Annotated in this window: 97 protein-coding genes and 1 pseudogene (1 of these 98 running past the window's edge); 50 read left to right on the top strand and 48 right to left on the bottom strand. The window is 67.8% G+C overall.

Features of this window, described 5'->3' with window-relative positions; translation table 11 throughout:
* Window positions 1–103: the 3' portion of a dihydrofolate reductase family protein gene (locus ACXC9Q_RS02620; protein ID WP_457054849.1), read on the top strand. It extends 470 nt beyond the left edge of the window; only the last 103 of its 573 coding nucleotides appear in the window; its start codon lies beyond the left edge, outside the window; the stop codon is at window positions 101–103.
* Window positions 100–1,548 (top strand): MFS transporter, encoded by a 1,449-nt coding sequence (locus ACXC9Q_RS02615; protein WP_457054848.1) that lies wholly within the window; start codon window positions 100–102, stop codon window positions 1,546–1,548. The genes ACXC9Q_RS02620 and ACXC9Q_RS02615 overlap by 4 nt, the downstream gene beginning before the upstream one ends.
* 117 nt (window positions 1,549–1,665) lie before the next feature.
* On the opposite strand, the gene ACXC9Q_RS02610 is transcribed toward ACXC9Q_RS02615, so the two are convergent.
* Complete coding sequence (locus ACXC9Q_RS02610; protein WP_457054847.1) at window positions 1,666–2,247, bottom strand: dihydrofolate reductase family protein; 582 nt, start codon at window positions 2,245–2,247, stop codon at window positions 1,666–1,668.
* A gap of 395 nt (window positions 2,248–2,642) precedes the next feature.
* Between ACXC9Q_RS02610 and ACXC9Q_RS02605 the strand changes: the two genes are divergently transcribed.
* Together ACXC9Q_RS02605 and leuS are read left to right on the top strand one after the other, a co-directional pair.
* The gene (locus tag ACXC9Q_RS02605; RefSeq protein ID WP_457054846.1) at window positions 2,643–3,059 is read left to right on the top strand and encodes a hypothetical protein; all 417 of its coding nucleotides are present in this window, start codon (window positions 2,643–2,645) and stop codon (window positions 3,057–3,059) included.
* A gap of 191 nt (window positions 3,060–3,250) precedes the next feature.
* On the top strand, window positions 3,251–6,181 hold the full coding sequence (gene leuS, locus ACXC9Q_RS02600) for a leucine--tRNA ligase (protein ID WP_457054845.1): 2,931 nt from the start codon (window positions 3,251–3,253) through the stop codon (window positions 6,179–6,181).
* 76 nt (window positions 6,182–6,257) lie between these two features.
* Here the strand turns inward: leuS and ACXC9Q_RS02595 are convergent, their stop codons facing one another.
* The 3 genes from ACXC9Q_RS02595 to ACXC9Q_RS02585 all read right to left on the bottom strand — a co-directional run bounded on the left by ACXC9Q_RS02595 (window position 6,258) and on the right by ACXC9Q_RS02585 (window position 7,941).
* A complete protein-coding gene (locus ACXC9Q_RS02595) occupies window positions 6,258–6,653 on the bottom strand; it encodes a hypothetical protein (RefSeq protein ID WP_457054844.1) in 396 nt (131 codons plus the stop codon).
* A gap of 6 nt (window positions 6,654–6,659) precedes the next feature.
* On the bottom strand, window positions 6,660–7,391 hold the full coding sequence (locus ACXC9Q_RS02590) for an FHA domain-containing protein (RefSeq protein WP_457054843.1): 732 nt from the start codon (window positions 7,389–7,391) through the stop codon (window positions 6,660–6,662).
* A gap of 112 nt (window positions 7,392–7,503) precedes the next feature.
* The gene (locus ACXC9Q_RS02585; protein ID WP_457054842.1) at window positions 7,504–7,941 is read right to left on the bottom strand and encodes a ribonuclease H family protein; all 438 of its coding nucleotides are present in this window, start codon (window positions 7,939–7,941) and stop codon (window positions 7,504–7,506) included.
* Here ACXC9Q_RS02585 and ACXC9Q_RS02580 point away from each other — a divergent pair.
* Window positions 7,886–8,998 (top strand): peptidoglycan-binding domain-containing protein, encoded by a 1,113-nt coding sequence (locus ACXC9Q_RS02580; RefSeq protein ID WP_457055772.1) that lies wholly within the window; start codon window positions 7,886–7,888, stop codon window positions 8,996–8,998. The two genes, ACXC9Q_RS02585 and ACXC9Q_RS02580, sit on opposite strands and share 56 nt — an antisense overlap.
* Before the next feature lie 88 nt (window positions 8,999–9,086).
* On the opposite strand, the gene ACXC9Q_RS02575 is transcribed toward ACXC9Q_RS02580, so the two are convergent.
* Window positions 9,087–11,711: a carbohydrate-binding protein gene (locus ACXC9Q_RS02575; protein ID WP_457054841.1), complete on the bottom strand. Its 2,625-nt coding sequence runs from the start codon at window positions 11,709–11,711 to the stop codon at window positions 9,087–9,089.
* Window positions 11,712–12,046: 335 nt separating this feature from the next.
* On the opposite strand from ACXC9Q_RS02575, the gene ACXC9Q_RS02570 reads away from it, so the two are divergent.
* Complete coding sequence (locus ACXC9Q_RS02570) at window positions 12,047–13,207, top strand: hypothetical protein (RefSeq protein ID WP_457054840.1); 1,161 nt, start codon at window positions 12,047–12,049, stop codon at window positions 13,205–13,207.
* A 30-nt stretch (window positions 13,208–13,237) separates the two neighbouring features.
* On the opposite strand, the gene ACXC9Q_RS02565 is transcribed toward ACXC9Q_RS02570, so the two are convergent.
* The gene (locus tag ACXC9Q_RS02565) at window positions 13,238–15,346 is read right to left on the bottom strand and encodes a transglycosylase domain-containing protein (protein ID WP_457054839.1); all 2,109 of its coding nucleotides are present in this window, start codon (window positions 15,344–15,346) and stop codon (window positions 13,238–13,240) included.
* Between the two features lie 197 nt (window positions 15,347–15,543).
* Between ACXC9Q_RS02565 and ACXC9Q_RS02560 the strand changes: the two genes are divergently transcribed.
* Window positions 15,544–16,374, top strand: a complete 831-nt coding sequence (locus ACXC9Q_RS02560; RefSeq protein WP_457054838.1) for an AfsR/SARP family transcriptional regulator — start codon at window positions 15,544–15,546, stop codon at window positions 16,372–16,374.
* Here ACXC9Q_RS02560 and ACXC9Q_RS02555 read toward each other — a convergent pair.
* From ACXC9Q_RS02555 to ACXC9Q_RS02530, 6 genes are all read right to left on the bottom strand, one after another.
* On the bottom strand, window positions 16,286–17,944 hold the full coding sequence (locus ACXC9Q_RS02555; protein WP_457054837.1) for a DUF4091 domain-containing protein: 1,659 nt from the start codon (window positions 17,942–17,944) through the stop codon (window positions 16,286–16,288). The genes ACXC9Q_RS02560 and ACXC9Q_RS02555 overlap by 89 nt on opposite strands.
* Before the next feature lie 147 nt (window positions 17,945–18,091).
* Window positions 18,092–21,646 (bottom strand): choice-of-anchor D domain-containing protein, encoded by a 3,555-nt coding sequence (locus ACXC9Q_RS02550; RefSeq protein WP_457054836.1) that lies wholly within the window; start codon window positions 21,644–21,646, stop codon window positions 18,092–18,094.
* Between the two features lie 180 nt (window positions 21,647–21,826).
* The gene (gene gtfA / locus ACXC9Q_RS02545; RefSeq protein ID WP_457054835.1) at window positions 21,827–23,302 is read right to left on the bottom strand and encodes a sucrose phosphorylase; all 1,476 of its coding nucleotides are present in this window, start codon (window positions 23,300–23,302) and stop codon (window positions 21,827–21,829) included.
* Between the two features lie 13 nt (window positions 23,303–23,315).
* Complete coding sequence (locus ACXC9Q_RS02540) at window positions 23,316–23,822, bottom strand: universal stress protein (protein ID WP_405067012.1); 507 nt, start codon at window positions 23,820–23,822, stop codon at window positions 23,316–23,318.
* A gap of 11 nt (window positions 23,823–23,833) precedes the next feature.
* A complete protein-coding gene (locus ACXC9Q_RS02535; RefSeq protein ID WP_457054834.1) occupies window positions 23,834–25,210 on the bottom strand; it encodes an MFS transporter in 1,377 nt (458 codons plus the stop codon).
* Complete coding sequence (locus ACXC9Q_RS02530) at window positions 25,207–25,686, bottom strand: SRPBCC family protein (RefSeq protein WP_457054833.1); 480 nt, start codon at window positions 25,684–25,686, stop codon at window positions 25,207–25,209. Before ACXC9Q_RS02530 ends, ACXC9Q_RS02535 begins: the two co-directional genes overlap by 4 nt.
* Before the next feature lie 242 nt (window positions 25,687–25,928).
* Between ACXC9Q_RS02530 and ACXC9Q_RS02525 the strand changes: the two genes are divergently transcribed.
* Entirely contained in the window at window positions 25,929–26,990 is a 1,062-nt protein-coding gene (locus tag ACXC9Q_RS02525) for a LacI family DNA-binding transcriptional regulator (protein ID WP_457054832.1), read from the top strand.
* 10 nt (window positions 26,991–27,000) lie between these two features.
* On the opposite strand, the gene ACXC9Q_RS02520 is transcribed toward ACXC9Q_RS02525, so the two are convergent.
* On the bottom strand, window positions 27,001–27,477 hold the full coding sequence (locus ACXC9Q_RS02520) for an RrF2 family transcriptional regulator (protein WP_457055757.1): 477 nt from the start codon (window positions 27,475–27,477) through the stop codon (window positions 27,001–27,003).
* A 17-nt stretch (window positions 27,478–27,494) separates the two neighbouring features.
* The gene (locus ACXC9Q_RS02515; RefSeq protein WP_457054831.1) at window positions 27,495–28,811 is read right to left on the bottom strand and encodes an MFS transporter; all 1,317 of its coding nucleotides are present in this window, start codon (window positions 28,809–28,811) and stop codon (window positions 27,495–27,497) included.
* Here ACXC9Q_RS02515 and ACXC9Q_RS02510 point away from each other — a divergent pair.
* A complete protein-coding gene (locus ACXC9Q_RS02510) occupies window positions 28,810–29,307 on the top strand; it encodes a winged helix-turn-helix transcriptional regulator (protein WP_457054830.1) in 498 nt (165 codons plus the stop codon). The two genes, ACXC9Q_RS02515 and ACXC9Q_RS02510, sit on opposite strands and share 2 nt — an antisense overlap.
* 3 nt (window positions 29,308–29,310) lie before the next feature.
* Here ACXC9Q_RS02510 and ACXC9Q_RS02505 read toward each other — a convergent pair whose 3' ends face one another.
* Complete coding sequence (locus tag ACXC9Q_RS02505; RefSeq protein ID WP_457054829.1) at window positions 29,311–29,892, bottom strand: SDR family oxidoreductase; 582 nt, start codon at window positions 29,890–29,892, stop codon at window positions 29,311–29,313.
* A gap of 212 nt (window positions 29,893–30,104) precedes the next feature.
* Window positions 30,105–32,855 (bottom strand): ATP-binding protein, encoded by a 2,751-nt coding sequence (locus ACXC9Q_RS02500; protein ID WP_457054828.1) that lies wholly within the window; start codon window positions 32,853–32,855, stop codon window positions 30,105–30,107.
* A gap of 232 nt (window positions 32,856–33,087) precedes the next feature.
* Between ACXC9Q_RS02500 and ACXC9Q_RS02495 the strand changes: the two genes are divergently transcribed.
* On the top strand, window positions 33,088–34,476 hold the full coding sequence (locus tag ACXC9Q_RS02495) for an SIR2 family protein (RefSeq protein ID WP_457054827.1): 1,389 nt from the start codon (window positions 33,088–33,090) through the stop codon (window positions 34,474–34,476).
* An 11-nt stretch (window positions 34,477–34,487) separates the two neighbouring features.
* Here the strand turns inward: ACXC9Q_RS02495 and ligD are convergent, their stop codons facing one another.
* Both ligD and ACXC9Q_RS02485 read right to left on the bottom strand, forming a co-directional pair.
* Window positions 34,488–35,459, bottom strand: a complete 972-nt coding sequence (gene ligD, locus ACXC9Q_RS02490; RefSeq protein ID WP_457054826.1) for a non-homologous end-joining DNA ligase — start codon at window positions 35,457–35,459, stop codon at window positions 34,488–34,490.
* 51 nt (window positions 35,460–35,510) lie between these two features.
* Window positions 35,511–36,053 (bottom strand): hypothetical protein, encoded by a 543-nt coding sequence (locus ACXC9Q_RS02485; protein ID WP_457054825.1) that lies wholly within the window; start codon window positions 36,051–36,053, stop codon window positions 35,511–35,513.
* Window positions 36,054–36,348: 295 nt separating this feature from the next.
* Here ACXC9Q_RS02485 and ACXC9Q_RS02480 point away from each other — a divergent pair, with 295 nt between their 5' ends.
* The 4 genes from ACXC9Q_RS02480 (at window position 36,349) to ACXC9Q_RS02465 (ending at window position 44,036) form a co-directional block, all read left to right on the top strand.
* Complete coding sequence (locus tag ACXC9Q_RS02480) at window positions 36,349–37,188, top strand: alpha/beta hydrolase (RefSeq protein WP_457054824.1); 840 nt, start codon at window positions 36,349–36,351, stop codon at window positions 37,186–37,188.
* A 405-nt stretch (window positions 37,189–37,593) separates the two neighbouring features.
* Window positions 37,594–39,168, top strand: coding sequence for an ABC transporter transmembrane domain-containing protein (locus ACXC9Q_RS02475; RefSeq protein ID WP_457054823.1), 1,575 nt, complete (start codon window positions 37,594–37,596; stop codon window positions 39,166–39,168).
* Window positions 39,169–39,241: 73 nt separating this feature from the next.
* Window positions 39,242–40,936 carry an ABC transporter ATP-binding protein gene (locus ACXC9Q_RS02470; RefSeq protein ID WP_457054822.1) on the top strand — a complete coding sequence of 565 codons (1,695 nt, stop codon included), beginning with the start codon at window positions 39,242–39,244 and terminating at the stop codon, window positions 40,934–40,936.
* Between the two features lie 382 nt (window positions 40,937–41,318).
* A complete protein-coding gene (locus ACXC9Q_RS02465) occupies window positions 41,319–44,036 on the top strand; it encodes a family 20 glycosylhydrolase (protein WP_457054821.1) in 2,718 nt (905 codons plus the stop codon).
* A 73-nt stretch (window positions 44,037–44,109) separates the two neighbouring features.
* Here ACXC9Q_RS02465 and ACXC9Q_RS02460 read toward each other — a convergent pair whose 3' ends face one another.
* Window positions 44,110–44,643, bottom strand: a complete 534-nt coding sequence (locus ACXC9Q_RS02460; RefSeq protein WP_457054820.1) for a DUF1440 domain-containing protein — start codon at window positions 44,641–44,643, stop codon at window positions 44,110–44,112.
* 210 nt (window positions 44,644–44,853) lie between these two features.
* Between ACXC9Q_RS02460 and ACXC9Q_RS02455 the strand changes: the two genes are divergently transcribed.
* A complete protein-coding gene (locus ACXC9Q_RS02455) occupies window positions 44,854–45,753 on the top strand; it encodes an MBL fold metallo-hydrolase (protein WP_457054819.1) in 900 nt (299 codons plus the stop codon).
* On the opposite strand, the gene ACXC9Q_RS02450 is transcribed toward ACXC9Q_RS02455, so the two are convergent.
* The 4 genes from ACXC9Q_RS02450 to ACXC9Q_RS02435 all read right to left on the bottom strand — a co-directional run bounded on the left by ACXC9Q_RS02450 (window position 45,726) and on the right by ACXC9Q_RS02435 (window position 48,539).
* Window positions 45,726–46,004, bottom strand: coding sequence for a hypothetical protein (locus tag ACXC9Q_RS02450; RefSeq protein ID WP_457054818.1), 279 nt, complete (start codon window positions 46,002–46,004; stop codon window positions 45,726–45,728). The two genes, ACXC9Q_RS02455 and ACXC9Q_RS02450, sit on opposite strands and share 28 nt — an antisense overlap.
* Window positions 46,001–46,204, bottom strand: coding sequence for a universal stress protein (locus ACXC9Q_RS02445; protein WP_457054817.1), 204 nt, complete (start codon window positions 46,202–46,204; stop codon window positions 46,001–46,003). Before ACXC9Q_RS02445 ends, ACXC9Q_RS02450 begins: the two co-directional genes overlap by 4 nt.
* 251 nt (window positions 46,205–46,455) lie before the next feature.
* Complete coding sequence (locus ACXC9Q_RS02440) at window positions 46,456–47,277, bottom strand: enoyl-CoA hydratase/isomerase family protein (protein ID WP_457054816.1); 822 nt, start codon at window positions 47,275–47,277, stop codon at window positions 46,456–46,458.
* Between the two features lie 5 nt (window positions 47,278–47,282).
* Window positions 47,283–48,539, bottom strand: a complete 1,257-nt coding sequence (locus tag ACXC9Q_RS02435; RefSeq protein ID WP_457054815.1) for an MFS transporter — start codon at window positions 48,537–48,539, stop codon at window positions 47,283–47,285.
* Between the two features lie 178 nt (window positions 48,540–48,717).
* On the opposite strand from ACXC9Q_RS02435, the gene ACXC9Q_RS02430 reads away from it, so the two are divergent.
* From ACXC9Q_RS02430 to dapB, 3 genes are all read left to right on the top strand, one after another.
* A complete protein-coding gene (locus ACXC9Q_RS02430; RefSeq protein WP_457054814.1) occupies window positions 48,718–50,448 on the top strand; it encodes a GMC oxidoreductase in 1,731 nt (576 codons plus the stop codon).
* A 9-nt stretch (window positions 50,449–50,457) separates the two neighbouring features.
* Complete coding sequence (locus ACXC9Q_RS02425; RefSeq protein WP_457054813.1) at window positions 50,458–50,799, top strand: Rieske (2Fe-2S) protein; 342 nt, start codon at window positions 50,458–50,460, stop codon at window positions 50,797–50,799.
* 759 nt (window positions 50,800–51,558) lie between these two features.
* The gene (gene dapB / locus ACXC9Q_RS02420) at window positions 51,559–52,374 is read left to right on the top strand and encodes a 4-hydroxy-tetrahydrodipicolinate reductase (RefSeq protein ID WP_457054812.1); all 816 of its coding nucleotides are present in this window, start codon (window positions 51,559–51,561) and stop codon (window positions 52,372–52,374) included.
* 21 nt (window positions 52,375–52,395) lie between these two features.
* Here dapB and ACXC9Q_RS02415 read toward each other — a convergent pair whose 3' ends face one another.
* Complete coding sequence (locus ACXC9Q_RS02415) at window positions 52,396–53,742, bottom strand: caspase family protein (protein ID WP_457054811.1); 1,347 nt, start codon at window positions 53,740–53,742, stop codon at window positions 52,396–52,398.
* Window positions 53,743–53,888: 146 nt separating this feature from the next.
* Between ACXC9Q_RS02415 and ACXC9Q_RS02410 the strand changes: the two genes are divergently transcribed.
* The 4 genes from ACXC9Q_RS02410 to ACXC9Q_RS02395 all read left to right on the top strand — a co-directional run bounded on the left by ACXC9Q_RS02410 (window position 53,889) and on the right by ACXC9Q_RS02395 (window position 58,906).
* Window positions 53,889–55,397 carry an aldehyde dehydrogenase gene (locus ACXC9Q_RS02410; protein WP_457054810.1) on the top strand — a complete coding sequence of 503 codons (1,509 nt, stop codon included), beginning with the start codon at window positions 53,889–53,891 and terminating at the stop codon, window positions 55,395–55,397.
* Window positions 55,398–55,471: 74 nt separating this feature from the next.
* Window positions 55,472–57,070: a DHA2 family efflux MFS transporter permease subunit gene (locus ACXC9Q_RS02405; RefSeq protein ID WP_457054809.1), complete on the top strand. Its 1,599-nt coding sequence runs from the start codon at window positions 55,472–55,474 to the stop codon at window positions 57,068–57,070.
* Between the two features lie 41 nt (window positions 57,071–57,111).
* Complete coding sequence (locus ACXC9Q_RS02400) at window positions 57,112–58,014, top strand: carbohydrate kinase family protein (protein WP_457054808.1); 903 nt, start codon at window positions 57,112–57,114, stop codon at window positions 58,012–58,014.
* 7 nt (window positions 58,015–58,021) lie between these two features.
* Window positions 58,022–58,906, top strand: a complete 885-nt coding sequence (locus ACXC9Q_RS02395) for a pseudouridine-5'-phosphate glycosidase (RefSeq protein ID WP_457054807.1) — start codon at window positions 58,022–58,024, stop codon at window positions 58,904–58,906.
* Between the two features lie 15 nt (window positions 58,907–58,921).
* Here the strand turns inward: ACXC9Q_RS02395 and ACXC9Q_RS02390 are convergent, their stop codons facing one another.
* Genes ACXC9Q_RS02390 through ACXC9Q_RS02380 form a run of 3 tightly spaced genes read right to left on the bottom strand, consistent with a single transcriptional unit; the run spans window position 58,922 to window position 61,668 of the window.
* Complete coding sequence (locus ACXC9Q_RS02390) at window positions 58,922–59,473, bottom strand: Lrp/AsnC family transcriptional regulator (RefSeq protein ID WP_457054806.1); 552 nt, start codon at window positions 59,471–59,473, stop codon at window positions 58,922–58,924.
* Window positions 59,460–60,935, bottom strand: coding sequence for an aldehyde dehydrogenase family protein (locus tag ACXC9Q_RS02385; protein ID WP_457054805.1), 1,476 nt, complete (start codon window positions 60,933–60,935; stop codon window positions 59,460–59,462). Before ACXC9Q_RS02385 ends, ACXC9Q_RS02390 begins: the two co-directional genes overlap by 14 nt.
* Entirely contained in the window at window positions 60,925–61,668 is a 744-nt protein-coding gene (locus ACXC9Q_RS02380) for an SDR family NAD(P)-dependent oxidoreductase (RefSeq protein WP_457054804.1), read from the bottom strand. The genes ACXC9Q_RS02385 and ACXC9Q_RS02380 overlap by 11 nt, the downstream gene beginning before the upstream one ends.
* Window positions 61,669–61,786: 118 nt before the next feature.
* Here ACXC9Q_RS02380 and ACXC9Q_RS02375 point away from each other — a divergent pair, with 118 nt between their 5' ends.
* Window positions 61,787–62,773 (top strand): NAD-dependent epimerase/dehydratase family protein, encoded by a 987-nt coding sequence (locus ACXC9Q_RS02375; RefSeq protein WP_457054803.1) that lies wholly within the window; start codon window positions 61,787–61,789, stop codon window positions 62,771–62,773.
* A gap of 27 nt (window positions 62,774–62,800) precedes the next feature.
* Here ACXC9Q_RS02375 and ACXC9Q_RS02370 read toward each other — a convergent pair whose 3' ends face one another.
* Both ACXC9Q_RS02370 and ACXC9Q_RS02365 read right to left on the bottom strand, forming a co-directional pair.
* Window positions 62,801–63,658: a hypothetical protein gene (locus ACXC9Q_RS02370; protein WP_457054802.1), complete on the bottom strand. Its 858-nt coding sequence runs from the start codon at window positions 63,656–63,658 to the stop codon at window positions 62,801–62,803.
* Between the two features lie 51 nt (window positions 63,659–63,709).
* A complete protein-coding gene (locus ACXC9Q_RS02365) occupies window positions 63,710–64,363 on the bottom strand; it encodes a DJ-1/PfpI family protein (protein ID WP_457054801.1) in 654 nt (217 codons plus the stop codon).
* A 63-nt stretch (window positions 64,364–64,426) separates the two neighbouring features.
* Here ACXC9Q_RS02365 and ACXC9Q_RS02360 point away from each other — a divergent pair, with 63 nt between their 5' ends.
* Window positions 64,427–65,767: an aminotransferase-like domain-containing protein gene (locus ACXC9Q_RS02360; protein ID WP_457054800.1), complete on the top strand. Its 1,341-nt coding sequence runs from the start codon at window positions 64,427–64,429 to the stop codon at window positions 65,765–65,767.
* A 63-nt stretch (window positions 65,768–65,830) separates the two neighbouring features.
* Here the strand turns inward: ACXC9Q_RS02360 and ACXC9Q_RS02355 are convergent, their stop codons facing one another.
* Window positions 65,831–66,631, bottom strand: a complete 801-nt coding sequence (locus ACXC9Q_RS02355) for an alpha/beta fold hydrolase (RefSeq protein WP_457054799.1) — start codon at window positions 66,629–66,631, stop codon at window positions 65,831–65,833.
* Window positions 66,632–66,830: 199 nt separating this feature from the next.
* On the opposite strand from ACXC9Q_RS02355, the gene ACXC9Q_RS02350 reads away from it, so the two are divergent.
* Window positions 66,831–67,853: an NADPH:quinone reductase gene (locus tag ACXC9Q_RS02350; protein ID WP_457054798.1), complete on the top strand. Its 1,023-nt coding sequence runs from the start codon at window positions 66,831–66,833 to the stop codon at window positions 67,851–67,853.
* An 89-nt stretch (window positions 67,854–67,942) separates the two neighbouring features.
* A complete protein-coding gene (locus tag ACXC9Q_RS02345) occupies window positions 67,943–68,683 on the top strand; it encodes an orotate phosphoribosyltransferase (RefSeq protein ID WP_457054797.1) in 741 nt (246 codons plus the stop codon).
* 16 nt (window positions 68,684–68,699) lie between these two features.
* Here ACXC9Q_RS02345 and ACXC9Q_RS02340 read toward each other — a convergent pair whose 3' ends face one another.
* Together ACXC9Q_RS02340 and ACXC9Q_RS02335 are read right to left on the bottom strand one after the other, a co-directional pair.
* Window positions 68,700–70,643 (bottom strand): glycoside hydrolase family 15 protein, encoded by a 1,944-nt coding sequence (locus ACXC9Q_RS02340; RefSeq protein WP_457055756.1) that lies wholly within the window; start codon window positions 70,641–70,643, stop codon window positions 68,700–68,702.
* Window positions 70,644–70,909: 266 nt separating this feature from the next.
* A complete protein-coding gene (locus tag ACXC9Q_RS02335; protein ID WP_457054796.1) occupies window positions 70,910–71,767 on the bottom strand; it encodes a serine/threonine-protein kinase in 858 nt (285 codons plus the stop codon).
* A 273-nt stretch (window positions 71,768–72,040) separates the two neighbouring features.
* Here ACXC9Q_RS02335 and ACXC9Q_RS02330 point away from each other — a divergent pair, with 273 nt between their 5' ends.
* The 3 genes from ACXC9Q_RS02330 (at window position 72,041) to ACXC9Q_RS02320 (ending at window position 74,947) form a co-directional block, all read left to right on the top strand.
* Window positions 72,041–73,033: a calcium-binding protein gene (locus ACXC9Q_RS02330; RefSeq protein ID WP_457054795.1), complete on the top strand. Its 993-nt coding sequence runs from the start codon at window positions 72,041–72,043 to the stop codon at window positions 73,031–73,033.
* A 208-nt stretch (window positions 73,034–73,241) separates the two neighbouring features.
* Window positions 73,242–73,667, top strand: a complete 426-nt coding sequence (locus ACXC9Q_RS02325; protein WP_457054794.1) for a response regulator transcription factor — start codon at window positions 73,242–73,244, stop codon at window positions 73,665–73,667.
* A complete protein-coding gene (locus tag ACXC9Q_RS02320; RefSeq protein WP_457054793.1) occupies window positions 73,658–74,947 on the top strand; it encodes an ATP-binding protein in 1,290 nt (429 codons plus the stop codon). Before ACXC9Q_RS02325 ends, ACXC9Q_RS02320 begins: the two co-directional genes overlap by 10 nt.
* A gap of 63 nt (window positions 74,948–75,010) precedes the next feature.
* Here the strand turns inward: ACXC9Q_RS02320 and ACXC9Q_RS02315 are convergent, their stop codons facing one another.
* The 3 genes from ACXC9Q_RS02315 to ACXC9Q_RS02305 form a co-directional block, all read right to left on the bottom strand.
* Complete coding sequence (locus ACXC9Q_RS02315) at window positions 75,011–76,204, bottom strand: YncE family protein (RefSeq protein WP_457054792.1); 1,194 nt, start codon at window positions 76,202–76,204, stop codon at window positions 75,011–75,013.
* Window positions 76,205–76,297: 93 nt separating this feature from the next.
* Window positions 76,298–76,612, bottom strand: a complete 315-nt coding sequence (locus ACXC9Q_RS02310; protein ID WP_457054791.1) for an antibiotic biosynthesis monooxygenase family protein — start codon at window positions 76,610–76,612, stop codon at window positions 76,298–76,300.
* A gap of 111 nt (window positions 76,613–76,723) precedes the next feature.
* Window positions 76,724–79,108, bottom strand: coding sequence for a hypothetical protein (locus tag ACXC9Q_RS02305; RefSeq protein WP_457054790.1), 2,385 nt, complete (start codon window positions 79,106–79,108; stop codon window positions 76,724–76,726).
* Between the two features lie 243 nt (window positions 79,109–79,351).
* Between ACXC9Q_RS02305 and ACXC9Q_RS02300 the strand changes: the two genes are divergently transcribed.
* Entirely contained in the window at window positions 79,352–80,062 is a 711-nt protein-coding gene (locus ACXC9Q_RS02300; RefSeq protein WP_457054789.1) for a hypothetical protein, read from the top strand.
* Here the strand turns inward: ACXC9Q_RS02300 and ACXC9Q_RS02295 are convergent.
* From ACXC9Q_RS02295 to ACXC9Q_RS02285, 3 genes are all read right to left on the bottom strand, one after another.
* Window positions 80,041–80,685: a response regulator transcription factor gene (locus ACXC9Q_RS02295; RefSeq protein ID WP_457054788.1), complete on the bottom strand. Its 645-nt coding sequence runs from the start codon at window positions 80,683–80,685 to the stop codon at window positions 80,041–80,043. The genes ACXC9Q_RS02300 and ACXC9Q_RS02295 overlap by 22 nt on opposite strands.
* On the bottom strand, window positions 80,673–82,550 hold the full coding sequence (locus tag ACXC9Q_RS02290) for a sensor histidine kinase (RefSeq protein ID WP_457054787.1): 1,878 nt from the start codon (window positions 82,548–82,550) through the stop codon (window positions 80,673–80,675). The genes ACXC9Q_RS02295 and ACXC9Q_RS02290 overlap by 13 nt, the downstream gene beginning before the upstream one ends.
* 197 nt (window positions 82,551–82,747) lie before the next feature.
* Window positions 82,748–83,182 carry a MarR family winged helix-turn-helix transcriptional regulator gene (locus tag ACXC9Q_RS02285; RefSeq protein ID WP_457054786.1) on the bottom strand — a complete coding sequence of 145 codons (435 nt, stop codon included), beginning with the start codon at window positions 83,180–83,182 and terminating at the stop codon, window positions 82,748–82,750.
* A gap of 46 nt (window positions 83,183–83,228) precedes the next feature.
* On the opposite strand from ACXC9Q_RS02285, the gene ACXC9Q_RS02280 reads away from it, so the two are divergent.
* The gene (locus ACXC9Q_RS02280) at window positions 83,229–84,632 is read left to right on the top strand and encodes an MFS transporter (RefSeq protein WP_457054785.1); all 1,404 of its coding nucleotides are present in this window, start codon (window positions 83,229–83,231) and stop codon (window positions 84,630–84,632) included.
* A gap of 1 nt (window position 84,633) precedes the next feature.
* Here the strand turns inward: ACXC9Q_RS02280 and ACXC9Q_RS02275 are convergent, their stop codons facing one another.
* Window positions 84,634–84,996, bottom strand: coding sequence for a hypothetical protein (locus ACXC9Q_RS02275; RefSeq protein WP_457054784.1), 363 nt, complete (start codon window positions 84,994–84,996; stop codon window positions 84,634–84,636).
* 103 nt (window positions 84,997–85,099) lie between these two features.
* Between ACXC9Q_RS02275 and ACXC9Q_RS02270 the strand changes: the two genes are divergently transcribed.
* The 6 genes from ACXC9Q_RS02270 (at window position 85,100) to ACXC9Q_RS02245 (ending at window position 90,744) form a co-directional block, all read left to right on the top strand.
* Window positions 85,100–86,668 carry a glycosyltransferase family 2 protein gene (locus ACXC9Q_RS02270; RefSeq protein WP_457054783.1) on the top strand — a complete coding sequence of 523 codons (1,569 nt, stop codon included), beginning with the start codon at window positions 85,100–85,102 and terminating at the stop codon, window positions 86,666–86,668.
* A 12-nt stretch (window positions 86,669–86,680) separates the two neighbouring features.
* Window positions 86,681–87,079, top strand: a complete 399-nt coding sequence (locus ACXC9Q_RS02265) for a hypothetical protein (protein ID WP_457054782.1) — start codon at window positions 86,681–86,683, stop codon at window positions 87,077–87,079.
* On the top strand, window positions 87,076–88,959 hold the full coding sequence (locus ACXC9Q_RS02260) for a caspase, EACC1-associated type (protein ID WP_457054781.1): 1,884 nt from the start codon (window positions 87,076–87,078) through the stop codon (window positions 88,957–88,959). Before ACXC9Q_RS02265 ends, ACXC9Q_RS02260 begins: the two co-directional genes overlap by 4 nt.
* Window positions 88,960–89,056: 97 nt before the next feature.
* A complete protein-coding gene (locus ACXC9Q_RS02255; protein ID WP_457054780.1) occupies window positions 89,057–89,488 on the top strand; it encodes a hypothetical protein in 432 nt (143 codons plus the stop codon).
* A 193-nt stretch (window positions 89,489–89,681) separates the two neighbouring features.
* On the top strand, window positions 89,682–90,308 hold the full coding sequence (locus tag ACXC9Q_RS02250; RefSeq protein ID WP_457054779.1) for an RNA polymerase sigma factor: 627 nt from the start codon (window positions 89,682–89,684) through the stop codon (window positions 90,306–90,308).
* Window positions 90,286–90,744, top strand: a complete 459-nt coding sequence (locus tag ACXC9Q_RS02245) for a hypothetical protein (protein WP_457054778.1) — start codon at window positions 90,286–90,288, stop codon at window positions 90,742–90,744. The genes ACXC9Q_RS02250 and ACXC9Q_RS02245 overlap by 23 nt, the downstream gene beginning before the upstream one ends.
* Before the next feature lie 7 nt (window positions 90,745–90,751).
* Here ACXC9Q_RS02245 and ACXC9Q_RS02240 read toward each other — a convergent pair whose 3' ends face one another.
* Window positions 90,752–93,334, bottom strand: coding sequence for a CHAT domain-containing protein (locus ACXC9Q_RS02240; protein WP_457054777.1), 2,583 nt, complete (start codon window positions 93,332–93,334; stop codon window positions 90,752–90,754).
* Window positions 93,335–93,428: 94 nt separating this feature from the next.
* On the opposite strand from ACXC9Q_RS02240, the gene ACXC9Q_RS02235 reads away from it, so the two are divergent.
* Together ACXC9Q_RS02235 and ACXC9Q_RS02230 are read left to right on the top strand one after the other, a co-directional pair.
* Complete coding sequence (locus ACXC9Q_RS02235) at window positions 93,429–94,955, top strand: S8/S53 family peptidase (protein ID WP_457054776.1); 1,527 nt, start codon at window positions 93,429–93,431, stop codon at window positions 94,953–94,955.
* A 3-nt stretch (window positions 94,956–94,958) separates the two neighbouring features.
* A complete protein-coding gene (locus ACXC9Q_RS02230) occupies window positions 94,959–95,153 on the top strand; it encodes a hypothetical protein (RefSeq protein ID WP_329476573.1) in 195 nt (64 codons plus the stop codon).
* Between the two features lie 93 nt (window positions 95,154–95,246).
* On the opposite strand, the gene ACXC9Q_RS02225 is transcribed toward ACXC9Q_RS02230, so the two are convergent.
* The gene (locus tag ACXC9Q_RS02225) at window positions 95,247–97,199 is read right to left on the bottom strand and encodes a heparinase II/III domain-containing protein (RefSeq protein WP_457054775.1); all 1,953 of its coding nucleotides are present in this window, start codon (window positions 97,197–97,199) and stop codon (window positions 95,247–95,249) included.
* A 313-nt stretch (window positions 97,200–97,512) separates the two neighbouring features.
* Between ACXC9Q_RS02225 and ACXC9Q_RS02220 the strand changes: the two genes are divergently transcribed.
* From ACXC9Q_RS02220 to ACXC9Q_RS02200, 5 genes are all read left to right on the top strand, one after another.
* Entirely contained in the window at window positions 97,513–98,991 is a 1,479-nt protein-coding gene (locus ACXC9Q_RS02220) for an HD domain-containing phosphohydrolase (protein ID WP_457054774.1), read from the top strand.
* A 49-nt stretch (window positions 98,992–99,040) separates the two neighbouring features.
* Window positions 99,041–100,345 (top strand): amidase, encoded by a 1,305-nt coding sequence (locus tag ACXC9Q_RS02215; RefSeq protein ID WP_457054773.1) that lies wholly within the window; start codon window positions 99,041–99,043, stop codon window positions 100,343–100,345.
* Window positions 100,346–100,391: 46 nt separating this feature from the next.
* The gene (locus tag ACXC9Q_RS02210) at window positions 100,392–101,189 is read left to right on the top strand and encodes an alpha/beta fold hydrolase (protein WP_457054772.1); all 798 of its coding nucleotides are present in this window, start codon (window positions 100,392–100,394) and stop codon (window positions 101,187–101,189) included.
* Between the two features lie 111 nt (window positions 101,190–101,300).
* Window positions 101,301–102,857: a DUF4139 domain-containing protein gene (locus tag ACXC9Q_RS02205; RefSeq protein WP_457054771.1), complete on the top strand. Its 1,557-nt coding sequence runs from the start codon at window positions 101,301–101,303 to the stop codon at window positions 102,855–102,857.
* Between the two features lie 91 nt (window positions 102,858–102,948).
* Entirely contained in the window at window positions 102,949–103,866 is a 918-nt protein-coding gene (locus ACXC9Q_RS02200) for a hypothetical protein (RefSeq protein WP_457054770.1), read from the top strand.
* Between the two features lie 65 nt (window positions 103,867–103,931).
* Here ACXC9Q_RS02200 and ACXC9Q_RS02195 read toward each other — a convergent pair whose 3' ends face one another.
* From ACXC9Q_RS02195 to ACXC9Q_RS02180, 4 genes and pseudogenes are all read right to left on the bottom strand, one after another.
* On the bottom strand, window positions 103,932–104,693 hold the full coding sequence (locus ACXC9Q_RS02195; RefSeq protein ID WP_457054769.1) for a carbohydrate deacetylase: 762 nt from the start codon (window positions 104,691–104,693) through the stop codon (window positions 103,932–103,934).
* A 98-nt stretch (window positions 104,694–104,791) separates the two neighbouring features.
* Window positions 104,792–105,375: pseudogene (locus ACXC9Q_RS02190) on the bottom strand (enoyl-CoA hydratase/isomerase family protein).
* Window positions 105,376–105,389: 14 nt separating this feature from the next.
* Window positions 105,390–105,692 carry an SDR family NAD(P)-dependent oxidoreductase gene (locus tag ACXC9Q_RS02185; protein ID WP_457054768.1) on the bottom strand — a complete coding sequence of 101 codons (303 nt, stop codon included), beginning with the start codon at window positions 105,690–105,692 and terminating at the stop codon, window positions 105,390–105,392.
* Window positions 105,693–105,723: 31 nt separating this feature from the next.
* Window positions 105,724–106,857: a mandelate racemase/muconate lactonizing enzyme family protein gene (locus tag ACXC9Q_RS02180; protein ID WP_457054767.1), complete on the bottom strand. Its 1,134-nt coding sequence runs from the start codon at window positions 106,855–106,857 to the stop codon at window positions 105,724–105,726.
* Window positions 106,858–107,102: 245 nt separating this feature from the next.
* Between ACXC9Q_RS02180 and ACXC9Q_RS02175 the strand changes: the two genes are divergently transcribed.
* Window positions 107,103–107,858, top strand: coding sequence for a FadR/GntR family transcriptional regulator (locus ACXC9Q_RS02175; protein ID WP_457054766.1), 756 nt, complete (start codon window positions 107,103–107,105; stop codon window positions 107,856–107,858).
* Between the two features lie 84 nt (window positions 107,859–107,942).
* Here ACXC9Q_RS02175 and lhgO read toward each other — a convergent pair whose 3' ends face one another.
* From lhgO to ACXC9Q_RS02160, 3 genes are all read right to left on the bottom strand, one after another.
* Window positions 107,943–109,148, bottom strand: coding sequence for an L-2-hydroxyglutarate oxidase (gene lhgO / locus ACXC9Q_RS02170; protein WP_457054765.1), 1,206 nt, complete (start codon window positions 109,146–109,148; stop codon window positions 107,943–107,945).
* Between the two features lie 72 nt (window positions 109,149–109,220).
* Complete coding sequence (locus ACXC9Q_RS02165; protein WP_457054764.1) at window positions 109,221–110,048, bottom strand: aldo/keto reductase; 828 nt, start codon at window positions 110,046–110,048, stop codon at window positions 109,221–109,223.
* A 27-nt stretch (window positions 110,049–110,075) separates the two neighbouring features.
* Window positions 110,076–111,437: a protein kinase domain-containing protein gene (locus ACXC9Q_RS02160; RefSeq protein WP_457054763.1), complete on the bottom strand. Its 1,362-nt coding sequence runs from the start codon at window positions 111,435–111,437 to the stop codon at window positions 110,076–110,078.
* 154 nt (window positions 111,438–111,591) lie between these two features.
* On the opposite strand from ACXC9Q_RS02160, the gene ACXC9Q_RS02155 reads away from it, so the two are divergent.
* The 5 genes from ACXC9Q_RS02155 to ACXC9Q_RS02135 all read left to right on the top strand — a co-directional run bounded on the left by ACXC9Q_RS02155 (window position 111,592) and on the right by ACXC9Q_RS02135 (window position 115,113).
* Window positions 111,592–112,395, top strand: a complete 804-nt coding sequence (locus tag ACXC9Q_RS02155) for an alpha/beta fold hydrolase (RefSeq protein ID WP_457054762.1) — start codon at window positions 111,592–111,594, stop codon at window positions 112,393–112,395.
* Window positions 112,392–113,570 (top strand): PP2C family protein-serine/threonine phosphatase, encoded by a 1,179-nt coding sequence (locus tag ACXC9Q_RS02150; RefSeq protein WP_457054761.1) that lies wholly within the window; start codon window positions 112,392–112,394, stop codon window positions 113,568–113,570. The genes ACXC9Q_RS02155 and ACXC9Q_RS02150 overlap by 4 nt, the downstream gene beginning before the upstream one ends.
* A gap of 53 nt (window positions 113,571–113,623) precedes the next feature.
* Window positions 113,624–114,388 (top strand): GAF and ANTAR domain-containing protein, encoded by a 765-nt coding sequence (locus ACXC9Q_RS02145; RefSeq protein WP_457054760.1) that lies wholly within the window; start codon window positions 113,624–113,626, stop codon window positions 114,386–114,388.
* On the top strand, window positions 114,381–114,716 hold the full coding sequence (locus ACXC9Q_RS02140) for an STAS domain-containing protein (RefSeq protein ID WP_457054759.1): 336 nt from the start codon (window positions 114,381–114,383) through the stop codon (window positions 114,714–114,716). The genes ACXC9Q_RS02145 and ACXC9Q_RS02140 overlap by 8 nt, the downstream gene beginning before the upstream one ends.
* A gap of 85 nt (window positions 114,717–114,801) precedes the next feature.
* Window positions 114,802–115,113 carry a hypothetical protein gene (locus tag ACXC9Q_RS02135; protein ID WP_457054758.1) on the top strand — a complete coding sequence of 104 codons (312 nt, stop codon included), beginning with the start codon at window positions 114,802–114,804 and terminating at the stop codon, window positions 115,111–115,113.
* Window positions 115,114–115,343: the final 230 nt, after the last annotated feature.

Here is a 115,343-nt window from a genome sequence, read left to right as displayed (position 1 = left end):
ACGGGTTTTCAGCGACCTCACGATCCCGCGGGCGCTGCGACTGTCCGGTGTCGCGACCGTCGGTGCGGGACTCGTCCAGCTGACGTACGAGCGGAGCGCATGATGCGGACGCGCCCCAGATCAGGCATCGTTCTGCTGCTGTGCTGCCTTGCGCAATTCATGGTCGTGCTCGACGTCGCGATCGTGAATGTCGCGCTGCCAACGATCCAGCGGGACCTGCACATCACGCAGGACTCGGTGCAGTGGATCGTCACGGCGTACGGGCTGATGCTCGGTGGCTTCCTGTTGCTCGGCGGCAGAATCGCCGACTTGTGGGGACGGCGCCGTACCCTCATCGCCGGGCTGGCGGTCTTCACCACGGCCTCGGTACTCGCGGGGTTCGCCGGCTCGACCGGGGTACTCGTTGCCGCGCGCGCCGTACAAGGTCTGGGTGCCGCCATGGTCCCGCCGGCAGCGCTGGCGATCCTCGCCGTGACCTTCGCCGAAGGCGCCCAACGCAACCGAGCTCTCGGCGTCTACGGCGCCACCACTGGAATATCGGCCTCGATCGGAGTGCTCGCAAGCGGTCTGCTGACCGCCGGTCCGGGCTGGCGTTGGATCTTCTTCATCAACGCGCCGGTGGGGGTTGGGCTGATCGCGCTCGGAGTACTGCTGCTTCCACACCAAGCTCCGGGGCACGCGGTGCGGCAACGCTTCGACTTCGGCGGCGCGGTCGCGGCAACCGGCGGCCTCTTGTTGCTGGTGTACGCCGTGAGCCGGTCGAGCGCACACGGGTGGCGATCGGCCGGCACCCTGGGACTGCTCGCCGCGTCGGCCGTGGCGTTCGTCGTGTTCCTGGTCATCGAGGCCCGGTCGTCCGCGCCGCTGGTACCAGCGGCCGCAATACGGAACCGGTCGCTCGTTGCTGCGAACCTGGCCGCGTTTCTGCTCTTCGGCGCGATCTTCGCGTCCATCTTCCTCGGGTCGCTGCTCATGCAGCAGGCGCTTGGCTACTCCCCCACTCGCACGGGTCTGGCGTGGCTGGCAACCACCGTCATGTCCTTCGTGACCGCGGCGACGAGCGGCGCGAAACTCGTGGGAATCGTCGGACCGCGGCGCCTGATCACAGCGGGCTTCGGAGTGCTGGCCGTCGCCGCCTACCTGTTGACCCGAGTCCCCGCACATCCGCACTATGCGAGCAGCCTGATGCCGATGTTGATGCTGACCGGGTTCGCCGGGGGCCTGGCCGCACCGGCGGTTCAGATCAGCGCACTCTCCGGGGTGCACCACGACATGGCCGGGCTTGCCGGCGGCCTCGTCGAGACGATGCGAGAGGTCGGCGGAGGCATCAGCGTCGCCGTCGCGGCCACGGTCCTCGCGTCCCGCGGTTTGGACGTCCACGCGTTCCACCGCGCGTACTGGGTCGTCTTCGCGGCAGCCGGCCTGGGGTTGCTCGTGACACTCGTGGCGTTCCCGCGCCGCGGTCGCGGCCGTGACCTGTCGATCGCATCCGGCAAGCGGCGAGGCGGCGAGCCGATCCCGCAGCCGACCGGACCGACGCACCGCTAACCGTGTCGGGCACCTGAGCCAGGTGTACCAAAGATACGACGGAAACCGGCAACCAGTGATCTTGAGTTGAACTTGCCGCGGATGAGGTGGACTTCTTCGCCTACCCGCTCAGATCGGTCAACGGCGCACCCGATAGCGCAGGTGAAGCACCCGGTTGCCCTGAATCGCCACGTCAGGATCCTCCAACAGGTGCTGCGCGTGGACCGACCCGAAGTAGCGCTTGCCGGACCCGAACACGACGGGTACGACGTCCATGCGCACCTCGTCGACCAGGCCCGCGGCAAGCACCTGGCCACCGACGTCGCCGGCGGCGACCTCGACTATGCGGTCACCGGCAAGCTCCTGCGCCTTGGCCATGGCTGCCTCGACGCCGTCGACGAAGTGAAACGGCGCCTCGGGGTCCCAGCCCTCGGGCTTCGGCCGGTGCGTCACGACGACCACGTGGTCGATCCCGCCCGGAGGCTTCCCGTCCCAGCCGTCCGTCATGTCGAAGACGTGGCGGCCGACGAGTGTCACCCCGATCTGGTCCCAGTACGGCCGGGTGTAGTCGTAGGACGTCTGCGACACCTTCAGCACGCCGCTCTCGTCCAACGCGACGTCACCGCTGGACAACCAGTCGAACAGCGGCCCGGGCTGATCGTCCTCGTCCGCGACGAAGCCGTCCACCGACACCGAGCTGTACATGACCACCTTGCCCACGGGGTCCTCCTCTGCATTGGGGTGCCCCCAAATTAGCGTGTCGTGAGCTGTCGCTCTTGTAAGAAATCAATCGGCCGGCAGCGGCCAGCTGTCCAGCACGTGGCCGGGATGTTCGTGCAGGAACCGCCGCCGGACTTCGACGTACCGGGTCGGCGTGAGCCCGGTGAACGCCCGGAACTCGTGGCCGAAGTGGGCCTGGTCGAAGTAGCCTGCGCCACCAGCGAGGTCGCCCCAGTCGCAGTGGCGTGGCGGCGCCCGAGACCAAGTGGCTCCGCCGAACTCAAGAAGCTATGTACTTTAGGTTCACGGAGCTCGCTGTCTCAGCCCAGTGTGGTTCCTGGGTAGGCGAGCTGTTGGGCACGCTCACACAACATCAGCTAGGTGAATGGAGTCCGATGGTCGACGACCCGCTGCGTGACAAGGCCGAGATTGACGAACTGATGCGTGCGTTTCTCGGTGCCTTCGACAATACCGGCGGCCGTCGACCGAACGTGGGCGTTGTCCGTGAGGTGTTCATTCCACGAGGAATGATCATCAGTCACGTCGGAGGCGAGCCGGTGATCTACGATCTCGACGGATTCGTCGTACCTCGGGAGAAGATCCTCACCGACGGGACACTGACGGAGTTCTCCGAATGGGAGGTCGCCGAGCGGACCGAGATCTTCGGATCGATCGCGCACCGGTTCAGCGAGTACCGCAAGTCCGGGTCCCGCGACGGCGAGTGGTTCGAGGGCTCCGGCCGCAAGCTCACCCAGTTCGTCCGGACGCCGGCCGGGTGGAGGATGAGCTCGCTGGCGTGGGAGGACGTGTAGGACTCCCCCGACCCGAGGTCGGTCGAGCCTTTGCCGACCTCGGTTCGTGCGTGGTTGTCCGCGTTACCATCTACGGGTGACCATCCGCCTCCTCCTTACCGGGCCGCGCTGACAGATTTCAGTCAGTGCGGCGAGCCCTCGTGACTGCGGGGGCTCTTTTCGTATCCGCACCCGAGCAAGGAGCGACGGCGATGAGCGAAGTTGTCGACGGGACCACGGAGACACCGACGGCCGGTATCCCTTCGCACCGTTACACCGCGGCGCTGGCCAGGCGGATCGAGACCGCCTGGCAGGAGCGGTGGGAGCGGGAGGGCACCTTCCATGCCTCCAACCCGACCGGCCCGCTGTCCGACGGCTTCGACGAGGTCGCCGGCCGGCCGCGCCGCTACGTGCTGGACATGTTCCCGTACCCGAGCGGCGCCGGCCTGCACGTCGGCCACCCGCTGGGCTACATCGGTACCGACGTGTACGCCCGTTACCTGCGGATGGCCGGGGCCAACGTGCTGCACACGATGGGCTTCGACGCATTCGGCCTGCCCGCCGAGCAGTACGCGGTGGAGACCGGGCAACACCCCCGAGCCACCACCGAGGCCAACATCCGGACCTACCGGCGGCAGCTGCGCCGGCTCGGCCTGGGCCACGACCTGCGCCGCAGCGTTGCCACCACGGACGTCGACTTCTACCACTGGACCCAATGGATCTTCCTGCGGATCTTCGACGCCTGGTACGACGCGGCCGCGAGCAGGGCCCGCCCGGTCGCGGAACTGTGGGCCGATTTGGACGCCCGGGTCCGGGAGCCGGCCCAGGGCACCAACCCGTTCGGCCGACCGTGGCCCGAGCTGTCCCCAGTGGAGCGCCGGCATGTGGTGGACGCACACCGGCTGGCGTACCGGTCAGATGCGGTCGTCAACTGGTGCCCCGGCCTCGGCACCGTGCTAGCCAACGAAGAGGTCACCCCCGACGGCCGCAGCGAGCGCGGAAACTTCCCGGTCTACCGGCGGCCGCTCACTCAGTGGATGCTGCGGATCACCGCGTTTGCGGACAGGCTGATCGACGACCTGGACTCGGTCGACTGGCCGGAGTCGGTGGCCCAGATGCAACGCAACTGGATCGGCCGATCCAGCGGCGCGCGGGTCCGCTTCGGCTCGCCCGCTGGCGACATCGAGGTCTTCACGACCCGGCCGGACACACTGTTCGGCGCCACCTACCTGGTTCTGGCCCCGGAGCACCCGCTGGTGGACGAGGTCACGGCCGACCGGTGGCCGGACGACGCACGTCCGGAGTGGACCGGTGACGCCCCGACGCCGGGCAAGGCCGTCACCGATTACCGTCATGCAGCCTCGCGGCGCTCAGACCTGGAGCGGCAGACCGAGGGCCGGGACAAAACCGGCGTCTTCACCGGGTCATCAGCGCTCAACCCGGTCAACGGGGAGCAGGTGCCGATCTTCGTCGCCGACTACGTGCTGATGGGGTACGGCAGCGGCGCCATCATGGCGGTGCCCGCGCACGACCAGCGGGACCTGGAGTTCGCGCAGAAGTTCCACCTGCCCGTAGTCAAGGTGATCGAGCCGCCGGCCGAGTGGAACGAGCGGCACCGGATCGGCCCGCACACCCCACCGGCCGAGTGGCCGGAGGCGTACACCGGCGACGGCGTCCTGGTCGCCTCTGCGAACGCCGGCGTATCGCTGAACGGACTGGGTAAGGAGGAGGCGAAGGCCCGGATCACGACCTGGCTGCAGGTGCAGGGCCGAGGCGAGGCGGCGATCACGTACAAGCTGCGGGACTGGCTGTTCAGCAGACAGCGGTACTGGGGCGAGCCGTTCCCGATGGTGTACGACGAGCACGGGCTGCCGGTGCCGCTGCCCGAGTCGATGCTGCCGGTCGAGCTGCCTGAGATGACGGACTTCTCGCCGCGTACGTACGACGGACCGGACGCGGCCGACTCAGAGCCGGAGCCGCCGCTGTCCCGGCTGCCGGACTGGGTCGAGGTCGAACTGGACCTGGGCGACGGGCTGAAGACATACCGCCGCGAGACCAACACGATGCCGCAGTGGGCCGGCTCCTGCTGGTACGAGATCCGCTACCTGGACCCGACCAACCACGACCGCTTCGTCGACCCGGAGGTCGAGCGGTACTGGATGGGGCCGACCGCCGACAATCCGACCGGCGGCGTCGATCTGTACGTCGGCGGCGTCGAGCACGCCGTACTGCACCTGCTGTACGCGCGCTTCTGGCAGAAGGTGCTGTACGACTTGGGGCACGTGTCGGCGTCCGAGCCGTTCGCCCGGCTGTTCAACCAGGGCTACATCCAGGCCGCCGCGTACTCCGACGAGCGCGGCTTCTACGTACCGGCGGCGCAGGTCACCGAGGTCGACGGCAGCTTCACCTACGAGGGCCGGCCGGTCACCCGCGAGTTCGGCAAGATGGGCAAGAGCCTGAAGAACTCCATCGCCCCGGACGAGATGTACGCCGAGTACGGCGCGGACACGCTGCGGCTGTACGAGATGTTCACCGGTCCGCTGGAGCAATCCCGGCCATGGGACAACAAGGCGGTCATCGGTGTCTACCGGCTACTGCAGCGGGTCTGGCGCAACGTCGTCGACGAGGAGACCGGTTCGCCGCGGGTCTCTTCGGACGCGGCCGACGAGGAGACCCGGCGGCAGCTCCACCGGACCATCGCCGCCGTGCGCGAGGGTATGGAAGGGCTGCGCTTCAACACCGCGATCGCCCGCATCACCGAGCTGAACAACCACCTGACCGCGCGATGGGGCGCGGCCGGAGGAGCACCCCGGGAGGTCGTCGAGCCATTGCTGCTGATGCTGGCCCCCCTGGCACCCCATGTCGCCGAGGAGTTGTGGTCGCGGCTCGGGCATGCAGAGTCGCTGGCGTGGGAGACCTTCCCGATCGCCGACCCGACCCTGCTGACGACCGACACGGTCGAGATCGCGGTGCAGGTGAACGGCAAGGTGCGGGCGACGACCGTGCTACCTGCCGACGCCGACAAGGCGAGCACCGAGGCGCTGGTGCTGGCCGACGCTCAGGTGGTCCGCATGCTGGCCGACGTCGACGTCCAGCGGGTGATCGTGGTGCCCGGGCGGCTGGTCAACATCGTCACTGGATGACCGCGGCTGGTGTGGGGCTCAGACGTGGAGCTGTAGGCCTGTGGTTAAGGTGCGTGTTCCTCCTCGGACACACAACTCACAGCAGAGCCGGCAGGAGGCCGAGGATGGGCGCTCCGAGAGCTCCCAGCCAGTGCGCGAGTACGCCGAGGGGTCCAACGAGGGCCGATCCGGCCGAGGCCAAGGATCCCGCGGCGAGGAGGATGCGGGTCAGCCGCTCGAGCCTCGGCGCGATCCGGGTCCGATCTGGCTCCGGCTGGCGGAAACCGGCCTCGATCTCGCCGAGTTCCGTCTCCACCGCGACCGAGGGCACCGGGTCGAGACGCGTGGCCTTGACGCCCGCTCGCAGGTCGGCGAGCGCCTGCAGGGCCTGCTCCGATGTCACCACGATGCCGGTCTGACCGCCGGTGATGTGCTGGTCGCGGCCGACGTTGTTGATGTTGGCGGCGTTCTGGTTGCCGATGTTGAAGGTCATCGCGACTCATCTCATGAGCTGGGGTGGCGGCAGTTCCCGGTCGACCCGGCGGCGGCGCGCGGTCGCGACGACGTGCAGCACGATCCCGGCGATGATCAGCAGTACGCCGACCAGGTTGACCAGGCCCCCGAGCGCGAACACGAAGAAGCCGCTCAAGTCGTCACGGCTGGGCATGCTGGATGCGGACGAGAAGTTCAGGATCTGACCGGCGTACGAGTACCAACCGACGGCGGCGATGGCGAGCCCAACCAGGAACACCACAACACCGATCCAGACCAGCCACCGGGCCTTCGTCTTCGTCGCAGCGATCTCACGGAAGAAGTTCTCCCGCTGCTGGATCACATGCTGCACGTACTGGTCCCGCCCGACATTGTTGATCGTGTGCGCTCGCTGATCGCCGATGTCGTAGCGAACCGCGGTCGGCGCGCCCTCGCCCGTGTCGTAGCGAAGCTGCAGGTCCGCGAACGCAACACGGTCCCCCGGGTACAGCCGCCGTGGCACCGTGATCGCCTCGCCGTTCACGAAGGTGCCGCCGGCCGAGCCTAGATCTTCGACGTAGTCCACACCGCCCTGTTGCCACAGCGCCGCATGCGTCCGGCTCAGGTACGGGTCCTCGAACCGCACCTCGCAGGTCGGCAACCGGCCGACCGTCAGACGGGCGCCGGTCAGATTGATCCGCTGCCCCTCGTGCGATCCGGTTTCCACCACGAGGTACGTCGTACTCGATCCATCGCTCATCGTCTTCTGCGGCGACCACAGGCACCTCGCCCGTCCGCACCGCAGCCCCACGATCAGGAAAGCACTCGCGCCGGAGCGTCACAAGACATGGGATGTCGCGCGTCCATCCAGGTCAGTGCTGTGGGAAGCAGGCAGCGACGGCCAAGCCATCCACGAAGTCGTTCATCTCGTGACCGGAATGGCCCTTTACCCACTGGAAGGCGACATCCCCGCGCTTGATCACCAACGCCACCAGGGGCTCCCAGAGGTCCCTGTTGGCAACCGGCTTCTTTGCTGAGGTCAGCCAGCCTCGCTCGAGCCAACCTCTGTGCCATCCGTCGCGGAAGCAGTTGACAACGTAGGTCGAATCCGACACGACCAGGAGCGGACCGTCGTTGGCCCGCACGGCCTCGAGGGCGGCACGGATCTCCATCCGCTGGTTCGTGGAGGCAGCCTCGTGACCAGCGGCATACTCCGTCGTCGACAGCGCCCAGGCCCAGCCTCCAGGTCCAGGGTTGCCCGAGCAGGCACCGTCGGTGAACACCGTGCGCGCGCCGACGGGGACTGTCATGTCGGCCGGACGAGGACGGCGGGCGCGGGCTGGAGACATCAGAGCGAAACCCTACCCCGCCGGCGGCTGGTGCGCCGACATCGACGACGACCACGACCGCCAACCCGTTGCGCTGCGAGGCACCGCGTCCGTCGAAGTCCCGGCTTCCCCTTGTCCCAGCCTGCCCGGCCGTTCACTGTGGTTAGACAGCATTCCGCTGGCCGTGGGGGCCGCGCTGGACGCGCCGGGGCCGACGATCGAGCCACCGAACGGCGCCACGGATCTGAGGCCCGCGAACCGGCCTGAAGGGGGACGAAAGATCATGGCCAATGTGTTCTTGGAGAAAATATCCCTCGGCAGGGACTCCTCAGGACGACCGCTGGTGATCAACCGCCGTACCAAGGCGATGCTCGAGGCCGTCGAACGCAGACTCGGGCGCAAACTCGTCATTGTGCAAGGCTCTTTCCTGGCCGGAAAGGCAGCCAAGCGGTCCGGTCCGACGCACAACCGCGCCGGGGTCGTGGATATCCGGACGAAGGACCAAACCGCGGCACAGCAGGCACAAACACTCGTCGAGCTCCGCAAGGTCTCCTTCGCCGCCTTCCATCGCACCACGAAGCAGGGATTCGCCGACCACATCCACGCGGTGGCCATCGGTGATCCTGGTATGGATCCGTCCGCGGCCAGGCAGGTGGAGGCCTACAGGAACGGCAGGAACGGGCTGAAGGACGGCGGCCCGCTCGATGGTCCACGGGTGAAGATCACAGTGTTCCCGTTGACCATGCCAACTGGCGGCGCGGTACCGGTCGGGGGTCGGCCGGTGGTACATCTGGTGACGGTTCAGCAGCAGTTCAGGGCCGGCGGCACCAAGGTGTTGCCCGACGTCAAGACGATCCAGCTGGCACTCAATGCCCGCCTCAAGACGAGGCTGGCCGTCGACGGCCGGGCCGGCAAGTTCACCCGTGGGGCCTACAAGTTGCATCAGAAGGCCATCGGCAGCGCCCCCAAGTTCATCGATGGCATCCCAGGCCCGAAGGACCTGGCCAACCTCGGCCGTGGCCGCTTCCAAGTCATCTGACCCCCCAGGCGGCACAGGTCGTGCCGCCTGCTCGGATGTCCCTGCGGTCACTGGTAGTTGCTTACAGCAATAGGTCCGGCGTTGGTGTCTATTGGGTCCAGAAGGTGTACGCCGCGGAGGCCTTCACAGTCGTGAAGGTGTTGCCGTCGGTCGACCTGAGCAGCGACAAGGTTTGGTCACGCGCTCCCCAGGAAGCGGGCAACTGCAGCACGACCCGGCTCGCGGCCTGAGCAGAGCCGAGATCTACCTGCGCCCACTGCGGAAAGACGTTGTTCGCGCTCTCCCAATAGGACGACTGGTTCCCGTCAGTCAGGTTGGCCGACGCGTAGACCTGGTTGTGCGAGGACTCGCTGGTGGGCTTGCCCGCCGCCAGGTTCGCGGGTGCCGTCGACCCGCCGGTGAACTGCAGGCTGTTGAGGTTCCAGCCGCCGTTGTCCTGGTAGACCGTCAGGGTCTGCAGCCCGGCCGGCAGGGTCACCTGGGTGGTGACGGCTGACCAGTTCTGCCAGCCACCGGTCGATGGGAGGCTGACGTTGCCGCTGAGGTTGGTGCCGGAGGCGCTGGCCAGATGGAATGCGTTGGTCACCGCGGCCGGCGTCGCGATCCGCATCGCCACGCTGTACGTGCCGGCGGTGGCAACGTTGACGGTGTAATGGAACCACTGGCCGGTACCCGTCCAGCCCACATTGTAGCCGCCGCCGGTATCTGAAGTGGACTCGAGGTCCACGCCGTCGGTGCGATAGTTGTTCGCACTGCCGTTGATCGAGCTCACGTTGTACGCGACGCCCTGCCCGCCGGTGTTGTAGTTCTCCGCCTGCACGGTGCCGGGGATCGCGGCGGGCGTCCCGCCGTACGGGCCTTCCGGGGTACCGCTCTGCCAGCTGTTGCCGCTGAGCGACGCACTGAAGCCGCCGGAGTTGTTGAGGTACGGCGTACCGCCGCCGGTCACTGTGTTACCGGTGATCGTCGCGGATCCGGAGGGAGCAGGATAGAACGGCGGCGCGATGACGATGCCGTTGCGCCATGGCGAGGTGACGGTGTTGTTCTGGAGCTGGGTGTTGGTCGAGGTGGAGAAGCCGATGCCGTCGTACAGCGAGTTGAGGACCGTGTTGTTGGTCGCGGTGACGCGGTCGACCACACCGACGTTCTGCCCGTCACCGCCGTTCCCGATGTGGAACGCAGGCTGCCCCTGGTTGTAGGCATTCCCACCGGAACGTACGACGACGTTGCCGGCGACCGTGGCCGACAGCAGATCGTTGCCGTTGACACCGAAACGCCCCACACCCAGGCCGATGTAGCGGGCGGTGTCGGAAACGTAGTTGTTCTCGATCCGATGGCCACTGCCGCCGTACACGCCGACGCCTTTGCCGCCCCACGGAGCGATCGACGTATTGTTCGTCACCACCGCATTCGCCATCGGGGTGTAGTAGACCCGCGTGCCGCCGATGTCGTTGTAATTGACGGAGTTGATCGCCAGGGCGTCGTCACCGGTGCCACGGACGAAGTTGTTGGTGACGGTCAGGTTGTTGCCGACGGAGTTGCCCATCGAGACGTTGTTGATGTTGGCGCCATCGGCCCAGATCGTCGTGAGGCGGTTGTTCCGGATGGTGCCACCGGTGCCGGAGGCCCAGAAGCCGGAGAGCGTGTGCTGGGTCCAGATCCCATCGGCCACCCAGTTCGTTCCGGTGACGTCCATCGAGCCGCCCGCGCCGTCGATGGTGGCGCGGCTGGTCGCGTTCGAGGCGACGTGCAGGTTCTGGATCGTGGTCGAGGTCAGGCCCCACAACGCGGGCAGCGGGGTGCTGTTCGGCAGCGGTACGTCGCGGTAGATCGTGCTGTACCACGCGCCCGCGCCGGCGATCGTGATGCCCTGAGCCTGCAGACCCTGCGTCCCCTTCACGTAGAAGGTGCCGGCTGGAATCCACAAGATCCTCCCCTGCGACTGCGCCTGGTTGATGCAGTTCTGGATCGCGGCCCGGCTGTCGACCGAGGCAGGGTCGGCCGCACCGTTGGTCGGCGTGTTGTCGGCGACCGCGCCGCAATCGGTGACGGAGATCGAGTTGGCGGGCTGGGCAATGGGAGCCGGCGGGTTCTCCACGTCGACGACGTCGATGTCATAGAAGGCGGCCGAGTTGCCGGCGTCCTTACGCACCATGAACGTGCTGCCCGCGGCGATCGGCGTACCGGTGACGAAGGTGCGCGTCTCGTCGAAGAACACCCGCGGGTCACCGTCGGAGGGATTCTGGCTGTTGCCGTTGTCGTTGTTGTTGCCCTCATACAGCCAGGTCTGCTTCGAGTTGACGTTGAGCGCTTGGCGCAGACCTCCGTCGACGTACAGGTTCAGCGTGCTGGTCTGGCCGCCACCGTTGCTGCTGTCGGGGATGCTCAGCCGGACGGTGATCGCGCTGATCGGGCGGCCGGTCGTGTTGGTCCACTGCACGCTCTGGCCGGTGCTCGCGAGGTGGGCGTAAGCGTGCCCGGATGCCTCCAGCGAAGCACTGGAGTACTGCGTCGTCGGCGCAGCGGTCAGCGACACCGAGGTCGCGCCACCGCCGAGCGAACCGGCCTCGGCTTCGTAGGAGGTGAACGGCACAGTGGCACCGACAGCCGTGTCGGCAACCGCCGGTACGACGAGCGCAACGGCGATGGGAACAGTGGTCAGGACGGCAGCGCACGCGGCGCCGGCCAGTCGACGGAGCGGGACAGGACGCATGGTCTTCCTCTCTGGCCTCCGCAGGTCGGGAGCGGGCTGTCCCGATGATGGGCGCCGCGTCGGCCACGGTGTCAGGAATTTGCTGCGAAACATCGAGAAATCGCGAAGACACCGTGAGGAGGATAAACGCGAATGTCAGCGACGCGTCAAGACGGAAGGGATGGCGAGGTTGCCCCAGCTCCGCGGATCAGTGGCGCCGAGCACCGGGCGATTCAGGGCCGAAGCGGCACGGGCGGTGTTTTCATGGTGGTGTGGAGCACGATCAGGAAGAGATCCTCGAAGTCGGGAAGGCTTCGAGACGTGGGCGCCGAAGAGCCGGATGGATTCTGGTCCTGGTGGCGGTGCTGACCCTGATCGTCCTTCGCGCCTCGACGGATCGTCCGCCCCATCAGGCGGTGCCGAGTCCCACCCCGTCCGAGGCGATCAACGCGATCCCGGGCGGGCGGACAGCCGCGGCGTGGCCGACGGCGCCCGGCGCCTGTGGGGCGGACACGCTGCTGCCTATCGTGTCGAGTGCGCCACCCGCGGGGCACACCGGGATCCAGGTGCTGCTCGGCGGAGACCGGCTGCGACTCGTCGACTTCGACAGCGGCCGCGCGACGACGTTGCCTGACGCAGTCGTCCGTCCGGGCGAGTACGCCGCTGTGCTGGCCAGTGACCCGGTCACGGCGTACGCGACAACCGGGTCGTGCAGCGAGACGGCTCCCTACGCGATGTTGCGCATCAGCGTCGATCACCGGGTGAGTGTCATCCGCCCACTCCGTCCCACCGAGTGGGCGCTGACCGACGGCAATCGGGTCTGGATCGCTTCCTTCGCCAGTGACATCGACAACCCCTACGGGACGATCGCTCCGGTCGCCGGCGGGCAGCGGGTCCGGCTGCCGCTCGGGTTCTACGCATCCGCGATCGTGGGCGACACGATCGTCGGGCTGATGCAGCCCGATCCGGGGATCTCACCGACGTGGCTCGCCCTCGTCGACGCACGGACCGGTCGGTTACAGGCCAAGCTCGACCAATATGTCGCGCCACTCGCGGCCGGCGCAGGCCAAGTCTTCTGGACCACCGGGTGTCACGACGACGCGTCACCGTGCAGGCTCCACCGCCGGTTGATCGCCGGTGGGGAGACCCTCGGATCGCCCCTTCCACGCGCCGCCTGCTGCGGTGTCGTCAGCCCGGACGGGACGAGGGTCGCCTTCCTGATCCAACGAGCATCGACAGACCCGCGTTTCGACGGCCATCCGCTCGCGCCCATGGACATCGCGATCCTGCAACTCGACACCGGCCGGCTGAGCATCGTGCCAGGGATCGAACTGCCCACCAAGTCGCAACCCGGGCTGGCCTTCGCCGGCCGTGATGACTGGCTGGTGATCGCCCTCAACGCCGGATCCCGCACCCGGCTCCTCGCCTGGCGGCCCGGACTGCGGCAGCCGTACGAGACGAACGCCCTTCCGGGCCTCGTCCACGACCCGCCGACACTCGTCGTCACCAGCCACTGACCACGCCATCGCCCGTACGGTTTGCCCTGGTCAACCACCGTTCTGGTTCTGGTTCGGGCCGGCGGTCTGACTCGAGCTCTGGCCGGCCAGGCTGCCGAGGACCCGGTCCGGTGGGGCGACGAAGTGTTCCAGCGGCATCCCGTCCAGTGCACCGCGCATCGCGGTCTCCCAGATCGGTCCCGCCGTACCCGAACCGGTCGGGTCGGTGATGTCCTGACCGTCCAACTGGTGCCCGTGCATCAGGTTCGTGTACGGCGGAGTCGCGTCGGCGACCACCGCCGCGGCGGCGAGGTTCGGGGTGTAGCCGGAGAACCAGACGGCGAGATTCTGGTTGATGGTGCCGGTCTTGCCGGCCAGATCCCAGTTCCCGAAGGTCAGGTTCCCGCCGGTCCCACCGGGTTGCATGACCGCGCTCAGCACCCGGTTCACGCCGTCCGCGACCCATGGTTCGAGGACCTGCTGGCAGGACTGGCCCGGGGTCGCGATCGACTTGCCGGCCTGGTCGGTGATCGAGGTGACGAGTAGGGGCTGGCAGTAGACACCACGGGCGGCGAACGTCGCATACGCGTTCGACAGCATGAGCGGAGTCACGTAGCCGACTCCAAGGGTGAACGACACCACTTGGTCGAGCGGCTGCAGCGTCTGCGCGTTGTACATGCCGAGCTCGGCAGCGACCGTCGCGGGCGCGCACCAGCCGGTCTTCTCGGACAGCTGCAGAAAGTAGGTGTTCACCGAGAACCGGGCCGCGTCGACCATGGTGAAGTCACCACTCCTGGTCGAGTTCACCGGCCGGTAGTTCAGGTCCCGCGTCCGTCCCGTGCAGGTCCGGAACGGGACGCCGCTCAGGTCGATCTGCGCCGGCGAGTTGATCTGGTAGTCGATCGGGATCCCCTGCTGGATCGCCGCGGCGATGGTGAACGCCTTCATGGTCGAGCCGTTCTGGAACCCGCCGTACCCACCGGGGTAGGACTTCTCGACGTTGTAGTTGTACGCCGTCTCGCCCCGGCCCTCGCCGTACGGCGTGCTCTGCACCATCGCCTTGACCAGTCCGGTCCCCGGCTCGACCACGGTGACCGCTGCGATCGTGTTGTCGGTCGGGTTGCTGTGCTGGTCGATCGAGTGCTGTGCGGCGGCCTGGATGCGCGGGTCCAGCGACGTCCGGATCGTCAGGCCACCGGTCTTCAGATACTGGTCGCGCTCCTGGACGGTGTCGCCGAGCGCCGGGTTCTGGAGCAGCTTGGAGACGACGTACTCACAGTAGAAGGGGTACGGCGAATTCGCGCAGCCGTTGAGCAGCGGGCGCACCTTGGACAGGTCGATCACCGGTGTCCGCAGCGCCGAGTTCGCCTCGGCGACCGAGATCCGGCCGAGCTGGAGCATCCGCTCGAGCACCGTGTCCCGGCGGTTCCTGGCCTGCACCGGATTGGTCACCGGGTCGTAGCCGCTCGGGTTCTTGACGATACCGGCCAGCATCGCGGCCTCGGGAAGCGTGAGCTCGGAGGCGTTGACGCCGTAGTAGTGCTGGGCGGCGGCCTGGACGCCGTACGTCCCGTCGCCGAAGTTCGCCAGGTTCAGGTACCTGGCCAGGATCTCGTCCTTGGAGTACTCCTGCTCGACCGCGATCGCGTACCGCAGCTCGGTCAGCTTGCGCTGGTAGGTGAGCGCGGTCGCGGCGCGTTGCTCGGCCGGGGTGCGGGCGTTCTCGAGCAGGGTCAGCTTGACGTACTGCTGGGTGATGCTTGAGCCGCCTTGGACAGTTCCGTCGGCGCGGTTGCGGATCATCGCCCGCAGCGTGCCCTGGAGATCGAGTGCGCCGTGCTGGTAGAACCGCGAGTCCTCGATCGCGACGATCGCCTGCCGCATCGTCGGGGCGATCTGGTTCAGCCCGACCGGCGCGCGGTTCTCCTCGTACAGATTCGCGATCAAGCTCCCGTCAGCTGCCAGAATCCGGGTCCGCACCTCGGGCGGCTGCGACGTCAATCTCTCCGGCAACGCGTGGAGCGAGTCGACCACCTGCTCGCTGCCGATCCCCGCCAGCCCGGCAAGCGGTACCAGCAGCCCGGCCAGCAGTGCACCGGCCAGCGCACTGACGCCGAAGAACCTCGTCAGCGATCGAAACCCCTGCCCGGCAGCGCGCACCTCTCCAAGCTAGTTCGCGATCCCAGACCAGACACGTCGCTCTCAGCGTCCTCTCATCCATCACCGCATCAGTTGCCCCCCGCAACGAGTTGGCGGCCGTCTCAGCCTCGCGACTGGTAGTAGCAGGGCGCTCACCGACCGCGGAGGCGATGTCGAAATGAGTCTTCTTCGTTTACCGTGGCGGTGGGGGTGGTGGCGTGGGGGCGGACCAGCTGCGGATCAACCTGCTCGGCGAGTTCACGGCGTCGTACGACGGTGCCGTGCTCGATCTGGGTGGGCGGCGGCAGCGCGCCGTACTCGCCGTGCTGGTGCTCGCACGCGGCGAGGTCGTCCCGGCCGAGCGGCTCGCCGACGCGGTCTGGGGAGAACATGCGCCTGGCAACACCGCCGGCGCCCTGCAGTCCTATGTCTCGCACCTGCGCCGTAGCTTGGAGCCGGGGTCACCGGCTAGGGCGCGGTCCGCGGTCGTCGTCCGCGAGGGTCCCGGGTATGCCGTCCGACTCCCCTCCGACGCGGTTGATGCCTGGCGGTTCGAGACCCTGCTGCAGAAGGCCACGACCTCGCCTGCGGAGGCGGCGGCCGCGCTGCACGAGGCGCTAGCGCTGTGGCGTGGTCCGGCGCTGGCCGAGTACTCCGACGAGCCGTGGGCCGCTGCCGAGATCGCCCGCCTGACCGAGCTGCGATCTGTCGGCCGGGAACGGCTGCTCGCCGCTCGTCTCGATCTCGGGGAAGCGGCCCTCGTCGCTGCCGAGCTGGAGGGGATGGTCGCCGAGGAGCCGTTGCGGGAGGAGCGGTGGCGGCTGCTGGCGCTCGGGTTGTACCGCGCCCATCGACAGGCCGACGCGCTGGCCGCGAACTGGAGGCGCAGGTACTCGCGCAATCGCCTGAACTGGTTCCTGCCAAGCAACCGCGGCAACCGACAGCTCAGCACTAGTTGCTCTAAGCCACGGGTCCGGTGTTGGTCAGTGCTGCGGTTATCTGCTGGCGGGCTTGGTAGTAGTGGTTCGGGTCGAGGACCGGTCGGTTGAAGTGGAGGGTGCGGTCGGGGTCGATGAGGTCCAGGGCCGCGGTCGTTCCGTGGGCCGCGCGTACGGCCTGTAGTGCGCGGTGGTCCCACATCGCTTGGGCGAAGACGCGGAAGCGGATCGACGGCCAGGGGGTTCCGTCTGGACCGGGGTAGACGGCGAAGGGGTCTCCGGACGGGAACGCACCTCCGGCCGAGGTGTCCGTGAAGGGGTCCACCTGCCGGATGGAGTGCCAGGAGTACCAGAAGTTGAATCCCCAGTGAAGGAATCCGTCCACTCCGGAGGCGAAGAGCTGGTGCCCGATCGCACGGTTGCGCGACGAGGGCATCCCGATGAATCGGTTCGCGACATCGCGATCCTGTGAGACGCAGTAGTACACCCACATGTGTTCCGGCCGCTCCGCCAGGAACGGTTCGACGTGATCGGTCGCGACGACGGGCACGGGAACGGCACCCGATGTATAGAAGGAGTGCTCGCTGAGGGCGTCGACGACCGTCCAGCCCTTCAGGAGATCGGCGACGACGGCTTTCGCGGCGAGGTAGCTCGCGAGTCCGCCCTCCCCGGACGGCTCGTCCGAGATGTGGAAGACCACGTGATCGCGGTCCCATTCCTCGTCGAGCACCGCCTGCAGCGCCGGCAGCAGCGCTTCCATCAAGGTTCGGTACCGTGCGTCGGTCGCCGGGACGTCCCAGCCGAACGCTCGCTCCTGGTTCACGACGATGCCCGGCGTTGCCTCCGCGCCCCACTGGGTGAAGAGATGTGCGACCTCGACGCCGGTGATCCCGCTGCGTCGGCACAGGTCGAGCCAGCGCCGAAGCCGATCGAATCCGAACCGGTATCCCTCGGTGGTCGCCGTGATGTCGATGAGCTGCACAACGGTGCGGTACGAACCGACCGCAGTGTCGAGCGGTGGCGTCCAGACCGGTGCGAGCAGCGAAGTCACACCCATTTCCACCGCCGATGCGATGAATCGCTCGACGAGGGTCCAGTGCTCTTCGCTGAACACCTCGACACCGTAGTGATCGGCAAGTGCGTCGAGGTGCATCCAGTGGCTCGACACGATGTCGAGTGGCGGCAGCTCGATACCGGTGATTTCGACGGTGACCGGCTCCCGATGGAGCTCAGACCCGTCCGGCGAGATCATCACGATCGTGAGTTCGTGTACGCCGGCCCGCACCGGATCGGTCGCGGTCAGGTCGAACCACACCGCCCCCCAACTGCCGAACCGCACGGGAGCTTCGCCGTTCGGCACGGGACGCAGCACGTCCGGATACAGCCCGGGTTCGTCCCACTCATAGCCGTCGTCATGCCCCGGGAGAGCGAGGAAGGCGCAAGGCACGAGGTCCACGCTCGACACCGTGACCAGGTCGCCGGCTTCCCCCTCGATCCGCACCTGGAGCGGGCGCGGGTCGCGGAACGTCGGGTCGAGCGGAGGGCGGTAGGCGAGCTGGAAGGACGCCGGCTCGCCGAGGAACGCCTGGAACCGGGTTGCGGCGGCCACGGGCCGCGGGTCCCGAACCGGGTGCACCTTCGCCAGCGCATCGCAGAGTACGAACGTCCACTTCGCGGTCACTTCGGACCACTCCTTCCAACGCCAGGACGACACGCTCCTTTGCGTGATTGTGGACCCTATGATGCAGATTCGCGCATCAATACACAACGATGAGTCCATACCTCCGGCCGGTACGACTGGTTCGTCGTACCGGCCGGAGGTCCCTGACTAGGAGTTCCAGACCTGGAACTCGGAGAGCTGGCCCGCGGCCCACCCTGTGTTCGCCGTGATGTTCAGCCGGAAGTAGCGCTTGGTCGTCGGGGCGAAGGTGATGGTCACCGTGTTGTTGCTAGCCGGGGCGAAGGAGTAGCCCGCGAATCCGACGACCGTGCTGAAGGTCGTGCCGTCGGTACTGCCGAGGACAGACAGCGTCTCGGTGCGCGCTCCCCATGCGGCGGGCAGCTGCAGGACGATCCGGCTGGCGCTGCTTGCAGAGCCGAGGTCGACCTGTACCCACTGCGGGAAGGCGTTGTTCGCGCTCTCCCAGTACGTCGCCTGGTTGCCGTCGGTCACGTTGCTCGACGGGTAGACATCAGCGTGGCTGGACTCGCTGGTGGGCTTGCCCGCGGCGAGGTTGGTGCTCGTGGCACCAGCGCCGGTACCGGACAGAGCGACGGTGGTCGGGCTGTTGGTCGCATTGCTGTTGATCGTCAACGTACCGGTCCGCGTCCCCGATGCGGTCGGCCGGAAGCTGACGTTGACCGTGCACGAGGCGTTGATCGCGATGCTGCTGCAGTTGTTGGTCTGCGTGTAGTCACCCGAGGCCGTCACGCTCGAGACCGAGGCGGCCAGACTGCCCGTGTTGGTCACGGTGATCGCCTGGGCGGCACTTGTCGTGTTGAGCGTCTGCGATCCGAAGGTGAGCGAGGACGGGCTGGCGCTCAACACCGGAGCGTTGATCGGGCTGCCACCGCTCGGGTACACCTCGAGTTCCGACACCTGCCCGGCAGGCCAACCGCTGTTGGCCGTGATGTTGACCCGCACGTAGCGAGCGTTGGTCGCCGGAACGGTGATGTTCACGACGTTGGTAGGTGACGTGAACGTGTACGTCGCGGACGCGACCGCCGTACTGAAGTTCGATCCATCGGTGCTCGTCTGGACCGACAACGTCTGCGTGCGCGTGCCCCACGCCGAGCTCGGCGGAAGCTTCAGCGTCACCTTGCCAATGCTGCGTGCCGCTCCGAGGTCCGCCTGCAGCCACTGCGGGAAGGCGTTGTTGGCACTTTCCCAATAGGTGTTCGCGTCGCCATCCGTTGCCATCGCAGGGGTCTGCGTGCCGTTGACCTGGCTGCTCGCCGACGCCGGCTTGCCGAACGCGAGGTTGGTGTCGGTCCCGATGCCGTTGCCCGTCAGGGAGATCGAGGTCGGGCTGTTGTTGGCGTTGCTGGTCACGGTCACGCCGCCGGCACGCGCTCCCGACGCAGTCGGCCGGAACGTGACCGTCACCGTGCAGGACGCGCCGACCGCGACCGTGGCGCAGTTGTTCGTCTGACTGAAGTCGCCCGAGGCGGACACGGCCGACACCGTCGCCGACGTCGTACCGGAGTTGGTCACCGCAACGGTCTGAGTCGGCGAAGAACTTCCTACTTGGGTATCCGGGAAGGACAGGCTGCCCGGGTTCGGGGTGAGAATCGGCCCGGGTGCGACGCCCGTACCCGACAGCGGGACGGTGCTGGTGACCCCGGCGGCGTTGACGGTCAGGTTTCCGGCTCGACTGCCCGCCGTCGTGGGACTGAAGGTGACGTTGACCGTGCACGAGGCGCCGGCCGCGATGCTGGTGCCGCAGTTGTTGGTCTGACCGTAGTCACCGGTGACCGCGACGGAGCTGACCGGCGCCGCCGCCGTACCGCTGTTCGTGACGGTGACGGCCTGCGGGGCACTCGACGTACCGGTCGCGACGGAGCCGAAGCTCAGCGCGCTCGGGCTGATCGAGAGCTGCGATCCATTGTCCGGCAGGTACGGCGGGAACGCCGGCGCGGTGATGTTCTGACACTGTCCAGGAGCGAAGATGCCCGAGTTGCCGCCGCCGTCGGTGAGGGTGAAGCCGACGCCACAGCTGTAGATCGGTCCGGGCGCCTGGGTACCGGTGGCGGTGCTGTTGGTGATGGTCGCCGAGCCGCCGACCTGCTCCTGGACCACCCAGGTTCCGGTGTTCTGGATCGTCGCGTTGTTGATCTTGACGTTGCTGATGTTCGAGCCCGAGACGAATTGGACGGCCTCGTACGGGCTCTGCTGGATCAGGATGTTGTCGACGTTGGTCAGGCCGGACATCGCGCCGTCCCGCGCGTCGAACCACAGTGCCCCGACCCCGAACTGCCAGTTGGGATCCAGGCTCCCGGACCGGATGATCGTGTTGCGCAGAACGTCCGTACGCCCGAGCGTCGTCGAGGCGAACCGCTGCGCGACGTGGATTCCACCGCCCTGGGTGAGGCCCGCGTCGATCACCCGGTTGTCGGTGACGAAGTTGTCGTGGCCGCCGTAGATGGCGATGCCGTTGGCAAGGATCGGGTACTGCACCGTGTTGTGGTCGAACGAGTCGTTGACGTCGGCGTTCTGCTCCGCCCAGGTCGCCAGGCCGTCATCGCCGAGGTTGCGCAGATCGCTGTTCGTGACCTTGGAGTTGGTGACACCGTTGTGGAAGTTGACCCCGTCGGCCGTCACGTTGCGGATGCGCATGCCGTTGAAGACCAGGTTGGTGAACGGGCCGTCCATCCAGGCGCCGACCTTCTCGTGTTCGATCCACACCCGGTCCACAGTGGAGTTGTTCAGCGCGCCACCGATGCCGTTCACCTGGGCGCCGTCGTTGCGCTCCTGGACATCGCCGAAGATGGCGAAGTCCGACAGGTGTACGCCGCTGCTGCCGTTGGGGGCGTAGTTGCCGTAGAAGCCCGGCGCCGCACCGACGACGGTCGAGCGCCACATGCCCGCACCCTTGATGGTGATGTTGTTCAGGATCAGGTGACCCGGGATCCTGAACGTCCCCTCCGGAATCCATACGGTGCCGCCGGCGCCGGCTGCGGTCATCGCCGAGTTGAACGCGGCGGTCGAGTCCGCGGCGCCCGTCGGGTCCGCGCCCGTACTGGTCACCGAGACCGAGCCGGCCGGCTGGGTCAGAGCGCCCGCGACGTTCTCGAAGTCGGCGAAGTCGATCGTGTACGACGAAGCAGTGTCCTCGGAGTCGACCTGCAGCCGGAACTTCGTGCCGGCCGGGTAGGTGGTCGAGAACAGCCGGTGGACCTCATCGTAGAAGTGATGCGGGTTGCTCCCCGGCGAGTTCGTGAACGGGTAGCCGCCGTAGTACCAGCTGTACGCGTTGGTCAGGGTGACGTTGGGCTGCTTGGTCCCGTTGACGTAGAGGGACAGTTGCGGCGTGTAGACCGACCCGGAGCCGGTGTCCGGGATGCTGTAGCGGAAGACGATGGAGTTCGTCGCCGCGGGAGTCGTGAACTCGACGAACTTGCCGGTGCCCTGCAACGTCACCGCCTTGCGATAGGACGACTCGGCGGCAAGCGTGTTGTAGGCGGCGCTCGGACCGATGACGGTCCCGTTGGTCGACGAGTTCTCGGCCTGTACTTCGACGTACGGCAAGGTGGCGCCGACACCGCCGGACGCAGCGGCCCACGCCGGTACGGCGGCCATGACGGCAAGACTGGCGGCGACCAACGCGCCGCACGCGGCGAGCACGCCGACGCGGGCCCTCCAGGGTTTGATTGACCGGAACATGCGCTGCTCTCTCTCGACAGGGGCGGATAGTCGATCGCACAGCCCCGAGGGACTGCGGCGCGTGGCCAGACCGTAACGCGGCAGACACATCAACGCAATATCTGAATCAATCTTTGCAAGATTTAGACTCATCTCTCCGACGGCCAGCCGGGCACCGAGAGGTGACGATGCGGGTAGGCGTCAGAAGGGCAGTTCGTGGAGCGGCGCAGTTCGGCGGGTGCCTGCTTCGGTCCAGGTGAGGGTGGCCGACGAGGTGTCGAGGGTCGCGTCGAGGGTTACCTGGTCGTTGTGGTGGGTCCACGTCATGGTCAGGTGAGGGCCGCCGCCCGCGGCTGAGAACGCGCCCTCGAAAGCCGGGTGGGAGTTGCGAAAGCGGATGAGTCGCAGCAATGCCTGCACCACTGGGCGTCGCAGCTCGCGCTCGATCTCCGGGCGTGTGTAGTGGTGGCGGTTGACATCGCGTCCGACGTTGGAACGTGCCAGGAGCTCCATGTCGTTGGAACCGGCAAGGAGCCCGACGTAGTACACCTGCGGGATGCCGGGCGTGAGGAACTGCACCGCCCGAGCCAGCAGGTAGCGGTCGTCGTCCCGGCCGAGGGCGTCGTAGAAGGTGCAGTTCACCTGGTACAGGTCGACGTTGGAGGCGGCGGCGCCGGTCGCCTGGCGCGAGGTGCCTCCGCTGCCGTCGTGGATCGCCTCGACCAGCCGATCGATCTGCTCGGGTGTGAGCAGCCCGAGCTGAGATGGGTCGCTGGCGTCTGCGCCGACGTCGATCACCCCGATTCCGTCGTGGGTGTCGAGCACGGTGACCGCATCCGGCGGCCGGATGGCCAGCCAGGCCAGGAGCGGATCGGCGTCCTTGGCGGTGATCGCGTGCAGCACCAGCGGTGGAAGGGCGAAGTCGTAGACGCGGTCGACCCGCTGGGCGATCTCGATCTGCCGGCGGTAGTACGAGTGCACCTCAACGAGGACCTCGAGCCCGCGCTCGCGGCACCAGGCGGTGACGTCGTCGATGAACTCGAACGTCTCAGGAGTCATGAACGAGGTCAGCCCCGGCGTTTTCACGGCATAGCCGACCGCGTCCAGACGCACTCGTCGCACCCCGGCCGCGGCGAGCCGATCGAGCACCTTGACCAAGTACTCGCGCGTCCCCGCGTGCCGCACGTCGATATCGATCTGCTGTGGTGTGAACGTCGTCCAGACCAGCCGCTTGGTACCGTCCGCGAGCTGGTACGGCGTGAACGGCAGCCCGGGACGCGGGCGGTACAGCCGCAGCAGCATCTCCTCGGTCGCCCCGTCGGGAAAGACTCCGGCGAAGGTGAGGACCATACCGTCGTACTCGGACCGCCCGCCGTGCGCGAGCCAATCCACGAACGGCGGGGAGTCGGCCGAGACATGGTTGACGATGACGTCCACCATCAGGTCGAAGTCCTTCGCGAGGCACGCGACGTCCGACCAGCTGCCGAGCCGTTCGTCGACCTCGGTGTGGTCCACCGGGTCGAAGCCGGCGTCGGCGCCGTCGTACGGCGGGAAGAACGGCAGCACATGGACACCGCCGAACAGTCCCGCGAGCGGCCCGCGCAGTACCTCATGCAGTCCCGGCAGGTCTCCGCCGAGGCGGTCCGCGTAGGCGATCAGCTCAACCTTGTCTGCCATGACCCTCCTGCCCTCAGACCCGGGACGCCTCCTCGGGTATCTCGAGATCACCCTTCTCGTCGACCGGCCGGACGACGAGTACGTCGCAGCCGGCCCGCTTGGTCACCTCGGTAGCGACCGTTCCGAGCAGTCTGTCCGCGAGTGAACGGTCGTGGACGGCACCGAGCACGATCAGGTCCGCGGAACGCTCCTCCGCAGTGGTGGTCAGCGCAGTGGACGGCTCCCCATCGACGAGGAGGGCGGCGGAGACCGTCGCCCCCTCCTTCCTCGCCGTCGTCATGGCCCCATCCAGGGCCAGGCCGGCGGCTTCGCGGCCCAGCACCTGTCCAGTGCGCGGATCGCCGCCCAGGGTGGCGACGTTCTTCGCCTCTGCCCGGCGGGGCAGCTGGGAGAACGCGCAGACGATGACGAGGTCGGCGTCATCCCGGACGGCGAGCCAAGCGGCCCGGGCGACCACCTGCCCCGCGAGCTCGGATCCGTCGGTGCCGACAACGATCGTGCGGTAGTCCTTCATGGTCATGGCGATCCTCCTCAGTGCCCGGCCGACGGCATGTAGCTGACCTCGTCGACGTCACGGACGATCGGCGGTTCCTTGATCCACAGCATGGTGAGCCCCGCCAGACCGAGGAGTACGCCGGCGAACCGGATGGCGTTGTTGGGGTTCGCACCGAGGACGTTCTCGTAGATCGCCCCGAAGGTGACGGACTGGATCAGCATTGGGACGACGATCATCATGTTGATGATGCCCATGTACACGCCGTACCGCGTCGACGGGATCATCCGGACCGCCATGATGTACGGCACACCCATGATCGAGGCCCACGCGATGCCGAGCCCGATGATCGGGATGAAGAGCAGGTACTTGTTGTCCACCGACGGGAAGATCAGCAACCCGATGGCGGCCAGCATCAAACAGACGCAGTGCACCACCTTGGCGCCACGCCGGCGGGCGAAGGCGACCAGCGAGAAGGCAACGCTGAAGGTGACGATGTTGTACCAGCCGTTGACGAGGCCGGTCCACGCGACGGCGTCCTCCTTGCCCTGATCGGTCGGCGGGAAGACAGACTTCCAGATGGACAACGCGACGAACTGCCAGTAGCAGACCATGCCGTACCACTGGAACAGGTAGACCAGGCCCAGCTTGCGCAACTGGGGTGGCATCTCGACGATCGCCTCGCCGATCTCCCGCATGGCCGAGCCGAAGCCGCCCCGCTTCGCCCGCAGTGCGGCGAGCTCCTCCGCACTCGGCGGGATCTCGGGAGTGGTCAGCACCGACACCAGGACCGTCCCGATCGAGCAGACCGCGCCGAGCATGAACGATCCCACCACCCAGTACGGGATGCCGGCCTTGGTGGCGCCGTCGATCAACTGCTGGAAGACGTACAGCGAGATGTTGGCGAGTGTGATGCCGAGACCAGTGAAGAAGGACTGGGCCAGGAAGCCCTTGCCCAGCTGGGACGGCGGCAACTTGTCCGCGATGAACGCGCGGTAGGGCTCCATCGCCGTGTTGTTGCTGGCGTCGAGGAGCCACAGCAGCAGTACGGCCATCCAGACCGCCGTGACGAACGGGAACAGGAACAGGCAGATGCTGCAGCCGAGAGCACCGGCGAGGAAGAACGGCTTGCGGCGACCCCAGCGAGGGCTCCAGGTCCGGTCCGAGAGAGCTCCGATGAGCGGCTGGATGAGAAGACCGGTGATCGGTCCGGCCAGGTTCAGGATCGGCAGGTCGCCCGGATTGGCGCCGAGGAACTCGTACACCGGGTTCACGGCGGTCTGCTGCATCCCGAAGCTGTACTGGATACCGAAGAACCCGAGATTCATCAGCAGGATCTGCCGCATGTTCATCAGCGGCTTCTGCCGGACGATGGCGGTGTGCTGCAGGCTGGAGTGCTCCACGGTCGAACTCATGAGGTGGCCTCCTGCCGGCTCGTCTTGACGAGGAACTCCTGAAGCCGGCTCAGTTCCCTCTCCCAACCCTCGCCGTGCCAGCCGGCGACGTCGGGTTCGTAGGGGCCCTGGATGATCCGGACCAGCGTCCCGTCACGCCCGGTCTTGGAGAACTCGACCCGCAGTTCGAGCGGTACGTCGGGGTCGATGCCGGGATCGCCGGTGATCCGCTCCCGCGACACGAAGACGTCGGGGTCGAAGTACTCGGTGTAGACGCCGTCGGTGCCCACTCGGGTGCTCGGATCGTTGTCGCGCACCTTGAGGTGATAGTGGTGGCCGCCGAGCCTTTGCTCGCCCCGCAGGCTCTCCGTCTCGACGTGCCAGCCCGGGGAGCCGCGCCACTGGGCCAGCTCCGTCGGCTCGGTCCATGCCCGGAAGACTCGCTCGCGGGGGTAGTCGAACTGGCGCTCCACCGTGACGATCACATTCGCTGTCAAGGCTCCTCCTCCGTCCGCGCCGTCACTCGGGTCGTGGGCGGAGGCATCAGGCGAGGCCGACGGGAGTGATAAAAGCGTTTTCACCGTGAGTGTGACATGAGTCACTGGCGATGAACAAGGGCGTGTCGCCTTGACTCCACAAGTCCTTATTTCTTACGCCTTTACTGGCGGTAAGATCGGAAAAGGATCAATGGAAGCGTTTTCACCCGAAGACCCATGAAGCAATCCAGTTGGAGTGAGTCGTGAGCACTGAGCCGGGGCGTGACTCGACGGCCGGCCGGCCCGGCATTCTCGACGTCGCCGCTCTGGCCGGCGTATCCCCCGCCACCGTGTCCCGATCCCTGCGCGGACAGTCCAAGGTCGCTCCGCAGACCCGCCGGCGCGTGCTGGACGCCGCGCAGCAGCTCTCCTACGTCGCCTCACCCCAGGCGTCCGGCCTGGCGTCGGGCCGGACCCGTGCCATCGCAGTAGTCGTCCCGTTCATCACCCGCTGGTTCTTCAGCACCGTAGTCGCCGGCGTGACGGACGTCCTGCGCGAGTCCGGGTACGACGTCGTCCTCTACCACCTCGGCAGCGCGAACGACCGCGACAGGTTCTTCGAACGGATGCCGCTGGCCCGACGGGTCGACGGCATCCTCTCGCTGTCGATGCCACTCACCGAGCAGCACACACTGGCGCTACGCGCCCTCGACCTCCCACTCGTCAGTGTGGGATCCCACGTGCCTGGCTCGCCATCGGTACGCATCGACGAGGTCGCCGCGGCCCGAACCGCGATCAACCATCTCCTGCACCAGGGACACGAGAAGATCGGCCTCATCGCCGGCGTACCGGACGACCCCGGCTTCGGCTTCGCCTCCTCCGAGCAGCGTCGTCGGGGCTACGACCTGGCCCTGAGATCCGCTGGGCTCACGGTCGATCCGGACCTCACTGTCACCGGTCGCTACGGGATCGAAGGCGGCGCGGCCGCGATGACGCAACTGCTCTCCGGACCGGTACTGCCGACCGCGGTGTTCGCGGAGTACGACGAACTGGCCCTGGGGGCACTGTGGGCGCTACGCCGGGCCGGCCTCCAGGTGCCCGAAAGAATGTCGGTCGTGGGCATCGACGATCACGAGCTGGCACAGGTCCTCGACCTGACCACCGTGGCACAAGACGCCCACGAGCAGGGCGCGGTCGCCGCCCAACTACTGCTGCAAGCCTTGGAGACACCGTCGGACCACGAACCCGACACCGACATCGTCCTCCCGACCCACCTCGTCCTCCGCGCCAGCTCAGCACCCCCACGCCGAACCCGCCGCAAGTGATGGACCGGGTTCAGGATTTGAGGTTGGCGAAACGGGTGCGGGTGTCGTCCTGGACTCCCGGCACCTGCGCCTCGACGCGGGCGACGATATCGGCGATGGTCTGGCCGGCCAACTCGCGGCGGTAGTTGAGCTCCGCGGCGCGCATCGTCTGGGAGACCACGCAGATGTCGCGGTAGTTGGCGCGAGGGTCGCCGCCTGGCCCGGCCTTCAGGATCTGCGTACAACGGAAGGCGTTATCGGCGCCGTCGATCGCGATCACGATGTCGAGCAGGGTGATGTTGCGCGGGTCCCGGGCGAGCTGGAACCCACCCTTCGGTCCGGAGACCGAGGAAAGAATCCCGGCGCGAGTGAGTGCCTGGAGCTGCTTGTTGAGGTACGCCGTGGGGAGGTCGTAGAAGGCGGCGAGTCGTTTGGCCGTGACGGCCTCATGGGGCAGCCAACTGAGATTCACGCAGCTGTGCATCGCCCATTCGACGCCCTCGCTCATCTTCACAGTTCTGGATATTAGAGATCTTGAATAGTCGTGGTCAAGCGAGATCCGCGGCTGCCGCTGATATGTGGAGTACGGCGCCTGAGGCGGAGTTGGGCGATGAGGCTGATCAGGGCGAGGAGGATGGCCGATCCGGTGTACCAGGAGACTGCCGGGATCTCGCCGAGAGGGCCGGTGAGTTGACCTTCGATGACGATGGGCAGTCCGAGCGCGACGTACGAGACGAGGTAGATCCCACCGACGACCCCCGCGCGCTGATGCTCCGCCGCGAGCGGGAAGATGAGGCGCAGGGCCGCGGTGAAGGATGCACCGAAGCCGACACCGGCGATCGCCTGGCCGAGGATCATGATGGCCAGGCTTCCGGCGTACACGCCACTGATGATGCCTACGGCCCCGATGATGGACGCGTAGATGCCGATCGTCATCGCGCGCCGGGAGTCGACGCGGGCGAACACGAGTCCGACGACGGCGGAGGTGGCCGGCGCGATGAACCCGGCCAGGCCGTTGAGCAGGCCGCTGTTCAGATGGAAGACGCTGCGCACCATGTTCGGCGCGATCCCGCCCGAGAGTCCTGCGAGCATCCAGACCGCGGCCACGACGGGAGCCGCCGCGGCGAACTCTCTACGGGTCGCAGGTGGGAAGGCGACCCGCGGGATCAGCGAGCGGAGCGCACCCGGTGAGCGAGTGACGCTCTCGGGCGACAGGGCAACGATCACGGTGCCGAAGATCGTGACGATGGTGAGGACGACGAAGATGATGGTGTTCGCCGCGGACGTGAACTGGATCGCGAAGCCGGCCAGCAAGGAGCCGAATCCGAGGCCACCGGTCAGGCCGACGCTGCCGAGGATCATGCCCAGTCTCTTCCGGTTGGGCGGAGCGAGTTCGACGAGCGCCGCGGTGAAGGCGGTCGTCGCCGCGCCGCTGGCAACTCCTTGCACGATGCGGCCGGCGATCACCCAGTCGATGTCGGTGGCAGCGAGGAACAGCAGGTTCGACGCGACCTGAACGACCAGTGCGCCGATCAGCACCGGGCGCCGGCCGATATGGTCGGACAGCGACCCGACCGTCAGAACGGCGGCGAGGAAGCCGATCGCGTAGACGGCGAACGCCACCGTGAGAAGCGACGGAGGAAAGTCCCACCGCTCCTTGTAGACAACGAGCAACGGCGTCAGCGCACCCGCCGCGAGATACAGGCTCGTGAACGTGACCGCCGCACCCGCCAAAGCCACTCCCGCCGGCAGGAGCGGGCGGCGCCGAGTAGCGGAGGCCCTGGTGGAGACCTGGGAGGATGACAAGAGAAGCTCCTTGAAGTTGTGAGGTGAAGAAGTCATGGCGATCACGTTCGAAGGTGTTCTGGCCGATCGGAGTACGTGGCGGCTGGAGAACTGCTCGATCGCGCTGGCGATGGATGTCATCGGGACCCGGTCGTCGATGCTGATCCTCCGCGAGGCCCTCTACGGCACCACCCGGTTCGACGACTTCGCCCGGCGCACGAGAGTCACCGATGCGATCGTGGCGGCGCGGCTCAAGGAACTCACCGATCTCGGACTGTTCACCAAGCAGCCTTACCGGGAGCCAGGCAGGCGCACCCGCGACGAGTACCACCTGACCGACAGCGGACGGGACCTGCTGCCCGCCGTCTTCGCACTCATGCAGTGGGGCAACAAGTACCTGCAGGCGGAAGAGGGCGGGCCGCTGCGCCTGGTGGAACGAGGTACCGGCGAACCTGTGGTCATCGGTCCGCGCACCGAATCCGGGCGGAACCTCGACTTCGACGACCTCGCGATCGTGGCCAACGGAGATTGGGCCGAGCCCCAGGACACCTGATCCTCAGTCGGTGATGATGACCACCCCGGATGGTTCGCCCAGCGCCTCGACCGTCCGGTCGGCAGCTCGGTCGATGTGGGCCCGGGGCTCCGCAGGTTGTCCTTGCTCGTGGTAAGTGCCGGGACCGTAGAACTGTCCGTAGCTCAGGACGACCCCACCCTCGGCGAGAACGGAAGCCTCCAGCTCTGCGACGGCCAGAGCATCAGGCCCGTCAGGCAGTTGCCAGGCGACGCTCTGAGCCAGGATCTTCGGCGACCCGCTCTTCCGCGCGGCCTCGATCAGGTTCTGGTTGCCCTCGGTCCGGATCCGGGCGTTCAGGTCCGCGTGGTCGCCGATCTTCGTCACGTCGTCCGGCAGGTCGGTCAGCTCGTTCAGGATGACGTCCGGCTGGAAGTCGACCACCGCCTGGATCAGCGCCTGCCGGTCGAAGACGTCACAGAGAATCGCTTGCGCGCCGAGGTTGCGCAGCAGCCCAGTCTTGCCGGCCGAGCGCGTCATCGCGCCGACCACGTGCCCCTGCTGAACCAACCGGGGAATCAACCGTTGCCCGATCACTCCGGACGCGCCGGCCAGAAAGATCCTCATCGCCACTCCTCAACATGATTCTGGATGTCTAATATCCAGGTTTGATATTCTGAATATAAGGAGCTGACTATCGCGCAGTCAAGTCAGCTACCGCGGCCTGGGAACAAAGACCCAGCCCAGGTGCGGTCCTGTTCGGTGAACCCCACTCTGGGCTGAACGGCGCACCCCAGGCGCCCGCGTAGTCCCGGGTCAACACCCGGGTCACCGGCACTTCAGGCGTTGAGGAGGGTGCCGGTGAGTTCTCGGCGAGAGCCGATGCCGAGCTTGGCGAAGACCTTGTGGAGGTGCCACTCGACCGTGCGGGGGCTGAGGAACAACTCAGCGCCGATCTCGGGGTTCGTACGACCCTCCGCCGCCAGTCGCGCGATCTGCGCCTCTTGCGCAGTGAATGCTTCCCGGGCCTCGACGGATCGCCTGCGGAGCGTCTCCCCGGTCGCCACCAGTTCGCGACGGGCCCGTTCGGCGAAGGCGTCGGCACCCATGTCAGTCAGCATTTCGTACGCCGACCTCAGGTGGCTGCGGGCGTCGCGACGACGGTTCTCCCGCCGCAACCACTCGCCGTAGAGCAGCAGGGCGCGAGCGTGCTCGACGCGCAGACGAGTCCGGCCGAGTCGCTCCACTGCCTCGGCGTAGTAGCCCTCGGCCGTGTCGCCCTGACTCACCTGTGCGCGGGACCGGGCTTCGATTCCCAGTGCCCAGTCGGTGCCGCTGGCGATCGTTGTCCGACTCAGCGACTTGAGTGCATCCGCTGCACGGTCGGGGTGGCCGCTTCGCGCAGCGGCCTCGACGAGCTCCACCAGAGACCAGGTGGAGAACCCGAGCTCGTCGGGATATCCAGCGCCTTGCTCGGCCGCTGTCATGGCTTCCTGGTACTGCCCCAGACCGTTGTGCAGGACTGCCGATGAGTAATCGACGATCGTGAGTCCCATGCCCTCACCCCGCGCCGCGGCATCCGCGAGGCTGGTTTGGGTGAGCGCGGAGACGATGTCTCTCCGGCCCTGCCATGCCGCGAGCGCCAGAGCGCCGTACGGCAGCAGGTGATTGCCCATGACCTCGTTGACCGTTGCGAACTCGTTGACGAGGGCGCCCGCCGCTGTGAACTCGCCGGCGAGGAAGTGCAGGCCCATCCGGCTGTTGAGTGCGATCGGCAGCACCGCCAAGGCTCCGGCCTGGCGCGCAAGACGGAGGTGGCGTGTGCAGAACACCTCCCAGCTCTCGTCGTCCCAGATATCGTGGGCAGCGTGGGTGGCGAGCCACAGCCAGCGAACGGCATCGGGGGTCGACACCTCCTCGGTGCGCCAGGCAGTCAAGGCGCGCTGCAGTAGTGGGACGCCTTCCCCGTAGCCCTCGGTCATCAGCACCGCCAGGCCGTCCAGCAGGAGATCGGTCGGGCGAGCGGTCGATGGAGGTGCCGCGCGGGCTGCCACGGCGACTTCGCGGGCACCGATGTCGTCGGCCAGGCGTCCGACCAGCAGCCCTGCCGCCAGCGCATCGAGGTAGCCGCCGCGAGCGGCAGCTTCGTCCAACGTTTCCATCCGCCGGGCGGCTGACAGCAGCAGTGGCGGCGCGTCGCGGCCACGGCTGGAGAAGAACGCTATCTGCGCCCGGAGAACCTCCACCTCGGCGTGCGTCGGCTCGTCGAGCGGCGCGGTCTCGATGCCCGCGAGCAGCGCCAGTGCCACATCCGACGAACCGGATTGGTGCCGGGCCCTGGCGGCGGCGAGAACCCGGGCAGGTCGCCGGGCCGGGTCGTCGGTCAGTTCGATGGCACGTTCGAGAAATGCCGCCTGCGCCGCCAGACCACCCCGGGAGCGCGCCCGAGCCGCGCACCTTTCCAGTGCGACGGCGACCTCCTCATCAGGCCCGCTTGCCGCGTGCGCCCGGTGCCAGGCCCGGCGGGCGGGATCGCGCTCCGGATCGGTCTCCTCGGCCAGCGCGAGGTGGACGGCTCGCAGGTCGGTCACCTCCGCGGCCCGGGCAACGGCGGATCGCACCAACGGGTGCCGGAATCGGACTCGAACGGTCAGCTCGATCAGGCCCGCCCGCACCGCCGGCACCGAGGCGGCGAAGTCGACCTCGAGCCGCCGCAAGGCTCGTCTCAGAAGACTCAGGTCCCCGACGGGTTCGAGGGCAGCTGCCAGCAGGAACAGGCGCGTCGGTTCCGGAAGTGCTGCCAGGCGTTGGGAGAAACCCTGTTCCAGCTGAGTGTCCAACGGCGCGGTGGCCGCCAGACCGAACCCGAAACTGAGTTCGGCTCTCGACAGACCGCGAGGCAGTTCCAGCAGCGCCAACGGGTTGCCCCGGGTCTCGGCCACAATCGTCTCGCGCACGCGATAGTCGACGTCGCCGGGCAGGACGCTGTCGAGGAGCGCGTGGGCGTCGGCGTCCCGCAGTCCTCGAACGACCATCGTCGGTTGCCCGGTCAGTTCCTTGTCCTCGTGGTCTCCTCGCAGCGCGAAGACCAGCCCGATCGGATCGGCCAGCTGACGACGTGCCACGAACGCGAGTGTCTGGGCCGAGATGGGGTCGAACCACTGCGCGTCATCGATCACGCACACCAAGGGCTGCTCCTCCGCCACGTCCGCGAACAGGCTCAGCACTGCCAGTCCGACCAGGAATCGGTCCGGCGGTGGTCCGGCGTGCATCCCGAAAGCAGTGGCCAGCGCGTCACGCTGCGGCCCGGGCAGGCCATCGAGATGGTCCAGCATCGGTGCGCACAACTGGTGCAAGCCGGAGAAGGGCAGTTCCACCTCGGACTCGACGCCCGCCGCTCGTGCCAGCCGGCAACTCGGCCCCAGTCCACTCGCCAGGTAGTCCAGCAGCGCTGTCTTGCCGACGCCGGCCTCGCCGCGCAGTACCAGCACCTGGCTCGCGCCGGCGCGCACACGGGCAACGAGGGCGTCAAGGGTCGCACACTCGGTCTGCCTGCCGCGGAGCTCCGTGGGCAGCTGGGGTGAGGTCACGACGACGTCCAGAAACCACTGGTTGTCGTGCCCATCGAGCCTCCAGGTGAGGTCGATGTGTGCCTCAGCGGCCTCGACGACTCACGTCATCGCGTCGGTCAACACGCGCCGGATCAGGCGGGAAACCTCGGCCTGATTCTCTCACAGCTGCAGCATCGCAACTTTGAGAGCGGACGCTTCTGAGATCCTCGCCAGGGGAACGGGCGGGGGCCGGACGTGGCACGCTGTCCGGGTGACCATCGACCGGTACGAACTCGTGGGGATCTTCGGCGGCGCCGTCGATGCCGGAGTCGCCTCGCTGTTCGTGGGCGCCGGCCTGTCCGCGGCGGCCGGACTGCCGACCTGGAACGACCTCCTGAGCCCGCTCGCCGCCGAGATCGGCGTAGCGGGCGCGTTCGCGGACCTGCCATTGCTCGCCGAGTACTACGAGCAGAACGGTCCCGGCCGGCGCCCGGCGTTGGAGAATCACCTGCGCAAGGAACTGTCGGCGTACCGGACACCGGCACTGAGTCATGACCTCATCGCGAAGCTCCCGATCGACGAGATCTGGACGACCAACTTCGATTCGCTGCTGGAAACGGCAGCTCCCGACGCCAGCGTCGCCACGCAGGACAACGATGCCCTGGACATCGGCACCGGGCGCCGGACGATCATCAAGATGCACGGCGGCCTCAGCCTCGACAACCCGCCGACCTGGATCGCGCCGCCGGTGATCACCCGCAGCGACTTCGAGCAGTACGAGGACACGCATCCGCGGATGTGGGCCCTGCTGCGAGCGTCGTACCTCACCCGCACCATGCTCTTCCTGGGTTTCAGCTTCGCCGACCCCAACATCGACGTCCTGCTGCGACTTGCTCGCCGGTACGGCACCACAGCCGCGGACCGGCACCTCACCGTCCTGCGTCGACCGGCCGACCCCGAAGGGGTCCAGCTCCATGAACTGCGGGTCCGCGACTTGGAGAACAGCGGTGTGCACGTCTGCGAGATCAACGACTTCAGCGAACTCACCCCGATGCTGCGGGCAATCACCACCCGAACCCGCCCGGAGCGCTTGTTCGTCAGCGGGAGCGGCGACAAGGCCTTACTGAAACCGTGGTACGACAAGCTCGCGGTCGCGCTCACCGCACGTCCTCCGTCGTGGCAGCTAGCCTCGCTCGGCGGACCGGCGGGGTGGGGCGTCACGAGCCGCTTCGCCGAACTCCTCCGGGCCAACGGCCGCTACAAGCCTGACCGGTTCCGCATCTACTTCCGGAAGAATCTCGGAGAACAAGCACCACTGATGGACGCGCACGTCGGCACCGCGATCTTCACCGACCTGGAGCGGGAAGAACTCGTCGGCAGCGTCCTCAACGACTGCCGCGCGCTGCTTGTCATCTGCGGGGGAAGCGGCACCAGCGAGGAGGTCCGCTGGGCGCTCGAACGCGGCGTCAGCGTCATCCCGCTGGCCTCCAGCGGCGCAACTGCTCGAGACGTCTGGGACAGCTCGAGCACACCTCCGGATCTCGGCGGCCGCCCGTGTGATCCCCAGGTCTGGCACAACCTGGCCGATCCCGATCCGGACGTCGCGGTGATGGCCGCGATGACCGCGATCGACCAGGCCATGTGCCGACCCAGAGGCTAGATCGGGACCGATCAGCTTTCGCGCACGACCTCTCGCGCGTTCTTGTCGTTCCGCAACCCGGTGTACCGCGGATGCCGGAGCAGCCCGTCCCGGGTCCATTCCGTGAAGCCGATCTGCGCCACGAGCCGCGGTTCGACCCAGTGCACGTCCCGCTCACGAACTCGTCCACGAGTGAACGGGGACTGTTCCCGCTCCAGGCTCTGCATTCGCGCGTACAGGTTGTTGAGCACCGAGGCGTTGAAACCCGTACCGACCTTCCCGGCATAGACGAAATCGTCCCCGTCGAAGTAGCCGACGAGCAACGCGCCGAAGTCGATCCGGGAGCCCTTCGGTGCCGTATAGCCGCCGATCACCAGTTCCTGGTCACGCACGCACTTGAACTTCAGCCAGTCGTGCGACCGACCGGCGGCGTACGGCGAATCGGCCCGCTTGGCGATCACGCCCTCATCACCTCGCGCGCACGCCTTGCGGAGGTCCTCCTCGCCTGTGGTGTTGCGGTGCGCCGTGAACCGCAGCGGATCGGCGAAATGGACGGCGTCGCGGAGCAAGCGCTTGCGTTCCCGCAACGGCAAGCCCCGAACGTCGTACCCGTCGAGATGCAGCACATCGAAAACGTAGTAGAAGACAGCGATGCCGGTCGCCCTCGCAGCGACAGGATCGGTCAGCCCCAAGCGGCCCTGCAGGCGCTCGAAGCTGGTGCGGCGGCCGACGAACGCCACGACCTCACCGTCCAGCACCGCGGCCACCTCGCACTCGCTCGCCACCGCGTCGGCGATCTCGGGGTAGGTGCCTTCCAGCGGCTTGTCATTGCGTGTACGCAGTCGGACCTCGCCTGACGCCGTACGGAACGCCAGGCATCGCACGCCGTCCCACTTCCGCTCGAACAACCACTCCGGATCGGAGAACCGCTCGTCTGTCAGCGTGGCCAGCATCGCGCTCGCCGTCGTGGGCATCGGCTGCGGCCGGCGATCGTCGGTCGGCATCACTTGTCCTCCAAACGGAAGTCCAGCTTGCGGGGCAGTCGCGGAGCTTGGTCAGCGTCTCCAGGTCGCGAACAGCGCGTCCGGCTCTCCGTCTGAAAATACGCCCCCGTAGAACGTCTCCTCCGAGACATTGAACGCGTAGGACTCGAGATCTTTGGAGTACACCTCGACCATGTGCGTCGGGTCCATCCCGATCACGTCCGTGGTGCGCGGATTGGGCGTAGACATCGCCACTCCGATGAGCGCCTTCTGCTGCATCCGCTCGATCAGGGCGCGCCAGTTGAACAGGTGCTCGATGATCTCCAGGGCGACGAAGAAATGCGCCTCCCGAGGTGGCGTCCAGTAGTTCAGATTGACACCGTCGATGCCGCCGTCGACGGGGATGTATCGTCCCCGCCACCCGTACTCCGCGCGCAGGCAGTAGTCCAGTTCGGTCATGCCGGCGCCGACGTCCACGATCGTCAGGTCATCGGTGAGTCCGCTCGCTGTCAGCCAGTCGGCGGCGGCGCGGTACCGGACGGCGCGGAACTCGTACTTGCCGGTGCGATCGTCCAGGTAGGAGTCGCAGGACTGAATGGTGGGGGTCCAGGGCATCAGCGAACCAACCCTTCTCGGTCGACAGGTTTCGGGACTTCGGTCAGTGCGTTTGGTCCAGGCAGCTCAACTGTGGGAGCCGAGCAGGAGGGGACGCGCCTGTGAGTTCCCCGGCCGCTCCCGGGTCCGAGTCCCCCGGACGGCAGCGGGCAGCGGCGAGTGGATGAGGCCGACCCGGCACCGGGTGATGTAACGGGCGGCCGACCCGGGCATTGACCCGGGACTACGCGGGCGCCCAGGTCCGCGCTTTCCGCCCAGAGTGGCGGCAACGGACTCACCGCACTAGGAGGACCAAATGCACACCCATTCCACATCGGAGACCGCCACTCCCCCAGGCCGCCGCCGGAGGATCGTCGCGCTCGGAGCCGCCGTACTGGCCGTCCTGACCGCCGCCGTGTCCCTGACAGTGCCCGCCGAGGCGCACACCACCAAACCGACGATCGTGCTCGTCCACGGTGCCTGGGCCGACAGCACCAGCTGGCTCGACGTCGCCCGGCAACTCAAGGACGACGGCTACCGCACCGTGACCCCCGAGCTCGGCCTGAACAGCGTCGCCGACGATGTCGCGATCGTCCGCACCGCCTTGGACAGCATCCAGGGCAAGAAGGTGCTGGTCTCCCATTCGTACGGCGGCATCGTCACCGCCGGCGCCTCCCACGGCCGCACGGACGTCTCCGCCTTCGTGTACGCGGCGGCGCTCGTACCTGACGAGGGCGACTCGATTGCCAGCCTCGGCGCCGACTTCACCCCGTCCGAGGCCTTCGGGCACCTGGTCTTCACCGGCGAGCCGTTCGCGTCGCCGGCGTACATCGACCCGGCCTATTTCCATCAGTACTTCGCTCAAGACCTCAGCAATCGGCAGGCAGCCGGGTTGAACGCCGCACAGCGGCCGCTCAACTTCCCCATCGTCACGACGCCCTCCGGCCCGGTCGGCTGGCACAACGTTCCGGCCTGGTACGCCGTGTCCGGCCAGGACCGCATGATCGACCCGGCCCAGGAACGCTGGATGGCAACACGCGTCGGCGCCACCATCGTCGAATACTCCACCGCCAGCCACGTCGGCGGAATCACCCGGCAGGCGCCTCGGTTCACCGCCCTCATCGAACACGCGGCCCGCTCAACCCGGGTGAGGTGACCGCCAACTCCGCGCCACGTCGACGGAGCAGCTCACTGGCCAGGTCCCACTCCTGGGGCCTGGCCGGCGACAGCGCCCGCATCAGCAGGTTCGGCGGCTGAGATGACAGCACACGCAGCTGATGCATCACGAGTGGTTTTCCTCGTTTGATGCGTTGCTGCGAGGATCTGCGGCATGGCCCGCGAGAGTGCACGTCGGCGGATGTGGCGGATGGCTGCTGTACGCCGGTGGTTGGACAGGACGACCGAGACCTGGGTACCGCCGACGTCGGGTGATCTGACCAGCTCCTTCCGCTTCCTTCTCTGGCTTACCCGATCGCAGTCACGACGTGTCGCGATGGGTGCGACATTGGGCTGCTGCTGGATGGTCGGTTTGGCGGTGCCACCTTGGGTGCTGTCCCGTGCGGTGGATGATGGACTTGTCGCCGGCGATACCGCCGCTCTCGTCGGGTGGGCGCTCGTACTGCTCGTGGTCAGTGTGCTCAACGCGCTGCTGGGGATCGCTCGGCACCGCACGATGACCAAGATCCGGATGGACGCATCGTTTCGCTCGGTCCGGGCGACGGTGTGGCACACGTCCCGCTTGGGTGCCTCTCTGGCGCGTCGCGTGAGCGCTGGGGAGGTGGTGACCGTCGGCATCGCCGACGTGAACACCGTTGCGCAGGCGTTGACGGTCACGGGGCCTGGCGTTGGCGCGGTCCTGGCCTACGCCGTCGTTGCGGTCGTGCTGTTCACCATTTCACCGTGGCTGGCCGCCCTGGTCCTCGCCGGAGTTCCGCTGCTCGCTATCGCAGTTGGTCCGTTCCTGCGGCGCATCGAACACACCGGCGGCGAGTACCGGGCGTACCAGGGGCGGTTGACGACGCGTCTGGTCGATGTGTTGGCCGGACTTCGCGTGCTGAATGGCCTCGGTGGGAAGGCGTTTGTGGCCGAGCGGTATGAACAGCAGTCGCAGGGATTGGTGGATCGTGGCTACCGGGTCGCCGGACCCTCGAGCTGGGTTGGCGCATTGTCGAGCGGCCTGCCGGCGCTGTTCCTGGCCGCCGTGGTGTGGTTGTCGGCGAGGATGGCTGCGGTCGGCGATATCACCATCGGTGATCTTGTCGCCGTCTACGGCTACGTTGCCGTGCTGGTCGTTCCGGTGGCGTCCTTCATCGAGGGCGGTGGCGATATCGCTCGCGCTCGGGTGGCCGGTCAACGAATCATCGATCTGCTCAACCTGCCGGTCGTACGTCACAACGACGACGACCCTGCGACGATCCCGACCGGCTGTGGCCCGTTGGCCGATCCTGACTCGGGCGTGATCGTTCGTCCTGGCGTTTTCACAGCGTTGGTAGCTGCCCGGCCGGCGCAGGCGATCACGGTGATCGAGAGGCTCGGGCACCTGAGCACCGATTCGGAGGCAGGTGTGACGTGGGCCGGTGTGCGGATTCATGATGTTGCCCGGGAAGAGTTCCGGCATCGGTTGGTTGTCGCTGACAACCATGCCGAGGTGTTCGCCGGCACAGTGCGGGACGTTGTGGCGGGGCGTCTTGAGCCTGACGATGGCCGGATTCGTGCGGCCATCCGTACCGCCGTCGCCGAGGATGTGGTGGAGGCGTTGCCCGGCGGTCTGGATGCGGCGATCGCCGCCGGCGGGAGCGACCTGTCTGGTGGGCAACGGCAACGCCTCCAACTCGCCCGCGCCGTCTATTCCACACCCGACGTACTGCTTGCCGTCGACCCGACCTCTGCAGTCGATGCCAACACCGAAGCGGCCATGATCGACCGGCTCCGCGAAGCCCGGCGCGGCACGACCACAGTCGTCACGACGGCGTCGCCACTCGTGCTCGATCGTGCTGACGAGGTCATCGTCCTGATAGACGGCCACGCTTCGACAGTCGGAACGCACGCGGAACTTCTGCGCAGCGACCCCTACTATCGCGGCCTGGTCTCCCGCGCCCAAGCTGACACCGAAGGCGATGGGGTCGCCGGTGAGTAGGCAGATGCCGGTCGCGGGCCCAGCCGAGGTCCGTGCCGCGGCGATAGGAGACTTGGGCGCAGACCGCCGAGCCGTGGTTGGGGTCATCCTTGTCAATGGGCTCGCCTCTGCGGCAGCTCTGACCGGTCCGTGGCTGCTCGGCCGAATCATCGACACGATCCAAACCGGCTCCGGTGACGTGCTGAGCACGGTGGACCGACTTGCCTTCGGCGCGCTGGTGTTGACGATCGTGCAGACGGTGCTGACGTGGTGGGCGCTCAAGATCGGCTATCGGTTCGGCGAACGCACCGCCGCACGCGTTCGAGAGCGATTCTTGCAACGGACCTTGGCGCTGCCCCCACGGGAGGCGGACCATCTTCCGGCCGGCGATCTGATCGCCCGCGGCAGCACCGATGCCTCGCTGGTGGCCACGACCTTGCGGTCGGCGGTGCCCGAAGTTCTCGTGGCCGTCGTCCACGCCCTGTTCCTCATCGTCGCGGTGCTCGTCCTGGATCCGTGGCTCGGGCTGTGCGGGCTCGTGTGCTTGATCGGCGTTGGAGCGGCCGTGCGCTGGTATCTGCGACGTGCGAGGCCGGCCTATTTGGCAGTCGCCGCATCTGGTGCAGAGCTGGCCGACGTCGTCGCCAGCACCGCCAAAGGCGCTCGCACGATCGAACTGCTCGGGTTGGAACACCGCCGGACACAGGTCACGGAAGCCGCCATCACTCAAGCCCGGTCCGCACGCCTAGGTGCACTGTGGCTGCGAACGGTGCTGTTTCCGTGGTCGGAAGTTGCGCTAGCACTCCCAGTGGTCGGCGTCCTGGTCATCGGCGGTGGCCTGTACGCCAACGGTCTGGTCAGCTTGGGAACTGTGGTGACGGCGACGATCTACCTACGCCAACTCGTCGGCCCACTCGACACGCTGATGCTCTGGATCGAACAGCTGCAAGGAGCCGGAGCCTCCTACGCCCGCGTCGAAGGGTTGGCTGACATCCAGCTGACCCCGAACGGCCAAGGCGTCGACGCCCTCGCCGGTGACCGTATCCAAGTGAACAACGCGTATTACAGCTACACGGGCGCTCGCGACGTACTTCACGGAATCGATCTCGTCGTACAGCCCGGAGAACGGCTGGCCATCGTCGGCACCTCCGGCGCAGGAAAATCAACCCTCGCACGTCTCCTCGCCGGCCTCGACCGCCCGCACATCGGGTCTGTGACGATCGGCGGGACACCAGTTGCCGACCTGTCGCCCGACCACCTGCGCGAGCACGTCGTACTGATCACCCAAGATCATCACGTGTTCCACGACACCGTGCGCGACAACCTGCGCATCGCACGACCGAACGTGACGGAGCAGGAGCTGTACGCCGCGCTGGACGCCGTCGGAGCCGCGTGGTTGGCCGACCTACCACACGGGCTGGACACCGAGCTCGGCCACGACACCAACCTCGACGGCGCTAGTGCCCAGCAGCTCTCTCTGGCCCGAGTCGTTCTCGCCAATCCCCACACCCTGATCCTGGACGAAGCCACCGCACAACTCGACCCGAAAACAGCACGGCGAACGGAACGATCACTGGCCGCCGTCCTTCGCGGTCGCACCGTGATCGCGATCGCCCACCGCCTGCAGACAGCGCACGACGCCGACCGAATCGCAGTCATGGAAGCCGGCGAACTCGTCGAGCTCGGCACCCACGACGAACTTGTCAGCGCAGGACGCGTCTACGGCAAACTCTGGCAGTCATGGCATGGAGCATCGTCCGAAGATCAGTCGCTGCCGGATGAGGGGTAGCTCGCCCGCCCGCAACAGGTTCGACGACCGATCAGGGTCGGCGCGCTGGTGTTGTTGCACGTCTGGCCAGTGGGGCGGGAAAATCGCCGGTACGGTCGTCCTCTCTACGCCCGCGTGACACCGCCCAGCACCGGTAAGGAGTGACGTGAGAATCCCGTTCTTGTCGTCGAAACCCGAGGGGAGACCGGCCGCAGGCCATCGGTCTCGGCCTCGCGCTGTCCCCGCTCTCACAATCGGTGCCCTTGTGGCCGCAACTCTTGTCCCATTGACAGTGGGACAGGCCTCCGCCGGCACACCAACAACGTCCGCCGATCCCTCAGCCTCCGAGAGCGTCAACCTCGCCCTTCTGCCGGGTGCGGTCGCCTCCGCCAAGTCCCAACGCATGACTCCGCCCGCGGCGACGTACGCGCCCGCCAACGCGGTCGACGTGTTCGTGCACAACGGATGGAGCTCGAACTACGCGTCGGTCGGCAACGGCTACGACCCGACCCAGGACTGGTTCCAGGTCAAGCTGGCCACGCCCGCCCCGGTCTACGAGGTGTTCAGCCGCTGGACTTCTCCGGCCAAGCCGACGGAGTACGACCTGCAGGTCTCAACGGACGCCGACTGCCAGACCTGGTCGACGGTCACCCATGTGGTGAATCCGAGCGACAAGGATTCCCAGGTGATCGATCGCAAGGACCCGATCTCGTGTGTCCGGATGCAAGCGCTGGCCACGACGTCCACCACCGGCTACACGATCAATGAGTTCGAGATCTGGTCCGGACCCAAGCCTCCGCCGACCGTGGGACAGATCATCCCTGTGCCGGTGCAGCAGCAGCCCGGCACCGGTCAGCCGTGGGAGCTCACGAACAGATCCCGGATCGTCGTCTCCACCGGTGCCCTCACCGCCACGGCTGAGGTCCTCGCCGGCTATCTGCGGCCCGCCACCGGGTTCGTACTCCCCGTCGTGACAGGTTCCGCTACCGCCTCTGACATCTCACTGACCCTCGGATCGGTGTCCGGCGTCCCGCAGAACAAGGCGGCCGAGGGCTACTCCCTCACGGTGTCGAGTGCGGGCGCGAAGATCGTCGCCCCGCAAGCACATGGCCTGTTCAACGGCTTCGAGAGCCTTCGGCAGCTGTTGCCAGCAGCAATCAACTCCCCCACTACCGGCGTCGGGCCGTGGACAGCGCAGCCCATCACGGTCCTGGACTACCCGCGCTACGAGCATCGAGGTCTTCAGCTCGACCCCGCCCGCAACTTCATATCGGTGGCCGAGATCCGGTCCATGATCGACCAGCTGGCCGCGTTGAAGGGCGACCGGCTGCACCTGCACCTCAGCGACTCCCAGTCCTGGCGCCTGGAGATCAAGGGCTACCCGGCTCTGGACGGCACCGGGTGCAACGGATCGGCCTGTATCGCGGGCTTCTACACGCAAGAGGACTTCAAGGGCCTGGTCAAGTACGCCGCCGACAGGTTCATCGAGATCGTCCCAGAGCTGGAGGGCCCGGCCCACGCGACGGCGGCGGTCAGATCCCTGGGCGGCGTCGCAGTCGTGGGCTGCCAGGGCCAGACCCAGACCGACCGGTTCTGCACCAACCCGAACGACCCGGCGAGTGAGCGAGCGCTCGCCTTCTGGCGGGACGCGATCGCACAGCTCGCCGCGATCTCTCCGGCACCGATCATCCACATCGGCGGCGACGAGGCCATCGGGATGCCCCACGAGGATTACAAGTGGTGGATCGGGCAGATGGAGAACATCGTCAACAACGCCGGCAAGCGAATGATGGGCTGGAACCCCGCACTGGAGGGATACGCACCGGGCTCGACCTCCATCAACCACTACTGGTCCGACTACACCGGCGGTGGCCCCCCGCTCATCAAGCCGGAGTGGTTCAACCAGGGCCGCAGCGTCATCACGACCCCGGAGTGGAACGCCTACCTCGACTTCGGGTACGACGGGTCTCCCGGCCGGACACCGCGGACCGAGCTCGACAAGGCCTACTCGTGGGACCCGGAGTGGGTGTACGAGAAGTACCGGTCCGTCTGGGCGCAACCGGCGTACGGCGGACCGAAAGCGGAGGACATCATCGGCATCGAGGCGCCCATCTGGGGCGAGCAGATGCGTGGGCTGGCCACGAACGAGTTCATGGTGTTCCCGCGGCTGGCCGGCATCCTGGAGAAAGCCTGGTCTCCCAAGGTGCTCACCCAGGACTACGACGCGTACCGCCAACGGCTCAGCGTCGCCGGCGCCCGGTGGGCCTTCGCAGGAGTGAACTTCGGCTCCATCGCCCAGGTCACCTGGAGTCCGGAGGCAATGGGCACGGTCACCCGCCTCGGCGTGGACAAGACCGTGAGCAACCAACCTCTGGGCCGTCTGGCCGCCGGCTCGATTCCGCCTGGTGAGTTCACCGCCATGATCGATTGGGGCGACGGATCCCCGGCCGAGGCCGCCGGTATCGCAGCACGCGATTACGTGGCGAGCCAACGCCAGGGCCGAAGCCTGATGACCGTCAGCGGGAGCCACACCTACCCAGTGGACGGGGTCTATCACGGGACCGTCACCTACAGCCGTCAGGGCCAGACCTGGGCCGTGCCGTTCGTCGCGACCGGCGTCCCGTCCTGTACGACGATGGTCACCGGGACGCACCAGGGTCCGTTGACCGTGTCTGCGGGCGTCGCGTGCTTCGACGGCGCGACTGTCTCGGGACCTGTAACCGTGGCTGCGGGTGCCGGACTCTACGCATCCGGGTCTGAATTCCGCGGTCCGGTGACGGCGTCCGGAGCAGACAACGTTCTGCTGTGCGGTACGACCGTGTCCGGGCCGGTAAGCGTGACCGGTGGAACCCGGGTCTGGCTCGGTAATCACAACGGCGAGTGCTCGCCCGCGACGGTCAGGGGTCCGGTGCGGGTCAGCGGTTCGGTGGGTCAGGTCACGATCGACGGCGCCACCGTCGCCGGCCCGCTCGTCGTGCAGAACAACACCGGCTCGACGATCGTCTCCGGCAACCACATCAGCGGGCCGCTGTCCTGCACGGGCAACTCTCCCGCGCCGACCAACGCAGGCCAACCCAACACCGCGTCCGGCCCGAAGTCGGGCCAGTGCTCCGGACTCTGACAGCCGGTAGCTGAACACGGCGGCCCTGCGCACGCACGAGCTGCGCAGGGCCGCTCCGATCGCCGGACGGCAATTAGCGGCGCCGCCTTCTCGCGAAGGTTGTCAGTTTGAAGGCGGTTGCGGTGGTCAGGCCGTAGACCAGGTGCGCGCTGAGGTCCTTGGCCAGGACCTTGTAGTTGTATTTCCAAATCGGTTGGTAGAGCTTTGCTGCCGGGAGTACGACATAGCTGGTCCCCCAGACGCCGGCGCCGAAGATCGCGCCGTACCAGGCCCGGGGCTTGGGTACGGATCCGGCGACGACGCCGTACGCGGCACCGTTCGCGATCCCGTACCCCCAGTGCATGATGTTGTTGACCAGGGCGGCTCTGCTGTCCGGCAGCTCGCGCTGGAAGAGGCCCTCGAACAACCGTCTTCCGACCTGTGCTGGGGCCGCTGCCTGCTCCCAGGTCTTGATGTCGGCCGAGAACTCCCAGCGGCCGACCTCGCTCTTGCCGCCGCCGCTTCGGTACTCGGCGTACAACAGCGCATCCATGGCCAGGGTCCCGATCGTGCCCGCGACCAGCCCACGAGTGATGGCTCCCAGCGGTGTGAGTCGATCGCTCTTCATCGTCCTGCTCCTTCGAACATTCTGCGAGTCTCCTTCGAATCTCAGGATCGCCCGGATGCGCGTGCGTCGCGCCCGGGTAATTCCCTGGTCCGCGGAACTGTCTGTCTGTCGCCGGCGTGGCCGGATCGGTGGACCAGGGACTTGCCCAGGGGCGATCAGCGCATTCGAAGGGCATCGTCGTAGACGTCCATCGACTCAGAGGAGAGGACCATGAACAGCACGCCGGCCGAGGGTCTCGCGTACGAGGTGTTCGTCAGTGAAGCGCCCGCGCAGCCCGGTGCCCTGCCGAATGGTGCGCCGAGGAGTTTCTCCCCGATCGCAAGCACCCTGATCTACGGAGAAGAGAACGCCGTCCTGTCAGACCCTGGCTTCAATCCCTCCACGGCGCGCGACCTGGGCGACTGGGTGGCCGGCAAACGACGCAGGCTCACCGACATCTACATCACGCATGGCCACGGGGACCACTGGTTCGCGGCACAGCTCCTCGCCGACCGGTTCGGCGCTCGCATCGTCGCATCCGCGGGCGTGATCCGGCAGATGCATGCCAGCGTCGCCGCCCGGCCGTTCCTGTGGGACAAGATGTACGCCGACATTCCGCCGTCAGCCGTCACCGCGGTGACGGTGCCGGACAATCGCTTCGCGCTGGAGGGCCACCAACTCCGGATCGTCGACGTCGGCCACGGTGACTCCGACGACTCGAGTGTCCTGCACGTCGCGGACCTCGGGCTGGTCGTCGCCGGCGACGTGATCTACAACGGCGCCCACCAGTACGTCGGCGACGCCCTGGGACCCGACGGTCTCGCACCCTGGCGGGCCGCGATCGACAATGTCGAGGCACTCGCCCCGCGATCGATCGTTGCCGGACACCTGAACCGGCTCGGTGACGACGACGCCGGCCGCCAGATCGCCGCCACCCGGCGGTACCTCGACGAGGCCGAAGCAGCCCTGAAGACCGCGACCACTGCCCTCGGATACTTCAACCGCATGATCGACCTCCACCCCGACTACGCAGGCCAGCTGATTCTCTGGGCCGGCGCCGGCGCGCAGTACGGCGTCCGCGAACACCCGGCCGCTAACAGACCTCAGATCGTCGCCTCCGCCTGGCTGTGAAGCGCTCGGCGGCAGGAGCGATCCGTCAGTCCGCTCTCAACGTCGGGACGATCGCCATCGGACCGCGGGCCGAGCGAAGGATCTTGTTCGTCAACGAGCAACAGACAGCGTGATGCGCTCGCCGGCGACCGCGCGTACCCACCACCATCCGTCCGGACCAGACCGGTCCGGCGACCGCGCCGGCCGACGACGATCAGCTCCTCGAGGCCGCACAGGAGCGGCGACGTACCGGCCTGCACGTCAGTGATCACCCGAGATCGGCGGCGACGGCCCGCGCCCGGGCGCAGGCAGCGTCGACCACAGTCGAGGCCCCATCCACCGCCGACGCGTCCAGCGAATACCCGACGGCATGGACGACACGCAACGGGACCCCGCGGGCGGATGCCTCCAGCGCGGCCCAGTCCACTGCCCGCAAGCCGACCGAACCGCCATCGACCAAGACAGCGATCACGCCTTCCTGCGCCGCGGTCCGTCGGTGCCAGAGCCCGTCAAGGCTCCCGATCGCACCGAGCCAACATTGCCGAGATCGAGTCATCAGCGGCTCCCTGCTCCGACGCTCCACCCACTATCACTGCCCGCGGACCCTGATCGCACCCGTCACACCCACGGGCAGACCCCAGGCCAGCGCGTTCAGGTGAGCACGGCCAGTCGGGAGCTGGTCCTCGCCGGGGGGACTCGCGAAACTCCAGGGCTCGTGGGTCGTCAGGAGGCCGGCAGGCCTCCTAGCAGTTGAGGGAGGTTTAGTTCTGCGAGGCGGGTTTGGAAGCCGTTGGACAGCGCTGCCTGGATTCGGGATTGGGCTTCGGGGGTGCGTACGCTCTCGCCGAAGAGGTCGGAGTCGTGGCGGAAGTCGTCGGCCGGTGCGAGGGCGATCGCGTTGACGCGGTCCTTGACTGCGATCTGGCCGGAGGCTGGGAAGCCGGCGATGCGGTGGGCGAGAACCCGGACGAAGTCGTCGAGTGCTTCGGCGGGGAGGGCACGGTTGATCCAGCCGTAACGCTCGGCGAGGTCGGCGTCGTAGTCCCGGGCACTCAGCATGACCTCGAGTGCCCGGCCGCGACCCATCAGACGAACCAGATGCTGGGTCGCTCCCCCGCCGGGGACCTGACCGAACGCGGGCTCGAACTGACCGAAGATCGCCGACTCGCGTGCGGCGAACCGCATGTCACACGCCAGGACGAACTCGCTGCCGGCACCCCGTACCCGTCCCTCGATCTGCGCGATCGTCACGAGACGGCTCGCGCTCAGATGGCGGAAGAGCAGCGCAATCGACGGCTCGCCCACCAGCTTCGCTGCCTCGGCCCGGTACTCCGCGATCCGGGTCACGTCCACGTGCGGGATGAAGTAGTCGGGGTCCTCGCTCTTGAACACGAGCACCTGGATGGAACTGTCGGCCTCGGCCTGCTGAATCAACGACACCAGGTCACGGACCAGCTCAGGCCCGAGAAGATTCATCGGCGGGCTGTTGATCGCTGCGAACAGTACGGCGCCCTCCTGCCGCACGGTGAGTGTCTCGTAGTCCATCGGCTTCAACCCTTCTTCTCGGCGAGGCTGCGCAGCAGCAGTGGCGAGGCGACGAGGATTCCCGTGGCCACGATGATGGCGAAGGTGAGGAGGATGACCTTGAAGGTCACGTACTGCAAGGCGATCCCAGCCCCGACGACGGGCAGCGAGAGGCCCAGATAGCCCACGACGAAGAACAGGGCCAAGGCAGCGGCGCGATCGTTGGGCGGCGCGGTCGTGATGACGACTGTCAAGGTGCTTCGGAAGATGCTGCCGGTCCCTACACCCACCAGGGCCGCTCCGATCAGGAAGAACGTAAGGCTCGGCGGACGCAACCAGGCCGCGGTCACGATGACGGCCAGACCCAGAAGCAGCACGGGGATGCCGACGGCGAGTAGCCGGCGGAGCGGCCAGGTCCTGGTGATGATCTGAGTGAGTGCCCCGACGCCGAAGGCGATGAAGACAGTCAGACCGGCCAGTACGGGCGACGACCGATGCAGCGCCCCGGACAGGAACGCGGACGCCAGCCCGGCGAACACGCCGTACACGGTGAATACCAGGAAGTCGCCGGTGAGCGCCGCACCGAACTGGGTGCGCGCACCAGCAGGAAGCGCCAGCCGTTGCGGGCGGTAGCGGGGGCGAGGCTTTGGCAGCGGCCTGACCTCAGGAGCCGCCCAGGTGGCGACCAGCGCGAGCGCCAACAACACCGCGAGGATGACGTAGATCAGTCGGGGAAAGCTGGGAACGTACGTCGCGAGCAACCCGGCCGCCAAGGGGCCGATTGCCAGGCCGCCGACGTTCGCGACCGTGGACGTTATCTGCGCGCGCCGCGTGGGCACCCCGTTCGGACCTGAGTCCAGGTCGGTCAGGTAGGCGGTAGCGGTCGCGGTGGCCGCGCCCAGGGCGAGACCGGTGAGCACTCGCCCGATGAACAGGGCTGGAAGCGAAGTGGAGTTGGCGAGGATCACTGCAGCCACCAGGCCCGTCAGCAGAGCGGGCATGAGCAGTGTCCGTCGTCCGTACCAGTCCGAGAGGTGACCCACGAGCAGCAGGCTTGTCACGATCCCGGCGGCGAAGACGGCGTACACGATCGTGACGGTGATGGACGACAGGTGGTCCTGTCGTCGGTAGATGCCATACAGCGCGCTCGGCGCGGTGGAGAAGGCGGTCAGAACCGACATGCTCGCGGCCACGGCCCAGAAGCCCGCGGTCCGGCTCAAACGTCCGCGCTTCGTCCCCTCAGTGACGAGCGCGTCATCGATGTGAACAGTTGAATTGGTCATGTCACCGATACTCCGCACTCACGAGCTCCATCGGACCCGTACGCCCCACGTGCCAGATCACCGGTCCTCCGGGGTCCGGCGGCCGGCAGCGTTGAGAACCAGGGTGTTCGACGGGTGCGATGTGAAGCTCCTGAGCGCGAATGTGTCGATGACAGGTGGGCCTAGGAGGGAGATCCCGATGGAGAGCTTCGACTACGACGTGCTGATCGTCGGCTCCGGGTTCGGCGGCAGCGTTTCCGCGCTTCGTGCCGCGGAGAAGGGGTATCGGGTCGGCGTCCTGGAGTCCGGCAAGCGATGGAACGACGCGGACATCCCGAAGAGCCAGTGGCATCTGCCCGGGTTCCTGTGGTTCCCCGCGGCGGACCTGTACGGGATCCAGCGGGTCGAATACCTCGATGACGTGCTGGTCTTGTGCGGCGCGGGCGTCGGCGGCGGATCTCACGTCTACGCGAACACGCTCTACGTGCCCCCGAAGCAGTTCTTCGACGCGCCGGAGTGGGCGAGCATTACCGATTGGGCCGACGAACTGGCCCCCCACTACGACCAGGCGACCCGGATGCTCGGTGCCGTTCGCTACCCGTACATGCCCACCGACGTCGACCGCGTCATGCTCCAGGTCGCGACCGGGATGGGACGCGGGGAAACGTTCAACAAGGCGCCGGTCGGCGTGTACTTCGGCAGCCCGGGCGTCGAGGCCGACGACCCGTACTTCGGTGGCGCCGGACCGCGTCGTACCGGGTGCATCTCGTGCGGGAAGTGCAACATCGGCTGTGGCCACAACGCGAAGAACAAGCTGACGACGAACTACCTGTATCTGGCGGAGAAGCTAGGCGCCCGGGTGCACGAACTCCAAGAGGTCTACGACCTCATCCCCCTCGAGGGAGGCGGGTTCGAGGTGCACGCACGGCACCCGGGATGGGCGCAACGAGCCGAGCACGTGCAGCACCACACCTACACCGCCGAGCAGGTCATCGTCGCCGCCCACGCGTACGGCTCGTCGAAGCTCTTGCTGCACATGCAGCATGAGGGGCGGCTACGGGACGTCTCCACCCAGCTCGGCCGGCGTGCGCGGACGAACTCCGAACAGCTCCTCGCGATCACGCGCACACACGAGGAATGGAAGCGTGATCCCGACCGGATCTGCCTCACCCCCGGTTCGGTGTCGATCACCTCCGGCGTCTGGCCCGACCCCGTCACGAGCATCGAGCCCGTCTACTGGGGCGTCGGGAACGACCTGTTCGCGTTTCTGGTCACCTATCACCAGCACGGCGAGCAGAAGCACCCGACGGCCGCTTGGGTCAAGCAACTGATCGAGCATCCGACGTCCGTCCTCAGCTTCGACGACGCACGCAACTGGGCCGAGCGGACGGTCGTCATGCTCTGCTCCCAGACGACCGACACGTCGATCGAGCTCTACTGGCACGACGGAGTACTGCGAAGTCGCCACACCGGCACGCCTCCCTCGGTGCACATCCCCGTCGTCGAGCAGTTCGTCGATCGAATGGCGGCCACCATGGGCGGCCACGAAGGAGCACTGCCGTTCGAGGTCATCAACCGGACTGCCTCGGCCCATTTCACCGGCGGTATCCCGCTCGGCGACAGCAGCGAGAGCGGCGCGGTCGACCCCTACCAGCGCGTGTTCGGCCAGCCGGGCCTGCACGTCATCGATGGCAGCGTGATGCCGGCCAACACTGGAGTGAACCCCTCGCTCTCGATCACTGCCTTGGCCGAGCGTGCGCTGTCACTGTGGCCGAACAAGGGAGATGTCGACCCGAGGCCGCCGCTGGGGTCCGGGTACGAGCGCGTGACGCCGGTGATGCCACACCGTCCCGCCGTACCTGCCGGCGCTCTGGGCGAGCTGCGACTCGATGCGAAGAAGTCCGACGTCATCCCCGACTATCCCTACTAGGAGCACCCGATGACCGAACTCTCAGCGGGCACGTTCCGCACCGTCGACGCCGCTGCGGCGATCGCTGACGACGGCGTCGCTCCGTACTACCTCACCCTGGGCGATCGAAAGCTGCGCGTCTCCTTCGCGCGGGTCGACGGCCGCGTCTACGCCTTCGGCGACCTCTGCACGTGCGGCAGCGAGCCCTGCCCGCTGTCCAGCGGTTTGCGCACCGGACGCACGATCATGTGCCAATGCCACGGTTCCCGATTCGACCTCACGACCGGCGCCGTGATCAACGGGCCGGCCGTCAAGCCATTGAGCGTCTACGAGGTGCAGGAACTCGACGGAGAGGTCCAGATCCGCCTGTGACCGATCCGGCTTCTACCCACGTAGGACGTTCCTGTCAGAGGTGATGCAGTCGGCGTCTGCGATGCGGGCGGCGATCCCGTAGGCGTTCCGGTTGGCGGCGTGGCGTTGCACCGCACACGCACCCGGGTCTGGGCGTCGAAAGCCCCGGCGGCGTTCTGGACCTGGAGCAAGTACGTGCCGTTGGGCAGACCACCGAACTCGACGAGCTCGGCCCCGCCTGCGGCCGGACTCACGACGTAGTCGTAGTGGATATCGCCTGCGGTGATCCCGACCATGTAGTGCTGGACCGTCGCGTTCGGGTTGCGCAGCCTGGCGGTGACGTTGGCGCCTTCGTCATGGCACGTGAACCGCGCCTTGCCCAACACCGGTGGCAGGACCGCGGTGGTCTCTGTGCTGCCGGCGACCTGGGCTGACGCAGACGTACTCCCCACGAGGAGCAAACCTGTCGCCAGCGTCGCGGTCGACAGACCACAGACCAACGAATGGCGTCTCATCGCGCGACCGAAGGCCGCGTGCTGAGGTGTCGGACACGATTGACAGAACGAATGGTGTGAAAAGACTTCACGATGCCCCCCTTGGACACCTGTTTGATGCTCCGAGGGCCATCAAAGTTGCCGAATCGCCAAGCCGACTTCACATCCGGGCCAACTGATCAATATGTTGCCAATGGCAACAACCGCACGCCGCGAGTGCGCTGACCACTTCGTGTGCCTTCGGAGTCGCAGGCTCACCGAGTGACATGCGCCGTAGGGTCTTGGTATGACGAATGTGTGTTTCGCCGGTATCACCGGGTGGACCGCGGCGCCGATCGTCGCCGCCATCGCTGCCTCCGACGACCTGACGCTCACCGCCGGAGTGTCCAGATCGGCGGCCGGTCAGGACATCGCGACGGTCACCGGCTCGAATGCCAGCGGGTCGATCTACGGGACGGTCGCCGCGGCCCTGCGATCGGCTCCGGTGGACGTGGTCGTGGACTTCACCAGCGCCACCGCGGTCAAGACGAACGTGGTCACGGCGATCGAGGCCGGGATCCATGTCGTGGTGGGGTCGAGCGGGCTGACCGCCGCCGACTATGCGGAGATCGATCGTACGGCGCGTGACCGTGGCGTCGGCGTGATCGCGGCGGGAAACTTCTCCGTGATGGCGGCCGTACTACTGCGTGCCGCGTCGATGGCCGCCGAGCACCTGGAGCACTGGGAAGTGCTCGACTACGCCAGCGACCAGAAGTCCGATGTCCCCAGCGGCACATCCCGGGAGCTCGCCGAAACCTTGGGCAATGTGCGCCGGCCCGGTGCGGCGATCCCGCTTCTGGATCTGCACGGTCCGGTCGAGGCCCGAGGTGCCGAGGTTGCGGGCACTCGGATCCATTCCATCAGGCTGCCCAGTTTCGTCGTGACGACCGAGGTGGTGTTCGGTGGAGCAGGGGAACGACTTGTGATGCGCCACGATCCTGGTTCGACCGCGGACCCGTACGTCGCCGGAACCCTCCTGGCGATTCGCCGGGTCGCCGACCAGACAGGACTCCGGAGAGGACTCGCCTCGCTCCTGTACGGCGATCCTGACGCGGATCGCTAGCTGTTCACCAAGGGCCGACGGTTAGGAGCCTTCTCCGCGTTTGCGTTGTTCGCTGGTCAGGTAGGTGGCGACGGCGAGGGCGGTGAGGAGTGTGTAGGCGAGTGGGAAGGATTTGTCGCGGCCCTGCGAGCCGCCCCAGTGGTCGTAGCCGAAGGCGCCGATGAGGACGGATACCACGAGTGTGAGTGCAACGTTCAGTGGCACCGCCGCGCGGACCGCCTGCGCGAACTGGCGCCAACCTGAGGGCTGGAACACCTGGCGTAGCGTGGCCAGCCAGCGCAGGAGGAGGTCGTACCAGCGGGCCGGCGAGCTCCGAGCCGCATCGACCACGCCGTAGGCGACGGCCCACAAGGCGCCGCCCGAGGCTGCTGCGACTACCCCCGCATGATCAGAAGGCAGTTGGTCTGTCAGACCCAGGAAGTACAGCCAATCGAAGATCCATCCCATCAGCAACACGCTGAGGACGACCGCGGTGGCCAGGAAGAGCAGCAGCCCGAGCCACCACTGGGTCTGCCGGATCCGCGCCGATACCGGCGCCGCGTTCCCCCAGTCGGGGGACAGAACCGCCGGAAGACTCTCCGCTGCGGGCGCGACTGCGGGCCCCGGCGCAGCCGGCGATCTGGCCAAGACGATCGTGCCGGCCACGTCGAACTCCCACTTGCGCGGATTCTGCAGCTGCGGTTGCCCGGCAAGCTGTCGGCGCGCGTACTCATACATGTCGTCGACCGAGACCAGGCCGTCTCCGTCGATGTCGGCGGCACCGGTCTGGAGCCCACGGGTCACGCTGGAGGTGAAGATCGACGGCGTGGCACCTCCGACCACTTTGTCGCCCTCGAAGGCGTACTGCGTCGCATCGGATGCCGTCAGCACCACCAGACCGCGCGCGTCGAAATGATCCGCGGTATGAATCGAAGGATCGGCCTTGACGGACAAGCCCCTGGCGAACGCGCCGCTGTAGCAGCAGTCCAGCAACAGAACCTTGCAGCGCGATCGACACGCGAACAGAACGTCGTTGACGAACCCAGCCGAGACAGCTGTCGAGCGCAACCGATCGCGTCGCGTATCGCGCGCGGCGAAGTACAGCCTGCCCTGCTCATCCTTCAGTCCGTGGCACGACAGATACAGCAGCACCAGATCGCCACGGTCGCGTTCGGCCGCGAAGTCCTCGATGGTCTGAGAGATCTGCCCGTATGGCGCATCCAGCACGGAAGACACCGCAAACCCGCCGATCGCGGGATCCGCCAGCACACTGGCCAGCGCGGCCGCGTCGTACGCGGGCGACACCAGCTGCGCGAGGCCCTCGTCCTCGTACGCCGACGTCGCCACGATCAGCGCGAGCCGTCGCGCGACACCATCGCTACCCACCATCCCGACCCCTCACAAGCGAAGATCTCCCCCGCCGCTGGAACTGTCAAGCCTCCCCTTCGATCAGGTCTGATGCCGTCCTGGCTAGCCGTCGGGACGGGCGTGACCTAACGTCCGTAGGGAGACGCCTCCGACGACCAGGAGCAGCGATGACCAGTACGACGCTCACGCCGCGGACGGACCGGGAGGACCTGCAGCGGTTCCAGATGTACATCGGCGGAGAGTTCGTCGACGCCCTGTCGGGCGCGACCTTCGCCTCGAACAATCCCTACACCGGCAAGGACTGGGCGATTGTTCCGGATGGGACGGTCGACGACGTCGACCGAGCGGTCCGAGCGGCGAGGGACGCTCTCGACGGTCCGTGGGGCAGCATGACCGGCTTCCAGCGGGCGCGGCTCCTCCAGCGGCTCGGGGACGTGATCGCCGCCAACGCCGAGCGACTGGCCCGGCTCGAGGTCGCCGACTCCGGCAAGCTCTACCGCGAGATGATCGGCCAGATGCGGTACCTACCGGAGTGGTACTACTACTTCTCCGGGTTGGCGGACAAGATCGAGGGCCGCGCGATCCCCTCGGACCGGGACAACTTCTTCGTCTACACCCGACGCGAGCCGGTCGGTGTCGTCGCGGCCATCACGCCGTGGAACTCGCCACTCCTGCTGATGACCTTCAAACTCGCCACCGCACTCGCGGCCGGCTGCACCTTCGTCGTGAAGCCATCCGAACACTCCCCCGCCTCGACCCTGGCCTTCGCCGAACTCGTTCACCAAGCCGGGATCCCGCCTGGCGTGTTCAACGTCGTCTGCGGGCTGGACCGGTCGGTCGGCGCATCGCTGGCCGGGCACCCCGGCGTCGACAAGGTCGCCTTCACAGGATCGACCACGACCGGTGCCGCCGTGGCCCAGGCCGCCGGCGCGAATCTGAACCGGGTGACACTCGAACTCGGCGGCAAGTCCGCTCAGGTGGTGTTCCCCGACGCCGACCTCGCCGCTGTGGCCAATGGCGTCATCGCCGGTGTCTTCGCGGCGACCGGCCAGACCTGCATGGCCGGATCACGCCTCATCGTGCACGAGAGTGTCCACGACGAACTGGTCGGTCTCATCGTCGAGCGTGCCGACCGGATCCGGCTCGGCGACCCCAACGACGAGGACACCGAGATGGGACCGGCCGCGAACACACCGCAGTACGAGAAGGTGCTCGGTTACCTGGCGACAGCGCGGGAGGAAGGGGCCGTGATCGCCTGCGGTGGCGGACCCGACCAGGACCACGGCGGCCTCTTCATCCGGCCGACCGTACTCACCGGTGTGAGTAAGGCGCACACCGTCGTCCGGGAGGAGATCTTCGGGCCGGTACTCGCGGTGTACACGTTCCGCGACGAGAACGATGCGCTCGGTCTCGCCAACGACACGCCGTACGGTCTGGCCGGTGCGGTGTGGACGAAGGACGTGCACCGTGCGCATCGGGTCGCCGCGCGGCTCCGGGCCGGCAACGTCTGGATCAACGCCTACCGCGTCGTCGCTCCCAACGTGCCGTTCGGTGGCTTCGGCGCGAGCGGAATCGGCCGTGAGAACGGGCTCGATGCGATCCACGAGTACACCGAGGTCAAGGCCGTCTGGGTAGAACTCACCGGCGCCACCCGCGACCCCTTCAAACTCGGCTGATCAGGAAAAGGCTCGTGCCCGCGCAGGATTCGCGCGTACGCTCGGGTTCATCTGATTCGTGCTCAGGGGGCAAAATGAGCCAGCCAGCGACGCAGTCCGACTACCCCGACCACATCGATGCCGCCGTACTGAAGATCGCCGGCGTCGTGGTGCTCGGCGCTGTGATGTCGATCCTGGACATCACGGTGGTCAACGTCGCTCTGCCGACCTTCCAGGTCGAGTTCGGTACGCCCGGCAACCCGGTCGCCTACTCACATGTCGCTTGGACGGTCACGGCGTACACGCTCGCGCTCGCGACCGTGATCCCGCTGACCGGATGGGCGGCCGATCGGTTCGGCACCAAGCGGCTCTACATGACCGCGATTCTGCTCTTCACCGCCGGGTCCGCCCTGTGCGCGACCGCGTCGACCATCAACATGCTGATCGGCTTCCGCGTCCTGCAGGGCCTTGGCGGCGGCATGCTGATGCCGCTGGGCATGACCATCATGACCAGGGCCGCGGGGCCCCACCGGATGGGGCGGCTGATGGCCATCCTCGGGGTGCCCATGCTGCTCGGCCCGATCCTGGGACCGATCCTGGGCGGCTGGTTGATCGAGGTGGCGAGCTGGCACTGGATCTTCCTCATCAACGTGCCGCTCGGCGTGATCGCACTGGTCTACGCCTGGTTCGCGCTGGCCAGGGACACCGCGCACAGGTCGGAGTCGCTCGACGTCGTCGGAGTGGCGCTGATGTCCCCCGGTCTCGCCTTGTTCCTCTTCGGCGTGTCCTCCCTGCCCGCCGAGAACGGTGATTTCGGTGCGCCACGGGTGTGGGTCTCGATGCTGGTCGGCGTGCTGCTGATGGCGGCGTTCGTCTGGCACTCCTTCCGGCCCGAGCACCCCTTGCTCGACCTTCGGCTGTTCCGCAACCGCAACCTCACCGTCTCGATCATCACGATGTTCCTGTTCGCCGCGGCGTTCTTCGGCGGGCTCCTCCTGGTGCCCACCTACTTCCAACAGATCCGCGGCGAGTCCACCCTGCAGGCAGGTCTCCTGGTGGCGCCGCAGGGTCTCGGCGCCATGGTGACGATGCCGATCGCCGGAAGGCTCGTGGACAAGGTGCCGGTCGGCCGGATCGTGCCGTTCGGGCTCGTGCTGATCATCATCGGCATGTTCGGCCTCACTCAGCTCACGGCGACGACGCCGTACCTGCTGATCATCGGCATGCTGGTCGTGATGGGCTTCGGGATGGGCGCCACGATGATGCCGTTGTTCACCTCGGCGCTGAAGACGCTCCCCGGTCCGCAGGTCGCGCGCGGCTCCACCCTGCTCAACATCAGCCAGCAGATCGCCTCGTCCTGCGGCGTCGCGACGATGTCGGTCATCCTCACCAATCAGCTCGCCAACTCGCCGATCATCCCCGGCACGCAGAACATCCCCGGGCAGGACGGAGGCATCCGCGAGACCCAGGCGGCCATCGCGGCCAACACCCGCCCGGGCGGCATCGCCCTGCTCCACCTCGACCCAGCCGCGGTCCTGCGCGGGTTGGTCGACGCCGCCGCCGCGTTCGCGCACACCTTCTGGGTCGCCTGGGTGCTGGTGGTACTCACGCTGGTGCCGGCCCTGATGCTCCCCCGCAAACGCGAGGTGGCACGCCTCGTCGACGACCAGGCACCGCCCGCGGTGGTCGACTGACCGACTCGCGTCCCATACCGTCGCCTCAGCCGGGATGGGAGGTGGGGCCGTTGCAGGGTCGACGGAGTCTTGTGTGTGTTGGTGACCTTGTCGAGGACGTTGTTGTCTGGGCGGCTACGACGCGGGCGGGGACGGACAACCCGGCCCGGATCCGCCGGGCACGCGGCGGCGCGGCGTCCAATGTTGCTGCGTTTGCGAGCAGTCTTGGGACGGCGGTTCGGTTCGTCGGGCGGGTCGGGGACGACCCTGTCGGCGCGGCACTGGTGCGGGACCTGGCCAGGGCCGGTGTCGACGCCAGGGTCCAGAGGCAAGGACGAACCGGCACCATCGTGATTCTGGTGGATGACGACGGAGAACGCACGATGTACCCCGACCGAGCGGCCGCGGCTCAGCTGGCCGACGTACCCGACCTCTGGCTCTCCGGTGCGGACGCGATCCATCTCTCGGCGTACTCCCTCGTCGGGCCGTCGCTGTCCGTCCTCCGCCAAGCGTCCGGGATCGCCCGTGCCGAAGGCGCAATCCTCACCATCGATGCGTCCTCGGTCGCACTCATCGATGCCGTCGGACCCACGCGGTTCCGTGACCTGCTCACAGCACTGCAACCGACGTACGTCTTCGCGAACGGGATCGAGGCCGACGTCGGCTCCCTGCGAGATCTCGCCACCGCTGGTACGACGGTTGTGGTCAAGAACGGCGTGGAGCCCACTGAGGTACATGTCGGCGGCAACAAGTCAGCAACCGTCCAGGTACCCCCGGTGGACGACGTGCGTGACACGACTGGCGCCGGCGACGCCTTCGCCGCGGGCTTCCTGTCCGCCGTACTCGCGGATGCCGATGCCGTCGAGGCGGTCGAAGTCGGCCATAGCCTTGCCAGGAGGGTTCTCGGCGAACCTGGTGCCACCCTGTCCATGACCGCTGACGAGAACGGAACTGTGTGTGATTGAGCCCATCTTGTCCGACGAAGTGGCGCAAGCTCTGGAGAGAGGTCGCGCGGTCGTCGCGCTCGAGTCGACGATCTTCTCGAATCTCGGCCTGCCCGCCCCGGCGAACGCCGACGCACTCAGCCTGTGTAAGCGAGCAGTCCTCGACCACGGCGCCACGCCAGCCGTCACCGCGATCGTCGACGGCCGGCCACATGTCGGTCTCTCGCCGGATGAAGAGAAGAGAGTGCTGCAGGGCACCCGCAAGGTCGCCGAGCGCGACCTGGCAGTAGCGCTGGCACAAGGATGGGACGTCGGCGTCACCACCGTCTCGGCGACGGTTGCCTTGGCCCACGCCGCCGGGATCTCGGTGTTCGCCACCGGCGGCATCGGCGGTGTCCACCGCGGATCAGAGCTCAGCGGCGACGTCTCGGCCGACCTCGACGCAATCGCCAACCACCCCGTCATCACCGTCTGCGCCGGCGCCAAGGCCTTCCTCGACCTGCCGCGAACACTTGAGTATCTCGAGACCGCCGGCGTCCCGGTCCTGGGCTGGCAGCACGACTGGTTCCCGGCGTTCTACACGCGGTCGAGTGGTCTGCCGATTCCGCACCGGGTCGACGACGAGCGAGTCGTCTGTGACGTTCTCCGCTTCCGGGCGCGGTCGGCTACCGGCGTCCTGCTGACTGTTCCGATTCCCGTCGACGACGAGATCCCGGCGTCGCGCATCGACGCCGTACTCACGGCCGCGTTGGATGCGAGTGCCCGTGCCGGAGTCGCAGGTCCCGCCGTTACGCCGTACGTCCTCGCGAGGATCGAGAAGGAGACGGACGGGGAGAGCGTCCCAGCCAACCTCGCGCTGGCCCGGAACAACGCTGACATCGCGGCCCGGATCGCGGTCGCGCTCGCGGGCTGACCCAACCGTCGTCGGTCAGTCGCCCGCTGCTTGCTCGAGCTTGTCGAGGAGGGCGGCTCCGAAGTCCTTCGCCGGCATGTCGGCCACGGACAGCAGGGTTGCCGTCCTCTGAATGCCCGGGATCCGCCAGACCTGGTCCATCAGGATCGTCCTCAGCTCGCCGTAGTCGCGGACCCGCATCCGGATCAGGAGATCGAGCTCACCGGTGACCAGAGTGACGTCTTCGACCTCCGCGAGTTTCCAGAGGGCGGCCATGATCGCGCCGACGTCATATCCCGGGCCTGCTTCGATGGAGAGGAACACGACCTGCCCGTAGCCGACGACCGACCAGTCGACCTGGGCGCTGTACCCCGTGACGACGCCATTGCGCTCCAGCCGTGCCATCCGCTCACCGACGGTGGGGGCGGAGACTCCGAGCATGGTGGCGATCTGGCGCTGCGACGTACGACAGTCCGCGACCAGGATCTTCAGCAGGGCCAGGTCGATCGCGTCGAGCACGTACGGTTCGCGCGCCGTCGCGGCCACGTCACGGACATGCGCCAACGAGGAATGATTATCGGCGAGCATGAGGATCTCCCGCGGTCTCGGAGACGAGACGTAGTTGGGTGAAGGCGAGGATGCCCTCGATTCCGCCTTCGTAGCCATAGCCGGAGTCGCCCAGGCCACCCAGGGGTACGTCGGGCAGCGACGGAGCCAGCTGGTTGACGCCGATGTTCGACGCGCTCAGCCGCTGGACGACCTCGTCGCGCACATCCATGCTGTTCGTGAACAAGTACGCCGCGAACGCATAGGGCGTCGCGTTGCCTGCGTCGATCGCCTCGTCCAACGTGCTGAACGAGGAGACTGCCGCGATCGGACCGAACGGCTCCTCCGAGAGGATCACGGCCTTGGAGTCCAGCGGGAGTCCGGCGACGACGGTCGGCTCGAAGTAGAAGCCATCGCGGTCCACTTGCCGGCCCCCGGTCGTGATGACGGCCCCATGATCGGCAGCATCGCGGGCGAGGCGGACAAGCGCGTCCACCCGTCCCTGGTGTGCGACCGCACCGAGCGTCACTCCATCCTCGGTGCCGTGCCCAAGGATGTAGGACGCCGCCTTGGCCGTGAGCTTGTCGACGAACTCGCGGTACAGAGACTCGTGAACGAAGTACCTCGAGGGCGCGACGCACGACTGACCGGCGGAACCGAACTTGGCGGCCGCCGTGGTGGCGATCACGTGATCCACGTCGGCGTCATCCATCACCAGTACGGGCGCGTGCCCGCCCAGTTCCATGACCGTGCGGATGAGGTTCGGAGCCGCCTGCGCGGCCAGCGTCTTGCCGACGGCGGTGGATCCGGTGAAGGACAGAGCCTTGATCGCCGGGGAGGAAGTGAGCTGTTCGGAGACCGCCTGCGGATCACCGAAGACCAGATTCACCACCCCGGCCGGAAGGCCCGCCTCCACCAGCAGTTCGACGATGAGTCGTGCGGTGGCCGGGGCGAACTCCGATGCTTTGAACACCACCGTGCAGCCCGCGGCGAGGGCCGCGCCGAGCTTCCGCGTCGCCAGGACAGCCGGGAAGTTCCAGGCCGTGATCACCGCGACGGGACCGAGCGGAGTCGGAATCGAGAGGCGGCGCGACCCGGCGGCAACGCCGGGGAACACGCTTGCTGGGATTCGGCCGGCCTGCTCGCCGTTCCAGCGCAGCGTCTCCACCGCACGGCCGATCTCGCCGCGGGCGTCAGCCTCCGTCTTGCCGGTCTCCAACAGGATCGTTGCCACGGCCTCCTCGCCGCGATCCGCGAGCAGTGCGGCCGCACACCGGAGGATGTCTCCTCGAGCAGCGGCCGGCGTCGCCGACCAGGCCGGGAAGGCGTTCTCGGCGGCGGTGATCGCCTCGGCGACCTGGTCGGTGCCGGCCAGCGAGACGGCACCGATCGTACGACCGTTGCCTGGGTCAACGTTGTCGAGTGCCCCGGCCTTGCCCGTGGTCCAGGATCCGTTGACGAACAGGTCCGCACTCATCCGCGCGAGGGCGGTGTCAACGGACATACGACGCTCCGTTCACGTCGATGGTGGTGCCCGTCGCGTGCTTCGCCAGACCACTCGCCAGGAACGCGATGATGTTGGCAACGTCCTGCGGTTGTGCGACCTCCCCCAGACCGGTCTGCTCCGCGGCGACCTCGACGCCGACCGTGTCACGGAAGTGCTCGTTCAAGTCGGTGTCGACATACCCAGGAGCGACAGCGAAGGCAGTCACGCCGTTGCGTCCGTACTGGCGTGCGATCGTGCGCGTCATCGCAACCACACCGGCCTTGGCTGCTGCGTAGTGCCAGTACTCCGGATCTTCGCCGCGAAACGCAGCGCGCGACGCCAGGTTGATGATGATGCCGCCCCGGTCCAATCCGGCGTACGCCGCCACCGCCTCGCGACACAGGACCGCGGGCGCCTTGAGATGCAGATCGAGCGAGAAGTCCCAGACCTTGAGCCACTCCTCGAGCGGGGCGCCCAGTGGAGCAGGCGGATAGGCGCCGGCGTTGTTGACCAGGACGTCCACGTGCCCCTTGACGGCCCAAGCGTCGTCCCACAGCTTCTTGACCGCCGCCAGGTCGGTGAGGTCGGCGACCAGGGCCGTGGCGCTGTCACCGAGCTCCTTGGCGAGAGGATCGAGCGCGGACCCGGTGATGTCGTGAATCAGCGCATGCCCGCCTTGGGCCACCACGGTGCGAGCGGTCGCCGAGCCGATTCCACCGCCGGCGCCGGTGATCAGAACAACGCGCCCCATGAGGCTGCTCACAACCCACCCGCCCTCCTTGGATCTTTCAGATGTAAGCCCAGGATGGCTCAGTTGTTATCATTCTCCAAGTTCGGGATCTGAGTGATCTTACGGAGAGGTTGTTCGAATGAGTGGGCTGCGTGTTCTCTTTCTCGGTGGAACCGGCATCATCAGCTCGGCCTGCTCCTGGCGAGCAGTCGAGCTGGGACTCGACCTCACGGTCGTCAACCGGGGCCAGACCTCGATCCGCCCCCTCCCGCCGGAGGCGAAGCAGATCACCGCCGATATCGGCGACCCGGCGTCCTTGGCCGCCGTTGCCGGCCAGGACTTCGATGTCGTGGTCGACTGGATTGCGTTCACGCCCGATCAGGTACGCACCCGCACCGACGCACTGCGCGGACACGTCGGCCAGTACGTCTTCATCAGCTCTGCCTCGGCGTATCAGACGCCACCGGCTCGGCTGCCGATCACCGAGTCGACGCCGTTGCGCAACCCGTTCTGGCAGTACTCACGCAACAAGATCGCCTGCGAAGACCTCCTGACCGGGCTGTACCGGGACGAGGGCTATCCGGTCACGATCGTGCGGCCTTCACACACCTACGACCGCACTCTCGTCCCGTTCGACGGCGGCTGGACGATCGTCGAACGGATGCGCCGCAGCCAGCCCATCGTGGTGCACGGTGACGGGACCTCGCTGTGGACTCTGACGCACCACCGCGACTTCGCCCGCGGACTGGTCCCGCTGCTCGGCCACCCACGCACGCTCGGCGACACCTTCCAGATCACCTCCGACGATGTCCTGACCTGGGACCAGATCGCGCATACGCTCGCCGCGGCAGCCGGGACGTCAGCACAGATCGTCCACGTTCCTTCGGACGCCATCGCCGCCGTACATCAGGGGTGGGGGGACGGCCTGCTGGGCGACAAGACCCATTCGGCGGTCTTCGACAACAGCAAGCTCCGCCAAGTGGTCCCGGACTTCGTCGCGACGATCCCCTTCGAAACAGGCGCCCGCGAGATCATCACCTGGTACGACGAGGACCCCAGCCGGCGCCGCGTCGACAACGCCATCGACGAGGCGATGAACACGCTCGTCGCCCGCTACACACCCTGACCCTTTGTCCCTCGACGTACGGCGAGGCTACGTCGACGGGGGCAGCAGACGTCGGGCCAGGTGGAGGATGAGGGACTCTGGTGGCTGCCAGAAGGTGTTGTCGTCGGCTGACAGCGCGTAGGTCAGGGCTCCGTTGTCGATGCAGTCGAGCAGGCCCGGGTCGGCGAGTTCGTGTGCTGACCACTCGTAGATCTGTTGCAGCCGCGGGACGATCACGCCGTAGTCCAGAAGCCGACCGAATCCGAGCTCGTTCCGCAGATAGAACCGCACCTCCTCGCGCAGCGGATACTCGTCCGGCAGCACTCGGGACAACTGGAGGAAGATCCCGGCCATACCGAGCCTCGGGTCACCGAGCAGCGGGGCGAGCGGACGAAGCCGGCCCAAGGCGATCCGGGGCGCCGCGACGAGGGCATGGGCGTAGAGCACCCGGCACAGCACGACGTTCATGAAGAAGCGCTCAGCGACGGTCTCCGTCTCAGCCAGCGCGCGGTGCTCCAGATAGCCGGCGATCACGCTGCCGTTGTGCGCTCGCCACCACGCCCTGGCAGTCGGGTACTGCGCGAAGGACAGCCAGAACTCGACCGTGCGCGACGAGGCCGAGCCGGACAGGTCGCCGCTCAGTGCCACAGCCTCGCAGCCGTCCCGGAGGACGCGCTCATTCACGGCCCGCCACCACGGACTTCCCGGACGATCACTGAAGGGTGGCTGCAGCACACCGCGCCGCAACTCCCATTGCATCGCCGACATCGCTGCCCGGCGATACGGCAGATGCCGAGGCGCTTTCCCGAACGGACCGTAGTAGCAACGCTGCATCAGGGCGAGCCGGCCGGACGGATCGTCGCGGAGCGCGGCGACCTGCTGCTCGGCCCAAGCATCGGCCGTCATCCCAGTTCTCACCGCCACAGGATCGCACCCACCCCGGACGCCGACAGCACCTCACGACAGTTCGCCCCAGGCGCCACAAGGCTGAGCGAGCTCGGTCAGGGCCGGGTCGAGGTAGGGAGTGACGTTGAGGAGTGCTCGGGCGACGTAGTCGTCCTTCTCGCCGACGGGGGCGACGTAGTGCATGGCGTCTTCGGCGGCCTCGAGGCTGTGGAGGCGGGCGATGGTCCAGGTGGCGAGGTACGTCGATGCCAGGCAGCCGCCGGCGGTGGCGAGGTTGCCGCGGGCGAAGAACGGCTGGTTGAGGACATCGACACCGGCCGCGACGACCCACGGCTTGGACACGAGATCGGTGCAGGCGGGCACGTCGCTCAGATGCCCGAGCTTGGCCAGGACCAACGTGCCGGAGCACTGTGCCGCCAACAGTTGCCGGGCGGGGTCGAGCCGGCCCAGGGACTTCATGATGGCGGGGTCCTCCACCACCTCGCGGGTCTTCCTGCCACTACCGACGATGACGGCGTCCGCGGCGCAGGCCTCGTCGAGATCAATCGTGGCGTCGATCGTGACGCCGTTCATCGAGTGGACCCGCGGCGCCGGGCTCGCGATCGACACCCGCCAGCCGGGCGAGCTGACGCGGTTCAGAATGCCGAGGGCGATGAGGCTGTCGAGTTCGTTGTAGCCGTCGAAGGTCAGGATCGCGATGTGCATGGATCGCACGCTAGAGCCGCCGATGCATGACGATCAAAGAATTGTCATGCATACAATGCTTCGGTGAGGGTGCCGAAGTACAAGGGCGTGGTCGATTCGCTGGCGGCGCAGATCCGCGACGGCCGGTGGCCCGCCGGCCACCGCCTACCCACTCACCGTCGGCTCGCCGCTGACGAGGGGATCGCGCTCGTGACGGCATCCCGGGTGTACGGCGAACTGGAAGCGATGGGACTGGTCAGCTCAGAGCAGGGCCGGGGCACGTTCGTCCGTGACCTCGCTGCCGCAGCCGGCGATGAGATCGATCAACGATCGGTAGCCGTCGACGCCATCGATCTGAGCTTCAACTCGCCCTCGGTTCCCGGCCAGGCCGAACTGCTGCGCCACGCCTTGCGGGACCTCGCCGGATCCGGCGACCTCGATGCGCTCTTGCGTTACCAGCCACATCGCGGGCGCATTCAGGACCGGGCCGCGGTCGCCCAGCACTTGCGCCGCCAGGGACTCGACGTCGGCCGCGAAAGAGTCCTGATCGTCAACGGCGCCCAGCACGGTCTCGCGGTGACGGCGATGGCCCTGTTGCAGCCGGGCGACGTGGTCGCGGTGGATGCTGTCACCTATCCCGGGTTCATCGTGCTCGCGCGCACGCTGGGGCTGGAGTTGTTGTCGCCCCTGCCGGTGACCGGGACCGGTCCCGATCTCGAGGCGCTCGAGCAATTGTGCCGACGACGCCGCGTCCGCGCCGTCTATGCGATGCCGACCCTGCACAACCCGCTCGGCTGGGTGTACGACGACTCCCAGCGCGCACGACTCGTTTCGATCGCCGATCGGTACGGCGTTTCGATCATCGAGGATGCCTCGTATGCCTACCTCGTCGAGGACGCACCACCGCCACTGGCGATGCTTGCCCCCGACCTCACCATCTATGTGTCAGGCCTGTCGAAAAGCGTGGCGACCGGTTTGCGGATCGGCTTCATCGCCGCACCCGCGGCACTCGTGCCGGCGCTCGAGCGCGTCATCCGGGCAACGACCTGGCACACCCCTGGCCTCACCGCAGCGATCGCCTGCCGGTGGCTGGAAGACGGCACCGTCGACCGCCTCGAGGCAGAGAAACGGAACGACGCCCGCCTACGCCAGTCCCTCGCCTCGGAGGTACTGGCCGGATTGCCTTGCATCGCACACCCGTCGTCGTACTTCCTGTGGCTGCCCCTGCCCCAGGACGCGCGCCCGGACCGGATCGCCGCAGCTCTGGCCGGCAGACGGGTCGCGGTCTCCACCGCCGAACCGTTCACAACCACGCCCACAGTGCCGCACGCTCTCCGCCTGGCACTCGGCTCGGTCAGCATTCCTGACCTCCGCGAGGCCCTGCACGCAGTCCGGCAGGAAACCGACCGCGATCCGTTCCGCTGACACGCCTGACAGACAAGAGCCGGCCGGAGCGGGATGCTCCGGCCGGCTCTGGCGAGGACGCGATCAACGGGCGGCTCGCTCGATCACCTGAGTTACTACCGACGGCTGAGACACCGCGACCAGGTGCGACGCACCGGGGACCTCAACCTCTGTCGCGCCGGCCCGAGTGGCCATGAACCGCTCGGCGGCCGGGGCGATCGCCTTGTCACCGGTCGGAATCACGGCGTACTTCGGAAGGGCCGCCGGGGCGGTCTTCTCAACCGGCTCGCTGAACGCCGCAGCCGCAACCGGCCGCTGCGCCGCAATGAAGACAGCACCCTGCCGGGCCGGGATGTCCGCGGCCAGGATCGGGCCGGCCTTGTCCGGCTTCAGCGCGAGGTCCACCCCACCGGGGTAGCTGATCACGTTGGTCACATCCGGACCGAGTTCACTGCCGGGGAACTGCGAGTTGAGTGCCCCCAGCGTCTCGCCGGCCTTCGGGATGAACGCCGCGACGTACACGAGCGACTTCACCCCGGATGTGTCCGCGAGCTCGCTGACCAGCGCGCCGCCGTACGAGTGACCGACGAGCACCTTCGGCCCGGGGATGGTCGCGAGCACGCCGCTCAGGTACGACGTGTCGGAGGCGATCCCCCGCAGCGGTACCGCGGGAGCCACGACGTTGTAGCCGTCGTGCTGGAGCCTGCTGGTCACTCCGGACCAGCTCGAGCCGTCGGCGTACGCACCATGCAGCAGCACGATCGTCGGCTTCACCTGCCCGGACTGGGCGGTCTGTCCGGCCTCCGCGGCCTGGGCAGTGGTCGCCCCGGCCAGCAGGACGGCCACACCGGCCGCGCCCACCAGCAGGTTCTTTGCATTCGACATCAGGTTTCGCATCGTTCTTCCAATCATCGGAGGTTCCGTTAGGACCACAGTGCGTCTCTGGTTGACGTGTCACCCCAGTGGAAGTCACTGGTGCGGCTCCTGGTGTGTGTCCGGCGCCGAGGCCTTCGGCCCAGGGGCGACGCCCTCGCACCGGTCATGAGACGCTGCCCGCAGCGGCCGACGTCGAGGAGGACGTTGTATGAGAACGATCAGGTACACCCGCCCCGGCGATCCCGCCGTGCTCGAACTGGTCGACGCACCCATCCCTGAACCCGGGGACGGCGAAGTCCGGCTGCGCGTGATGGTGTCGGGGGTGAACCCGACGGACTGGAAGCGCAGCGGTCTGTACGGCGGCGGCCCCGAAGACGCAACCGTCCCCAACCACGACGGCGCGGGCGTGGTCGACAAACTCGGCGCCGGCGTCGACAGCCTCGGCGTCGGCGACCGCGTCTGGGTCACGCTGGCCGGCGACGGCCGTCCCGCGAGTGGCACTGCCCAGGAGTTCACCGTCGTTCCCGCTGAGCGCGTGTTCCCCTTGCCCGCGGGGGCCGGCTTCGACCTCGGCGCCAGTACCGGGATCCCGGCGCTCACCGCTCATCGAGCGCTGACGGTCGGCGAGGGCGGCCCAGCCCGGCTGGCGCCCAATGCGCTGGCGGATCGGACGATCCTGGTCGCAGGCGGTGCCGGAGCAGTGGGCAACGCGGCGATCCAGCTCGCCCGCTGGGCGGGCGCGGAGGTGATCGCGACCGTCAGCCAGGAGGCCAAAGCGCGGCTCGCGACGGCCGCCGGGGCGCATCATGTCGTCAACTACCGCGATCCGGACGCGGTCGAGGCGATCAGGGGTATCGCGCCCGATGGGGTCGATCTCGTCGTGGAAGTCGCGGCCGGCGCCAATGCCGAGCTCGATCTGGCAGTTCTCCGCCCGGGCGGGACGATCTCGATCTACGCGAACGACGGCGGCGTCCCGGTCGATCTCGACGTACGGCGAAACATGGGGCTGAACACGCGCTACCAGTTCGTCCTGCTCTACACCGTCGGCTGGGACCGGATCTCCGCCGGCGCCGCGGACATCAACCGGGCAATCGCGGACGGCGCCTTCCGGGTCGGCGAGGAGGCCGGTCTCCCCCTGCACCGCTATCCCCTCGAGGAGACAGCTGCGGCCCACGCCGCCGTCGAGAGTGGAGCGGTCGGCAAGGTACTGGTCGACGTCGCCGCCAGCTGAACACGCCGCGCTCCCCGCGGGGCTTCCAGGGTGATCACTAGGGATAGCCACGGGCGCGACGGACGCGGTCCGGGGCGACCGTGAATGGTATGAACACCAACCAGATCACCTTGGCGAACCCCCGGCGGACACAGCTCGCCGACCGTGCCGACATTGCCCGCCTCACCGCCGTACCGAATCCGCGCACCGACCTCGTCACCCGGCTCGCCACCGTGCCCGGCCTGGTCCGGCCCGGTATCGCGCACTGGGACATGAAGACCCGTCTCCCCCTGCAGCCGCTCTCCAACGAGAACGCGTACGGCGACCCGCGGCTGCTGCACGACCTCGCCGAACCAGGTGCGACCTTCGCCCATCAGCTCGACGTGGACGTCATCGTCGGCGCCGAGACCGGTGGGATCCCGCTCGCCACCGCAGTCGCGCTGGCCGGCGACCTTCCCTTCGCGTTCGTCCGCAAGCCCGGGTACGTCGGGCACGAGGACCATGAACCGCGCGTCCGCGGAGCATCGGTCACCGGCCGGCGCGTGCTGCTGGTCGACGACGCCGTCTCGTCAGGTACCGCGCTCGAAGCGTTTGCCGACGAACTCCAGGCCGAAGGCGCGATCCTCGTCGGCGTCTTCACCCTCGTCGACATGCGCGACGTCGCGACTTCCGTGGCTCCGATCGCCAAGACGCTTCCGATCGAGTCCATCGCCACCTACCTCGAGGTACTCACAGCCGCCACCGACCACGGCATCCTCGACCCGGCGACACACCGTCTCGCCGTCGACGCCCTCACCAACCACTGGTCCGACAAAGACCCCCGCTGGACCCTCCTGCCCCAGGCCGCCTAACGGGATTCCCGGAGGATCAGAGGCGCTGGTGGGCGGGGACGAAGGTGTTCGGGCCGGCTGCTTCCTCAGCGCGAATGATGTGCGTGATGGCGTTGATCATGGCCAGATGGGTGAACGCCTGCGGGAAGTTGCCGAGGTGGCGTCCGCTGAGCGGGTCGAGCTCCTCGGCGTACAGACCCAGCGGGCTCGCGTAGGACAGCAGCTTCTCGCAGAGCGCGGTGGCCTCGTCCAGTTCGCCGATCTCGACGAGCGCGGACACCAGCCAGAACGAGCAGATCGTGAACGTTCCCTCGGCCCCGTGCATCCCGTCGTCGGTCTCCGCGACGCGGTAGCGCAGCACCATGCCGTCCTCGGTGAGTTCGTCGGCAATCGCTCGCACGGTGGCGCGGACCCGCGGATCGTCAGCCGGCAGGAACCGCAGTAACGGCAGGAGCAACAGTGAGGCGTCGAGCGTGCCGGCGCCGTACCGCTGGACGAAGACTCCTCTGTCGTCGACACCGTTGGTGCAGATATCGTGACGGATCTCGTCGGCGACCGCCTGCCAGTCATCGGCGAATCCGGGCTCGTCGTGCAGCCGGGCCAGCTTGGCGCCACGATCCATCGCGACCCAGCACATCAGCTTGGACGAGGTGAAGTGCTGCGGTTCACCGCGTGACTCCCAGATCCCCTGGTCGGGCTCGCGCCAGTGCTTCGCGGCCGCCTCTGCCTGCCGCTTGAGGAACGGCCAGAGGCTTTCGGTCACCTGGTCGCGCGACCTGGCATGCAGATACACCGAATCGAGGATGGCTCCCCAGACGTCGTGCTGGCCCTGCAGGTAGGCGGCATTGCCGACCCGGATCGGTCTCGCGCCTTCGTAACCGGTCAGGTGGTCCAGGGTCTGCTCGGGCAGTTCGCGCTCGCCGCCGATGCCGTACATGATCTGGATGTCGTGTTCGCCGTCACACATCTCGGTCAGGAACGAGAAGAAGTCGTTCGCCTCGCGATCGAGCCCGATGGTGTAAAGCCCCCAGAGCGCGAACGTGGAGTCCCGGACCCACGAGTAGCGGTAGTCCCAGTTCCGCTCGCCGTGCGGCGTCTCCGGCAGGGATGTCGTCGCGGCGGCGAGCAATGCCCCGGTGGGAGCGAAGGTGAGTCCCTTCAGGGTGAGTGCGCTGCGCGCCAGGTAACTGCTCCACGGGTGATCCGGAAACACACCGACATTCATCCACTGCCGCCAGTACTCGGCCGTTCGCCCCATCCTCACGAGGGCTTCCACCCAGGTCCGCGGCGGCGACAGAACCGACCACGAGAGCGCCACGAACGCCGTATCGCCCTGCGACATCCGGGTCCGGGCCTGGGCCGTGCGGCCCTCCAGACCAAGGCGTAGATCGGTCGTCAGCTTCAGAGTGACGTCGTGATCCAGGTCAGGGCAGTCCGCGACCGCCTCGGCGTAGCCGGGACCGTCATACCGCCAAGTTGCTTCCTTGCGGCCATAGCCGAACATCGGTTCGCACACCATCGAGAGATCCACAGCGCCGCTGACGCATTTGACGGTCCGCAGCAGACAGTGTTCGGCGTCGTAATCGGTCGGTGTGCGGCGGTGGGTCACAGACCGCTCGGCGACGTTGTGCCACGGTCCCATGAGCAGGGCGTCACGGACGATCAACCAGCCCGTCGGTGCCTTCCAGGTCGTTTCGAGCATCAGGCTGCCTGGCAGATAGCGACGTGCAGCGGGCACCTGTACGCCGTACGGACCGAGCCGGAAGCTCCCCGCGGACCGGTCGAGAATCGCCCCGAACACACTGGGTGAGTCATGTCGCGGCAGGCACATCCACTCCACCGCACCACTCGGCGCTATCAGGCAGTTCGACTCGCAATCCGACAAGAAGGCATAGTCCGCAATCGGTGGGTGTGCGCTCCGACTCGGACCTTCCCGCAGGTCACCAGAAGTCGCGAGGGTGCGCGCCAGGGGCTGAGGCAAGGTCACTCCCTCCCTCCTTCGTCGTTCCACCCATCATGCGGAGAACGCTCGCTGTGACGCCAGTCCGAACGGCTAGCGGCCGAGCCACGTCACAATCCGGCGGGCTGCGCCGTCGTTACCAATGAGATCAACACACCGTCGGCACGATGGCGTGCCCTTCGGAGGAGGTGCAGTCGATGCAGCAGGTCCTGATTCGGCCGAGGCGGATTCGAACAGTCAGACGCAGACGCCCGAGAGACCTCGACCTTCGGTCCCCGTCGGGCCGGCTACTCCCGTTCTGATTCCAACTCGACTCGCTGCCTCTGGAGGGCGGCGGTGATTTGGTCGACGGTCAGCCGATCGGCGGGGTCTTTGGCGAGCAGGGCTTCGATGATCGGGCGCAGCGGGCCCGCGTTCACGAACGGGCCCGGCGGGGCCTCGACCACGGCGACCAGCGTGCTGAACGGGTCGCCGGCGCCGAAGGGCGAGTTCCCCTCGACAGCCGCGAACAGCGTCGCGCCCAGGGAGAACAGGTCGGACGCCGGGCCGACCGCGTCACCACGAGCTCGCTCCGGTGACATGTACGCCGGACTGCCGGCCAGCGCCTCACTCGACGAGGTGTGCTGATCGTCGATGGCAGCGGCGATGCCGAAGTCCATCAGGACGACCCGCCCGTCGTCGCACAGTTGGACGTTCGCCGGCTTGACGTCGGAGTGCACCAGACCCGCACGATGGACGGCCCGCAATGCGTCGACCAGGTGCAGCGCGATCCGCCGTACGTCCGCGGTCGGGAGCGGTCCATCCGACCTGAGCGCGTCGGCCATGGTTCGCCCGGACAGCAGTTCCATGACGATCCATTGATCGCCGGCGTCCTCGATGACGTCGTACACCTTCACCGCGTTGTGGTGATTCAGTAGCGCCGCCGCGCGCGCCTCGGCCAGGGCGGTGGCGCGGACGTGCTCGGACGCGTGGCCCGGGAGCATCATGTGCTTGAGCGCGACTCGCCGCCGCAGCAGTTCGTCGTCTCCGAGCCAGACTCGGCCCATGCCGCCGCGGCCGAGCAACACCCGCAAGCGATATCGGCCGGACACCAGGTGCCCTGGCGCGACGACCGTCGGTGGTGGGTCCACCGCGACTGTTGCCATGATCGCCTGCCTTTGCGGGTCCTGATACGCCTCTCGTGCTCTCAATACGGATCTCAGGCCGATCCGGTTCGACCTTCGATCGATGAGAATTCCGATCACCCCGGACACTTCTGTCTTTAGGTGCCCTCGGCAACTTCTTGGGACGGGTGCATCGAAAACTCTGGAGATATTGGGGTGAACCGGCCGGCGATGACGGCCGTGTAGGCCCCATACAAACCGGCACCGCGGCGTTCCGATCCGAGACCGCCGTGACCAACAGGGAGGGACCACATCATGAGCAGCACGACGAGACGTATCCGGCGGAGCCTCAGCGCGGCGGCTGCCGCGGCTCTCAGCGCAGGCATCGCCGTGAGTCTGGCCGGCCCGGCATCCGCGACGCCCTCGGGGAGCGTCGCGATCGACACCGGACAGCTGATCGTCACCGGCACGAACCACGCGGACCACATCACACTGAGCGTGCCGGCTGCCGACACGTCGGTTCTCGAGGTCGACTTCGGTGATGGTACGGCGAAGCGCACCGTGAAGCGGAGCGACTTCGGCCAGATCCAGGTCACCGGCCGGGGCGGTGACGACACCGTGCGGATCGACTACGGCGCCGAGGTGCAGCCGTTCACGATCATCGACACCGGTGACGGCAACGACACCGTCTTCGGTGGCAGCGGCAACGAACTGATCCGCACCGGCGCCGGCAACGACGTCGTCGACGGGAACCGTGGCACCGACACGGCGCTGCTCGGCGACGGCAACGACAAGTTCATCTGGGATCCGGGCGACGGCAGCGACGTGATCGAGGGCGGTCGCGGCCAGGACACCATGGTGTTCAACGGTGCGGCCGGCGCGGAGAAGTTCGTTGCCTCCGCCAACGGTCCGCGACTGCGGTTCACCCGGGACGTGGGCAACATCGTGATGGACACCGATGACGTCGAGCGGGTCGCGCTCAACGCACTCGGCGGCGCCGACACGGTCACCGTCGGGGATCTGCGCGGCACCGATGTTCAGAGGGTCGACGTCGACCTCGGCGCACAGCTCAACACGAGCGGCGGCGACTCGGCCGTCGACGCGGTGACCGTCACGGGCACCGCCGGCCGGGACCACATCCAGGTCTCCGGTTCCGCCGGGAACGTGCGGGTGTCGGGACTGCGGGCCGACGTACGGCTGAAGAACGCGGAACCGACCGACCACCTGACCGTCGACACGCTCGCCGGCCGCGACACCGTGGCCACCGGCGGGCTGGCACGAGGCACGATCACGCTCAGCATCCTCTGAGCGCACAACCCGGCGTCCGCCGTACCGCGGACGCCGGGTCCGGTGTCTCCTCGCGTACGCCGAGGTCGCACGAGGATCACCTCGCCATCCTTGCGAGACGGCGCTGAGAGAACGCTGAGCAACGACATTTGCCTCCAGCAACCGACCGGATACGGTTCTGGCTACGGCCAGGATCGCTGTCTGTGAGGACGACCACGCGCTGCGCGGGTTGCTGCGGCGCGCCCTGGAGGGCGACGGCCACTCGGTCGTCGCAACGGCGAAAGGCTCCGATCTTCTCACCAAGCCCTTCGACGTCCCGGAGTTGCTGGTGCGGATCCGCGCACTGCTACGCCGGACCACGGTCGCTGTCGCCGTCGACGAGGTGGTGCTCGACCCGACCAGTCACGAGGTACGCCGGGGCGACGCCGGTGCATCGCTCACGCCGACCGAGTTCCGGCTGCTCGGCCGACTGATCTCGGTTCCCGGGGAGGTCGTACGCCGTCACGCGCTGGTCGCTGCCGGGTGGCCGCATGGCGCCTATGTCAGCGAGAACACCCTGGATTCCTACCTGCGGCGACTGCGCGTGAAGCTCGACCGGCTGGGTGTCGCCGGCCGCGTCGCGACCGTGCGTGGAGTCGGCTACCGATGGGACTGACCGGCTTCCGGGGACGAATCGTGTCACTCGCGGTCCTGACCGCGACGCTGGTCGTCGCCGTACTCGTAGTGCTGAGCCATGTCCTGCTCACCCGGGCGACCGACGCCGATACCCGAACGCTGGCGCGCACACGAGCCGAAGCCGTCGCATCGACTGTCCAGGTTCACAACGGGACAGTCAGGCTCGTCGAGGGCACCGGTGACGCATTCGACACGGTCGCCTGGGTCTATGCCGACGGCCGGCTGATCGACGGAGCCGCCCACTCCCCCATGGTCGGGATCGTCGACCGGCTGGGCAGCTCCGACCGAGCCGAGTTCCAGACGACAGGTCACTACCTCCTGTACGCCGAACCGCTGCCGGTGCACGGGCATCCGGTCACCGTCGTCGTGACGGTGGACCTCGCGCCGTACGAGAACTCGGAGCAGCGCAGCCTGCTGACGTCGCTCGTGCTCGGCGGTCTCGCCGTCGTACTCGCAGGCTTCGTCGCCTATCTCGGCGTCAGCCGAGCGTTGCGTGTCGTCCATCAGATGTCTGCGCTGGCCGACGAGTGGGGGGACCATGACCCCGGCCGCCGCTTCGGCCTGGGGCCGGCCCGCGACGAGTTCGGCGAGCTGGCCCAGACCTTCGACCGGCTCCTCGACCGGGTGTCGGACACCATCGCCGACGAGCGGCGGCTGACCGACGAGATCGCCCACGAGCTGCGGACGCCGATGACCGTACTGCGCGGCGAAGCCCAACTGGCCGAGCTCTCGGGAACCCACGTCGTACCGCACGTCGTCCTCGCCGAGACGGACCGGCTCAGCGCCGCGGTGAGTGCGATCCTCGATGCCGCGCGGTCTCGTCTGCGCGGAGAAGCGACCTGCCGGCTCGCCTTGGTTCTGCGCCACGTTTCCGAGGGCCGCGACGTACAGATCGACGCGCCGGCCGATCTCGAGGTGGCCGTCCCCGCCGAGGTGGTGACCGCCGTACTGGCGCCCCTGCTCGACAACGCGACCCGCCACGCGAGGACGGCTGCATCCCTCCAGGCAACGATGGCGGGCGACAGTGTCGTCGTCGATGTCCTCGACGACGGGCCGGGCTTCGGACCGGACGATCTCGAACGCGTCTTCGCGCCCGGTCACAGCGGTACGGACGGGCACGGGCTCGGCCTCGCCCCAAGCTCAAGCCGCTCGACGCGAAGGCCTGGGACTTCATCGACAGCCAGAACGACGCGCTCTTCACCTCGGTCCGGGACAGCAAGGATCCAGCCGCCGAGAAGCAGGCGATCCAGGCACTCGTGAAGACAATGGGCTGATCCGGCCAGGTGCCGTTCCCCGGTCGGGGAGCGGCACCTTCGCCGGCTGTCAGCGGAAGACGCCGGTGTGACCGAGCGAGTACCTGCCGGGCTGCGGGAAGACGGCTAGTCCGTGCGGTCCACCGACCACCGTGATCCGGGCGAGCAGCCGGCCGTCACGGAGCCGGATCGCGTACACGACGGCGTTGTAGCGGCCCGAGACCCACAGCACGGACCCGTCCGGCGAGACACCACCCATGTCCGGGCTGCCGCCACCCGGAATGCGCCGCTTCGCGACCATCCGCCGGGTGGTGAAGTCGAGCAAGGAGATCGAGCCTTCCTCGCGGTTGGTGACGATGAGCCGCCGCGAGTCGCGGGTCACGTAGAGACCGTGTGCCCCCTTGCCGGTCGGCACGAAGGCGCGGACTGCGAACGGCTGGGGAGTCACCAGCCAGACACCGTCGCTCATCATGTCCGCGACGTAGTACAACCGCCCGTCAGGTGCGAGCTTCACGTCCTGCGGCATCGGAGCGGCCATCCTGCGTCGTTGCGGGAGCCGGAGCACCTGCAGGATCTTCTCGGCCGCGGTGTCGACCAGCAGGAGCTGTCCGGAGAACTCGCACGACACCACGAAGGTCCGGCCGTCGGCGGCGAAGTCGGCATGGTTCACCCCGGCACAAGGCACCGGAACCGACTTCTGCACGGCCATCGTGTGTGGATCGAGGAACACCAGCCGCTGGTCGGCCGAGGCCATCACCACCGCGTGTTTCCCGTCCGGCGTGAAGTAGAGGTTGTAGGGATCGTGGACCGCCACCGCGCGGCCGGGCAGTCCCGTGGCCGGGTTGATCGGGGTCAGGCTGTTGCCGAGGTCGTTGTTCACCCACAGCAGGCGAAGATCCCACGACGGTACGACGTGCTGCGGCTGCCGGCCGGTCGGGAAGGTCCGGATCACCCGGTAGGTCCGCGGATCGATCTCGGTGACCGTGTTGCTGCCACTGTTCGGGACATAGATCCGCACCGGGATCCGGCGTACCGAGGCGGCGAACCGGCCGGGGCGGTCGGCGGCCCAGACATCGGTGGGCGACAGCGGAGATGGCATCCCCGGCAGGAGTTGAGGGGTCGCGTTCGCAGGGCCTGCCGTGGGGACCTGCGTGACGATCGACGTCGGACCACCGGTGGTGGGACCGGTGGTGGCGCTGGGATGTCCGGTGCACGCGGTGGCGATCAGCAGCCCTCCCAGCAGAGCGACCCGGAGGGGTTTCATGCTGACTCGGCTGGACTGGCGATGGTGACGGCATACCTCGAACCTGGCGGAGGCAACATCAAAGGAAGGCAAAACTTCCCAGCCACGGCTACCTCATGGTGACGATGGGGGCGCGACCTCGAAGTGCGACACCGTGGCCTCCCGGTCGAGCAGGTACTCGTCGTCTTCCGGGTAGTACTTGGCATGGTCGATGTCGTCACCGGCGAAGGCCCGGATCTGATCGAGGTCGCTCCACCAGCTCAGCGTGACGATCTCGGTCCGTCCGTCACCGAGATCCCGGCTGAGCAACTGAGCACCCTCGTTCCCCGGCGTACTCCGATACCCCGCCATCCCGGTCCGCTCCACAATCTCGACGTACTCAGCCGCCTTCTCAGTCGGCACCCACCCCCGCCACATCCGCGCGATCATCCCCCCACCGTACGCCGAACCCGGACCCCCAAACCCGAGTCCACCCGAGACACGGGCGCCCGAGCAAGCGGCTCAAACAGATCGAGGCGCCGGGCGCCGGTATCCCGATGCTCAGTTCAGCGAGCGGCTTCCGGCTCGGGCCAGGCCGACCACGAGCAGGCTGGAGATCGCCCACCCGGCAAGTGTGGCCATGTTGACCCAGGCAAGCATCAGACCTCCACCGGCGTCGCTGCTGGGGGACCAAGCACTCCGTTGTTTCAGGTCGACAATGGGTACGACGGTGTCGACGGCGTAAAGCCAGGGATTGAAGCAGCGCACCTTGCCCTTGCCGCAGATCTCATGTGGTGCCTGACCGGACTCGATGAGGCTCAACTCCCCCTGGGGCGTGTAGACAACACCCGCTGGGTCCGTCGCGCGCATGACGTGGCTCGCGCGCGCCGGGAGCAGTGGCCCGGCGACAGCGAGGACCAGCAGCGCGAGCGGGATGAGGGCGCGAAGTGGCCTGTAGCCGTATCCCCGGAACCAATCGTTGAAAATTCTGTCCAGCCCGCGAAGCAAGCGGCTGCGCGCCCATCCGACCCGCCGCTGCCGTTTCGTCCGCAGATATGCCATCAGGATCTGCTCAGAGCCGGCGGAGTCGCCATGGTTCTTGAGTGTCTGTGCGGCTTGCTCCCAAGGCCCGGCGTCCCCTGGCTCGTCACTTGTCGCTGGGTCACAGTTGGCCAGCCAGCGCGCACGAGCCTTCCATTCCCACTCCCCGGATCCTTGCATCGAAATGGCCGCATAGCGTTCATAGCTGAAGCCGCTCAGATAGCTGCGGCGCGCCGGCCAGTCCTGTGTCGGCCGGTCGGCCAGGTAGGTGGTGTGAGCGTCGGTGAAGTCGACCGCGCCCCCGATCGACCAGCCGAGCCCCACGCCGCCGCGGAACGTGGCTGAGATGGCCTCGAACGCCACTACACGTTCGTTACGCTCGGCGGGGCGCGTGTCACCCACTTCTCTGGGTCGCCATTCGAAGCGACCACCGTCGCACCGCAGTCGGCCTTCGATCACTGCTCGATTCAAGGCGACGAAGCCGATGGAACGGAAGCCGTCGCACAGCCGCAGGTTGCCCGATATTCGTGCTTGATGGAGGTTCACCGCCGTATCGCCGGGACTGATGACTTCCGCCCGCTCGGCGTCGAACATTCCGCGGAGCTCAGCTCCCCTGAATCCGATGCCACCGCTAGCTCCTGGGATCGCGACCGGGTAGGTGCCTCCGACCTTTGCGTCCGACAACTTCACATCACCGTGCACGACGGCGCGGACAGCTGTCAGGCAGTACCGGCCGGCCGGTCTGCTGATTTCAGCCTTCGCCAGGCCGAGAGGGCCCGCCACCTCGGCGCCGTCCAGATCGACCGTCCCCTGAATGTTCGCTCCCAGGGCGGACAGCGTCGATCCCACTCGGGCGTGCGTAAAGTCCAGCGCGATGTCGCCCGCGTTGTGGATCGTAGCGCCGTCGATGTGGATGCCGCCGCCGATCGCGGCTCCGGCCAAGGTGATACCGCCATCCACCGACGTGTTCTCATCGATGCTGAGTCCGCCCTGAATGCTGGCGCCCTGTGCCACGATCGCAAGTCGCTGTGCGGGATCCTTGGCGTTGTAGTGGTGCCGCCCGACGCCGGCTGCCGGTGCGTTCAGTGTGGCCCGGCGAATGAGCACGCGACCGTTGATGGAGACTCGTCCCATTTCGAGGCGGCCTTCGATCAGTGGCGCATGTGCAGGGCTGTCGTTGATGAACAGGCTGCCTCCCACAGTGGCCTCGGCGAGGTCCACAGCCCGACCGTTGCGCGGCACCAATCGGCAGCCTGCCAGGTCCAGTGAGCCTCCCAGCTGGGCACCGATGAGCCTGATTTCGGCGTTGGCGCGGAAGCCTTGGATCAGTCTGATGTCACCGGTGACCTGACATCTGTCTGCTTGGATCGCGCGATCGCCACTCGCGTCGATGAGCGTGCCGACCGCGATGATGTGGCCGCCGATCTCGGCCTCGGTCAGCCAGACCGCAGCCGACCGACTCAGCGACGACGTGGTCTGATGCGCGCCGGTGATCAAGGTGTGCGACAGGAGGAGATCGCGTCGGATTCGAACGCCGTTCCCGAGGATGCCTGGCACCGACGACTCCGGGTCGGTGCCGTCCGCCTGCGGGGTACCGACAAGAAAGAGCGAATGAAGGTCGCTTCCTTCGATCACGATCGGCTCAGTGAACCGGCAGTCTTTGAAGTAGATCGGGAAGTCGACACGACATGCGCTCAGGTCCAGTTGCCCGGTGATCCGCGCGTTGCTGATCCGGACTCCGAACTGGCTTACCTCATCGGCTCGCTTCACGAGGACGTCTCGTAGATTGCCTGCGGCAAGTTCTGCGGCCTCGCCTTGCGCGCCGGCACAGTCCAGCACGACCTGGCGGCGTGATGCAGCGATGAGGGCATCGCCTGCTGCACGACGTCGGGTGTTGAGCGACAAGTGGTCTCCCTGACTAGCATCATCACGGCTGCCAGAGCATCGTAGATGGATCTCCGCACTGCCCTTCACCCCAGCATTCGCCTCTCCTGGGGTACCTCGGCGCCATCCCCAGCATCGCCATGGCGCGGGGAGGCACGTCCGTGCTGGCCCGTACCCGGGTGCCGTGCTGGCGCCGACGCGTCCGGCAGGGCGCTCGTACGACGCTCGAGGTGATGAGTTCCAGCTCGACACGAAGGAGTCGCCATGACCACCACCGCAGAGTCCACTCCGGACGCGCGCACCGCGACGACGCGCCGCATCGGACTCGCTGTCGCGATGCTTCTCGCCCCCTGGCTCATCGTCGCCGCCGAGTTGGGCAACGCGGTGATGACCCTGCGCGGGGGTGATGACCTCGAACCGAGCGACGACCTCGCTCTCGCCGGTGCGCACCTGATGTTGAACCGCTGGGCCAGCCTGGCCGCAATGGCCGGTGCGTTGCTGCTGGTACCCGCCGTTCTCGGCGTGATGCGACTGGTCCGCGTCCGCGCCGCGCGTCTGGGCCTCGTCGGCGGCGTGCTCACCGCCGCGGGGTACGTCTGCTATTTCGCGATGGTGTTCCAGGGCTTCACCACGGCCGCAATGGCGAAGGTCGGCGGCTCGGCGAGCCAGGACGTCCAGGTGCTGCAGGCCATCTTGGACGAACCGCTGACGCGCTGGGTCTATCTGCTCTTTGTCCTGGGCAACTTCCTGGGCACGTTCCTGCTCGGCCTGGCCCTGGTACGGGCGCGCACCGCGAGCCGGCTCGCGGGACTTGGGCTGATGGCGTGGCCGGTGTTCCACGCTCTCGGCTTCCCGTTCTCGGACGTGATCGGAGCCGCCGCGCAGGCGATCGGCTTCGGACTGGCCGCGACGGCCCTGCTCCGCCGGCGTCGCCCGGGGACGAAGCCGGAAACCTACGAACTGTTGCGCAGGTAGGCGAGAACTGCCAGGACGCGGCGGTGGTCGTCGTCGGAGTCGTACAGTCCGAGTTTGACGAAGATGTGCCGGACATGTGTCTCCACCGTGCGCTCGGTGGTGTGGAGCCGACGTGCCACAGCCGCGTTCGAGCGGCCCTCCGCGACCAGCCCCAGCACCTCGCGCTCGCGGGCGGTCAACTGGGCGAAGGCAGGCTCGGGATGCATCGGCGCCAGCAGCGAAGCGACCACCTCGGGGTCCAGCGCGGATCCTCCGGCGGCGACCCGGCGTAAGGAATCGAGGAAGTCCTCGAGGTCGAGGATCCGGTCCTTGAGTAAGTAGCCGAATGCTCCAGTCGCGACCAGTTCGGTCGACTGGGTCGTCTCGACGTGCTGGGACAACAGCACTACCGGTAGCCCTGGCCTCATCGTCCTGAGTTCCCGCGCCGCGCGGGCACCGTCATCGCTCATGGTGGGCGGCATCCGGATGTCGGTGATCAGCAGGTCGGGGTCGTGCTCCAGCACCGCCGCCACCACCGCGGGCGCGTCACCGACGCGTGCGACGACCTCGTAGCCGGCCTGGGCGAGTAGCAGTGCCAGGCCCTCCCGGACGACGGCGGAGTCCTCGCCGATCACGATCCGCACGGCAGCCTCGCCTCCACCCTGGTGCCAGAGCCGGGGTTGCTGTTCACAGCGAGCTCACCTCCAGTCGCGGCCACTCGGTCGCGCAGCCCGGCGAGCCCCGACCCGGCGCGCACCGCGGCGCCGCCACGACCATCGTCGGACACCACCACTCGCAGGTCCCCGTTGCGCTGGGTCACGTCGATGACCACGGACCGAGCCTCTGCGTGCTTGAGCGCGTTCGCCAACGCCTCGGCGGCCACGTAGTACGCCGTCGTCGCGACCAGGTCAGGTACGGCATCAGCGGTCAGGTGGACCTCCACCGGGACCGGGCTCGTCCGGACCAGCCCTCGGATCGCAGCCGACAGGCCCTCGTCCAGCCCGCGTGGGCGCACTCCACCGGCCAGTTGACGCAGCTCGCCCAGGGCTTCCTGCAGGTCCCGTACGGCGGTTCCGAGCACCTGTTGCAGCGGATCGGCCGGGTCCGCGCGCTGCTGCGCCAGCCGCAGGAACATCCCGATCGCGACCAGCCGCTGCTGGGCGCCGTCGTGCAGGTCGCGCTCCAGCCGGCGACGCTCGGCGTCGCCGGCCTCGACCAGGCGCGCCCGTGAGGAACGCATCTCGGCCAGCGCGTGGCGCAGGGCGATCCGGGAGTGCGCCAGCTCCAACGGCAGGTTCGCTTGTCGCAGCGCCTCCCGGAGCAGCCGGGGGCGTCGCGCGGCCAGGTCGTAACCGACGCAGCCCAGCAGTCTGCCGGCCACCGTGACGTCCAGCGCAGGTTCCCCGGGCCGGGCCGACGGCTCGCCGTCGCCGGTTCGCCATGGCGTCGCCGGGTCGGAAGGAAGCCAATACACCACGCGTATTCCAGGATCGTGCAGGGCCGAACGCAACGCCGACTCGACCTGGTCCGGCCCGACTCGACCATCTCGAACCTCGTCGAGGAACCGGTCCAGCCGCGCGAGGGCGTCGCGCCGGCCGCGGTCGAACCTGGCGTCAACGACGGCCTGCACCCTTCGCCGCAGCAATCCGAACGCAGCGGCGCACACCAGCGTCGCCGTCGCGGTCGTGAGACCGGAGCCACGTCCGGCCACGACCCCTAGCCCCACCGTGACCGCGACGAACATCGCCACCAGGCCGCCGGTCAACACGATGTAGGCCATCGTGCGGCTGAGCAGCGTGTCGACGTCGTACAGGTCGTGCCGGAAGACAGCGATGGCGACGCTGACCGGCACGCTGACGAAGACCAGCAACAGTCCGACCTGGACCACGATGCCGGCGACGTCGGTGAGCAGGTACGCCGCCCAGGTGACGATCAGGACGATCGGCAGCAGCAGGATGCTCAACGCGAACCACTTCAGCTGTCGTCGTACCACCTCGCCTCCTCGGCGGAAGCGCACGACAACCCTGACTACCGATCCGACCAGCAACGCGAGCAGTAGGCCGAGCGAGCCGACGCCGAGAACAGAGTCGACCCAGCGCGGGACCTCCATCGGCGGACTACCCGGGATCTGTCCGGGCCGGCTGCCGTAGTTGCCCGGATCCAGGGCGACCGCCACGTGGAACGCGACCAAGAAGATCCCCCAGCCTGCCGGGAGCACCCACCAGCCGCCGCCGACTCGACCGTCAGGGAAGTAGGCAGCGAGCAGCGCAGGCGGGACGTAGAGCCACACCCATCCGGCGACAGAGACCACTGCGAGGAGCAGGGCGAGACCGTGCGGTGGCGACCTGCCCGCCACCGTCGAGTCGGGCGAGAGCAGTGCCAGCGGGAGCAAACCGAGCGCCACGAGCAGCGCGCCGACGACCCGTGGTCCGCGGAGCAACAGGAGCAGACCGAGCACGATGCCGGGCGCGCCCGCCGCGGCGGCCAGCGCGACTTGCCAGCCTGTCATCCCCACGCCCCCACGCCCAACTCACACCACAACCTCGGACCGCACGCCCGGACCGGGCGCGTCATGTGTTCCCGATCCCATGATCACGTGCGGACGCCGAGAAAGCATGCGTGCTGACACGCACGGCCGGAGTCGCCGCTCACCGCGACTGATGACCAGGTCCGCGCTGAGGACCGCGTCCGTGAGAGTGGGGCGGGTCAGCGGCTGGTGCGGAGGGTTTGGGCTAGTTCTTCGAGGGCTGGGAGGGCGTTGATGATGGTTTGGGCGGACTGCTCGGGGAGCTGGTCGAGGCAGACGCCGATCGCCTGCGTGCGGAGGAGCTTGACGCGTTCGTGCAGCTGACGGCCGGCGTCGGTCGCTTCGACCCGGACGGCGCGGAGGTCGTCGGGGTTCGGGTCGCGCTGGATGAGGCCGAGCTCCGTGAGTCTGCCGACCACCCGGGACAGCATGGTGGGGTTGAGGCCCTCGAGCTGCGCCAGCTCGGTCAGGCCGAGCGGGCCGCGGAACGTGATCAGGCCGAGCACGGACGCCTGGGTCGGTGTCAGGCCCTCGTCGGTCGCCGTGGCGTTGAGTTCCCGCGCCAGCTTGGAGATCACCCCACGGAGCTTGCTCAACGTCTCGGTGTCAGTCATGTCACCCCTTTATTGCCTGCCAGCAAGCAATGTAGTCTCTTCATCGATGGAACCGTCGAGAACACCCACAGTGATCGCCGAGCCGGCCGCGGACGAGCCACTGGCCCACCGGCGCCTCGTCTTCGGCATCGTCGCGATCGCTCTGCTGATGGCCTCGATCGATCAGACCATAGTGGCGACCGCACTCAATGCCATCCGCGGCGACCTGAACGCTCCGCTGACCTGGAGCGGCTGGACGATCACCATCTACGCGCTCGGCCAGATCATCGTCATGCCACTGGCCGGCCGGCTCGGAGACCAGTTCGGGCGCAAGAAGGTCTTCCTCGGCGCCGCGGCGCTCTTCACCATCGCCTCACTGGCCTGCAGCCTGGCCGACAACATCTACCTGCTGGTGGTGTTCCGCGCTCTCCAGGCGATCGGCGGCGGCGCGTTCATGCCGACCGCCACCGGCATCGTCGCCGAACAGTTCGGTCGCGACCGGGACCGGGCGATCGGCATGTTCACCTCGATCTTCCCGATCGGCGGCATCATCGGCCCGATCATCGGCGGCATCATCGTCACCTACTGGTCCTGGCGCGAGATCTTCGTCGTGAACATCCCGATCGGTCTGCTGCTGATCATGCTCGGCCTGCGGTTCATCCCGAGCAGCACCCCGAAGGCCGCCGCCCGGGTCGACGGCGCCGGCGCCGCACTGCTGGCATTGACGCTGCTCTTCGGCATGTTCGGGATCAGTTCGCTCGGCGGCAGCGGCGCGGAGCCGACCGATCCACTGTTCATCGCGTCGATGGCGCTCGCGCTCACGCTCGGCGTCCTGTTCGTCCGGCACGCCAACCGGCACGCGGCGCCGTTCATCCCGATCAGCCTGCTGCGCGGCCGCGGCTTCGGGGCGATGAACACGATCAACTTCCTCTTCGGCGCGGCCATGCTGGGTTTCGGCGCACTCGTCCCGCTGTACGCCGAATCCCGCTACGGCATCCAGCCACTCCAGGCCGGGACGTTGCTGACCGCACGGGCGGTCGGGATGATCTGCGTCGCCGGGCTGGCCGTGTTCGCGCTCCGCCGGACCGGCTATCGGGCCCCGATGATCGGCGGCTTCATGCTGGTCGCGGTCGGGATGACCGTGATGTCGCTGCCGCCGCACGGACTCACGCCGTACGCGTGGCTGGCGATGGCCGCGGGGATCACCGGCATCGGGATGGGCCTGTCGATCCCGGCTTCGAACAACGCCAGCCTGCAACTGGCCCCGGACCAGATCTCCGCGATCGCCGGGCTGCGCGGGATGTTCCGTCAGTCGGGCGGGATCGTGGCCGTCTCGATCACCACGACGATCCTCACCCACTCCGCGAACAGCGGGACCGCCCAGGCCTACAGCTTCGTCGTCTTCGCCGCCATCCTGCTGCTGATGATCCCGCTCACCTTCCTGGTCCCCGACCACCGCGGCAACTGGTAGCTCACCCCTGGGGCGCCGGCGGGTGGTAGTTGCTGTGAGCAACGGATAGCTGGGCTGCAGCCCTGGGCGGCGCGGGGGGCGAATCGTCTCGCCGGGTGGCCAGGACGGTCGCCATGCCTGCGATGACCAGGCTGCAGATGACGAGTAGGCCGATGACAAGGCCTCGGCGCAGCGGCTCGCCGTGGCCGAGGGAGTACTCCCGGTCATCGTCGAGCTCGGGGCCCCAACCGAAGGCCGCGAGCGGTGGACCGCCGCCGGGCATCCCCGGTAGCGGATAGCTGCCGTAGAACGGGATCGATCCGTCCGGCAGCGCCGACCATGTCTCCCGGTGTTGGTTCAGCAACGTCGTCACTCCCCTCGGCACCTGCGTTCCACTCCCCAGTTCCCCCGCAGCAGATCTGCACACGAATGTACGACGAGACCCCGGCACATGCGACCACCAAATACCCACGTCGCCCGACGATCAGGTGCCCACAGCAACCACCCGGACGCACACCGCCACCAACTCACCCTTCGCAAGCGGCCGGAGACAATCCGTCCCGGTAAGCCGGGCCCTGAATGCACGTATCAACGTCCGATTCGGACCTGTCCGTATAGATAAGTTCGTTCGCGATGGGGGTACTCCGATGTCGTCCGCTGCGCTGGCTACCACGCGGACCCGACACGTCCGCGCCGTGAGACCAGGAATCGTCTCCTTCCTGGTGCCTTTCTGCATCATCGTGGCCGTCCTGATCAAGTCGGAGAGCGACGACGGATCGGGATTCCTCGCCTGGTACACGACCGTCGTCTGGTCACTTCCAACGGCAGTCACGATGCGAGGCCTTGTCGGAGCGGTGCTGACGCGACGCCGCACAGCGGCCGCACCGCTGCAGGACCTCGTCAGCAACCGACTGATCGTCGCGATCCCGACGATCGGGAGGACCGACGTCCTTCCCGCGCTCGATCGTGTTGTCACATCATGCTGCCGGTATCTTCCGAACGCCTTCGCACAGGTACGCATCGACGTCGTCATCGAGGAGGGCTGCGCCGCGCGGACTGCAATCTCGCTGCTCGCCGAACGGCACGACAACGTACGGCTCGTCGAGATTCCGGCCGACTTCCGCACAGCAAGGGGAACGCGGTTCAAGGCTCGCGCCAACCAGTTCGCAAACCTGGCGCGGATCAACTCAGGTGAGGCATGCGACGACATCTGGGTGCTGCACATGGACGACGACACCGGTGTCGGCGAGGACACCGCCGCCGACCTCGCCCGGTTCGTGCATGACCAGCACGCGGCGGGGAGCGCCGGACTGCATCTCGCCCAAGGAGTGCTGGCCTTCCCGCGGGAGCATGCGTGCAACCGCTGGGTCTGGTTGGCCGATGCGATTCGTCCTGCCTGCGACGTCAGCCTCTTCGCCGCCGGAACGGGACTCGGCACCCCCCGATGCGGGCTCCATGGGGAACTGCTGCTGGTTCGGGCGTCGATCGAGGCGGCGATCGGATGGGACTTCGGGCCGTCTTCGACGGTCGAGGATGCCGAGTTCGCGTTGCGCTTCAGTGAACGGTATCCCAGGCGCAGCGGATGGTTTACGGGCCGCTCCTACGGTGCGTCCCCCGCCACCGCTCGTGATTTCCTGCGCCAGCGCGAACGATGGGTGGCCGGACTCCTCAGGCTCGCGTGCAACGGCGGGATCCCGCTACGCCAGCGGCTGCCACTCCTGCACAACGTGCTGGTGTGGCTCTGCTGCCCGATCGAACACCCCGCCGTCGTGCTGGCGCTCGGTACGGCGCTCGGCAGCGGCGCGACCTGCCCTGTGGCGGCGGCAGTCATACCCATCTGGGCCGTGAACGGCGCCTTCACCTGGTGGCTCTACTGGGAGGGGTATCGGATCAATGTGCAGTCCTCGGAAGACACCCGGCCCCAGGTCGTCGAAGCGATCCGGCTCCTCGTCCTCATCCCACTGTTCGTGCTGTGGGAGGGCATTGGAATGGTCCGCGGAGTCCTCCTCTGCCTACGGCAGGACGCGCGGTTCACCGTCATCGCCAAACCACTGTGAGAAAGGAACACCATGACCACTGCACCGACCGGGGTACGCCGGCTCACGCTCGACGTCGACCTACCTGACGAGACGGATGAAGGCGAGCGCGCTGAGCTCGCACAGCGGCTGTATCTGGAGCTAGGACAGCTCGACGTCGACAGCGCGAGTTTCGCCGATGGCGGTGCGGCACCGGTCGGCTCGAAGGCCGACGCCTTGACACTGTCGACGATATTGCTCACATTCGCCGCGTCCGGCGGAGTCTTCACAACAATCATCAGCGCGGTCCGCGACTGGGTGCTGCGGCAGCCACAACCTGTCGTTGTCGATATCAAGATCGACGACGACGAATTCCGCATCGAGGGCGCCACGACGGAGGAGCGCCTGCGCCTGCTCGATACGTTCGTGGCCGGACATTCGGACAGTGGATGAACGGCGGCCGTTTCGCTCTCCTGGTAGCGAACTATCAGTTCACCGATCCGGGCCTCGCGGAGCTCGCATCCCCAGCCGAGGATGTCGAGGCGCTGAGGCAGGTGCTAGCGGATCCGGCGATCGGTTGCTTCGCGGTCGAAACCTGTGTGAACCAGTCCGCCCACTCGGTTGCCCGGACTGTGGAAGCGTTCTTTTCCGAGCGCAGACGCGACGACATGCTGCTGTTCTATTTCACCGGGCACGGCCTCAAGGACGACCATGGCAAGCTGTACTTTGCCACGGCCGACACGGAGCGCCGCTACCTCCGCGCGACGTCACTGGCCGCGACGTTCCTCCATGAGGCCATGGAGCGCTCCCGTTCGCGCTGCAATGTCCTCGTACTCGACTGTTGCTACAGCGGCGCATTCGCGACCAGCCGCAGCACCAAGTCCGATGCGGCAATACACACTCCCGAGCGCTTCGCCGCGCGGGGTCGTGCTGTGCTCACGGCATCGGACGCGATGCAGTTTTCGTTCGAAGGTGACAGAGCGGCCGGCGACCGGCCGCTGTCCGTGTTCACCGACCTCGTCGTTGCCGGGCTGCGTACTGGCGCCGCGGACCGCAACGTAGACGGCTACGTCGACATCGACGAACTCTATGACTACGTCGACGAGCGAATGCGCGAGGTGGCGCCTCAACAGCAGGCCGGCAAATGGCAGTGGGATGTCCAAGGGCGCATCGTCGTCGCACGCAATCCTCGCTCGGACGATGCGACCCCGTGGCCGCCCAGCGCAATTGTCACCTCCCCAGCTCCCGCCCGTCGTCGCCTGTCACGCCGGACGCTCTTGCGCGCCGCCGGAAGTGCGGCAGTAGTCGTAGCCGGAGCGGGAGGACTGGGCCTGAGACACCTGATTTCCGACGATCGGCCGCGGCCGTGGTTCTTCGAGACCGAGGGGGAAATCTACTCATCGCCCGCGGTTGCCGACGGCACCGTGTTCATCGGTAGCAATGACCGGAACCTCTATGCCCTCGATGTGTTGACCGGCGCTCCGCGCTGGCACTACAGCGCCGGCGGGGCCATCACCTCATCCCCCGCGGTAGTGGACGGCGTTGTCTACGTCGGGAGCAATGACGGCAAGGTGCACGCTGTCGACGCTTCCAGTGGACAGGAGCGCTGGACGTTCGCGACCAATGCCGTCATCCATTCGTCTCCCGCAGTGTCGGGCGGCACGGTCTATGTCGGCAGCCGGGACCACAACGTCTACGCGCTCGCTGCAGCCACCGGCACACAACGCTGGCGGTTCACCGGAGGAGATTGGTTCAATTCGTCTCCTACTGTGGACAATGGAACTGTCTATATCGGGTGCCGCGACCACAAGGTCTACGCCCTGGATGCGGTGACCGGGCGTCGAAAGTGGTATCACACGACGTCGCTCACCGTCGACTGCTCGGCCGCCGTGTCCGGTACGACTGTGTGGATCGGTTCGGACGACCAGAGCCTCTACGCACTCGACTCGCGGACTGGCGCGTGGATCTGGCAACTCCGCGCGCAAGGCGGAATCGTCTCCAGCCCGGTGCTGGACCACGACGTGCTCTACGTCGGCAGCGACGATTCGCACCTGTACGCCGTCTCCGCTTCGACGGGCCGATTGAACTGGCGGCATCCCACCGGCAACGCGATCCGTTCGTCCCCCGCAATCGACGGCGACACGGTCTATGTCGGGAGCCGGGACCGCAACCTTCATGCCGTCGACACCGTCACCGGTGAGGAACGCTGGACGTTCGCCGCTCGCGGCCCCATCGACGACTCGTCGCCCGTCCTGACGTCGGGTTTCGTGATCGTGGGCAGCCTCGACCACCGCGTTTATGCCATCCGGGCCTCCGACGGCGCAGGCCCATAGGTGGACCCGATGGATTGCATGTATCTGGGGGTGTCCCGGTGCGGTCCGTACCAATAAGAGCCTCTAACAGCAGGGGCACGACTTTGGGGGACCCACCATGGCAGATTCCGACTTCGACGGCCTTCCGGCCCTCGACGGCGCGGTGACCGCGGTAGCGATCATCGATCACGACGGTAACCCGAACCGGGTCATCGACGACCAGCTTCCCTTCGATGTGACCATCGACTGGACCGTCCAGCCACCGGCCACGGCCGCGCTGCTGGACGGCCAGTGGACCGTCAAGGTGTACGCCGAATCGATGGGCCCTGGTCCCGAGGTGCTGATCGGCACCGCCGTCGTGGCCGCGACCGGTGGTCCGGCGTACAGCGCGTCGATCAACGTCCCGGCCGGCACGCTGCCGTCCGACGTGCCGCCGGACTCGGGCGTGTACAAGCTCGTCGTGGTGATCACGTACCGGACCACGCTGAACGTCCTGACGGAGATGGCCGCGTTCAGCGAGGGGCCGATGTTCCTGCTCCGCCGGCCCTGAGGCAGCGGAGCCGACAGTCGCGGATGCACAGACTCGGAGGAGGGGCCGGGTGCTGCGTATCGGCGCCGCCCGGCGGCGACCTGGCAGGAGATGCCGTGTCGTCGCCGGGCCGCCCCGGACAACGCGTGGAGATCCCGCAGGGTAGTCCACCAGCTGCTCCGGGAAGCAGATGCGGACCAACCCAGGAGCCGATATGGCAGATGACATCTCACCAGTCACAGCCCTGGTCGTCGCCGCCGCCGGTGGCGAGCAGCAGGCCTGGAGCGAGCTCGTCACCCGGTACGCTCCCCTGCTGGTGTCTGTCATCCGGAGGTTCCGGCTGACGCCGAGCGAGACCGAGGACGTCGCGCAGACCGTTTGGCTGCGGCTGGTCGAGCATCTGGACAGCCTGCAGGAACCGCAGGCCATCCCGCAGTGGATCATCACGACCGCACGTCGCGAGTCGATCCGGCACCTGTCATCCGCACGGCGCCTGCGCCCCAGCGATCCGCTGGATCCCGAGTACGCGTCGGTCGCGGCCGACACCGCTGATCCCGGCGAAGGCCTGTTCCGCGCCGAGCGGCACGAGGTGCTGCTGTCCGGGCTGGCCGATCTGCCGGGCCGGCAGCGCGAGTTGCTGTTATTGCTGGTGGAGGATCCGCAACCGTCGTACGCCGAGATCAGCAAGCGCACCGGTATCCCGGTGGGCAGCATCGGACCGACCCGGTCACGCGCGCTCGAGCGGCTCCGCAGATCTCCGCCGGTCAGGGCGTACCTCGCAGCCTCGGAGCGGTCGGAATCGTCAGGAGGTGATCGGCATGGCGCCGGAACGCTGGGATGACGACGATCTCCTCTTCGAGGATCTTGCCGAGGCTCTCCGTGCCACCGCACCGTTGGCCCGGGAGATCGCCGAGCACGCCGAGGACGCCCTGTCCTGGCAGACGATCGACGAGGACCTCCTGCAGGCGATCCTGACCTTCGACTCCTCGCTGGAACCGGCTGCCGAGACCCGGTCCGACTCCGCTGAGACCCGAGTGCTGGTGTTCACCTCCGCTCCGCTGTCGCTGGAGCTCGAGGTGCTGCACGACGAAGTAGTCGGCCAGATCCTGCCGGCCAGCGCCGGCGAGATCCACATCGAGACCTCGGACGGCGCCGAGTACCGCGTCAGTGTCAGCGAGTCAGGCTTCTTCGAACTGCCGTCGCTGCCTGCTGGTGCGATCCGGTTGCGATGCGACACGGCCACCGGCCGAGTGGTCACCGACTGGGTGCAGCTGTGACCGGCCGTCAGGCTCCGAGTGCGATGAAGGACTGTGCAGCCGTGCGCGCCTGCCGGCCCACGCCGGCCGACGCCCGGGCCAGGGCGAGTGCCCCGGCGAGATCGTCCCCGGCGCGCAGCCTGCCGTGCAGCCCGAGCATCAGCGGCACGGTCGCGGGGTCGTTGACCGGTACGACGCTCGCCACCACGCCGGACGATCCGAGAGCGACCAACGCACTGACCAGACCGAGCAACTCGTCCGCACCACTTGGTCCGCCGAGCGCCGAGCTGCAACTCGACAGCACCACTCGGTGCGGCGCCCGTTCGAGCCGTTCGAGGTCGTACACCGTCAGAGGCCCATCATCCAGCTCGAGCGCCGAGAACAGCGGGCTGTCGGCGCGGAACGTGCCATGCGCCGCGACATGCACCAAGGACGCCCCGTCCATCGCCTCCAGCACCGCTTCTGCCTTCGCATCGCCATCGGTGAGCACCACCGCGTCCGGATACAGGTCCGAAAGGGATCGCACCTCTTCCAGTCCTGTCGACAACTGGGGACCGCCGATCAGGACCACCCGCTCGGCCGACGGCGGTACTGCGTCCCGAGCGCGCAGCCATGCCGCGGCCGACGGGGCCACCGACGTCGGCCGGCTCCGCAACGACGGCAGCAGGCTCCACGGCACTGCGTGCAGCCGCCCCGTCGGTATGACGACCACTGGGCCGTCGTCGAAATGCTTGACCACCTCGCCCAGCAGAGCCGCCTCCAGCCGGGCTCCGATGGCGTCGAGGTCGAGCTGGTGCGTACCGCGCCCGGTCGCCTCCCGTCGCAGCGCGAACAATGCGTGGGACAGGCGATGAGTCGCCAGCGCGGTAGGGCCCACCGGCATGAGGTGGACCCGTCCGCGCGCTGCGACCACGGCGTACAACTGGTCGTCGACGTCGGTGAGCTCGACCAGGGTGCGGTTCCCGAGGTGATCGAGCAGGTCGGCACTGCGGAACTGGGCGGACCGGTCGCCGGCGGTGCCGGGCGTCAGCAGGACCCGGCGACGTACGACGTTTTCGAGGCGGCGGCGTTCGCGATGCAGCGGGCCGGATCCGAGCCGGTGATCGTGGCCGGCCTCGAGTCGGTGGGTCAGGTCGCGCAGCGCAGCAAGGTTGGCGACCAGGTCGTCGTCGGCCTGGGGCCGGACCGGCGGGATCGCGAGCACCGTGGCGCGCCAGCGTTCGCTCCAGTCCAGGACTTGCCGGGCGTTGCCGCGCTGGACGGCGTACCGCAGCGCGATCGCGGCGAGTTCGGCGCCCTGTGCGGTGGCCAGTACGCGCAGTTCGGTGGCGCCCAGGGTGCGAATGTAGATCTCGATCAGGTTCAGACCTTGCCGGCAGGCGGCCAGCATCGCGCGCGACCGGCCGTCGCCTTGGTGGAGTGTGGCCTGGGCGAGCCAACCGGCGCCGCGCGCCCGCAGGCCACGGTTCCTGGCTCCAGCTGCGACTTTCAGGTGGCGTCGGGCCTCGGCCGGGTCGGTACGCGCGAGAGCGAGGCGGCCGGTCAGGAGGTGCGCCTCTGTCGCGAGGTCTGGGTCGAGGCCGTCGAGTTCGGCACTGACGCGCTGGCCGGTGCGCAGCAGGCGTGCCGTCCGATCGCCGCTGACATAGCGGGACTGGAGCAGCGAAAGCTCCGCGCGCGCCGCCCACCACGGACGCTGCTGGCGGCGGAACAGCTTCACCGCGTCGCGGCTGCGGCTTCCGGCCAGATCCAGAGCGCCGGCGGCGTGCGCTGCCAGTCCGGCGCAATACAGCAACTCCGCGCGTCGCGCCGCCGAGCCACGCTGCTGTTCGATCCGGTCGAGCGCGTTGTTGATCTCGGTCAGTGCCTCTCGGGTCAGGCCGGCGGCCAGCTGCACCAGACACCTGTTGGCGAACAAGTCCGGCTCGAGGACGCCGAGCTCTTCGTCCATCCGTTGTGCGTCGTCGACGTACATCAGCGCTGTCGGCAGGTCACCGCGAGCGAACGCCGCGGCGCCACGCGCCTGACGGGTGTCTGCGTACTCGGCCTGCTGACCGCACTTCGCGAACAACTCTTCGCTGTGGGCATAGTCCTCGTCGGCACGGTCGATCGCTCCCATCGCGAGCAGCACCATCGCCCGGTGGGTCAGCGCCCGAGCCTCCCAGACCAGGTCGCCGGTGTCGCTCAGCAACGCAACCGCCTGTTCGGCATCGGCCAGCGCCTCGTCGTACTTGCCGAGCACCGCGCCCCACACCCAGACGCGCCGAATCAGGATGCGGCCGGCCAGCACACCGGTGCGGCCGCGCGGGATCGAGTTGAGCGCGGCCACACCCCGTTCGGTGTGACCGGCCATCACCAGAGCCACGCCGAGACTGGCCAGGATGTCCGCCTCGTGGTCTCGATCCGACGCCTTGCGGGCATGCCGGTACGCCGCTCGGAGCTCGGTCACCGCCTCATGGATGTCGCCGAAGTCGCGGTGGACGACACCCGCCGCCTGATGGGCTGCCGCTGCCTCGGAGTGGGATGGGGAGTTCGCGAGAACGTCGCGGGCGATCCGCAGGGCGTCAGCGGGCCGCGAGAGTGCAAGCGCGTGCAATTCGTCGGCGTCCACGACAAAAACCGCCCTCCCCTTATCCACACACCTTCGAATCGTAATACGCCGCCCCCTGTGTATTCTCCGAAATATTCACGATGGAGGGGACGAAATGCCACCGCAGAAACGCCTCAACGAAGCATTGAGCCTCATTCTGGACGACCCTGACGCCGCAGAGCGTTCGAGCCGTCGCAAGAAGCGAGGTGACGGACACGAACGGTGGCACGGCACCACGGCCGCGTACCCGGACAACTGGGAAGAGCTCGGATACGTCCAGTACTTCTACCGCCGGGACACCATCCTCGTCCGCACGGAGGACCTGGACCTGGTGCTCGACGCGCTGCGGGAAGAACCGATGCCTGATGACCAGACAGCGTCGAAGCGTCGTGACGATGTCGGAGCGATCATTCCCCGAGACGTGGCGATCGATCGGTTGCCCGTGATCGACGGTGTCACGGGGCTGGTCTGGCGCTATGGCAGGACCTTCGCAGCGGCGGGCAGGCCCGGGAAATACGGAGGCGACCAGCTCGGTGGCACCTACGACGGCCGTCACGACGATCACGATGCACTCTCGACGCCGACGGTACTGCGCCGGCTGGACGAGGTCCTCGGTGTGGGGAAGGCGACCCCGGACCATGCGCTCTCGTTGTGCGGCAACGGGCATCCCTGCCCGGCGACGGAGCCGGCGGAAGTACCGAGCCACTCGATGAGCCCAATACCGCCGGTCAGCAACGGGATCTGTTGCGGAAAGCACGGATGGGACGGCCATGAGGTGATAGTCGGTGTCGTGGACGGCGGTCTGCTCGAGGACGCACCCAAGCGGTGGCCGTGGATGGCCGGCGTTTGCGGCGACCCCGAGGTGCCGTTCGGCGGACCCAAAGGACACATCCAGCCGTACTCCTGCCACGGCACGTTCGTCGCCGGCTGCGTGCGCTGCACGGCACCGAAGGCGAAAGTGTGCGTCAAGAAGGCGGAGTACATCGACCATCGGCCGTACGCGGGGATGGCGTACGAGCACGAGATCATCGCGAAGATGAGCGACCTGCTGGACCTGGGTGCGGACATCATCGTCTGCGAGTTCGACGGCTTCACCCGGTTCCATCGCCCGATGCACACCTTCACTGCCTTCTATGACAAGCGTTTGCGCCATCTGAACGCCGTCGTACTCGCGCCGGCCGGAAACGACACGACACAGCTGCCGACGTTCCCCGGGGCGTACTCGTGGGTGATCGGGGTCGGCGCTCTGTCCGCGGACGGCAACAGCCGCGCGGACTTCTCCAACTTCGGCGGTTGGGTTGACGTGTTCGCGCCCGGCGAGGACTTGGTCAACGCGTTCGCGGTCGGCGATTACACGTGCGTCGAAAAGCCCCATGTCGATGAGCAGAGGCATTTCGCGGGGCTCGCGAACTGGAGTGGGACGTCGTTCTCGACGCCACTGGTGGCCGGGATGATCGCGGCACGGATGTCCGCGAAGGGTGAAAACGCTCCCCAGGCGGCAGAGGCGTTGTTGCGGTTGGCCCGCAGCCAGGCGGTGGCGGGCGTCGGGCCGGTGCTGCTGCCGCACCAGGTGTGCGGCACTCCTCGCGAACCGTGCCGTGCCGGATGCGATTGCGCGTGCGGATGCAGGGTGCTGTCATGAAGCATGGCCAGAACGCATCGGATGGAGTGCACGGCCGGCCCTGCCGGTCTGCTGTTCGAGTGTCTTGACGGCTGCGGCCGCCGGGTCGTGGTGGACGGGGCAAGCGGAGACCTCACCATCATCGACCACGGCGACCGGACGGCCCTGCACCATGCATCCAGCGGCGGAGTCGACCTGACGTCCACGACCGTCGACTGACAGTCGGAGGACAGGCGACGCCGATATGGCGCCGCCTGCCCTCTTTCCCTGGTCATGATACTTGCTGGAGGCAACTAGCTCGGGTCCTGCGAGCTAGCCGGCACGGTACAGCGAGCCGCCTCCGGAGATGCCGATGGTGGCGCGTTGGCCGCCGATGTTGAGGTTGACGATGAAGGTGGTGCCGGACTGGCGGACGGTGTAACTGACCGAGCCGGAAGCCCGGACGGGTACGACGAACGACAGGATGGACGCCGTCTTGCCGGAGCGCGCCAGGAGCAGGGTCGGGGCGGACTTGCGGACGTAGCTGCTCGGGTAGGACCAGCCCTGGATCGGGTTCGTCTGGGCCTGCTTGACCAAGGTCGCGCCCGCGGGGAGCGCCTGCTTGAACGGGATCTGGAACAGGACCGTCTTGGTCGTGTCACCCGGTGCCATCGCCACCGCGGTGGTCCGCGAGATCACGGTCGCCTTCTGATCCGGCGGCAGATGCCACAGCGTCTGGAACGCCTGCGCCGTCTTCGCCGACGCACGGTCCCAAGTGACCATCAAGTCCGGGCCCTTCAGCACCAGCACCGAGCGGACCCGGCTGATCCCGCTCCCCGGTGCGTCGACGAACTGATAGGACTCGGCATTCGCCTTCACCGACGATGCGGTCAGCTTGGTGACCGGGTTCAGATACGTCGACAGCGGCGTCGTCATCACGCTGTGAGCCGAGGGACTCACCGCCCAGGTTCGATACGCACCGGCGTTGTAGGCCGCGTACCCGCCGTCGATGACGATGTCCCGCCCACGGGCCGTGTAGGTGATGCTGGTGTGGTCGAAGTGCCCATGGAACGCCCGCCCCGGACCGAACCTGATGCTGTACGTCGACTCGCCCGCGAACCCTCGGGCGGCATCGGTACCCCAGCCGGTCCGGCCGAAGACGTAGCCGTTCGAGTAGATCCCGACCCGCCACAGTGGCGCCGTACCCTTCGTCCCCAGGGAGCCGGCGTACTCCAACGGAGTTCCCGGCCACGGGTACGTCGCCTGGACCTCGGTGTCACCGAGTTGGTGCAACTTGCCGAGCGAGTTGGTGGCCAGGGTCAGCCACTTGGCCAAGAGCGCTCGCCTGGTCGCGATCGTCGTACCGGGACTGACGCCACAGTTCGTCAGCACGGCCATCGCGCGGCCCCAGAGCGAGTAGTTGAACGCGGCGTACCCGGTCGACTGTTCGTTCGTCGACCCCTGCGCGTCGATCGACGTGGTGATGCCGATCCCCAGCCGCTGCTGGGCCAGCTTCTTGTAGTCGGACCGATTCAAGGTGCAACCGACGCCGAAGAGCGCGATGCTCTCGTCGGTGCCGTGGTTCCAGGCACCGCTCCAGTAGTTCGTCAGGAACCTCGCGTGACTCAGCAGGGCCGCGTCGACCCAGGCGTACCTGGTCGGCAACGTGGTCACCTTCAGCCCGGAAAGGATGGCCTGCCGCAGGCAGATCAGCACGTTCGTCCGGTGCATCGTGGACTCCCACGCACCCACGTTCGCCTTCCACGAATACGGGTTGTCGCGGTACCAGTCGTACGCGATGGTGTTCACCCGGGTCAGCGCGGTCAGGTTGCCCTGGCCGGCCGCGACGATGCCCTGGCCGAGCCAGCGCAGCGAGTGGAACCACATGTACCAGCTCGCGTTCTTGTACGGGTTCAACGCCCAATTGATGTTGCCGCCGCCATTACCGACCTTGTACGCCGCGTACGGTCCCCACTGGAACTTGTCCGCGTACAGATTCGCCAACGGGTTCGTCGTCTGGATCCCGCTGAAGCCGGGACACGCGTAGAACGGCGCCGCCAGCGACTGCACCTTGCCCGTTCCGATGTCCGTGGCCGGCGGCGCGGTCGGGGGTACGACGTTGCTCTGCCCCGGCACGAACTCCGCCTCGTCCGGCCCCGGCGGCGCGGGCACGATCGTGATGCCCGGCGTGGCCGCTGGTGTTCGAGTTGTTCCTGTTGCCGTTCCCGCCCCCAGTACCAGAACGGCGATCCCGACGGCCGCACCGGCCGCGGTCATGAATCGCATGACTTGTCCTTCCCCCACCGTCGCCGGACCGCGGCGACGCTGTCGATGCTCGGGTCGCGAGCGCGCCAGAGCCGGAATGCACGACTGGACAGGGCTCAGGCACTGCCTGCCAGATCTGTCCTGCCATCGGCAAGCACGCGGGCACCCGCGGAATCCACTCGCCGCTAACGAAGGTCCGACCTGCAGCTCAGGTCGAACGTGACTGCCGAAGCTCTCTCACCAAGAACCACCACCCCCTACCGCGATCCCCCACACCTGCTCGATGCACCCAAGCCGCCAAAGGTTGCGCTCTGCGCTGTGCGAGCCTGTGGGTATGGAGTTTCGGCTGGCCGAGTTGCTTGCTGGGGTATGTCTGGCGAGCGACCTGGCGCGGGGGCTTGACGACGGACAGGGGTTGCGGTCGTGTGTGACGGCGATGGAGCTCGCCGAGCGCGCGGGGCTGCCGGCTGAACAGCGGCAGACCTTGTTCTGGGTGTCGTTGCTGCGGTTCGTCGGGTGCAGTACGACCGCCACGGAGCTCTCGGCCCTCGGGGACGAGTTGCTCGTGAGCAGAACGTTCGCCGCTGCCGACACGCGCGATCTCCGCGACGTCGTACGCCGGGCACGGACCGTGGTGGGGTCGCGGCCCGACCGGGTGCTGGGCTTCCTGGCCAAGGCACCGGCGACGATCCACGGCCACGAAACAACGAGTTGCGAGGTCGCCCGGTCGGTGGCCGAGCAGGTGGGGCTCGGCGACGACGTCATCGCGGCGCTCGGCCAGGTCTTCGAGAGGTACGACGGGCACGGCAACCCCGGCCTTGTGAAGGGTGAACTGGCTGCACCGCTGGCGTTCTGGCAGGCGGTGCATCTCGCCGACCTGCTCGACCGCTCCGGCGCCGACACAGCTCGCGAGCTGCGAAGACGCGCGGGCGGCGCACTCGATCCGTGGGCGGCGATGACGGTCGCCGACAGCTGGGACCCCGCCCTGGTCCCCGAGGCCGCGACAGTGGCCGCCGTCCTGGACCGTGAGCCGGTACCTCAGCAGGTCGTGCGCGACCCCGACCAGGCGTTCGCCGTCTTCGCGATAGTTGCCGACGGCAAGTCGCCGTACTTCCGTGGGCACTCGCACCGGGTGGCCACCCTGGCCGCCGATGCGGCGCGGGCATCTGGGCTGCCGGCAACGACCGTGACCCGGGTACGTCGAGCCGGCCTCGTGCACGACATCGGAAAGGTGGCGGTCTCGGCCCGGATCTGGAACAACCCCCGGCCGCTGTCGGACCCGGAGTACGAGCAGGTGCGACTCCATCCCTATTACACACAGCGGGTGCTGGCCCGGGTACCGGTGCTCGCCGACCTGGTTGACGTCGCCTGCTCGCATCACGAGCGGGTGAACGGAAGCGGTTACCACCGCGGCCTGCCGAACCTGTCCCCGGCCGCCGCGATCCTCGCCGCCGCGGACTGCTTCGCCACGGCGGGCGAGGACCGTCCGCACCGCAGCGCCCTGTCACCCGGCCGGCAACGGGACCACCTGCTCGAGGAGGACGGACTGGACCAGGCAGCTGTGAACGCGGTCCTCGAAGTCGCGGATGGCTCTTCGTCGAAGCGTCAGACACCTGGCGGACTTACCGGCCGCGAGCAGGAGGTGCTCACGCTGGTCGCGCAGGGACTGACGAACCAGGCCGTCGCCAGCCGGCTCGGAGTCAGTCCGAAGACCGTCAACGCGCACCTCGAGCACACCTACGCCAAGCTGGGTGTCTCGACGCGCGTCGCCGCGGTGGTACACGCTCAGAGGCGAGGCTGGCTCGACCCGTAGGGAGAACGCCCGATACCGACCGGGAGCACCGGTCGCCGACCCTCGAGGTATGGACACCATCACCTTCGACACCGCGGTGCAGCTCGCAGACGACGTCCGCTCCGGTCGGCGCAACGCAGTCGACGTCGCCCGCGAACACCTCGCCCGGATCGGACAGCTCGATCCATCCCTCAACGCCTTCCAGTCCGTGCGGTCGGCGGGCGCACTGGCCGACGCGGCCGCGGTGGACCAGGATCCGCGTCGAGGCGAGCTGCCGCTCGCCGGCGTACCGATCGCGCTCAAGGACAACATGGCGATCGCCGGCGAACCGGTCCGACACGGGTCGGCGGCCACCTCGGCGTACGCCGCGCCCGAGGACGACCTGCTCGTCACGCGGCTCCGCCTGGCCGGTGCCGTCGTCGTCGGTACCACCCGGATGCCGGAGCTGGCGGCCTGGGCGTTCACCTCATCGCTGGCGTACGGCGTGACCCGCAACCCGATCGACCACGCGCTCGACCCCGGCGGCTCCTCCGGTGGTGCAGCAGCAGCGGTCGCGTCCGGCATGGCTGCGGTCGCCATCGGTACGGACGGCGGCGGTTCGGTCAGAGTGCCTGCGGCGTACTGCGGACTAGTTGGCGTCAAGCCCACTCGAGGGCTGGCACCGCTGCCCGGTGATCTTGCCGAACACTGGCACGGCCTCAGCGTCACCGGGCCGCTCGCCCGAGCTGCCCGCGACGCGCGGCTGGTCCTCGAAGTCCTGTGCGCGACACCCATCCCGGTGGCAGACGACACCCGGCTCCGGGTCGCCACCTCCATCAAGAGCCCTTCCCCGCTGGCGCGGACCGACGCCCACCAGCAGGCGGCGACCAGGGTCGCGACCGAGCGGCTGACCCAGCAGGGCCATGAGGTGGTCCCTGCGGACCCGAAGTATCCAGCGACGCTGCTCACCGTGTGGGGCCACGCCTGGTTGGCCGGCATCGCGGAGGAGGCCGAGCGGCTCGGCCTCGACCCGTCGCAGCTGGAAGGCCGAACCCGGGCGATGGTCCGACGGGGCCGCAAGCAACCACGCCCGGATGATGCGGACAGCTGGCTGCGGCGAGCCGAGTCGTTCTTCGCCGAGTACGACGTACTCGTCACACCGGTAACCGCTCGCCGGCCGGGTGCAGCGGGGGCGCTGAACGGCAAAGGCTATCTGGCGACCTACCTCGCGTCGGCGCGCACGGTTCCGTTCTGTCAGGCCTGGAACCTTGCCGGTTATCCCGCCGTCGCGGTGCCGGTCGGGTTCGCGAACGGTCTCCCGCTCGCCGTACAACTGATCGGGCGTCCCGGGTCGGAGGCGACCCTGCTGACCCTTGCCACGGCACTCGAGAGCTGACATTTGTACAAGTGCGACCGTTGGCAGTCGTGGCATCGTGTTGTCCATGAGGGAGTACTCGGACGGGATGCATGTGGTCCACGACGGCCCGCGTAAGGCGCCTCCATTGCTGCTGATCCACGGTTCAGGCGCGTCCGGGGCGTGCTGGGCGCCAGTGGTCCCGGCGCTTGCCGGCCACCTTCACGTCGTCCGGGTCGACCTTCCGGGGATGGGCCACTCCCAACCCGCGGCGTCGTACGACGTGCCGGCGCAGGCGGCCCGGGTCGCGAGGGTGATCGATGCCCTCGGCCTCGGTTCTGTCACTGTGGTGGGACATTCGAGCGGCGGCTACGTGGCGACCTCACTCACGGAACAACGCCCCGAGCTGGTGAAGGCGATCGCACTGCTCAGCACAGGCCCGAGACCCGATGCACTTCTACCGCAGCCGCCCCTCATGCGTGCCCTGGCGTGGCCGCCCATCGGCCGACTCGTCTGGGCGCTGCGCTCCGAGAAGATGATCCGCAAGGGGATCAACGTGACGTGCGCCCGCCCGGTGGACATCCCGAACGATCTCGTCACCGAGCTCCGAGGACTCACGTACAGCACGTTCGCGGCGGTGCTGCGCTGCAACGGCGAATACATCGCCGCACGAAGTGTGCCCGACCGGCTGGCCGACCTCGACGTACCGGTGCTGGCGGCGTTCGGTACTGCCGACCCCCGCTGGGATCCGTCGTCGGCGCACGACTATGACGCCGTACCGAACGCGCGGGTCGAGTTGCTGCCTGGGATCGGGCACATCCCCATGCTCGAAGCTCCCGAGACGACGAGCGAACTGCTGCTGGACTTCGTCGCGGCAGACCGCTGACCTCAGGCCTAGCATCGTCATATGCCATCGACCGGGACACCACCTGACTGGACGCTCGCAGGTCCGTCGATGCGGAGGTCGCCTGGCCGAGTCGCGGGCTACTGTCGGGGCATGACCGAACTCTTGGTGGACGCTCCGATCGTCGCCGTCGCCGTCTATCCGGACAGGGCCCGGATCACCCGGCGCGGCAAGGTCATCCTGCCGGCCGGCGACCAAACGGTGTACGTCGAGCCGCTGCCGCTCATCCTGGAGAAGGACTCGATCCGGGTCGCCGGCCGCGGACCGGCCACCGTGCTCGGGGTGGACCTGGCGATGCGGCACAATCCGCAGGCGCCGGACGAGACCGTGGCCGAGCTGGAGCGGCAGCGGCGCGAGGCCCAGGCCGAGGTCGCGGAGCTCGCCGACGACGATGATGTCCAGGCCCAGCTCGACGCGTTCCTGACCCAGCTCGCTCGTCGGGCCGGCGGCAGCTTCGCGCGATCGCTGGCCTCCGGTGAGACCGCCACCGAGCTGAGCGGGTTCACCGAGTCGCTGGCTACCCGGCTGTCCGCCGTACGGTCGAAGCGACGGGAGCTCGCGAAGCTGCGGCACGATGCCGACGACCGTCTCGCCGCCGCCGACCGCAGGCTCGCCGCGATTGCGCAGCAACGCACGCCCGACCGCCTTTCGGCCGCTGTCACGTTGGCCCTGGAGAGCGAGGCGGAGGTGGAGATCGAGCTGTCGTACGTCGTACCCGCCGCCGGCTGGGGGAGCTCGTACGACGTACGCCTGACCGGCGAACGCCTGACACTGACGTGGTACGGCCTGGTCAGCCAGGGCACCGGCGAGGACTGGCCCGAGTGCGACCTCACTCTGTCCACCGCCCGTCCGACGGCGACGGCGAAGGTCCCTGAGCTCGACCCCTGGTACCTCGACCGCTTCCACCCACCGGTGCCGGCCGGCGTGCCGCTGAGTCTCGACTCCAGGCGGGCGTCCAACGCCGCACGGGAGAGCCTCCAATCAGCCAAGGCGCCCGACTGGGTCGAGCAGTCCGCGACCGTCGAGCAGGGCGTCACGGCGGCGACCTACACGCCGCCCCGGCCGGTCGCCGTGCCCGCGGACGGCGCCTCCCACCGCGCGACGATCGCCTCGATCGACCTCGACGCCGAGCTGGACTACATCACCGCGCCGGTCCGGTCGACCGACGTCCACCTGCGCGCCACGGTCGTCAACTCGTCCACGCACACGTTGCCCGCCGGGAAGGCCGCCGTCTTCCACGAGGCGGACTTCGTGGGCTCGGCCGCGCTGCCGATCTGGGCTCCCGGCGAGGACGTCGAGCTCGCCCTCGGCCTGGACGACCGCATCCGCGTCGAGCGCAAGCTCGTCCGCCGGAACGCGACCAAGGCCACGCTCGGATCGACCCGCCGGCGTGAGGTCGAGTACGAGACCCGGATCGAGAACCACACCCCACGCAAGGCCCGGGTGACGGTGCTCGATCAGTTGCCGGTGTCGCGCGACCACGAGATCACCGTCAAGCCGGTCACCGCCGAACCCGAGCCGGCCGAGACCACCGAGCTCGGCGTCGTCACCTGGAAGCTCGACCTGGCCGCCGGCCAGGAGCTCCTGATCAAGCTCGGTTTCCGGGTCGACACCGGCAAGTCCGTCGAACTCACCGGCTGGCGCGACTGAGCGCCGAAGTGCGGCGAACTTTTCGGGGGCGGCCGTAATCCAACCCGTACGACGAAGGCCGGACGGCCTTCGCTTGAGGGGGAGGATCCAGATGCTTCGCAAGACTGTGGGTCTGGCTTCGGCCGGGGTACTCGCACTGGCGCTCGGGGTCGCGGCAGTCGCGCCCGCCCAGGCCGGAGCGTCGACGACGACCGCGGCCTGTGCGCTGCGGCTCGGCTCGGTGACCGCGACCGGGGCACACACCAGCCGGATGATCAACGCGACGGCGCCGATCACCATCGGCGGGGTGCGCGGGACGGCCGGGGTGTTCCAGCCGAACCAGGTCCAGCACACCAGCACGTTCGTCGGCTGGCCGCACGGGAACGAGGAGACTCGCTCCGGGCTGACCGTCATGGGCGGCGCCCTGTACTCCAGTTCGTACGTCGTCGACGGCCAGGTCCAGATCGACCCGCATTACCCGCACAACAATCTCCTCGTCGGCGGCGGCTGGGGCAACTTCCGCTGGATCGAGGAGTCCGTACACCGTCAGTCGGGTCCCGCCGACTACGACCGGACCCTGCTCTACGGCCAGCAGACCGACGGCACCCTGCACCGCTGGATTGCCGAGGGCAACGGGTGGCGCAAGACCGGCGGCGTGGGTGGACTCAGCACCGTGAAGTTGATGGCGCTGATCAGCCGTACGCCGACGGCCGAGACGTTCCTCGCCAACACCCGGGCCGGCACGCTGATCACGGTCACCTGGCCGACCAGCTACCTGAGCGTGCCGAAGGCCGCAACGGTCCGCGGCACGACCTGGCAGGGCTTCGAGCAACTCATCGCGACCAAGTGCGGCACGAACGGGACGCTGCTGCTCGGCATCGATCGGGACACGCAATCGGGTTACTTGTACGCCGTTGGCCACACCAACGGCAGCAGCACCGTGATCAAGAGCCTGGGCAAGGTCCCGCTGACATTCTCCGACCCGCAGTACTTCCGCTGGGCGCCGACAGACGACACGCTCAACGGCTGACCCCGCAGCCGGTCCTGCCCAACTCGTGTGACCGCACTCGAGCTGGGCGGACCGGCCATTCGGCGTCAGTCGGAGAACGCGTTGCGCATCGACACCAGTTCGATGCCGCGCTCCTCGATCGCCTTGCGAACCTCGGGGTCGGTCACAATGGCCTGATCCGAGAGCCGGTACTCCTCGGCCCAGCGGTAGGTGTCGCTGCCGGGCGCGTGCAGCGCACCAAGTTCAGGCTCGGCGAGAGCGCAGTGGGTGACCAGCAGGTGCACGCCCGGCGTCAGGCCCGCGATGTGCTCGAGCACCCAGGTCTTCTTGACTGCCGCATCGCGGTCGCTCAGCGTCTCGATCGAGGCGAACCGTTGCGACTCCACCGGACCGTAGATGAACGGCTTGCCGGCCGCGGCCGAGACTTCGTCGTACGCGTCCGGCGCGGACTGGCCCATGTGGACGTCGAGGTAGTCGATAGTGAGCCCCTCCGCGGCGAACTTCGCCACCTGAGCGGACAACTCGCGGACGGCGTCGGCATGGGTGATCGAAGCCTTGGCCTCGGCCACCGTCCGGAGGAACGTGCCATCCGCACCAACGAGCGACGGTCCATCGGTCAGCGGCCGCCACCGCAGATAGTCCCACTCGCAGGTCAGGGTCTGATGGACGCCGAGCGGAATCCCGGACTCACGCGCCAGCGCCGCGGCCTCGGTGAACCACGGACACGCGGCCATCGTGGAGGCCTGCGTCAGGATCCCTTCCTGGAACGCCTGCAGGGTGCCGGCGTTGACGGCATGCACCATGCCGAAGTCGTCGCCTTGAACGATCAGTCGGATTTCACCAGCCACGTGCACTCCTGGGGATAGCGAACGAACCGGAACACGACCGTACCCCAAGCCGATGGCCGGCGATCAGCGGCGGGGGTTCCGACCAGGCCTGATCCACCTCACGCCCGGGTGAAGTTCGGTGGGCGCTTCTCGGCGAAGGCGGCCCTGCCCTCGGCCGCGTCCTGCGTCGCGAAGCAGACCGTCTGGATGTCGCGCTCGTACCGGACCGCCTGATCGAGCGGCAGGTTGTACGCCGCGGACAAGTTGGCCTTCGCCGTCTCGACGGCCATCGGAGCGCGGGCCGCGATGGTCGTCGCCAACTCGAGCGCACGAGGCAGTAGCGCGGCGGCCTCCACCACCTCGCTCACCAGACCCCAGTCACCTCGGCCGCCGCGAACGACGCGGTCGTCGAGGCGATCCAGATGTCGCAGATCAGCGCGGTCTCGAGACCGCCGCCGAGCGCGTAACCGTTGACGGCGGCAATCACCGGCTTGCGCAGGACCTTGAGCGAGTCGCAGTAGTCCTCGCGGTTCCGGAACGCCCACGGTGTCGCGTACTTGTCCAGCTCGCGGAGGTCCGAGCCGGCGCTGAAGGCCCGCTCGCCGGCGCCGGTCAGTACGACGACGCGGATGTCGTCGTCCTGGTTGCAATGCTGTGCCAGTTCGACCAGTGCGTCGGACATCGCACTGGTGACGGCGTTCAGCTTGGCCGGCCGGTTCAGGGTGATGACCGCGACGTGGCCGCGTTGTTCACCAGTACTTGCAGCGGGCCGAGCCGATCCTCGACCGCACCGATCACGGTGACGAGTGCAGTCGAGTCGCGCACATCGATCGGCAGTACGGCGGGTCGCCCGCCAGCTGCCTTGACCACGGCCTCGGACTCGGCCAGCCCTTCCCCAGGAAGATCGAGTAGGGCGACGGCATAACCGTCGCTCGCGAGGCGTAGCGCGGTGGCCCGCCCGAGCGAACCCCCGGCGCCCGTCACCACGGCGCTGCTATCACCGACCGCGTGTGTTGTCATGCTGCGTCCACTCCGTACCTACCGGTGGAGTTCAAACCTGGTCACCCCGCCGGATCGCGGGCTTGCCGATCAGCCGGCGGCCGGCCCGATCGGGTCGCACGTGCGGTCCGGCGTTGTCACCCCAGTCGGCGGCGCCGCCGAGCCGGGCGATCGCGTCCTCGTCGACGGTGTAGCCGAGCCCGGGCGACTCACCCAGCACAAGGTGGCCGTCGGCAACCTCCTGGTCCGCGGTGATCCCGATCGGGGCCGCCAGGTCCTGGATCTCGATCGCGAGATGGTTGGGTACGACGGCCGCCGCATGACCCAGCGGGTTCACGTTGTACCCGACCGGGCTGATCGGCAGGTCGAACGCGTGCGCCAGCGCCGCCACCCGGAGAAAGTGCGTGATGCCCCAGACGCTGCCGGTCTGCACGATGTCCACGGCGTTGGCTGCCACCAACGGCCGGAACTGCTCGAGTCCGGTGAGGTTCTCGCCGGTGGCGATGGCCGCCTTCACCGACTGCGTGACGAGGGCGAGTCCGTCGACGTCCCAGCGCCGTACCGGCTCCTCGACCCAGGCCAGGTCGACATGCTCCTCGATCCGCCGGATGTGCCGCACTGCTTCCTTGCGTGACCAGGCCTCGTTCGCATCGAGCATCAATGCTGGCGTTTGACCAGTGGTGTCGCGGTAGAGCTCCGCGACCAGGCCGAGCCGACGCAGGTCCGCGGCCACGTCGAGACCGCCCTTGACCTTCACCGCCTGCAGGCCGCGCTCGGCGAACCGCTTGTGCAGCCTCGCCAACTCTTCGTCCGCCAAGGGTCCGTCGAGACCGGAGGCGTACGCCGGTACGACGTGATCGCGCGCGCCGAGCAGTCGCCACAACGGCTGCTCGACGGCCTTCGCCTTCAGGTCCCACAACGCCATGTCCAGCGCACCGATCGCACCGAAGACCGCGCCGGCGTGACCACGCTTGAAGACCCACGCGAGCATGCGGTCGTACAACGCGGCCACGGCGCGCGGGTCCTGCCCGTCGAGTGCCGGGAATACCTTGTCGATGCCGTCGTACGATCCGAGCCCGATGCCCTCCAGGCCGACGTCGGTGGTGAGGATGACGACCGGCACCGACGTCCTGCCGGAGTCCACTGCCCCGTTGGCGTCACCGATGGGTCTGCCCCAGTCGTGCACCGTCGTGGCGGTGCGATATCCCGTGATGCGAATGCGCTACCCCTTGGTCGAGCCGGCGGTGATCTGGCGCTGTCCACCGGGTGGTCGGATCTGAGGCGATCGGCATGACGCCGTCCTGCTCCCGGTTCGTGGGTGCAGTCTCGGCGTCGATTGTTAGTTGTCTGTTGTCTGTTGTCAAGGGTTTGTTGACAGCTTGGTTTCGGGTGACAATCCAGTGGACGCCCGAGCAGCTCCCTGGAGGAAGCGTGGCCACTGAAGGCCGGCAGGCAACCGTGCGACTCGCCCCGGCCGCGGCCGCGCGACGTCCGGCCCGGTTGGCCGATCTGCTGGTGGACTCCATCGTGGACGGGATCGTCTCCGGCGACATTCCGCCGTACGCCGCTCTGCCGCCCGAGGCCGCGCTGGTCGAGCAGTTCGAGGTCAGCCGGATCACCGTCCGGGAGGCGCTCAAACTGCTCGAGGCCAAGGGCCTGGTCGAGGTCCGCCGGGGCATCGGCGCCGTGGTCCGCGACGACTCGCACTGGAACCTTTTGGACTCGGCCGTGCTGGCCGCGGCGGTCAGGCACGACTCGAACCTCACCATCCTCGACGAGCTCGTGAGCGTCCGCAGCGCGTTGGAGTCCGACCTCGCCGGCCAGGCCGCCCTGCTGGCGACCGACGAGGACCGCGCGCAACTCGAGGCGATCTACCACCGGCTCGAGGTCGACACCGCCCGGCCGGAGATCTTCATCGAGACGGATGTGGAGTTCCACGACCGGATCATGGCCGCCTCCGGCAACCGGCTGGCCCGCTCGATCGTCAGCTCCGTGCACAGTCAGGCGCGCACGAGCCTGCGCTACCAGGGTCACCCCAGCATCGAGGCCGTGACCGTCACCAACGGCGAGCACCGGATCATCCTGGACCGCATCCTCGACCGCGACGCGCCCGGCGCGGCGCAGGCGATGGCCGATCACATCCGGTCGGCCTGGCAGCGCCGGCGCCCGACCGCCCCACCCGCCTGAACCTGGCACTCCGGCCAACCGTCCGAAGGCACCGGCTACAACAACCGGGGCTTCGTCAGCACGCAGGTGACCGCGGTCTTTCCTTCAGGCTCGGTCTGCTGACAGTTCCGCAGCGATGCGATCGGCGATCGTCAGGCAGGCGGTGGCGGCCGGGGACGGGGCGTTGAGGACGTGCAGGGTCCGGCCGTCGCGAAGGAAGAGGAAGTCGTCGACGAGCTTGCCGTCGCGGGTGACGGCCTGTGCGCGCACGCCGGCGCCAGAGCGTCGTACGTCGGAGACTCGCAGCTCGGGCAGCATCCGCTGGGCCTCCCGTACGAGCGCCCGGCCGGTGAGTGAGCGCATCACTTCCTTGGCACCCGTCTTCCCGTACCGCCGCGCGAGACGCCAGGTACCCCGATACGTCATGGACTCCCAGAGGTCCCGACGGACGATCTTCGACCAGGAATAGCCCTCCCGGGCCAGGGCGGGTACGGCGTTCGGCCCGACGTGGACGATGCCGTCGATGCCCCGTGTGAGATGGACGCCGAGGAACGGCAGATCGGGGTCGGGCACCGGATAGACCAGACCCCTCACCAGCGAGGCGCGCTCCGGGACGATCTCGCTGAACTCGCCGCGGAACGGCAGGATGCGGACACCAGGCTCGAGGCCGGAGGCACGCGCGAGCCGGTCACTGTGCAGGCCGGCACAGACGGCGACGCGATCCGCTTCGATCACGTCGTCGGTCGTACGCACGCGGACGACCGAGCCCGCGTTCTCGATCGATGTCACCGTCACCCCGGTGCGGATCTCGCCTCCGGCCGCGCGGACGTCATCGGCCAGGGCGGCGGCGACGAGCTTGAAGTCCACCCGACCGGTGGAGTCGACCGCCAGGGCACCCTTCACGCGCAGGTGCGGTTCGCGCTCCGCGACCTCGTCGAGGGTGAGGCGTCGTACCGGGACGCCGTTCTGCTGGCCGTTGCCGAAGAGCCGGTCGAGCTGCGGCAACTCGGCGTCCGTGGTCGCGACGACGAGCTTCCCGGGGACCTCCAGCGGGATGCCCTTCTCGTCGCAGTACTCCTTCAGCGCCGCTCCCCCGGCCACCGCCAGCCGCGCCTTCAGGGATCCAGGCTTGTAATACAGCCCCGAGTGGACAACCCCCGAGTTGTGGCCGGTCTGGTGCGCCGCGACCGACCCCTCCTTCTCGAGGACGACGACCGGCGTCCCGGGATCGAGCCGCTGCAAAGCCCTCGCCACGGCCAGACCGACAATCCCGCCGCCGACCACGACCGAAGTCCTCACCACAGATCCCATCGAACCCTCCTGGACGCCCCTACTCTGTCAACAAGAGGCGGAATGCGGGCCATAAATACAGTTTCCGCCGGGTCAGGTCGGCGGTGCCGACGCGACCAACGCGAGGTCCTCGGCGTACGCGATCTCGAGGGCTTCGTCCCAGGGCTCGGTCTCTGCGGCGAGGGAATCGAGGACGGTTTGCGGTCGGGTTGCGCCCGAGATGACCGACAACACGGGTGACGAGGCCAGCAGGGCGCGGAGCTGGAGGCGTTGCAGCGAGACGCCACGGGCGTCGGCCAGGGCGGTCAGCCGGGGTGCCGCGGCCGCAGGTCGAAGGGGTGAGTAGGCAAAGAACGGCACCCCGTTGGCCTCGCACCACGCCAGCACCTCGAGCGACTCGCGTCCCATGGCGCTGTGGTGATTCTGTACGGCGTCGACGCGAGCGACCGTGGACGCTCTCTCGAGCTCGGCCACGCCGACGTTCGACAGGCCGATCCGGGCCAGCTTGCCCTCATCACGGAGCGACGCGAGAGCACCGACCCCCTCCTCCACAGGCTGCTCGGCCAGGTCGACTCTGTGGAGGTAGTAGAGATCGAGGCGCTCGCCTCCGAAGACCCGGAGGCTCGTCTCGACGTCGGACCGGATCCGGGGCGCGCTGATATCCGCGTCCCAGGTAGTCGCCCCGGTTCGCGAGTGACCACCTTTGGTCCCGACGATCGCGCTCGTACCCCGGGCGGCTTCCGCGGCCAGCTCCTCGCCGTACAGGGGTTTGTCGACGTGGGCGTACGCGCGGGCGGTGTCGAGAATCGCCGTACCCGCGGCGAGGCCGGCTCGGATCGTTGCCAGATCAGCGGAGCGATCGCGGGGTGCGAATGACAGGCCGGCCACCCCGAGGGCGACGCGACCGACAAGCTCCTTCACCCATGCCTCCTGACTCCGAGCAGGAGCCTAGTCCGCTGCCGGCGCCGTCGCGCTTGGAGATGGAGTGTCTGACGCCGGGGCGCTCGGCGTGGGGGTGTCGGTCGGAGGCGTGCTCGAGGGAGAGGTTCCCGTCGACGGAGTTCCCTGCTTGGGAGCGCTGGGAGTGGTGCTGGGCTGGCTGGACGCGCTCGGCGACGTCGTGGTGGTGCCGGCCGTAGGCGTGCTCGACGTCGCCGGCTGGGAGGCGCTTTGCGACGGAGTGGTCGGGTTCGCGCGGCTCGCCGTACCGGAGCGGGTGGGGCCGGTCGTGGATGCGGTGCTCGTCGCGGCAGGGTTCGACCCCGGCGTCGCGGAGGTAGTGCCCTGTTGGGGGCCGACCTCGGTGCTCGGGGGCAATCTCGTGTCGTTGCCGTTGAGCAAGACTCCCGCCACCACTGCCCCTGCCGTCGCGAGAAGGGCGATCCCTCCGACCAGCACGGTCTTCCTGCTCATCCGGTTCGGCGGCTCCACCGGCTCGAGTGGGCTGGTGGCGACGCTCGGAACCTCGGCAACGGGGACGACGACGGGACCGATGTCGGCTCCGAGTGCCTCGGCGCGCAAGGCGCCGGCCGCGATCTCGGCGGCGGACGGCCGGTCAGCGGCCTCCTTGGCGAGCATCTGGAGCAGAACGGTCTCGAACGGTCCACCGAGTTCGGGGCGGGTCAGACTCGGCGGCGCCGGAGGAGTGTCGACGTGCTGGTAAAGAATCGCTGTCGGGTGCTCGGCCGTGAACGGCGGCTCACCGGTGACCAGCTGGTACAGCACGCAACCCAGCGCGTACACGTCCGACGGCTTGCCGGCCTGCCCGCCCCTGGCTCGCTCGGGCGCGAGGTAGTGCGTGCTGCCGATGATCTGGCCGGTCGCCGTCAGCGTGCTCGACCCGTCACCGGGAACGTGAGCGATACCGAAGTCCGCGACCTTGACGGTCCCGTCCGCCGCCAGCAGCAGGTTGCCCGGCTTCACGTCCCGGTGGACGACATCCTCGCGATGCGCGGCGGCCAGGCCCGCGGCGGCCTGTTCGATGATGTCGATCGCACGCTCTTTCGGCAGCGGTCCGCGCTCGGCGAGCTCCGCGGCGACCGTCCGCCCTTCGACCAGCTCCATCACTAGGAAGAAGCCGTCGCCGTGGTGGCCGAAGTCGTACACGGACACGACGTGCGGGTCGCTCAGCCTCGCGGCGGCTCGCGCCTCACGCTGGAATCGCGCGGCGCCGCGCGCATCGTGACCGGACGGCAGCAGCAACTTGACCGCGACCACACGTCCCAGTTGTTCATCGGTGGCGCGGAAGACCTCGCCCATACCGCCCCGCCCGAGAGCAGGCCCCAGTCTGTAACGCTTCGCAACCAGCATTCGCCCCCCGTACCCAGCACCACCGCGAACCAACCTGTCCCACGCTACTTGAAGCTCCAGGGAGGATCGGTCTGTGGATGACGTCAGGTCGCGGGAATCTCGCCGCCGGCAGTCGAGGCCTCTCCGGGCTGGACCCGGCTGCGAGGATGGCCAGGTGGACATCCTGCGCAGGAACAACGTCGTCGTCACCGGCAATCAGGACGGGCCGCCGGTGGTGCTGGCTCACGGGTTCGGCTGTGACCAGAACATGTGGCGGCTGACTGTTCCTGCCTTGGCCGCGGATCACCGGGTGGTGCTCTTCGACTACGTCGGTTCCGGCCGGTCCGATCTGTCGGCCTTCAACGAGGAGCGCTACTCCACGCTCGATGGGTACGCCGAGGACGTGGTCGAGGTGTCTGCCGCGCTCGACCTGACCGAAGCGGTGTTCGTCGGCCATTCGGTCAGCGCGATGATCGGCGTACTGGCCGCGCAGAAGGATCCGAAACGTTTCGGCGCCTTGGTCATGGTCGCCCCCTCCCCCTGCTACGTCGATGACGGTGACTACCAGGGCGGCTTCAGCGTCCAGGACATCGACGAGCTGCTGAGCTCGCTGGAGTCGAACTACCTCGGCTGGTCCGCCGCGATGGCTCCGGTCATCATGGGTACGCCGGACCGTCCCGAGCTCAACGAGGAACTGACGAACAGCTTCTGCGCCACCGATCCCGCGATGGCCCGCGTCTTCGCGCGGACGACGTTCCTGTCCGACTCCCGTGCCGATCTGGCCACAGTCCGGGTGCCGACGTTGATCCTCGAGTCGGCCCAGGACGTCATCTCCCCGCGACAGGTCGGCGCGTACGTGCACGCCGCTGTCGAGGGCTCGACCCTCGTCACCTTGGACGCCACCGGTCACTGCCCGCACCTGTCGGCACCCGACGCCACCAACAAGGCCATCGTGGACTTCCTCGCGGACCTGAGGTGACCGACGAGGAGGCGTACGACGCCGCGCCCTGCGGCCTCCTGTCGACGTCGATGGACGGCACGATCGTCAAGGTCAACAGCACGTTGCTGGGCTGGCTGGGCCTGCCCCAGGATGCAGTGGTCGGACGGCTTCGGTTCCCCGACCTGCTGACCGTCGGCGGCAAGCTCTACCACGAGACCCACTTCGCTCCCCTGCTGCGGATGCAAGGTGAGGTCAGCGGCGTCGCCCTCGAGCTGAAACAGACCGGCGGTGCCCGGATGCCGATCCTGGTGTCGTCGGTCGTCAGGTACGACGACAACGACCAGCCGGTGCTGATCCGGACGACGATCTTCGACGCGCACATCCGGCGCGCCTACGAGGAAGAACTGTTGCGAGAACGCCAGGCGGCCGAGCAGGCACGACGCCAGGCGGAGGCGGATCGTGCCCGGCTGCAGGACGCCTTGGCCGTCCTCCAGCAATCGTTGCTCCCGGCCACTATGCCGACGGTGCCGGGACTGGCCACCGCGGCGTGCTACCACACGGCGTCACCCGACGAACTCGGCGGCGACTTCTACGACGTGTTCGCCATCGACGGTGAACGCTGGGGCTTCTTCCTCGGCGACGTGTGCGGCAAAGGGCCTGCCGCTGCCGCGGTGACCTCGGTGGCTCGCTACACGTTGCGAGCCGCGGCAATGCATGACCCGGCTGCGGCGCTCGGGACGCTGAACGCCGTACTGCATGAGCGGTATGCCGGCGGAGACCTGCGGTATTGCACGGCGGTCTTCGGGACGCTGCGGAGCAACCCCGTGACCGGCCAGGTCGCCGTACGGTTCGCGTCGGGAGGTCACCCGCCACCGCTGTTGGTGCGGGCTGACGGACGTTGCGAGTTCCTCCTCAGCCAAGACGGCACGTTGATCGGCATCCTGCCGTCCTCGAAGTTCCCGCAGACCGACGTCACGCTCGAGCCGGGCGACATGTTGCTGCTCTACACCGACGGACTGACCGAGGCGCGGGTCAACGGCGATTTCTACGGCCCGGAATCCCTGCGAACGCTCGCCATTCAGTACGCCGGAACGTCACCGAATGCACTCGTCGGAGCACTCTCCGACGTACTCTCCGGCTTCGGGCCACGGCTGGCCGACGACACTGCTCTGCTCGCTCTCGGAGCCCCGATTCGCCCGGGCGACGATCTGTGAACTGATTCCGTGCCGTGTCCGAACGGCATTCGGGGGCGAGGCATCATATGCGCATGGACGATTCAGCTCGGCTCTCCGGCGTACGGAGCCACAGCGCGAACCCGCCGTCCGAGTCGGCTGCGACGGACGACCGTGCGGCGCTCGGAGCGGATGCCTTCGCCCGCCTCGCGGTCGAACTCCACCACGCGGAGGGAATGACCGAGACCGTCGAGGCAGTCGTGCAGTTCGCCCTCCAGGCGGAGGCCTGTTCGTACGCCGGTGTCATGCTCACGCTGCGGGGCAGCTGGGAGATCGCCGCGGTCACCGACCCCCTGGTCAGCGAGCTCTATCAACTGCAGTGCGAAATCGGCGAGGGCCCGGTCCTGGCCGCGCTCACCGAAGGAGTCCCGGTCTATGTCGCCGAGGTCAAGACCGAGACGCGGTGGCCGGCGTGGACCGCACGGGTGGCGCAGTACCGGGTCGGATCGGCCCTGCATGTGCCGATGTGGGCCAGCGAGCAGCTCATCGGTGTGCTGTCCCTGTTCAACACCCAGCCGAATGCGTTCACCGCGGACGACGAAGCGATCGCCCATATCCTGGCTCGGCATGCCTCGGTGGCCGTTGCCTCGGCGCGGGACGACGAGACGATGGCCGCGGCGGTGGACGCGCGCAAGCTCGTCGGACAGGCGATGGGCATTCTGATGGAGCGCTTCGACCTGGACGAGACCCACGCGTTCGAGATCCTGAAACGCTACTCCCAGCAGCACAACACCAAACTGCGCGATGTCGCGCAGGAACTGATCGACACCCGGAAGCTCCGAGGCACGCACGGTGAGTGACGAGCACCTGTCCGTCGACGTTCTGGACCGCGGGGCGGACGTCGTGGTCAGGATCTCCGGCGAGCTGGACTTCGGCACCACGGCCGGCTTCCTGAAGGTCGTGCAGCCGCTGGCTGAGGCCGGGCGCTCCCTCATCCTGGATCTGGCGGAGCTGGCGTTCTGTGACTCGAGCGGTCTCGGAGTCTTCGTCAGGCTCCACAAACTGGCCGAGGACGCCGGCGGCAACCTGTGCCTGGCACGGCTGCGGCCGCAGCTCGAGTCGACGATCAAGCTGACGATGCTGCACCGTCTCCTGGTCATCCGCGACGACATTCCCGAACCGGCCTAGGTCATCCGTTTGCTGGAGTGCGTAGAAATCGCGGCGCGGGGCACTGGGGAGACAGCGCCCACATCTTCTCCGGGGAAAGAGGGTCGTGACCGACTTCTTCGCTGAAATCAACGGCCATCGAGTGGTGGAACTCTCCCGGATGGGGCGCTCCGGCGCGACCCCGGTCTGTCTCTTGTGCGGCGCACATTTCACCGACCGCCCCGAGATCGAGAACACGACGTGCCCCGCCGCCGGCCCGGCCCACGGTCACGACCTCGTCAGCGACCCGGCCGACGGTCACCTCTACTGCACCCGCTGCCCCTTCGTGGCCTACGACCTGAACGACGCCGCCACCGACCCGATCTGCCCCATGCCTCTCCAGCCATGGGGATCTGCCGGGCGTCCAGGACGGCCCTGAGCCAGAGCTGTCCCGTGCCGGGGCAATCCGTGTGAGCGCGGGTACCGGGACCCGACCGCATCGTTCCTGAGGAGTTCCATGCCCCCGAAGCCCAAAGCTTCCCGTGCGCCTCGCCGATCCAGCGCAGCGCCGGCCGCACCCGCACAGCAGCCCGAGGAGCACTCGGTTGAAGCGGCCGAGGGCCGGCTGCAGACCAGTTCGCTGCTCACCACCGCACAAGGCGTCCGACT

The sequence above is a fragment of the Kribbella sp. CWNU-51 genome (genome assembly GCF_054073265.1).
Note: the sequence above shows the minus strand (reverse complement) of the source record. Positions and strands in the feature narration are given on the sequence as shown.

What these genes read in the sequence shown, in the direction of transcription:
- ACXC9Q_RS02615 (WP_457054848.1), top strand. Translation starts at nt 100, where the DNA reads ATGATGCGGACGCGCCCCAGATCAGGCATCGTTCTGCTGCTGTGCTGC.
- ACXC9Q_RS02605 (WP_457054846.1), top strand. Translation starts at nt 2,643, where the DNA reads ATGGTCGACGACCCGCTGCGTGACAAGGCCGAGATTGACGAACTGATG.
- leuS (WP_457054845.1), top strand. Translation starts at nt 3,251, where the DNA reads ATGAGCGAAGTTGTCGACGGGACCACGGAGACACCGACGGCCGGTATC.
- ACXC9Q_RS02595 (WP_457054844.1), bottom strand. Translation starts at nt 6,653, where the DNA reads ATGACCTTCAACATCGGCAACCAGAACGCCGCCAACATCAACAACGTC.
- ACXC9Q_RS02590 (WP_457054843.1), bottom strand. Translation starts at nt 7,391, where the DNA reads ATGAGCGATGGATCGAGTACGACGTACCTCGTGGTGGAAACCGGATCG.
- ACXC9Q_RS02585 (WP_457054842.1), bottom strand. Translation starts at nt 7,941, where the DNA reads ATGACAGTCCCCGTCGGCGCGCGCACGGTGTTCACCGACGGTGCCTGC.
- ACXC9Q_RS02575 (WP_457054841.1), bottom strand. Translation starts at nt 11,711, where the DNA reads ATGCGTCCTGTCCCGCTCCGTCGACTGGCCGGCGCCGCGTGCGCTGCC.
- ACXC9Q_RS02550 (WP_457054836.1), bottom strand. Translation starts at nt 21,646, where the DNA reads ATGTTCCGGTCAATCAAACCCTGGAGGGCCCGCGTCGGCGTGCTCGCC.
- gtfA (WP_457054835.1), bottom strand. Translation starts at nt 23,302, where the DNA reads ATGGCAGACAAGGTTGAGCTGATCGCCTACGCGGACCGCCTCGGCGGA.
- ACXC9Q_RS02540 (WP_405067012.1), bottom strand. Translation starts at nt 23,822, where the DNA reads ATGACCATGAAGGACTACCGCACGATCGTTGTCGGCACCGACGGATCC.
- ACXC9Q_RS02535 (WP_457054834.1), bottom strand. Translation starts at nt 25,210, where the DNA reads ATGAGTTCGACCGTGGAGCACTCCAGCCTGCAGCACACCGCCATCGTC.
- ACXC9Q_RS02520 (WP_457055757.1), bottom strand. Translation starts at nt 27,477, where the DNA reads ATGAGCGAGGGCGTCGAATGGGCGATGCACAGCTGCGTGAATCTCAGT.
- ACXC9Q_RS02510 (WP_457054830.1), top strand. Translation starts at nt 28,810, where the DNA reads ATGGCGATCACGTTCGAAGGTGTTCTGGCCGATCGGAGTACGTGGCGG.
- ACXC9Q_RS02515 (WP_457054831.1), bottom strand. Translation starts at nt 28,811, where the DNA reads ATGACTTCTTCACCTCACAACTTCAAGGAGCTTCTCTTGTCATCCTCC.
- ACXC9Q_RS02505 (WP_457054829.1), bottom strand. Translation starts at nt 29,892, where the DNA reads ATGAGGATCTTTCTGGCCGGCGCGTCCGGAGTGATCGGGCAACGGTTG.
- ligD (WP_457054826.1), bottom strand. Translation starts at nt 35,459, where the DNA reads ATGCCGACCGACGATCGCCGGCCGCAGCCGATGCCCACGACGGCGAGC.
- ACXC9Q_RS02485 (WP_457054825.1), bottom strand. Translation starts at nt 36,053, where the DNA reads ATGCCCTGGACCCCCACCATTCAGTCCTGCGACTCCTACCTGGACGAT.
- ACXC9Q_RS02480 (WP_457054824.1), top strand. Translation starts at nt 36,349, where the DNA reads ATGCACACCCATTCCACATCGGAGACCGCCACTCCCCCAGGCCGCCGC.
- ACXC9Q_RS02465 (WP_457054821.1), top strand. Translation starts at nt 41,319, where the DNA reads ATGACTCCGCCCGCGGCGACGTACGCGCCCGCCAACGCGGTCGACGTG.
- ACXC9Q_RS02460 (WP_457054820.1), bottom strand. Translation starts at nt 44,643, where the DNA reads ATGAAGAGCGATCGACTCACACCGCTGGGAGCCATCACTCGTGGGCTG.
- ACXC9Q_RS02455 (WP_457054819.1), top strand. Translation starts at nt 44,854, where the DNA reads ATGAACAGCACGCCGGCCGAGGGTCTCGCGTACGAGGTGTTCGTCAGT.
- ACXC9Q_RS02440 (WP_457054816.1), bottom strand. Translation starts at nt 47,277, where the DNA reads ATGGACTACGAGACACTCACCGTGCGGCAGGAGGGCGCCGTACTGTTC.
- ACXC9Q_RS02435 (WP_457054815.1), bottom strand. Translation starts at nt 48,539, where the DNA reads ATGACCAATTCAACTGTTCACATCGATGACGCGCTCGTCACTGAGGGG.
- ACXC9Q_RS02430 (WP_457054814.1), top strand. Translation starts at nt 48,718, where the DNA reads ATGGAGAGCTTCGACTACGACGTGCTGATCGTCGGCTCCGGGTTCGGC.
- ACXC9Q_RS02425 (WP_457054813.1), top strand. Translation starts at nt 50,458, where the DNA reads ATGACCGAACTCTCAGCGGGCACGTTCCGCACCGTCGACGCCGCTGCG.
- dapB (WP_457054812.1), top strand. Translation starts at nt 51,559, where the DNA reads ATGACGAATGTGTGTTTCGCCGGTATCACCGGGTGGACCGCGGCGCCG.
- ACXC9Q_RS02415 (WP_457054811.1), bottom strand. Translation starts at nt 53,742, where the DNA reads ATGGTGGGTAGCGATGGTGTCGCGCGACGGCTCGCGCTGATCGTGGCG.
- ACXC9Q_RS02410 (WP_457054810.1), top strand. Translation starts at nt 53,889, where the DNA reads ATGACCAGTACGACGCTCACGCCGCGGACGGACCGGGAGGACCTGCAG.
- ACXC9Q_RS02405 (WP_457054809.1), top strand. Translation starts at nt 55,472, where the DNA reads ATGAGCCAGCCAGCGACGCAGTCCGACTACCCCGACCACATCGATGCC.
- ACXC9Q_RS02390 (WP_457054806.1), bottom strand. Translation starts at nt 59,473, where the DNA reads ATGCTCGCCGATAATCATTCCTCGTTGGCGCATGTCCGTGACGTGGCC.
- ACXC9Q_RS02385 (WP_457054805.1), bottom strand. Translation starts at nt 60,935, where the DNA reads ATGTCCGTTGACACCGCCCTCGCGCGGATGAGTGCGGACCTGTTCGTC.
- ACXC9Q_RS02380 (WP_457054804.1), bottom strand. Translation starts at nt 61,668, where the DNA reads ATGGGGCGCGTTGTTCTGATCACCGGCGCCGGCGGTGGAATCGGCTCG.
- ACXC9Q_RS02375 (WP_457054803.1), top strand. Translation starts at nt 61,787, where the DNA reads ATGAGTGGGCTGCGTGTTCTCTTTCTCGGTGGAACCGGCATCATCAGC.
- ACXC9Q_RS02370 (WP_457054802.1), bottom strand. Translation starts at nt 63,658, where the DNA reads ATGACGGCCGATGCTTGGGCCGAGCAGCAGGTCGCCGCGCTCCGCGAC.
- ACXC9Q_RS02365 (WP_457054801.1), bottom strand. Translation starts at nt 64,363, where the DNA reads ATGCACATCGCGATCCTGACCTTCGACGGCTACAACGAACTCGACAGC.
- ACXC9Q_RS02355 (WP_457054799.1), bottom strand. Translation starts at nt 66,631, where the DNA reads ATGTCGAATGCAAAGAACCTGCTGGTGGGCGCGGCCGGTGTGGCCGTC.
- ACXC9Q_RS02350 (WP_457054798.1), top strand. Translation starts at nt 66,831, where the DNA reads ATGAGAACGATCAGGTACACCCGCCCCGGCGATCCCGCCGTGCTCGAA.
- ACXC9Q_RS02345 (WP_457054797.1), top strand. Translation starts at nt 67,943, where the DNA reads ATGAACACCAACCAGATCACCTTGGCGAACCCCCGGCGGACACAGCTC.
- ACXC9Q_RS02335 (WP_457054796.1), bottom strand. Translation starts at nt 71,767, where the DNA reads ATGGCAACAGTCGCGGTGGACCCACCACCGACGGTCGTCGCGCCAGGG.
- ACXC9Q_RS02330 (WP_457054795.1), top strand. Translation starts at nt 72,041, where the DNA reads ATGAGCAGCACGACGAGACGTATCCGGCGGAGCCTCAGCGCGGCGGCT.
- ACXC9Q_RS02320 (WP_457054793.1), top strand. Translation starts at nt 73,658, where the DNA reads ATGGGACTGACCGGCTTCCGGGGACGAATCGTGTCACTCGCGGTCCTG.
- ACXC9Q_RS02315 (WP_457054792.1), bottom strand. Translation starts at nt 76,204, where the DNA reads ATGAAACCCCTCCGGGTCGCTCTGCTGGGAGGGCTGCTGATCGCCACC.
- ACXC9Q_RS02310 (WP_457054791.1), bottom strand. Translation starts at nt 76,612, where the DNA reads ATGATCGCGCGGATGTGGCGGGGGTGGGTGCCGACTGAGAAGGCGGCT.
- ACXC9Q_RS02300 (WP_457054789.1), top strand. Translation starts at nt 79,352, where the DNA reads ATGACCACCACCGCAGAGTCCACTCCGGACGCGCGCACCGCGACGACG.
- ACXC9Q_RS02290 (WP_457054787.1), bottom strand. Translation starts at nt 82,550, where the DNA reads ATGACAGGCTGGCAAGTCGCGCTGGCCGCCGCGGCGGGCGCGCCCGGC.
- ACXC9Q_RS02285 (WP_457054786.1), bottom strand. Translation starts at nt 83,182, where the DNA reads ATGACTGACACCGAGACGTTGAGCAAGCTCCGTGGGGTGATCTCCAAG.
- ACXC9Q_RS02280 (WP_457054785.1), top strand. Translation starts at nt 83,229, where the DNA reads ATGGAACCGTCGAGAACACCCACAGTGATCGCCGAGCCGGCCGCGGAC.
- ACXC9Q_RS02265 (WP_457054782.1), top strand. Translation starts at nt 86,681, where the DNA reads ATGACCACTGCACCGACCGGGGTACGCCGGCTCACGCTCGACGTCGAC.
- ACXC9Q_RS02260 (WP_457054781.1), top strand. Translation starts at nt 87,076, where the DNA reads ATGAACGGCGGCCGTTTCGCTCTCCTGGTAGCGAACTATCAGTTCACC.
- ACXC9Q_RS02255 (WP_457054780.1), top strand. Translation starts at nt 89,057, where the DNA reads ATGGCAGATTCCGACTTCGACGGCCTTCCGGCCCTCGACGGCGCGGTG.
- ACXC9Q_RS02250 (WP_457054779.1), top strand. Translation starts at nt 89,682, where the DNA reads ATGGCAGATGACATCTCACCAGTCACAGCCCTGGTCGTCGCCGCCGCC.
- ACXC9Q_RS02245 (WP_457054778.1), top strand. Translation starts at nt 90,286, where the DNA reads ATGGCGCCGGAACGCTGGGATGACGACGATCTCCTCTTCGAGGATCTT.
- ACXC9Q_RS02235 (WP_457054776.1), top strand. Translation starts at nt 93,429, where the DNA reads ATGCCACCGCAGAAACGCCTCAACGAAGCATTGAGCCTCATTCTGGAC.
- ACXC9Q_RS02230 (WP_329476573.1), top strand. Translation starts at nt 94,959, where the DNA reads ATGGCCAGAACGCATCGGATGGAGTGCACGGCCGGCCCTGCCGGTCTG.
- ACXC9Q_RS02225 (WP_457054775.1), bottom strand. Translation starts at nt 97,199, where the DNA reads ATGCGATTCATGACCGCGGCCGGTGCGGCCGTCGGGATCGCCGTTCTG.
- ACXC9Q_RS02220 (WP_457054774.1), top strand. Translation starts at nt 97,513, where the DNA reads ATGGAGTTTCGGCTGGCCGAGTTGCTTGCTGGGGTATGTCTGGCGAGC.
- ACXC9Q_RS02215 (WP_457054773.1), top strand. Translation starts at nt 99,041, where the DNA reads ATGGACACCATCACCTTCGACACCGCGGTGCAGCTCGCAGACGACGTC.
- ACXC9Q_RS02210 (WP_457054772.1), top strand. Translation starts at nt 100,392, where the DNA reads ATGAGGGAGTACTCGGACGGGATGCATGTGGTCCACGACGGCCCGCGT.
- ACXC9Q_RS02205 (WP_457054771.1), top strand. Translation starts at nt 101,301, where the DNA reads ATGACCGAACTCTTGGTGGACGCTCCGATCGTCGCCGTCGCCGTCTAT.
- ACXC9Q_RS02200 (WP_457054770.1), top strand. Translation starts at nt 102,949, where the DNA reads ATGCTTCGCAAGACTGTGGGTCTGGCTTCGGCCGGGGTACTCGCACTG.
- ACXC9Q_RS02185 (WP_457054768.1), bottom strand. Translation starts at nt 105,692, where the DNA reads ATGACAACACACGCGGTCGGTGATAGCAGCGCCGTGGTGACGGGCGCC.
- lhgO (WP_457054765.1), bottom strand. Translation starts at nt 109,148, where the DNA reads ATGGGATCTGTGGTGAGGACTTCGGTCGTGGTCGGCGGCGGGATTGTC.
- ACXC9Q_RS02160 (WP_457054763.1), bottom strand. Translation starts at nt 111,437, where the DNA reads ATGCTGGTTGCGAAGCGTTACAGACTGGGGCCTGCTCTCGGGCGGGGC.
- ACXC9Q_RS02145 (WP_457054760.1), top strand. Translation starts at nt 113,624, where the DNA reads ATGGACGATTCAGCTCGGCTCTCCGGCGTACGGAGCCACAGCGCGAAC.